Annotated in this window: 101 protein-coding genes; 45 read left to right on the plus strand and 56 right to left on the minus strand. The window is 69.8% G+C overall.

The window, feature by feature from the left end; genetic code table 11:
• Positions 1–612: methyltransferase (locus IFT89_RS03490; RefSeq protein ID WP_202938248.1), on the plus strand; the 612-nt coding region annotated here is incomplete at its 5' end.
• Positions 609–3,170, plus strand: coding sequence for a polynucleotide kinase-phosphatase (locus IFT89_RS03495; RefSeq protein ID WP_202938249.1), 2,562 nt, complete (start codon positions 609–611; stop codon positions 3,168–3,170). The genes IFT89_RS03490 and IFT89_RS03495, both read left to right, overlap by 4 nt.
• A gap of 230 nt (positions 3,171–3,400) precedes the next feature.
• On the opposite strand, the gene IFT89_RS03500 is transcribed toward IFT89_RS03495, so the two are convergent.
• Positions 3,401–3,832, minus strand: coding sequence for an Lrp/AsnC family transcriptional regulator (locus IFT89_RS03500; RefSeq protein WP_079704383.1), 432 nt, complete (start codon positions 3,830–3,832; stop codon positions 3,401–3,403).
• Between the two features lie 162 nt (positions 3,833–3,994).
• Here IFT89_RS03500 and IFT89_RS03505 point away from each other — a divergent pair, with 162 nt between their 5' ends.
• The 3 genes from IFT89_RS03505 (at position 3,995) to IFT89_RS03515 (ending at position 7,844) form a co-directional block, all read left to right on the plus strand.
• Positions 3,995–5,023 carry an ornithine cyclodeaminase gene (locus IFT89_RS03505; protein ID WP_138945790.1) on the plus strand — a complete coding sequence of 343 codons (1,029 nt, stop codon included), beginning with the start codon at positions 3,995–3,997 and terminating at the stop codon, positions 5,021–5,023.
• Between the two features lie 7 nt (positions 5,024–5,030).
• Entirely contained in the window at positions 5,031–6,008 is a 978-nt protein-coding gene (gene ctlX / locus IFT89_RS03510) for a citrulline utilization hydrolase CtlX (protein WP_202938250.1), read from the plus strand.
• A 177-nt stretch (positions 6,009–6,185) separates the two neighbouring features.
• Entirely contained in the window at positions 6,186–7,844 is a 1,659-nt protein-coding gene (locus IFT89_RS03515) for an ATP-binding protein (RefSeq protein WP_202938251.1), read from the plus strand.
• A gap of 17 nt (positions 7,845–7,861) precedes the next feature.
• On the opposite strand, the gene IFT89_RS03520 is transcribed toward IFT89_RS03515, so the two are convergent.
• Positions 7,862–8,524 (minus strand): GNAT family N-acetyltransferase, encoded by a 663-nt coding sequence (locus tag IFT89_RS03520; RefSeq protein ID WP_202938252.1) that lies wholly within the window; start codon positions 8,522–8,524, stop codon positions 7,862–7,864.
• 135 nt (positions 8,525–8,659) lie between these two features.
• On the opposite strand from IFT89_RS03520, the gene IFT89_RS03525 reads away from it, so the two are divergent.
• Positions 8,660–9,649 (plus strand): aldo/keto reductase, encoded by a 990-nt coding sequence (locus tag IFT89_RS03525; RefSeq protein WP_202938303.1) that lies wholly within the window; start codon positions 8,660–8,662, stop codon positions 9,647–9,649.
• On the opposite strand, the gene IFT89_RS03530 is transcribed toward IFT89_RS03525, so the two are convergent.
• The gene (locus IFT89_RS03530; protein WP_202938253.1) at positions 9,637–10,365 is read right to left on the minus strand and encodes an NAD(P)H-binding protein; all 729 of its coding nucleotides are present in this window, start codon (positions 10,363–10,365) and stop codon (positions 9,637–9,639) included. The genes IFT89_RS03525 and IFT89_RS03530 overlap by 13 nt on opposite strands.
• Before the next feature lie 138 nt (positions 10,366–10,503).
• Here IFT89_RS03530 and IFT89_RS03535 point away from each other — a divergent pair, with 138 nt between their 5' ends.
• A complete protein-coding gene (locus IFT89_RS03535) occupies positions 10,504–11,064 on the plus strand; it encodes a TetR/AcrR family transcriptional regulator (protein ID WP_244650573.1) in 561 nt (186 codons plus the stop codon).
• A 45-nt stretch (positions 11,065–11,109) separates the two neighbouring features.
• The gene (locus IFT89_RS03540; RefSeq protein ID WP_202938255.1) at positions 11,110–11,262 is read left to right on the plus strand and encodes a hypothetical protein; all 153 of its coding nucleotides are present in this window, start codon (positions 11,110–11,112) and stop codon (positions 11,260–11,262) included.
• Positions 11,263–11,352: 90 nt separating this feature from the next.
• Here the strand turns inward: IFT89_RS03540 and IFT89_RS03545 are convergent, their stop codons facing one another.
• Together IFT89_RS03545 and IFT89_RS03550 are read right to left on the minus strand one after the other, a co-directional pair.
• Positions 11,353–11,811, minus strand: coding sequence for a putative immunity protein (locus IFT89_RS03545; RefSeq protein ID WP_202938256.1), 459 nt, complete (start codon positions 11,809–11,811; stop codon positions 11,353–11,355).
• 218 nt (positions 11,812–12,029) lie between these two features.
• Positions 12,030–12,482, minus strand: a complete 453-nt coding sequence (locus IFT89_RS03550) for an NUDIX hydrolase (protein WP_202938257.1) — start codon at positions 12,480–12,482, stop codon at positions 12,030–12,032.
• Between the two features lie 194 nt (positions 12,483–12,676).
• Here IFT89_RS03550 and IFT89_RS03555 point away from each other — a divergent pair, with 194 nt between their 5' ends.
• The gene (locus IFT89_RS03555) at positions 12,677–13,036 is read left to right on the plus strand and encodes a VOC family protein (RefSeq protein WP_202938258.1); all 360 of its coding nucleotides are present in this window, start codon (positions 12,677–12,679) and stop codon (positions 13,034–13,036) included.
• Between the two features lie 41 nt (positions 13,037–13,077).
• Here the strand turns inward: IFT89_RS03555 and IFT89_RS03560 are convergent, their stop codons facing one another.
• The 3 genes from IFT89_RS03560 to IFT89_RS03570 all read right to left on the minus strand — a co-directional run bounded on the left by IFT89_RS03560 (position 13,078) and on the right by IFT89_RS03570 (position 14,711).
• Positions 13,078–13,425 carry a YciI family protein gene (locus IFT89_RS03560; protein WP_202938259.1) on the minus strand — a complete coding sequence of 116 codons (348 nt, stop codon included), beginning with the start codon at positions 13,423–13,425 and terminating at the stop codon, positions 13,078–13,080.
• A gap of 161 nt (positions 13,426–13,586) precedes the next feature.
• A complete protein-coding gene (locus tag IFT89_RS03565) occupies positions 13,587–13,967 on the minus strand; it encodes a hypothetical protein (protein ID WP_202938260.1) in 381 nt (126 codons plus the stop codon).
• A 162-nt stretch (positions 13,968–14,129) separates the two neighbouring features.
• Positions 14,130–14,711, minus strand: coding sequence for a uracil-DNA glycosylase family protein (locus IFT89_RS03570; RefSeq protein ID WP_202938261.1), 582 nt, complete (start codon positions 14,709–14,711; stop codon positions 14,130–14,132).
• 39 nt (positions 14,712–14,750) lie between these two features.
• Between IFT89_RS03570 and IFT89_RS03575 the strand changes: the two genes are divergently transcribed.
• From IFT89_RS03575 to IFT89_RS03590, 4 genes are all read left to right on the plus strand, one after another.
• Positions 14,751–16,307, plus strand: a complete 1,557-nt coding sequence (locus tag IFT89_RS03575) for a deoxyguanosinetriphosphate triphosphohydrolase family protein (protein ID WP_137242872.1) — start codon at positions 14,751–14,753, stop codon at positions 16,305–16,307.
• Between the two features lie 142 nt (positions 16,308–16,449).
• Positions 16,450–16,782 (plus strand): DUF7882 family protein, encoded by a 333-nt coding sequence (locus tag IFT89_RS03580; RefSeq protein WP_079706140.1) that lies wholly within the window; start codon positions 16,450–16,452, stop codon positions 16,780–16,782.
• 88 nt (positions 16,783–16,870) lie between these two features.
• Entirely contained in the window at positions 16,871–17,242 is a 372-nt protein-coding gene (locus tag IFT89_RS03585) for a hypothetical protein (protein ID WP_137242871.1), read from the plus strand.
• Positions 17,243–17,319: 77 nt separating this feature from the next.
• Entirely contained in the window at positions 17,320–18,273 is a 954-nt protein-coding gene (locus IFT89_RS03590; RefSeq protein ID WP_202938262.1) for a helix-turn-helix transcriptional regulator, read from the plus strand.
• Positions 18,274–18,291: 18 nt separating this feature from the next.
• Here IFT89_RS03590 and IFT89_RS03595 read toward each other — a convergent pair whose 3' ends face one another.
• From IFT89_RS03595 to IFT89_RS03620, 6 genes are all read right to left on the minus strand, one after another.
• The gene (locus tag IFT89_RS03595) at positions 18,292–18,567 is read right to left on the minus strand and encodes a hypothetical protein (protein ID WP_192018900.1); all 276 of its coding nucleotides are present in this window, start codon (positions 18,565–18,567) and stop codon (positions 18,292–18,294) included.
• Between the two features lie 103 nt (positions 18,568–18,670).
• On the minus strand, positions 18,671–19,063 hold the full coding sequence (locus IFT89_RS03600) for a type II toxin-antitoxin system death-on-curing family toxin (protein WP_137242868.1): 393 nt from the start codon (positions 19,061–19,063) through the stop codon (positions 18,671–18,673).
• Positions 19,060–19,257, minus strand: a complete 198-nt coding sequence (locus IFT89_RS03605) for an antitoxin Phd (protein ID WP_137242867.1) — start codon at positions 19,255–19,257, stop codon at positions 19,060–19,062. Before IFT89_RS03605 ends, IFT89_RS03600 begins: the two co-directional genes overlap by 4 nt.
• A 39-nt stretch (positions 19,258–19,296) precedes the next feature.
• Positions 19,297–20,985, minus strand: a complete 1,689-nt coding sequence (locus IFT89_RS03610) for an ABC-F family ATP-binding cassette domain-containing protein (protein WP_202938263.1) — start codon at positions 20,983–20,985, stop codon at positions 19,297–19,299.
• 382 nt (positions 20,986–21,367) lie between these two features.
• Complete coding sequence (locus IFT89_RS03615) at positions 21,368–22,444, minus strand: phosphotransferase family protein (RefSeq protein WP_202938264.1); 1,077 nt, start codon at positions 22,442–22,444, stop codon at positions 21,368–21,370.
• Positions 22,445–22,652: 208 nt separating this feature from the next.
• A complete protein-coding gene (locus tag IFT89_RS03620) occupies positions 22,653–23,870 on the minus strand; it encodes an MFS transporter (protein WP_202938265.1) in 1,218 nt (405 codons plus the stop codon).
• 174 nt (positions 23,871–24,044) lie between these two features.
• Between IFT89_RS03620 and IFT89_RS03625 the strand changes: the two genes are divergently transcribed.
• The 4 genes from IFT89_RS03625 to IFT89_RS03640 all read left to right on the plus strand — a co-directional run bounded on the left by IFT89_RS03625 (position 24,045) and on the right by IFT89_RS03640 (position 27,804).
• Positions 24,045–24,503: a MarR family winged helix-turn-helix transcriptional regulator gene (locus tag IFT89_RS03625; protein WP_137242863.1), complete on the plus strand. Its 459-nt coding sequence runs from the start codon at positions 24,045–24,047 to the stop codon at positions 24,501–24,503.
• 157 nt (positions 24,504–24,660) lie between these two features.
• On the plus strand, positions 24,661–25,620 hold the full coding sequence (locus IFT89_RS03630; RefSeq protein WP_202938266.1) for a DMT family transporter: 960 nt from the start codon (positions 24,661–24,663) through the stop codon (positions 25,618–25,620).
• 58 nt (positions 25,621–25,678) lie between these two features.
• A complete protein-coding gene (locus IFT89_RS03635; protein ID WP_194642970.1) occupies positions 25,679–26,479 on the plus strand; it encodes a carbon-nitrogen hydrolase family protein in 801 nt (266 codons plus the stop codon).
• Complete coding sequence (locus tag IFT89_RS03640) at positions 26,476–27,804, plus strand: M20/M25/M40 family metallo-hydrolase (RefSeq protein ID WP_202938267.1); 1,329 nt, start codon at positions 26,476–26,478, stop codon at positions 27,802–27,804. Before IFT89_RS03635 ends, IFT89_RS03640 begins: the two co-directional genes overlap by 4 nt.
• Before the next feature lie 269 nt (positions 27,805–28,073).
• On the opposite strand, the gene IFT89_RS03645 is transcribed toward IFT89_RS03640, so the two are convergent.
• Positions 28,074–28,790, minus strand: a complete 717-nt coding sequence (locus IFT89_RS03645; protein WP_137242860.1) for an NUDIX domain-containing protein — start codon at positions 28,788–28,790, stop codon at positions 28,074–28,076.
• 189 nt (positions 28,791–28,979) lie between these two features.
• On the opposite strand from IFT89_RS03645, the gene IFT89_RS03650 reads away from it, so the two are divergent.
• Both IFT89_RS03650 and IFT89_RS03655 read left to right on the plus strand, forming a co-directional pair.
• Complete coding sequence (locus IFT89_RS03650; protein ID WP_202938268.1) at positions 28,980–30,407, plus strand: glycoside hydrolase family 30 protein; 1,428 nt, start codon at positions 28,980–28,982, stop codon at positions 30,405–30,407.
• A gap of 83 nt (positions 30,408–30,490) precedes the next feature.
• Positions 30,491–31,060, plus strand: coding sequence for a dihydrofolate reductase family protein (locus tag IFT89_RS03655; RefSeq protein ID WP_085511407.1), 570 nt, complete (start codon positions 30,491–30,493; stop codon positions 31,058–31,060).
• 58 nt (positions 31,061–31,118) lie between these two features.
• Here IFT89_RS03655 and IFT89_RS03660 read toward each other — a convergent pair whose 3' ends face one another.
• Genes IFT89_RS03660 through IFT89_RS03670 form a run of 3 tightly spaced genes read right to left on the minus strand, consistent with a single transcriptional unit; the run spans position 31,119 to position 33,711 of the window.
• Complete coding sequence (locus tag IFT89_RS03660; RefSeq protein WP_191939990.1) at positions 31,119–32,291, minus strand: acetyl-CoA C-acyltransferase; 1,173 nt, start codon at positions 32,289–32,291, stop codon at positions 31,119–31,121.
• Positions 32,288–32,983 carry a CoA transferase subunit B gene (locus tag IFT89_RS03665; protein ID WP_137242856.1) on the minus strand — a complete coding sequence of 232 codons (696 nt, stop codon included), beginning with the start codon at positions 32,981–32,983 and terminating at the stop codon, positions 32,288–32,290. The genes IFT89_RS03660 and IFT89_RS03665 overlap by 4 nt, the downstream gene beginning before the upstream one ends.
• A 2-nt stretch (positions 32,984–32,985) precedes the next feature.
• On the minus strand, positions 32,986–33,711 hold the full coding sequence (locus IFT89_RS03670) for a CoA transferase subunit A (protein WP_085511404.1): 726 nt from the start codon (positions 33,709–33,711) through the stop codon (positions 32,986–32,988).
• Positions 33,712–33,907: 196 nt separating this feature from the next.
• Between IFT89_RS03670 and IFT89_RS03675 the strand changes: the two genes are divergently transcribed.
• The 3 genes from IFT89_RS03675 (at position 33,908) to IFT89_RS03685 (ending at position 38,415) form a co-directional block, all read left to right on the plus strand.
• Positions 33,908–34,657: an IclR family transcriptional regulator gene (locus IFT89_RS03675; RefSeq protein WP_194642979.1), complete on the plus strand. Its 750-nt coding sequence runs from the start codon at positions 33,908–33,910 to the stop codon at positions 34,655–34,657.
• A gap of 845 nt (positions 34,658–35,502) precedes the next feature.
• Positions 35,503–37,692 carry a hypothetical protein gene (locus IFT89_RS03680; RefSeq protein WP_137242853.1) on the plus strand — a complete coding sequence of 730 codons (2,190 nt, stop codon included), beginning with the start codon at positions 35,503–35,505 and terminating at the stop codon, positions 37,690–37,692.
• Positions 37,693–37,719: 27 nt separating this feature from the next.
• A complete protein-coding gene (locus IFT89_RS03685; protein ID WP_137242852.1) occupies positions 37,720–38,415 on the plus strand; it encodes an ABC transporter ATP-binding protein in 696 nt (231 codons plus the stop codon).
• A 167-nt stretch (positions 38,416–38,582) separates the two neighbouring features.
• On the opposite strand, the gene IFT89_RS03690 is transcribed toward IFT89_RS03685, so the two are convergent.
• Both IFT89_RS03690 and IFT89_RS03695 read right to left on the minus strand, forming a co-directional pair.
• Positions 38,583–39,452, minus strand: a complete 870-nt coding sequence (locus tag IFT89_RS03690) for an aldo/keto reductase (RefSeq protein WP_064293953.1) — start codon at positions 39,450–39,452, stop codon at positions 38,583–38,585.
• A 241-nt stretch (positions 39,453–39,693) separates the two neighbouring features.
• Complete coding sequence (locus tag IFT89_RS03695) at positions 39,694–40,584, minus strand: LysR family transcriptional regulator (protein ID WP_194599925.1); 891 nt, start codon at positions 40,582–40,584, stop codon at positions 39,694–39,696.
• An 89-nt stretch (positions 40,585–40,673) separates the two neighbouring features.
• On the opposite strand from IFT89_RS03695, the gene IFT89_RS03700 reads away from it, so the two are divergent.
• Positions 40,674–44,147: a bifunctional proline dehydrogenase/L-glutamate gamma-semialdehyde dehydrogenase gene (locus tag IFT89_RS03700; RefSeq protein WP_202938269.1), complete on the plus strand. Its 3,474-nt coding sequence runs from the start codon at positions 40,674–40,676 to the stop codon at positions 44,145–44,147.
• 194 nt (positions 44,148–44,341) lie between these two features.
• Here the strand turns inward: IFT89_RS03700 and IFT89_RS03705 are convergent, their stop codons facing one another.
• On the minus strand, positions 44,342–45,346 hold the full coding sequence (locus IFT89_RS03705) for an aldo/keto reductase (RefSeq protein ID WP_202938304.1): 1,005 nt from the start codon (positions 45,344–45,346) through the stop codon (positions 44,342–44,344).
• Between the two features lie 97 nt (positions 45,347–45,443).
• Between IFT89_RS03705 and IFT89_RS03710 the strand changes: the two genes are divergently transcribed.
• Both IFT89_RS03710 and IFT89_RS03715 read left to right on the plus strand, forming a co-directional pair.
• Positions 45,444–45,911 (plus strand): NUDIX hydrolase, encoded by a 468-nt coding sequence (locus IFT89_RS03710; protein WP_202938270.1) that lies wholly within the window; start codon positions 45,444–45,446, stop codon positions 45,909–45,911.
• Between the two features lie 10 nt (positions 45,912–45,921).
• Complete coding sequence (locus tag IFT89_RS03715) at positions 45,922–47,022, plus strand: hypothetical protein (RefSeq protein WP_202938271.1); 1,101 nt, start codon at positions 45,922–45,924, stop codon at positions 47,020–47,022.
• On the opposite strand, the gene IFT89_RS03720 is transcribed toward IFT89_RS03715, so the two are convergent.
• Positions 47,019–48,167 (minus strand): acyltransferase family protein, encoded by a 1,149-nt coding sequence (locus IFT89_RS03720; protein ID WP_202938272.1) that lies wholly within the window; start codon positions 48,165–48,167, stop codon positions 47,019–47,021. The two genes, IFT89_RS03715 and IFT89_RS03720, sit on opposite strands and share 4 nt — an antisense overlap.
• Before the next feature lie 89 nt (positions 48,168–48,256).
• Here IFT89_RS03720 and IFT89_RS20700 point away from each other — a divergent pair, with 89 nt between their 5' ends.
• Entirely contained in the window at positions 48,257–50,020 is a 1,764-nt protein-coding gene (locus tag IFT89_RS20700; RefSeq protein ID WP_202938273.1) for a right-handed parallel beta-helix repeat-containing protein, read from the plus strand.
• A gap of 57 nt (positions 50,021–50,077) precedes the next feature.
• On the opposite strand, the gene IFT89_RS03730 is transcribed toward IFT89_RS20700, so the two are convergent.
• From IFT89_RS03730 to IFT89_RS03740, 3 genes are all read right to left on the minus strand, one after another.
• The gene (locus tag IFT89_RS03730) at positions 50,078–52,162 is read right to left on the minus strand and encodes an ABC transporter ATP-binding protein (protein ID WP_370582530.1); all 2,085 of its coding nucleotides are present in this window, start codon (positions 52,160–52,162) and stop codon (positions 50,078–50,080) included.
• A 2-nt stretch (positions 52,163–52,164) separates the two neighbouring features.
• A complete protein-coding gene (locus IFT89_RS03735; RefSeq protein ID WP_202938274.1) occupies positions 52,165–53,901 on the minus strand; it encodes an ABC transporter ATP-binding protein in 1,737 nt (578 codons plus the stop codon).
• 194 nt (positions 53,902–54,095) lie between these two features.
• Positions 54,096–55,661, minus strand: coding sequence for a molybdopterin-dependent oxidoreductase (locus IFT89_RS03740; protein ID WP_202938275.1), 1,566 nt, complete (start codon positions 55,659–55,661; stop codon positions 54,096–54,098).
• A gap of 90 nt (positions 55,662–55,751) precedes the next feature.
• Here IFT89_RS03740 and moaA point away from each other — a divergent pair, with 90 nt between their 5' ends.
• Both moaA and IFT89_RS03750 read left to right on the plus strand, forming a co-directional pair.
• Positions 55,752–56,819 carry a GTP 3',8-cyclase MoaA gene (gene moaA / locus IFT89_RS03745; RefSeq protein WP_064293946.1) on the plus strand — a complete coding sequence of 356 codons (1,068 nt, stop codon included), beginning with the start codon at positions 55,752–55,754 and terminating at the stop codon, positions 56,817–56,819.
• A complete protein-coding gene (locus IFT89_RS03750) occupies positions 56,812–57,069 on the plus strand; it encodes a MoaD/ThiS family protein (protein WP_307783414.1) in 258 nt (85 codons plus the stop codon). Before moaA ends, IFT89_RS03750 begins: the two co-directional genes overlap by 8 nt.
• On the opposite strand, the gene IFT89_RS03755 is transcribed toward IFT89_RS03750, so the two are convergent.
• From IFT89_RS03755 to IFT89_RS03765, 3 genes are read right to left on the minus strand one after another with little or no spacing between them, the layout of a single operon-like run.
• Entirely contained in the window at positions 57,066–57,533 is a 468-nt protein-coding gene (locus IFT89_RS03755; RefSeq protein WP_202938276.1) for a BLUF domain-containing protein, read from the minus strand. The genes IFT89_RS03750 and IFT89_RS03755 overlap by 4 nt on opposite strands.
• Before the next feature lie 37 nt (positions 57,534–57,570).
• Positions 57,571–58,113, minus strand: a complete 543-nt coding sequence (locus tag IFT89_RS03760; RefSeq protein ID WP_137242844.1) for a hypothetical protein — start codon at positions 58,111–58,113, stop codon at positions 57,571–57,573.
• A gap of 35 nt (positions 58,114–58,148) precedes the next feature.
• Positions 58,149–60,758 carry an excinuclease ABC subunit UvrA gene (locus tag IFT89_RS03765; RefSeq protein WP_202938277.1) on the minus strand — a complete coding sequence of 870 codons (2,610 nt, stop codon included), beginning with the start codon at positions 60,756–60,758 and terminating at the stop codon, positions 58,149–58,151.
• 93 nt (positions 60,759–60,851) lie between these two features.
• On the opposite strand from IFT89_RS03765, the gene IFT89_RS03770 reads away from it, so the two are divergent.
• The gene (locus tag IFT89_RS03770; RefSeq protein WP_202938278.1) at positions 60,852–61,418 is read left to right on the plus strand and encodes a dihydrofolate reductase family protein; all 567 of its coding nucleotides are present in this window, start codon (positions 60,852–60,854) and stop codon (positions 61,416–61,418) included.
• A gap of 73 nt (positions 61,419–61,491) precedes the next feature.
• On the opposite strand, the gene IFT89_RS03775 is transcribed toward IFT89_RS03770, so the two are convergent.
• Genes IFT89_RS03775 through IFT89_RS03790 form a run of 4 tightly spaced genes read right to left on the minus strand, consistent with a single transcriptional unit; the run spans position 61,492 to position 65,326 of the window.
• Positions 61,492–61,920 carry a molybdenum cofactor biosynthesis protein MoaE gene (locus IFT89_RS03775; protein ID WP_056011786.1) on the minus strand — a complete coding sequence of 143 codons (429 nt, stop codon included), beginning with the start codon at positions 61,918–61,920 and terminating at the stop codon, positions 61,492–61,494.
• The gene (gene moaCB / locus IFT89_RS03780; RefSeq protein WP_202938279.1) at positions 61,913–62,896 is read right to left on the minus strand and encodes a bifunctional molybdenum cofactor biosynthesis protein MoaC/MoaB; all 984 of its coding nucleotides are present in this window, start codon (positions 62,894–62,896) and stop codon (positions 61,913–61,915) included. The genes IFT89_RS03775 and moaCB overlap by 8 nt, the downstream gene beginning before the upstream one ends.
• On the minus strand, positions 62,893–64,128 hold the full coding sequence (locus tag IFT89_RS03785) for a molybdopterin molybdotransferase MoeA (RefSeq protein ID WP_202938280.1): 1,236 nt from the start codon (positions 64,126–64,128) through the stop codon (positions 62,893–62,895). Before IFT89_RS03785 ends, moaCB begins: the two co-directional genes overlap by 4 nt.
• Positions 64,129–64,186: 58 nt before the next feature.
• Positions 64,187–65,326 (minus strand): ThiF family adenylyltransferase, encoded by a 1,140-nt coding sequence (locus tag IFT89_RS03790; protein WP_137242838.1) that lies wholly within the window; start codon positions 65,324–65,326, stop codon positions 64,187–64,189.
• A 143-nt stretch (positions 65,327–65,469) separates the two neighbouring features.
• On the opposite strand from IFT89_RS03790, the gene IFT89_RS03795 reads away from it, so the two are divergent.
• Positions 65,470–65,883 carry an ASCH domain-containing protein gene (locus IFT89_RS03795; RefSeq protein ID WP_202938281.1) on the plus strand — a complete coding sequence of 138 codons (414 nt, stop codon included), beginning with the start codon at positions 65,470–65,472 and terminating at the stop codon, positions 65,881–65,883.
• A gap of 6 nt (positions 65,884–65,889) precedes the next feature.
• Here IFT89_RS03795 and IFT89_RS03800 read toward each other — a convergent pair whose 3' ends face one another.
• The 9 genes from IFT89_RS03800 to IFT89_RS03840 form a co-directional block, all read right to left on the minus strand.
• The gene (locus IFT89_RS03800) at positions 65,890–66,267 is read right to left on the minus strand and encodes a VOC family protein (protein WP_071261898.1); all 378 of its coding nucleotides are present in this window, start codon (positions 66,265–66,267) and stop codon (positions 65,890–65,892) included.
• Positions 66,268–66,318: 51 nt separating this feature from the next.
• Entirely contained in the window at positions 66,319–66,873 is a 555-nt protein-coding gene (locus IFT89_RS20705) for a TetR/AcrR family transcriptional regulator (protein ID WP_198425021.1), read from the minus strand.
• A gap of 22 nt (positions 66,874–66,895) precedes the next feature.
• Positions 66,896–67,732: an alpha/beta fold hydrolase gene (locus IFT89_RS03810; protein ID WP_213014157.1), complete on the minus strand. Its 837-nt coding sequence runs from the start codon at positions 67,730–67,732 to the stop codon at positions 66,896–66,898.
• A 66-nt stretch (positions 67,733–67,798) separates the two neighbouring features.
• Positions 67,799–68,329 (minus strand): PspC domain-containing protein, encoded by a 531-nt coding sequence (locus IFT89_RS03815; protein WP_197977356.1) that lies wholly within the window; start codon positions 68,327–68,329, stop codon positions 67,799–67,801.
• A 1-nt stretch (position 68,330) separates the two neighbouring features.
• Positions 68,331–68,654 carry a PadR family transcriptional regulator gene (locus IFT89_RS03820; protein WP_159876711.1) on the minus strand — a complete coding sequence of 108 codons (324 nt, stop codon included), beginning with the start codon at positions 68,652–68,654 and terminating at the stop codon, positions 68,331–68,333.
• A 40-nt stretch (positions 68,655–68,694) separates the two neighbouring features.
• Positions 68,695–68,952, minus strand: a complete 258-nt coding sequence (locus IFT89_RS03825) for a DUF6510 family protein (protein WP_192004076.1) — start codon at positions 68,950–68,952, stop codon at positions 68,695–68,697.
• The gene (locus IFT89_RS03830) at positions 68,952–69,638 is read right to left on the minus strand and encodes a ferredoxin reductase (protein ID WP_307783416.1); all 687 of its coding nucleotides are present in this window, start codon (positions 69,636–69,638) and stop codon (positions 68,952–68,954) included. Before IFT89_RS03830 ends, IFT89_RS03825 begins: the two co-directional genes overlap by 1 nt.
• A 38-nt stretch (positions 69,639–69,676) precedes the next feature.
• Positions 69,677–70,270: a sulfite oxidase-like oxidoreductase gene (locus tag IFT89_RS03835; RefSeq protein WP_202938283.1), complete on the minus strand. Its 594-nt coding sequence runs from the start codon at positions 70,268–70,270 to the stop codon at positions 69,677–69,679.
• 89 nt (positions 70,271–70,359) lie between these two features.
• A complete protein-coding gene (locus IFT89_RS03840; protein WP_194599907.1) occupies positions 70,360–71,055 on the minus strand; it encodes an HAD hydrolase-like protein in 696 nt (231 codons plus the stop codon).
• Between the two features lie 100 nt (positions 71,056–71,155).
• On the opposite strand from IFT89_RS03840, the gene IFT89_RS03845 reads away from it, so the two are divergent.
• A complete protein-coding gene (locus tag IFT89_RS03845) occupies positions 71,156–72,037 on the plus strand; it encodes a sugar phosphate isomerase/epimerase family protein (protein ID WP_191940012.1) in 882 nt (293 codons plus the stop codon).
• Positions 72,034–73,086 carry a Gfo/Idh/MocA family protein gene (locus IFT89_RS03850; RefSeq protein WP_191940013.1) on the plus strand — a complete coding sequence of 351 codons (1,053 nt, stop codon included), beginning with the start codon at positions 72,034–72,036 and terminating at the stop codon, positions 73,084–73,086. The genes IFT89_RS03845 and IFT89_RS03850 overlap by 4 nt, the downstream gene beginning before the upstream one ends.
• Positions 73,087–73,114: 28 nt before the next feature.
• On the opposite strand, the gene IFT89_RS03855 is transcribed toward IFT89_RS03850, so the two are convergent.
• Positions 73,115–74,263, minus strand: a complete 1,149-nt coding sequence (locus tag IFT89_RS03855) for an ROK family transcriptional regulator (protein WP_244650574.1) — start codon at positions 74,261–74,263, stop codon at positions 73,115–73,117.
• A gap of 208 nt (positions 74,264–74,471) precedes the next feature.
• On the opposite strand from IFT89_RS03855, the gene IFT89_RS03860 reads away from it, so the two are divergent.
• The 3 genes from IFT89_RS03860 to IFT89_RS03870 all read left to right on the plus strand — a co-directional run bounded on the left by IFT89_RS03860 (position 74,472) and on the right by IFT89_RS03870 (position 77,435).
• Positions 74,472–75,971 carry a glycoside hydrolase family 36 protein gene (locus tag IFT89_RS03860; RefSeq protein WP_202938284.1) on the plus strand — a complete coding sequence of 500 codons (1,500 nt, stop codon included), beginning with the start codon at positions 74,472–74,474 and terminating at the stop codon, positions 75,969–75,971.
• Positions 75,972–76,066: 95 nt separating this feature from the next.
• Positions 76,067–77,053, plus strand: coding sequence for a helix-turn-helix transcriptional regulator (locus IFT89_RS03865; RefSeq protein ID WP_202938285.1), 987 nt, complete (start codon positions 76,067–76,069; stop codon positions 77,051–77,053).
• Between the two features lie 4 nt (positions 77,054–77,057).
• Positions 77,058–77,435: a RidA family protein gene (locus IFT89_RS03870; protein WP_191940016.1), complete on the plus strand. Its 378-nt coding sequence runs from the start codon at positions 77,058–77,060 to the stop codon at positions 77,433–77,435.
• A gap of 19 nt (positions 77,436–77,454) precedes the next feature.
• Here IFT89_RS03870 and IFT89_RS03875 read toward each other — a convergent pair whose 3' ends face one another.
• The 8 genes from IFT89_RS03875 to IFT89_RS03910 form a co-directional block, all read right to left on the minus strand.
• Positions 77,455–77,979, minus strand: coding sequence for a GrpB family protein (locus IFT89_RS03875; protein ID WP_202938286.1), 525 nt, complete (start codon positions 77,977–77,979; stop codon positions 77,455–77,457).
• Between the two features lie 86 nt (positions 77,980–78,065).
• Positions 78,066–79,136 (minus strand): LacI family DNA-binding transcriptional regulator, encoded by a 1,071-nt coding sequence (locus IFT89_RS03880; protein WP_202938287.1) that lies wholly within the window; start codon positions 79,134–79,136, stop codon positions 78,066–78,068.
• A gap of 86 nt (positions 79,137–79,222) precedes the next feature.
• Positions 79,223–80,107 carry a sugar phosphate isomerase/epimerase family protein gene (locus IFT89_RS03885; RefSeq protein ID WP_202938288.1) on the minus strand — a complete coding sequence of 295 codons (885 nt, stop codon included), beginning with the start codon at positions 80,105–80,107 and terminating at the stop codon, positions 79,223–79,225.
• Positions 80,104–81,201 carry a Gfo/Idh/MocA family protein gene (locus tag IFT89_RS03890; protein WP_202938289.1) on the minus strand — a complete coding sequence of 366 codons (1,098 nt, stop codon included), beginning with the start codon at positions 81,199–81,201 and terminating at the stop codon, positions 80,104–80,106. Before IFT89_RS03890 ends, IFT89_RS03885 begins: the two co-directional genes overlap by 4 nt.
• 52 nt (positions 81,202–81,253) lie before the next feature.
• Positions 81,254–82,087 (minus strand): sugar phosphate isomerase/epimerase family protein, encoded by an 834-nt coding sequence (locus IFT89_RS03895; protein ID WP_202938290.1) that lies wholly within the window; start codon positions 82,085–82,087, stop codon positions 81,254–81,256.
• 2 nt (positions 82,088–82,089) lie between these two features.
• The gene (locus IFT89_RS03900) at positions 82,090–83,034 is read right to left on the minus strand and encodes a carbohydrate ABC transporter permease (RefSeq protein ID WP_202938291.1); all 945 of its coding nucleotides are present in this window, start codon (positions 83,032–83,034) and stop codon (positions 82,090–82,092) included.
• The gene (locus tag IFT89_RS03905; RefSeq protein WP_202938292.1) at positions 83,031–84,005 is read right to left on the minus strand and encodes a carbohydrate ABC transporter permease; all 975 of its coding nucleotides are present in this window, start codon (positions 84,003–84,005) and stop codon (positions 83,031–83,033) included. The genes IFT89_RS03900 and IFT89_RS03905 overlap by 4 nt, the downstream gene beginning before the upstream one ends.
• Positions 84,005–85,267, minus strand: a complete 1,263-nt coding sequence (locus IFT89_RS03910; RefSeq protein ID WP_202938293.1) for an ABC transporter substrate-binding protein — start codon at positions 85,265–85,267, stop codon at positions 84,005–84,007. Before IFT89_RS03910 ends, IFT89_RS03905 begins: the two co-directional genes overlap by 1 nt.
• Before the next feature lie 184 nt (positions 85,268–85,451).
• On the opposite strand from IFT89_RS03910, the gene uxaC reads away from it, so the two are divergent.
• The 4 genes from uxaC (at position 85,452) to IFT89_RS03930 (ending at position 91,712) form a co-directional block, all read left to right on the plus strand.
• The gene (gene uxaC, locus IFT89_RS03915; protein WP_202938294.1) at positions 85,452–86,870 is read left to right on the plus strand and encodes a glucuronate isomerase; all 1,419 of its coding nucleotides are present in this window, start codon (positions 85,452–85,454) and stop codon (positions 86,868–86,870) included.
• A 5-nt stretch (positions 86,871–86,875) separates the two neighbouring features.
• The gene (locus tag IFT89_RS03920; RefSeq protein WP_213014158.1) at positions 86,876–88,480 is read left to right on the plus strand and encodes a mannitol dehydrogenase family protein; all 1,605 of its coding nucleotides are present in this window, start codon (positions 86,876–86,878) and stop codon (positions 88,478–88,480) included.
• 51 nt (positions 88,481–88,531) lie between these two features.
• The gene (manD, locus tag IFT89_RS03925; RefSeq protein ID WP_137242821.1) at positions 88,532–89,770 is read left to right on the plus strand and encodes a D-mannonate dehydratase ManD; all 1,239 of its coding nucleotides are present in this window, start codon (positions 88,532–88,534) and stop codon (positions 89,768–89,770) included.
• Positions 89,771–89,963: 193 nt separating this feature from the next.
• Positions 89,964–91,712 (plus strand): NosD domain-containing protein, encoded by a 1,749-nt coding sequence (locus IFT89_RS03930; protein ID WP_202938295.1) that lies wholly within the window; start codon positions 89,964–89,966, stop codon positions 91,710–91,712.
• A 45-nt stretch (positions 91,713–91,757) separates the two neighbouring features.
• Here IFT89_RS03930 and IFT89_RS03935 read toward each other — a convergent pair whose 3' ends face one another.
• The 4 genes from IFT89_RS03935 to IFT89_RS03950 form a co-directional block, all read right to left on the minus strand.
• Positions 91,758–92,648 (minus strand): EamA family transporter, encoded by an 891-nt coding sequence (locus IFT89_RS03935; RefSeq protein ID WP_191940021.1) that lies wholly within the window; start codon positions 92,646–92,648, stop codon positions 91,758–91,760.
• Positions 92,649–92,887: 239 nt separating this feature from the next.
• Positions 92,888–93,292 (minus strand): RidA family protein, encoded by a 405-nt coding sequence (locus IFT89_RS03940; RefSeq protein WP_064293914.1) that lies wholly within the window; start codon positions 93,290–93,292, stop codon positions 92,888–92,890.
• Positions 93,293–93,369: 77 nt separating this feature from the next.
• Positions 93,370–94,143: an IclR family transcriptional regulator gene (locus IFT89_RS03945; RefSeq protein WP_202938296.1), complete on the minus strand. Its 774-nt coding sequence runs from the start codon at positions 94,141–94,143 to the stop codon at positions 93,370–93,372.
• Entirely contained in the window at positions 94,140–95,189 is a 1,050-nt protein-coding gene (locus IFT89_RS03950) for a sugar kinase (protein WP_202938297.1), read from the minus strand. The genes IFT89_RS03945 and IFT89_RS03950 overlap by 4 nt, the downstream gene beginning before the upstream one ends.
• Before the next feature lie 158 nt (positions 95,190–95,347).
• Here IFT89_RS03950 and IFT89_RS03955 point away from each other — a divergent pair, with 158 nt between their 5' ends.
• Genes IFT89_RS03955 through IFT89_RS03970 form a run of 4 tightly spaced genes read left to right on the plus strand, consistent with a single transcriptional unit; the run spans position 95,348 to position 100,482 of the window.
• Complete coding sequence (locus IFT89_RS03955; protein WP_202938298.1) at positions 95,348–96,652, plus strand: amino acid deaminase; 1,305 nt, start codon at positions 95,348–95,350, stop codon at positions 96,650–96,652.
• Positions 96,653–96,675: 23 nt separating this feature from the next.
• Positions 96,676–97,335, plus strand: coding sequence for a bifunctional 4-hydroxy-2-oxoglutarate aldolase/2-dehydro-3-deoxy-phosphogluconate aldolase (locus IFT89_RS03960; RefSeq protein ID WP_202938299.1), 660 nt, complete (start codon positions 96,676–96,678; stop codon positions 97,333–97,335).
• Positions 97,332–98,972, plus strand: a complete 1,641-nt coding sequence (locus IFT89_RS03965; protein WP_307783418.1) for an N-acyl-D-amino-acid deacylase family protein — start codon at positions 97,332–97,334, stop codon at positions 98,970–98,972. Before IFT89_RS03960 ends, IFT89_RS03965 begins: the two co-directional genes overlap by 4 nt.
• Positions 98,973–99,012: 40 nt before the next feature.
• Positions 99,013–100,482, plus strand: coding sequence for a GntP family permease (locus tag IFT89_RS03970; protein WP_202938300.1), 1,470 nt, complete (start codon positions 99,013–99,015; stop codon positions 100,480–100,482).
• A gap of 199 nt (positions 100,483–100,681) precedes the next feature.
• On the opposite strand, the gene nucS is transcribed toward IFT89_RS03970, so the two are convergent.
• Both nucS and IFT89_RS03980 read right to left on the minus strand, forming a co-directional pair.
• Positions 100,682–101,377, minus strand: coding sequence for an endonuclease NucS (gene nucS, locus IFT89_RS03975; RefSeq protein WP_202938301.1), 696 nt, complete (start codon positions 101,375–101,377; stop codon positions 100,682–100,684).
• A 95-nt stretch (positions 101,378–101,472) separates the two neighbouring features.
• Positions 101,473–102,717 (minus strand): MFS transporter, encoded by a 1,245-nt coding sequence (locus IFT89_RS03980; RefSeq protein WP_191940027.1) that lies wholly within the window; start codon positions 102,715–102,717, stop codon positions 101,473–101,475.
• 125 nt (positions 102,718–102,842) lie between these two features.
• Here IFT89_RS03980 and IFT89_RS03985 point away from each other — a divergent pair, with 125 nt between their 5' ends.
• Both IFT89_RS03985 and IFT89_RS03990 read left to right on the plus strand, forming a co-directional pair.
• On the plus strand, positions 102,843–103,907 hold the full coding sequence (locus tag IFT89_RS03985; RefSeq protein WP_240043988.1) for a LacI family DNA-binding transcriptional regulator: 1,065 nt from the start codon (positions 102,843–102,845) through the stop codon (positions 103,905–103,907).
• The coding region (locus IFT89_RS03990; RefSeq protein WP_202938302.1) for an ATP-binding protein at positions 103,907–104,994 on the plus strand (1,088 nt) is incomplete at its 3' end. The genes IFT89_RS03985 and IFT89_RS03990, both read left to right, overlap by 1 nt.

Here is a 104,994-nt window from a genome sequence, read left to right on the forward strand (position 1 = left end):
GCCCCGGCACTCGCCGGCCTGCGCGCCGAGGCGGTCCTGCAGGCGCTCGCCGACGTGCGGGCACGGTCGGTCGCCGACGTCGGGTGCGGCGAGGGCGCCCTCCTCACGCGATTGCTGGCGGATCCCGTCGTCACCACGGTGATCGGTACCGACGTCTCCGCACGCGCGCTCGCATCCGCGTCGCAGCGGCTCGGGCTCCGCGACGCGAGCGATCGCGTCCGAGAGCGTGTCCAGCTGCTGCAGTCCTCGGCGACCTACGCGGACACCCGGCTGCGCGGACTCGATGCGATCGTGCTCATGGAGGTCGTCGAGCACATCGACGCCGAGCGCCTCGATGCACTCGAGGCTTCGATCTTCGGTGCTGCGGCTCCCGAGGCCGTGATCGTCACGACGCCGAACCGCGAGTACAACGCGTTGTACCCCTCGTTGCCGGCGGGCTCGTTCCGGCACCCGGACCACCGCTTCGAGTGGGACCGCCAGGAGTTCGCGACCTGGTGCACCACTGCGGCCGAGCGGTACGGCTACGGCGTCGAGCACCGTACGGTCGGCGACGTCGACCCGCAGCTCGGCTCGCCGACGCAGCTCGCCATCTTCCGGAAGGCCACCTCATGAGCGACCTCGAGCAGACCCCCGCCGCCCTGCCGATCCCCGAACTGTCGCTCGTGGTCCTCATCGGCGTGAGCGGGTCCGGCAAGTCGACCTTCGCCGCCACGCACTTCGGCCGGTTCGAGACCCTGTCGAGTGACTTCTTCCGTGGGCTCGTCTCCAACGACGAGAACAACCAGGCCGCCAGCGCCGATGCCTTCGCAGCACTTCGCGATGTCGCCGCGCGCCGCCTGGACGCCGGGCTCCTCACGGTCATCGACGCGACCAACGTCCAGCCAGCCTCGCGCAAATCGCTCATCGACCTGGCACGCAACCACGACGTCCTCCCCGTCGCCGTGGTGCTCGACGTCCCTGAGCGCGTCTGCATCGAGCGCAATGAGGCTCGCGAGGACCGTTCGTTCGGCGCGGCCGTCATCAAGCGTCAGCAGGACCAACTGCGCCGGTCGATGCGGCACCTCAGCAAGGAGGGCTTCCGGAAGGTCCACGTGCTCTCCGGGGTGGAGGCGATCGCGCAGGCGTCGTTCGTCCGTGAGCCGCTGCTCAACGACCGCCGTCAGGAGCGCGGTCCCTTCGATGCGATCGGCGACGTGCACGGTTGCCGGAGCGAGCTCGAGACGCTGCTCACGAAGCTCGGCTACGTGATCGAGCGCGACGTGGAGGGTCGCCCGATCGACGCCGCGCACCCCGAGGGCCGCCGCGCGATCTTCCTCGGCGACCTCGTCGACCGCGGGCCGGACACTCCTGGCGTGCTGCGACTGGCGATGGGGATGGTGGGCGCGGGACATGCCTTGGCGGTGCCCGGGAACCACGAGTCGAAGCTCGTCCGGGCGTTGCAGGGCAAGCGGGTGCAGACCAGTCACGGGCTCGCCGAGTCGCTCGCCCAACTGGCCGAGGAGCCGGAGGAGTTCCGTGCCGAGGTCGAACGGTTCTGTCGCGAACTCGTCGCACACCTCGTCCTTGACGACGGGAAGCTCGTCGTCGCGCACGCCGGCCTGATCGAGCAGTATCACGGCCGCGCCTCCGGGCGGGTGCGGTCGTTCGCGCTGTACGGCGACACCACGGGGGAGACCGACGAGTACGGCCTGCCCGTGCGGCTGCCCTGGGCGGAGGACTACCGCGGCAAGGCGACCGTCCTCTACGGCCACGTGCCGACCCTCGACGCCGAGTGGGTCAACAACACGATGTGCCTCGACACCGGCTGCGTCTTCGGCGGCAAGCTGAGTGCCCTGCGGTGGCCGGAGCGCGAGGTCGTCGACGTGCCGGCCGAGCAGGTCTGGTACGAACCCGTCGTGCCGCTCGGCCGCCCGACCGGTCCCGCCGGTGAGCAGCGGGATCCCGGGCTGCTGCGCATCGACGACGTCCTCGGCAAGCAGGTCGTCGAGACCCGTGTCTCGGGCCGGGTCGGCATCCGCGAAGATGCGGCGGCCGGCGCACTCGAGGTCATGAGCCGGTTCGCGATCGACCCGCGGCGTCTGGTCTACCTGCCGCCGACGATGAGTCCGCCGAGCACCTCGCAGCGGAAGGACCTCCTGGAGCACCCCGCTGAGGCGTTCGAGGCGTATCGCCGGGATGGGCTCGACCGGGTGGTCTGCGAGGAGAAGCACATGGGCTCGCGTGCCGTCGTGCTGCTCACGCGTGATCCGGCACCCTTCGGTGCGTCTGCCGGGTGGCGCGGGACCGTCCACACCCGAACCGGACGCCCGTTCTTCGACGAGGAGACGACGCAGACGCTCCTGACCCGGCTCGACGCCGCCGTGGAGCGAGCCGGTCTCTGGGAGGAATTCGACGCCTCCTGGTTGCTCTTCGACAGCGAGCTGCTGCCATGGTCGGTGAAGGCGGAGAGCTTGATCCGCGACCAGTACGCCTCGGTCGGAGCTGCCGCGACCGCTGCACTCCCGGCGGCCGTGCACGTGCTGGAGCAGGCGGCGGCGACGGGTGTCGACGTCTCGGACCTGCTTGAGCGGACGCGTCGACGGGCCGAGGCCGCCGACGCCTACGTTGCGGCCTACCGCCCGTACACCGCGCCCTCGAACGGTCTGGAGGGCGTGCAGATCGCTCCGTTCCAGCTCCTCGCCTCGACCGGGGCGAGTCACCTGGGCCGCGACCACGCCTGGCATCTCGCGGTCGCGGATCGCCTGGCGGACGCCGACCCGGAGCTCATCCGTCGGACCCGCTCGATCGAGGTCGACCTCACCTCGTCGGCCTCCGAGAATGCCGCGACCGCGTGGTGGGAGGAGCTGACCGGTGCGGGTGGTGAGGGCATGGTCGTGAAGCCTGTGGCCGGTCTCGTCCGCGGTGAGAAGTCGCTCGCGCAGCCCGGCATCAAGGTGCGGGGCCGTGAGTACCTGCGCATCATCTACGGTCCCGACTACACGGAGCCGCACAACCTCGAGCGCCTGCGCGATCGGGACATCGGCCACAAGCGGTCGATGGCGCTGCGTGAGTACGCGCTCGGCGCCGAGGCGGTCGAACGGTTCGTCGCCGGTGAACCGACCTGGCGGGTGCACCAAGCCGTCTTCGGCGTGCTCGCCATGGAGTCCGAGCCGATCGACCCGCGCCTCTAGCGTCGGCTCGTCGCACCCGTCCGTTCCCTGCGCTCCCCGTCCGGTCCCTGAGCTCCCCGTCCGGTCCCTGAGCTCCCCGTCCGGTCCCTGAGCCTGTCGAAGGGCGGGGTCAGGCCGTGTGCCCTTCGACAAGCTCAGGGACCGGGTTTCAGCTCAGGGACCGGGTTCAGCTCAGGGACCGGGTTCAGCTCAGGGACCGGGGCTGAAGCTCCGCGACCGCGACCGGGTCGTCAGCGCAGGACGGAACTCAGCAGGAGGCTCGTCTCGCTGTTGACGACGCCCTCGATGCGTCGGATCCCGCCGAGCACGCGGTCGAAGTCGGTGAGGGTCTCGGTGCGGAGTTCCGCGACCAGGTCCCACCCGCCGTTGGTGGTGTGGAGTGCGCTGATCTCGGGGAAGCCGCGCAGTTGGCGGATGACGTGGTCCGTGGAGCGGCCCTCGACCTCGATGAAGGCGATCGCGCGAATGGTCCCCGGGTCCAGTTCGTCGCGCACCCGGACCGAGAACCCGACGACGGTGCCCGAGGAGACGAGGCGCTCCAGGCGGCTGGTGACCGTGGCCCGGGTGACGTCGAGCGACCGCGCGAGGCTCGCGACCGATGCCCGACCGTCGGCTCGGAGCGCAGCCAGCAGCCTTCGGTCGAGATCGTCGAGCGCTGCCATGCTCACAATGTACAACCGACTTACTCACATTGTGCATAACCTGTGCACAAATCGCGCATCTCTGGAATGGAAAGTGCAGATCGTCGAAATCTAGGCTCGAAGCACCGGGTGCGATCTGCGCACGGTGGCTCTCACACCCCGACTCGTCTGGAAGGGAACGTCATGACGCGTTTCGTCGATGTCCGCAACATGGTCCGCTGGACGGCCGATCGAGGTCCTGAGCGCATCATCGCCGGCATGATCGGCTACCTCGAGGCCGACTTCCGCCGCTGGCCCTCGTTCGACAAGAGCCCGCGTGTCGCCAGTCACACGCCCTTCGGCGTCATCGAGCTCATGCCGACGAGCGACCACGAGACCTACGCCTTCAAGTACGTGAACGGTCACCCCTCCAACCCAGCCCGGGGCTACCAGACGGTCACGGCGTTCGGCGTCCTCGCCGACGTGCACAACGGCTACCCCACCTTCCTCGCCGAGATGACGCTCCTCACGGCCCTCCGGACCGCCGCGACGTCGGGCATGGTCGCGAAGCACCTCGCCCGTCCCGACTCGAGCGTCCACGCCCTCATCGGCGCCGGCAGCCAGGCCGAGTTCCAGGCCCTCGGCATGCGGGCCGCCCTCGGGATCAACACCGTCCGGATCTGGGACGTCGACCCGCTCGCGATGGACAAGTTCGCGCGCAACCTGGAGCCGCTCGGATTCGAGGTCGTCATCGGGACGAGTGCCGCTGACGCCGTGGCGGGCGCGGACGTCGTCACGACCTGCACGGCCGACAAGGCGCTCGCGACCGTGCTCACGAACGACCTGGTCGAGCCCGGCATGCACCTGAACGCCATCGGTGGCGACTGCCCCGGCAAGACGGAGCTCGAGGCGTCGATCCTCGATCGCGCCGAGGTGTTCGTCGAATTCCCGCCGCAGACCCGCATCGAGGGCGAGATCCAGCAGATGGCTCCCGACTTCCCGGTGATCGAGTTCTGGCAGGTCCTCACGGGTGCCGTCCCCGGCCGCAGCTCGCGGGAGCAGATCACGCTCTTCGACTCCGTCGGTTTCGCGATCGAGGACTTCACCGCGCTGCGCTTCCTCCGCGACTCCGTCGACGGCAGCGAGTACTTCGAGGAGATCGACCTCGTCGCCGCCCCCGACGACCCGAAGGATCTCTTCGGGCTCGTCGGCGCGCTCTCGCCCGTCGGCTGAGTCCGACATGTCCGTGCAGGCGCCGTCGGCCGTGGTGCTCATCCGGCCGCACCGGTTCACGCCGAACCCGCTGACCGCGGCCGACAACGTCTTCCAGGTCGCGGAGGGCGTCCCGTCGGAATCCGTGTCCGGGGTGGCTCACGCGGCGTTCGACGAGGTCACCGCCGTGGCGCAGGCGCTCGAGGCGGCGGGCGTCCGCGTCCACCTGTTCGACGATGAGGACCCGGACCGCCCCGACAGCGTCTTCCCCAACAACTGGCTGTCGACCCATGCGGGCGGGCACCTGGCGGTCTACCCGATGTACGCGGTGAACCGCCGACGCGAGCGCCGGTGGGACATCGTCGAGATGCTGAAGCGCGAGTACCGCGTGCAGGACGTCATCGACTACTCGGGGCTGGAGCTCGACGACGTGTTCCTCGAGGGCACCGGTGCGATGGTGCTCGACCACGCGGCCCGGGTGGCGTTCGTCGCGCGATCCCACCGGGCCGACCCGATCGCCCTCGAGCGGTTCTGCACCAACTTCGGCTACGAGCCGCTCGTCTTCGACGCGGTCGACCCGCACGGGGTCCCGATCTACCACACCAACGTCATGATGGGCGTGGCGACCGAGTTCGCGCTCGTCGGTCTCGACCTGATCGCCTCGCCGGCGCGACGCGATCAGGTGGTCGAGCGGCTCACGGCTCACGGACGGACGATCGTCGATCTCGACTACGGGCAGGTCTGCGACTTCGCCGGCAACGCGATCGAGCTGCGGTCGGCGACGGGGGAGCGTCTCCTCGCGATCTCGAGCCGGGCCGTGCAGAGCCTGCGGCCGGATCAGTTGGCGGTCATCGAGCGCAGCTGTCGGATCCTGCCGTTGGACGTCCCGACCATCGAGCTCGCCGGGGGTTCCGTCCGCTGCATGATCGCGGGGATCCACCTGGACCGTCGGCCTGCGGTGACGGCTTCCGCTCCGGCTCCGACCCCTCAGCTCGCCCACTCGTGATTCCACTGATCGGTGATCCGATTAACGCAAATCCATCCGTCAGACGCGATGGCTGAGCGCTCCGGGCCTGCGACGATGGCTGTCCGCGTGCGCATGGGTTAGATTGACGTCGATCAGCTGATCGACGTGGAATCCGGCCGACGTCCTCTCTGACCGAGCTGGAGAGAGTGGGCGATCATGCCGCTGTTGGAACATGAAGCCTCTCGACGCGGCCGACTCCGGGTGTTCGCCCGTGCACAGCTCCCGTTCGCGATCGCCTTCGGCATCGTCGCGATCCTCGTCGCGATCGTCCTGCCCGAGCGGTTCTTCACGGTCGCCGTCCTCTCGGGCACCGCTCTCGCGGCGATCAGCACCCTCCTCGCAGCTGTCCTGCCCTGGGAACGCTGGCCGACGCACGCGATGGCCGTCATCGCCGTCCTCGACCTCTTCGCCGTCGCGAGCATCCGGCTCGAGCTCATCAGCGTGACTCCGGGCGCGAGCCTCCTCTGCATCTTCCCCGTGCTGTGGTTGGCGTTCGGGTTCACCCCGCGGATGATCATTCTGGCCGTGGTGGGGACCTTGTTCATCAGCAGTGCTCCCTATGTCCTTCGGGCTCGCACGCCGGAGACCGCTGTGGACTGGCTCAACGTCGCCCTGCTGCCCATGCTCACCATCGGTATCGCGGTCGCCGTGAACATCGGAGCCCGCCAACTGCGACGGAGCCGGCACGCCATCCAGGAGCAGGCCGCGCAGCTCGAACGCTCGCTCGCCAGGGCGCTCGACGCGGAGGCGCTCGCCGAGTCGATCCTCGAGACGGTGGACGCGGGCGTGGCCTTCTACACGGCGGACGGCACCCTGGGCGTGGCGAACGCGCACGCTGCCGACATGGTCGCCGCCGTCGGGTTCCGGCTGGACACCCCGCCGTATGCCGGGGAACACGTCCTCCAAGCCGATCGTCGGACACCCATCCCGTTCGACGAGCAGATCATCCCCAGAGCGCTGCGGGGCGAGTTGCTCTCGAACCATCTGGAATGGGTCGGGGAGGCCGGCAGACAGCGGGCGATCCTCGCCAGCTCCGCGCGGGTCATGCGCAACGGCGACACGCACCTGGGAACGGTCATCGTCGCGCACGACGTCACCGAACTCGCCAACGCGATCAACGTCCGTGAGGCGTTCCTCACGACGGTGTCCCACGAGCTGCGCACGCCGCTCACCTCCATCCACGGGTATCTCGAACTGATCATGGACGACGCCGAGGTCGACGCCCCCGGTCTGCTCCCGGCGCTGCGGGTGGTCCAGCGCAACGCGGTCGAGTTGGAGCGGCGGGTGCAGGAGCTGTTGACCGCGTCGGATTCGACGGTCCAGATCACACCGAGCCGTATCGACCTCACGGACGTCGCCGCGCGTGCGATCGAGACGGCGACCGCGGGAGTCTCCGGTCCGGTCGTCCGACTGCACGCCGATGCGGCGGCGGTCGTCTCGGCGGATCCGGAGCAGGTCCACCGCGCCATCACCGAGCTCGTCGTCAACGCCGTGAAGTTCACGCCGGCAGCTGGGACGGTCGACGTGGTCGTCGAGCCTGGTGCCGGGCACGTCCAGGTGACCGTCACCGACACGGGCGTCGGGATGAGCGCCGACGAACTCCGTCAGGCCTTCGACAAGTTCTACCGGGCGGATTACGCCCGGGATCAGGCGGTGCAGGGCGTGGGGCTCGGCCTGCCGGCTGCACGGGCGATCGCCGACGCGCACGGCGGTTCCGTGACCCTGCGGAGCACGCCCGCTACGGCCAGCGCACCCGGTGCGACCGTCGCGACCCTCGTCCTGCCGCTGGAGCCGTCGGTCATCCCATCACGATGACGCGGACACTGGCGCTCTCAGTCTGCTGACGGCTCGCCGAGGAGCGCCGACCGTGCCGCATCGAGGCCGGTGACCTCAGCCGTCCAGTCGGGTCGCACGAACTCGTCGCGGTGCAGTCGGAGGCCCTGCGAGTCGACGAGCTCGCCTGGCCGCCCGATGAAGCGTTGCAGACCGTTGTCCCGATAGCCGAGTCGTCGCGAGACGCCGAGCGATGCGCCGTTCCAGACGGCCGCGTCCGACACCGCGACCTGCGCGTCGAGGTGGTCGAAGGCGAACTGGAGCATGCCCGCCCGCATCTCGATGCCGAGCCCCTTGCCCTGCTGTGCCTGCGTCAACCAGGAACCGCTCCCGACCGTCCGCGTGACGGCGAAGTCTCGGGCGCCGATGTCCTGCAGGCCGATCGGCGTCCCGTCCAGGAGGATCGCGAGGTTGAGTGTCCAGGACGACGGTGTCGCTCCCGCGCGCTGGGTCCAGAGGTGCCGTGCGGTCTCGCGGATGAGTTGTTCGCGCGGCTGGTCGGTCCACGGCGTGGAGAACGGCATGACGGCGGGGTCGTGGACGCCGGCGAGGGCGGCCTCGATCAATCCGGGGAGGTCCTCGTCGCGCACGAGGCGCAGGACAAGTCTCGGCGTGCGGATCTCCAGGCCGAAGAGCGGCCAGACGTCGGTGAGGCTGAGCATCGTGCCACGGTATCGCCTCGGGCCGTAGCCGGTCGAGGCCGTCCTGTCGAGCCGGGGGTGCCGCGGGCGGCTTCCGTGACACACTCGACGCGCCGCGGGATCGCGGCCCGGTTCGACGACGAGAAGGGCTCCACGATGAAGTACACGCACCTCGGCCGCACGGGGACGACGGTCTCCCGGATCGTGCTCGGCACCATGAACTTCGGCGATCGGACCAGCGAGGAGGACTCGTTCGCGATCATGGACCGGGCGTTCGACCTCGGCATCAACTTCTTCGACACGGCGAACGCGTACGGTGGCAGCGCCGGTCGCGGAGCGACGGAGGAGATCATCGGCCGGTGGTTCGCAGCCCGCCCCGGCGTCCGTGACGACATCGTCCTGGCGACGAAGGTCCACTCGCCCATGGTCGCCCCGAACGACGACGGCTCGGACGTCGTGAACGCGCGTGGCGCGTCGGCCTGGCAGGTCCGTCGTGAGGCGATCGCGTCGCTCGAACGCCTGCAGACGGACCGGATCGACCTGTACCAGTTCCACCACATCGACCGGCACATCTCCTGGCAGGAGCTGTGGCAGGCGATGGAGGTGCTCGTCGCGCGCGGCGAGGTCGTCTACACCGGCAGCTCGAACTTCGCCGCGTGGAACATCGCGCAGGCCAACGAGGTCGCCTCGCAGCGCCACTTCCTCGGTCTCGTCAGCGAGCAGTCGCTCTACAACCTCGCGCAGCGCTCGATCGAGCTCGAGGTCATCCCTGCCGCGCAGCACTACGGGCTCGGCATCCTGCCGTGGTCGCCGCTGTCCGGTGGTCTGCTGAGCGGTGGTTCCTCCGACAAGGGCGCTCGGTCGGGCGAGTCTCGCATCACCGAGGCCCGAGCCAAACAGCAGGACCAGCTCGAGGCCTACGACCGCTTCGCGGCCGAGCGGGGCTGGACCTCGGCGTCGCTCGGTCTCGCGTGGCTCCTGCACCAGCCCGGCGTCACCGGCCCGATCATCGGACCGCGCACGATCGAGCAGCTGGAGTCCGCGGTCGCAGCAGTCGACATCGAGCTGAGCGCCGACGACCTCACCGCCCTCGACGAGCTCTTCCCCGGCCCCGGTGGACAGGCCCCCGAGGCCTACGCCTGGTAGGCACGTGCGATGCGGCCGACCGCCTCGGTGATGGCGGTCGGCCCGGTGTTCAGTTCGAGGATTCGCCGGCTGATGGTCGGCTCGAGGATGAGTGCCTCGAGGACGGCGGCCACATCCTCGCGGGTGATCTCGTCGTGGAGCTCGGCGGGCCCCAGGGCGACCGTTCCCTGGCCCGGATCGTCGGTCAGCAGGGACGGGCGGAGGATGACCCAGTCGATCGGCTGGCGGGTGAGTGCGACCTCTGCTCGCTTCTTGACGGCGAAGTAGTGTTCTTCGTCGTCACTCAGCTGCCGTTCGCGCCAGGCCTCCGGCAGGACAGACAGCAGGATGAGGCGCTTCCCCGGTGACGCAGCGATCGCTTCCGACACACGCTGCAGGGCCGCGTCGTCGATGTAGTCCGTCACGCTCTGGGCTCCGGCGTTCGACCCCGCCGCGAAGACGATGACGTCCGAGTCCGAGATCATCGCGGTGATCTCCTCCGTGGTGGCGAACCCGAGCTCGCCGGTGACGGTCGTCACTCCATCGGCTTCGAGGGCGGGGTCCGGCAATGACGACCTCGTCAGCCCCGAGACGACGAGTCCTCCAGTGCGGAGCCGGGTCGCCAGGAGTCGGCCAACCCTGCCCGTGATCCCGAAGATGAACACCCGCGTGGAGGATGCGATTGAAGCCTCCTCTGTTGAACCTTCGGTGGCGGCGATGGTGTCTCGTGACGTCATGGGTGATCCTCTCGATCCATTACCTACCGATAGTAACTTACTAAGAGTAGATAATATCGGGGGATGGAACCCACTACGGACGACAGCCTGAGGTCGGCACCGAGACGTCGCCTCTCGTGGGACGCGCGCCACGCGCAGTTGCTCGATGCGTTCCGCGACCTCCTCCGCACGCATGACCTCGCGGACGTCACGCTGGCGCGGGTGGCTGCGCACGCCGGCGTGACGAAGCCTGTGGCCTATGACCACTTCGGTGTTCTGTCGGGATTGCTGTCCGAGGTCTACCGGGCCTTTGAGTCGCATCAGCGAGACGCCCTGGTTCGTGCCCTCGAGAACGCCCCCCGGGACCTCGCTGCTGTAGCCGACCTGGTCTCCGAGGCCTACATCGAGTGCTGGGTCGCTGAGGGGATGGAGCTTGCGGCCGTCGTGGCCGCTCTGGAGGGTTCGACGACCTTGAGCGGCCTGCGGTCGGAGGCGGAGCTGGCGTATCTCGAGATCTGCCGCGAGGCGCTGGAACCATGGACCGGCGCAATCGACCCGGCATTGTTGAGTGCCATCCCCGGCGCCGGGGACGCCCTCGCCCGAAGCATCCTGTCCGGGGCCCTCTCGACAGCTCAGGCCTGCGCGACCCTCGCAGCGGTGGTTCGGGCCGTCGCGTCGGCCTCGGCCGTTCCTGATGCGACTCGAGAGCTCGGCACCTGAGCGGCGGCTTGCTCAGCGTGGGCCGCCCCCCGCTAAGGTTGCTCCATGGCTCGCGCACCCTGGAATCGACCCGGCGAATCTCCACAGACGCGGCGGCTTCGCATCGTGATGTTCTGGACCGCCGCCGTCCTCGTCGTGGCATTCGTCGCCATCCTCGTGTACTTCGTCGTGCGATCGGCTGAAATCGCCGGTCTGTAAGAGCGACTCGCGGCGAGCCGCTCGGGCTCGGTGCGACAACGGCCTCTTCGCTGTCGCGGCCTTCGGATGCCTTCCCGGAGACGGGTTCGGTCACAGCCCCCTGGGGAAGCCGATCGGGCGCAGCTCGGGTGCCAGGTTCTCCCACTGCCAGGCACGCTCAGCTTTCTGAGCGGCCTGATCGTCTCCGTTGAGGCCCACGGCTTTCGCGGCGTAGGTCGCAGCGTGCGGAGCGTGGTCGAACATGTGGGCTACCGCGCATGCCTGACCGGCTGCACGAGCAGCGGCGACGGCGGCGAATGCTCCTGTTTCGGTCGCGTCGCGTGCGGCCGCATGTGCTGCGAACGCAGCGGTGCGGCACGCCGTCATCGGAAGTTCACCGCGTTCCCAAGCTCGGAGTGCCGCGATCGCTGCGCGTGGTCGATCGTCACCGGGGCGCTGTTGTTCGAAGATCGGTAGAGCTCGCTCCGCGCAGTTCGCCGCCCACAGCGCGATCGCGTGATGGATTGCCGGCTCAGGGTTTGCCCACTTCGGTTTCGGCTCTTCGCTCACTCCTCGATCGTCGCAGGGATCAGACGGAGAACGATCAGCCCGACGCAGGTTGTGTCCCGAGAGTGCGCGCGTACGTATTGGAAGTGGCCCGGAAATCATGGTGGTCTCAACTGGTCACGCGCCACCCAGAATCGATCTGGGGGTTGGTGTGTTCAAGAAGGATCAGGTCAACGCGTTATGGAACACGTGGAAGGCCGGACAGTCGCGCTGACGGGTGGTCAGAACCCGAACGTGAGGACCGCTGACCCGCGCCCCTCGCGCAAGGCGTCCAGTGCGAGCCGCTCGTGAGCGGGCAGGTTGAGCGGTAGATCGTCGAGGCGAAACCACGACAGTTCTGCGCACTTGATTGGTTCTCGGATCAGTGGTTCGCCACCCCAGACGTCGCAGACGAAGAACCAGTCGACGCGCTGTTCCATCGGGTTCGCTGTGCCATCGGTTCTCTGCATGACAGCCACGGCCGATAGCGCCTCAGGTGCCACCTGGACGCCAAGTTCTTCTCTCGCCTCGCGGATTGCGGCAGACGCCGCAGTTTCACCAAGCTCCACATGACCGGCGGCACCCGCTGACCAACAGTCGTCCATGTAGCCGGTGTTCTGCCGTCGTTGCAACAGGACTGATTGATCGCGGCGCAGGAAGACATACGACGCGGGAACAACGGAGAAGTGGCTCATGGTCGTCAAACCCTATGCCGCTGAGCGGAGATCAACATGCCCGCCCGTAGACGATTCCGGGTATCACTTGGTTCGAGCCGCAATCGACCATCACGGACGACAGCGGACGTGCACCGTATGTCCTCATGTCCCGCAGCACCGCGCTCGAGCCTGCGTCGGGGTCGCGGAGTTCCTCGCGTCGATAAGCTCACCCCATGGGCGTTCTCGGCATCGGCGGGTTGTTCTTCCGCAGTCATGACCCGTCGGCGCGCGCGGCCTGGTACCGCGAGCATCTCGGCATCGAAGCCGGCGCGGAGGGCGAAGACGCCGTCTGGATGCAGGAGGCCGGCGTGACCGTCTTCGCGCCTGTTGCGGGGACGAGCGAGTCGTTCGCTCACGACCAGCCGTTCATGCTCAACCTTCGCGTGAGCGACTTGGATGCCCTGACAGCGCATCTCGAGGGAGCCGGGATCGTTGTCGAGCGTCGAACCGAGTGGGAGACGGAGTACGGCCGATTCGTCCGCATCCACGACCCCGAGGGACTCCCGATCGAACTCTGGGAAGTCCTCGAATAGAGGCCTCGTCTCCCTCGTGGGAGGCTCGACTCCGGAAGCCGTCACGTCTCGACGGTGCCGCCACTGTGAATCAGCCGGACCTCGACCCCTCCTCCTCGCTGAACTTCGGGGTTCGTGGCAGCGATGGTGAGCGCATCCTCGAACGTCGAGGCTTCGATGATGTAGACACCCGCGACCACCTCTCGAGAGTCGATGAACGGACCGATGGTCACTCCGGACGCGCGGATCGATCGCGCAAGATCGCGCGGAGTGAACGCGTAGGCGGCCCGCAGCGAACCAGTCTCAGTGAGCGCTCGTCCGTGTGCATCTGGAACCGCCAGTTCCTCCTCAGTCGCATCTTCGGCGTGAATGGAGTCTTCGGTGTAGATCAGGACGGCGAAGTGAGGCATGGTCTCTCCTTTTTTCGAAGGGTACGCGAGGCCGTATCGATGTCAACCGAAACTGTGGGATGACATGTGGCGCCCCGCCCGAGTGAGCCCCTGCATCGTTCGTGGCACGGGTCGGGAGTTGTCCCGATGGACGAGCTCGGAGCGGCGGCGGCGGAGAGTCCCTAGCTTCCGCTGATGACGCTCACCGCTTGGAGGCCGACGACGATCGCGTTGATCGGTACGGCGATGATGAGCACGACGACTGCGCCGATGACGGCGACGATCGAGTGTCGAGGTGTCCGCTTGTGGACCCGCGCCTGCAGGATGAGCACGACGATGGGCGAACCGATCGCGATCGCGGCGCCGAGCACGAACCCGGCGAGCGTCCCGCCGCCACTGAGCCGGTCCTCGGACGGACCGAACTCGCCCTGCAGTGCGAAGGAGAGTTGGACGAGCCAGCTCACGACAAGCAGCCCGAACAGGAGCAGCGTGATGCCGACGCCGGACGCTCGCCCGGTGACCGGTCCGTCCTGGTCGGCTGCTCCAGGGTCGGCGGCTGACACGGATCCAGCGGCCGACGCGGCAGGCTCCCTGGCTGAGCTCGGCCCTGACAGCGGTTCGGCCGGCGGCCGCAGTCCGTCGCCAGCGCTCGGTTCATCGCTCACGACGTGCCCCCGTCCCTTCGATCAGACGCCGGCGTGCCGGCATCCTCATCAGCCTATTCGTCACGCCGTAAGCGCCGCCCGCACCTGTGCAGCCAGCAGCGGCACCGTCTCCTCCTGGAACCAGGGGTTCTTACTGCGCCAGCCGCGGGCGAGCGGCGACGGGTGCACGATCGGGAAGAGCGGGAGGTGGGTCTCCGCGGCGCGGACGTTCTCCGTCAGGGTGCGACCGGCCCGCGGTCCGAGGTAGGCGCGCTGGGCGTAGGCGCCGATGAGGATCGTCAGGCGCACCTCGGTCAGCTGCTCGAGCAGGCGTGGATGCCAGCGCGGCGCGAAGTCGCGGCGCGGCGGCAGGTCGCCGCTCGCCCCCTTGCCCGGGAAGTAGAAGTCCATCGGGATGATCGCGACGTTCGCCGGGTCGTAGAACTCTTCGGGCGTCACACCCATCCAGGAGCGGAGGACGACGCCGCTCGGGTCGTTCCACGGGATGCCCGACTCCTGCGCCAGACGACCAGGCGCCTGACTGATGATGAGCACGCGGGCCTCCGGAGAGGCGACGAAGAGCGGTTTCCAGCCGAGCTCGTGGGCCCAAGCGTTCGACTCGTGCGCGGCGACCTCGGCTCGGAGTCGATCGATCGGATGCATCCCTGCAGTCTCCCACCCGCCGCGCAATACAGTGAGGGGATGGACGACGACCAGCGGCGACGGCGACTCATCCCCGAGCCGGTGGACCGGTTCGCGACCGGCGAGGAGTACCCCGAGTACCGCGTCGACCTCGAGCGCATCCGGTTCTCCCCCTACTTCGCGCGGTTGTCCGCCGTGACGCAGGTCGTCTCGCCCTCCGGCGTCGGTCAGGTCGTCCACAACCGCCTCACGCACTCGATCAAGGTGACCGCTGTCGCGCGCGCGATCGCCATGCAGCTCACCACGACCGATCCCGAGCAGAACGCCATCGTCGAGCGACTCGGCGGCTGCGACCCGGTCGTGGTTCAGGCCGCCGCCTCCGCCCACGACCTCGGTCACCCACCGTTCGGCCACCTCGGCGAACAGGTCCTCGACCGCCTGGCACGTGAGCGGCTCGGCCTCGCGGAGGGCTTCGAGGGCAACGCGCAGTCGTTCCGCATCCTCTCCGCGCTCGACGTGTGCGAAACGGTGAAGGAGGGCCTCAATCTCACGGCCGCTTCCCGCGCCGCCGTGCTCAAGTACCCCTGGGGCCGCACCATCCACCGCCCCGACCTCGACCCGGCAGACCCCACCCGCATGCCTCGCGGGTCAACCGCCAGCCGCTGGGAGACCGCGCCGCCGAAGTTCTCCGCGTACACCCTCGATCTCGACGACATGCTCGACGCCCGCAGCGCATTCACCGCGATCGCGCCCTGGCAGCAGACCGTCGAGTGCTCCGTGATGGACGTCGCCGACGACATCGCCTACTCCCTGCACGACCTCGACGACTTCTACCGGGCCGGCGTCCTGCAGCAGGCGGCGGTGGCGGTCGAGTTCCGCACCTTCCTCCGCGATCAGCACACCCTCGCCGCGCTCGACGCCGACGAACTCTGGAGCCGCGCACCCGGCCACTCGCTCGAACTGTTGCGCCGGCGGATCGTCTCACGCGACCCGTGGATCGCCAGCGACGAGCACTTTCGGGCCTCGGTCCAGCGGGTCGCGACCGAGCTCGTCGAAGGACTCCTCGCCGTCCCCTTCGACGGTTCCAGCCGCACCGAACGCGCCATCGAGTCGTTCGTGTCGTCCTGGATCGGTCGCCTCCAGCGCTCCGTCCTCGTCGTCGAGGAGCCGAACGTGCGCTCCGGCCACGTGTCGCTCCTACCCGAGGCGTGGCACGACGTCACCGTGCTGAAGTTCGTCCACACCCGGTTCGTGATCGACCGGCCGGACTTCGCCACCTACCAGCGCGGCCAGTCGCGGGTGCTCGACGTGCTCGTCACCGAACTGGACAGCTGGCTCGACGACCCGCGCGACGGCCCGCGCGCGCCGCAGAAGCTGCTCGACTTCGTCGAACTCGCCACCGACGGCTACTTCCGCCTGCGGGCGGACAACCCCGACTGGCTTCCGGCCGACCCCGAGTCCGACAGCGGCCGCCCGCAGAGCGACCCTCGCGCCCTGGGCCGCCTCGGTCGGGCGCGCGGCATCCTCGACTACGTCGCGTCGCTGACCGACGAACAGGCGACGGCGCTCGCCGCCAGACTGCGCGGGGACCGCGAGGCCTGGGCCTTCGGCAGCTGAGCGCAGCCTGAACGCCGACCCGGTTCTGGGCGATACCCGACGCATTTCGGATAGGTCAGAGCGGGGGATCGCTAGAACATCTAGCGTTATCAACGGCGCCGGGAACCAGCCCGGAACCGAAACAGAACGGATGGCGCGCCTCATGGGAAACCTCCTCTACGGAACCCCTCCGACCCCGCACGAGATCGAAGACCGACTGCTCGCTCACCTGCAGACGGTCATCTTCACCAAGTTCCGACGCAACGAGAGCTTCGCGTTCCACCTCGAAGCCGTCCCCGGCCGTGGGACCGGACGTCAGTCGCTCTGGCTGAACCCGATGATCCCCCTCCAGTTCTCCTTCTACGGCAGCCGCGCCCCTGAGCTCAACCGTGAGTGGTTGGCCGCGCTCCTCGAGCAGGCCAACAGCGCCAAGGGCATGCGTGTCGTCCCTGAGCCGGCAGCCGGCGCCGCAAAACGCGTCGAGTCCGCGGCCTAGGTCCGAGCGTCCGCTTCGGCGGATCGATCAACGCAACGACGAGCTCCGGCCGTCGGGCATCTGTGAAACACCAGTTGGGGGTGGGACCGTGACGACCTGGTCTCCGAGCGCGCCCGACTTCCTCGACCTGGATGATGCGCGCACGACGGGCCGACTGCTCGACCGCACCGACATCGTCTTCGAGACCTCACACGTCAGCGCCGAGTCGGGTGGCGGCCTGTCACTCAGCCGTGTAGCCATCGCGCTGGACGTCGACGGCGACACCGTCCGCGTCCTCACCCGGCACATCGTCGCGTGGTCGCTCCGCGCCGAGGGTGGACTGATCGTCGTGACCGTCTGGTCCGAGCGGCCGACCGCCGTCCACGAGACGACGATCCTGCCGCGCTTCGCCAGCATCACGTCGTCCGCGATGACCGACGTCCTGGGCGCGGAGCACGGCTTCCTGCAAGGGACCGCCTGACATCGAGTGGACTGCTCCACGTCCGGACGCCCCCGTCGAGGGTGACAGTTCGGCACCGTCGTGAGATTCTATGAGCGATGAGCGAACACACGGGACCCGCCGAGCGGTCCGAGGTCGCAGGTCGCGACGTCGATGAGGCCCGCGACCTGTTCGCCGGTGCGTACAACGCCGGCGAGATGGTCATCGAACCCACGGAATCGGAGTTCACCTTCCGGTACACCGCCATCGGCGACGACGAATTGACCCTGCGCGGCACCCAGTTCGACGGCCATGTCACGGGTACGGTCCTGACACAGGGCGAGTACATCGTCTCGTGGTTGACCGCGGGTAGTGGAGCCACCGACCTCGCCGGTGATCCGGTGCGTCTCGTCCACGGGCAGCCGGCCATGTTCGCGAACAACCGGCTCGCCGAATTCGACTTCACGGACTACCGGCAGAACCTCATGCACTTCGACGGGAGCTTCCTCGAGCGGGTGGCCGGCGAGGTGGAGGGTACGAGCGGCCCGATCCTCTTCGACACGACAGCCCGACCGACCGGTGAGCAGCTCCGCCGGTGGGCCGCTTCGGTGACGTCCGTCGCCCGGGTCATCTATGACGACACGAGTCCAGCGCTCCTGCGGGCCGAGGCGAACCGTGCGGCGGCGGTCGCGCTCCTGGAGACCTTCCCGCACACCGCGCTCCACGCACCGGTCGAGATCGGGGTACCGAACGGCGGGAAGACCCGCGCCGCCGTCGAGTTCATGATCGCCAACGCGCACCTCCCCATCCGCACCGAGGACGTGGCGGAGGCGACCGGCATGAGTCAGCGCAGTCTGCAGAGTGCCTTCCGCAAGGAGCACGACATCACGGCGATCGACTACCTCAGACGCGTCCGACTCGACCGGGTGCAGGAGGAGCTTCGCAAAGCCGACCCAGGGCGTGCCACGGTCGCCGAGATCGCCAACCGATGGGGGTTCGCCCACCTCGGACGCTTCTCCGCCTCGTACACCAACCGCTTCGGCGAGTATCCGAGCACGACGCTCGGTTCGTAGCCGTCGAGGACGGTCGGGTCAGAACTCGCCGAACTCGTCGTATTCGTCGAGACCGGACAGGGTTCCCGTCTCGATCGTGGGGACGATCTCCAGGGCACGGTTCGCGAACGACTCCACCGTGATGTGCAGGCCAGGGCTGGCGAGCACGTCGATGGTCCGGTCGGAGGAGAGCGGCACCCGGACGAATCGGCCACCGGCTTGGACGGCGGATTCGATCTCGGACATGAGCGCAGGCAGATCGACACCCGGTTCGATGTCGTAGGTGGCACGGCCGATGGCGATGCTGTACTGCATGACCATCACCTCCGAGCTCGGGTTGTTGATGCCAGCGTAGGGAACGGTCCTGAGGATGGCGGTGGGTTGACCAAGGCGGCGACTCATGCAGGGGGGTGTCGCCTCAGTCTTCCTCCTGGGCGGCGAAACTGCGCAGCACGGATGCGACGAATGCGAGCTCCCCGTCACCTGTGGCGACGCTGTTCATGAACGCCTCCGCTGCATCCACGTCGAAACCGTGGCTGAGCCGGATGCCGTTTACGCCGAGGAACACCCACGCAGACGCCCAAGCAGTGCGCTTGTTTCCGTCGACGAAAGCGTGATTGCGAGCTATGGAGTGCAGTAGGGCTGCCGCTTTGAGGAAGTTGTCCGGGTAGGCGTCGAGTCCGAAAACAGTGCTCTGCGGCCGGGCGACTGCAGCGTCGAGAAGTCCGAAATCCCGGACGGCAGGCTGGTGGCCGAGCGCGGCGGCGCTGGCCGTGAGGACATCCTCGCGGTCGAGGAAGTACGCGGTCACGCGAGGCGCGCGTTGAGCTCGGCCGAGGTCGCCGCGACCTCCTGCGCGAGCTGGGCGATCATCCGCTTCCGGTCGTTCGCCGCAGCCAATGCAGCATCGTGCACGAACACCTTCAGGGAGGTCTCCGTACTTGAGGCGGATGCGCGGAGCTGCTCGAGTTCCGCGTCGGTGAAGGTCACGTTGAGTGCCGGCATGGATCGATGATAGCTCGTTGGTACCTGAACTGGTACCCGCTATCGCGCGCGGTCGACGCGGGTCTCCTCCCAGACGGGCTCGTCGGAGGCCTGCACCCGGCCGTCGGAGCCGAAGACGAGGAAGCGGTCGAAGCCGCGCGCGAACCAGCGGTCGTGGGTGACCGCGATCACGGTGCCCTCGAAACCCGCCAGGCCCTGCTCGAGCGCCTCCGCCGAGACGAGGTCGAGGTTGTCGGTCGGCTCATCGAGCAGCAGCAGTGTGGCACCGGAGAGTTCGAGCAGGAGGATCTGCAGGCGCGCCTGCTGTCCGCCCGAGAGGGATTCGAACGACTGCTCGGCCGCACCCGCCAGCCCGTAGCGGTCCAGCACGCGGCTGGCGGCCTCGCGGGGGAGACCCGACCGGTGCTCGTCCCCGCGGTGCAGGATGTCGAGCAGGGTCCGGCCGACGAGTTCGGGGTGCCGGTGCGACTGCGCGAACCACCCCGGCTGCACGCGCGCGCCGAGCTTGGCGTCGCCGTCGTGCTCGACCGGGACGAGCGCGTCGCCCGCTGCGGCGAGGTGTCCGGCGCCCGGATCGGGATCCGTCCCACCGCCGGCGAGCAGCCGGAGGAAGTGCGACTTGCCCGATCCGTTCGAACCGAGGACGCCGATGCGCTCACCGAACCAGATCTCCGCGTCGAACGGCTGCATGAGGCCGGTCAGTTCCAGCCCCGTGCAGACGATCGCGCGGCGGCCCGTGCGTGCGCCGCGGAGGCGCATCGTGACCTGCTGGTCCTTCGGTCGCTCCTCAGGTGGACCGGCCTCCTCGAACTTGGCGAGTCGGGTCTGCGCGGCGCGGTAACGGGAGGCCATGGAGTCGTTGAACTTGGCCTGCTCGCGCAGACGCAGCACGAGTGCGCGCAGCTTCACGCGGTCCTCGTCCCAGCGCCGGCGGAGTTCGTCGAGTCGGTCGAGGCGGGCGTCGCGGGCCTCGTGGTAGCTGCGGAAGCTCGCGCCATGGGTCCACGTCGTGCTGCCGGCCGCGCCGACCTCGAGGGTGATGATGCGGGTCGCTGCCTGTGCCAGGAGCTCGCGGTCGTGCGAGACGAGGAGGACCGTCTTGCGGGTCTCGGCGAGCATCCTCTCGAGCCAGCGCTTCGTCGGGACGTCGAGCGAGTTGTCGGGCTCGTCGAGGAGGAGGACCTGCTCAGGGCCGCGGAACAGGGCCTCCAGGACGAGCCGCTTCTGCTCGCCGCCCGACAGCGTTCCAAGCGTCCGCCACTGCGCGCGGTCGTAGGGCACCCCGAGTGCCGCCTCGCAGCAGCTGTCCCAGAGCACCTCCTGGTCGTACCCGCCGGCGTCGGCGTACTCGGCGAGCGTCGTCGCGTAGGCCATCTGGGTCGCCTCGACGTCGTCCTCCATGAGGGCGAGCTCGGCGCGGTCGACCGCCTCTGCCGCGGCACGGACCCGCGGAGGCGCGACCTGGACGAGGAGGTCGCGGACCGTCCGGTCATCGTCACCGCGACCGACGAACTGGTCCATCACGCCGAGGCCGCCGTCGATGGAGACGACCCCGGAGTCGGGCTGGAGCTCGCCGCGGATGATCCGCAGCAGCGTCGTCTTGCCGGCGCCGTTCGCTCCGATGAGCGCGGCGATCGCCCCTTCGCCGACGCGGAACGAGACCTCGTCCAGCAGGGTCCGTCCGTCGCTCAGCGTGTAGCTGAGGTCGCTGACGTCGATGTAGCCCATGGTGCGCACTCCCCAGGGAGCCGATCGCTCCCGAACGGGCCCGCGCAGGTTCGCGCCGGGCCGCCCACCGCCTGGCGAGCCGACCAGTCTAGCCGCGCGGGTACGGCCGCGCGCAACCGCCGCTGCGCACAACTCCCGGTCACTGAGCTTGCCCGTTCACTGAGCCCGACTCCGGTCACTGAGCCCCCACCCGGTCGCTGAGCCCCACCCGGTCGCTGAGCCCCCACCCCGGTCACTGAGCCCCCACCCCGGTCACTGAGCCCCCACCCCGGTCACTGAGCTTGTCGAAGTGCCACGACCGCCCTTCGACAAGCTCAGGGACCGGAGGAGGCCGGCTCAGGGACCGGAGGAGGTCAGCTCAGGCGCCGGGGAGTCGCGCGGCTCAGGCGAGCAAGGCCGCGATGTCACCGATCCACGTACGCACCGACGCGTCGTGCTCGTCGAACCAGTCGCCCTCGTAGCCACGCGGGACGCCTTCGACCACCATGACGAGCGCGAGGTACAGCGACCACAGCCGCGCGCGGGTCCGGGCGTCCTTGTCGGGGAGGAGCTCGCGACCGGAGGTCTCGCGGTAGGCGCGGAGGAGTTCCGAGTCGGCGGCGACCGTCTCCGGCACGTCGGTGAAGAGCGCCAGGGAGACGAGGTCGGCGGTGGGGTCGGCCCAGTGCGCGCGCTCATGGTCGATGACGCCGGTCAGTTGGGCGGCCTCCGCCCCGTGTTCGGGCATGACGAGGAGGTTGCCCTCCCAGAGGTCGAAGTGGACGAGCGTCGGCTCCGTCACGCTGTCGAAGGCCGGCAGCGCGGTGTCGATCAGGTGTCGGATCTCGTCCGCCGCGACCGGGAGGTCGACCTCGAACCGCAGGGCATCGGCGAGGACGGCCTCCACGACGAGCCGGTAGGCGTCCGCGGCACTGGCCGCCTGAAGCTCCGGGCGGAAGGGGTAGCCGAATCGGTTCCCCTCGGCGAGGCCGGTCGCCGAATCGATGGACGCGGCCTCCGCCGGGATGTCGACGTCGTCTGGTTCCACGTGGAACGGCGTGCGACCCGCCTCGTGCAGACGGGCGAGCGTGCGGCCGAGGACGTCGCGGGCGAGGGGGACGGTCTCGGTGCTGTTCGCCGGCCGGCCGGTGAGCTCGGTCATCACGAGCGCGTCGCGTCCGTCGAGCGTCGCCTCGAAGACGATCTCCGGCTGCGGCACCTCCGCACGGCCGAGGATGCGGAGCGCGAGCGCCTCGGTCGCCATGAGGGACCGCTCGTAGGTGAGGCCGGCCGCGTCCGCGGGGGAGAGCTTCACGATGACGCGCTCGCCGCCGTCGAGTTCGACCGCTGCGACCTCGTTCGCCGTGCCTGCTCCGAGCATCGTGATGGTCGGGCTGCCGGGCTGCATCGCCGGTCGCTCGGCCGCCCAGTGCTCGGCGACCGCGATCATGGTGTCACTGGGGCGAGGGGTTCGGCTCATCCGCCCACGGTAGCGCGCCCTTCGCCCTTCGCCCTTCGCTCGCCGCTCGCCGCTGGCCCGCTCGCCGACTGCCCCTACCCCGGTCACCGAGCGCCCTACCCCGGTCACCGAGCCCCCCGCCCCGTTGCCGAGCCTCCCATCCGGTCACCGAGCTTGTCGAGGTGCGAAGCCCAGAGCGTTCACAACTCCTGCTGGAGTCGCGCGCGGCTCACACGGGGTGCGGGACCTCCTGGCGGGCGGCGTCGGTGGGCTCATCCTGCAGGAGTTGTGGACGACGGCGGGAGCGCTTCGCAGCGGTGGACGCACCGATGATGACGATCAGGCCGAGCAGGGTGATGGCCGCTCCGGCCCAGATCGGAGAGGTGTAGCCGAGGCCGGCGGTGATCGTGACGCCGCCGAGCCAGGCGCCGAGCGCGTTGCCGAGGTTGAACGCGGCGATGTTCGCTCCCGAGGCGAGCGTGGGAGCGGCCGACGCGTACCGCATGACCCGCATCTGCAACGCGGGGACGGTCGCGAATCCGAAGCCGCCCATGAGGACGAGGGCGATCACGGTGGCGACGGGCGACTGTGCGGTCGCGGCGAAGGCGACCAGGATCACGGTCAGCACCGCGATGACGACGATGAGCGTCCGGTCGATGTTCCGGTCGGCCGCCTTGCCACCCACGATGTTGCCGACCAGGAGCCCGACGCCGAAGAGGATGAGGAGCCACGGCACCGTGGTCGAGGCGAAGCCGCTGACCTCCGTGAGTGTGTACGCGATGTAGGTGAACGCACCGAACATGCCGCCGTAGCCGAGGACCGTGACAGCGATCGAGAGCCAGACCTGGCCGGAGCGGAACGCGCGCAGCTCGGCGAGGAGCGACGCCGGGGCTTCGTCACGCTTCGGCTTCGGCACGAGTGCCAGGATGCCGATGAAGGCGACGACCCCGATCACCGTGATGGCCCAGAAGGTCGAGCGCCAGCCGAAGTGCTGGCCGAGCAGCGTGCCGAACGGGACGCCGAGCACGTTCGCCGCGGTGAGGCCGGTGAACATGATCGCGATCGCGCCGGCCTGTTTGTGGTCGGGGACCATCGCCGCCGCCAGGACCGAGCCGATACCGAAGAACGCTCCGTGGCTGAGGGCGGCGAGGATGCGGCCGGCGAGCATGATCTGGTAGTCGCCGGCGAGTGCGGAGACGAGGTTGCCGACGATGAAGAGCACCATCAGGGCCAGCAGGACGGGCTTCTTCGGCAGTCGGGTGACCGCCGCGGTGAGGGCGAGCGCCCCGACGACGACGGCCAGGGCGTAGCCGGAGATGAGCCAACCGGCTGCGGCCTCCGAGACGCCGAAGTCGGCCGCCACCTCGGGCAACAGCCCCATGATGACGAACTCCGTGAGGCCGATGCCGAAGCCGCCGAGGGCGAGGGCGATGAGACCGAGTGGCATGACGATTCCTGCGATTCCTGGGGGTCGTGGGGAGAGTGCTGGTGGCCTGCAGCCGGGGCGCGTACGCTGGTAGTTGCAGACGCGCGATAGATATCGTTGCACGCGCTAGGTAATAGCGCAAGCAACTATGTGCGTCTGCAATCAATTGATCGATGTTCGAACCGAGGAGTCCCGATGGGCATCGCCGACGACGCTGTTGAGATCCGCGCGCAGGGGTGGCGGACGCTCGCCGCCCTGTACGGATCGATCGAGTCCGATCTGGAACGCGCGCTGCAGGCCGAGGCCCGGCTCTCCGTGGTCGAGTACACCGTGCTCGACGCCCTGGGGCGCCAGGACGGCTGGCACATGCGCATGCAGCAGCTCGCCCGCGCGACGGCCCTGTCGCCGAGCGCCACCACCCGGCTCGTCAACCGCCTCGAGGACCGCGCGCTCCTCACCCGCGTGCTGTGCGCCGACGACCGACGAGGGGTCTACACCGAGCTCACGGCGGCCGGGAAGGCGCTGCTCGAGGAGGCCCGACCGGTGCACGATCGCGCCCTCGAGGAGTCGCTCACCACCGCGGAGTCGCTCCCGGAACTCGCGCCGCTCGTGGAGGCGATCCACCGGCTGGAGCCCGTCGCCACCACCGTCTGACCGACCGGACCGTTCTCAGGAGAACTCCGGCGCGTCGCCCGGGGAGCAGGGCGGCGTGCCAGAGGAGTCCTGAGACAAGGACGTCCGGGTCGCAGGACGGCGCACGCGGGCGTCGGTGGGTGATGCCAAGCTGAGTCGTCCGACTCGAGGGAGCACGATGAGCACCGCAGCACCGAACACCCGTGTCACCGCGCTCGTCGCACCAGGGTCCCGCAGGGTGCTGGGCGCCTATCTCGGCGCTGCGCTCATCTGGGGTGCCAGCTTCCTCTTCATGAAGACCGGCCTGACCGGGCTCGCTCCGGCGCAGGTCGCCCTGTCCCGCGTGGTGCTCGGCGCTTTGACGCTCTGCATCATCATGCTCGTCACCCGACGCCGCTGGCCGCGGGAGCGTCGGCTCTGGGCGCACCTCGCCGTCGTCTCCGTCTTCCTCTGCGTCGCCCCGTTCCTCCTGTTCTCCTGGGCCGGGCAGTTCCTGCCGTCGGGCTTGTCGAGCATCCTCAACGCCACGACGCCGATCATGACGCTCGCCGTCGGCGCCCTGTTCCTCCCGAAGGAACGGTTGAACGGCCTGCAGGTGTTCGGCATCTTCGTCGGTGCCCTCGGCGTCGCGATCGTCGTCGGCCCCTGGCGCGTCCTGGCCGACCCGGCGATCCTCGAGTCCATCCCGGCTCAGCTCGCCTGCCTCGGCGCGACCCTCTGCTACGGCATCGCCTTCGTCTACCTCCGGAAGTTCGTCCTCGGCACCCACAGCTACGACGCGGTGGTCATCTCGGCCGTGGAGATTTCGCTCGCCGCCGTCATCATGCTCGTGCTCTCGCCGTTCATCGCGATGCAGCCGGTGTCGCTCGACGCCCCGGTCGTCCTCAGCATGCTCGCCCTGGGAGCACTCGGTACCGGCGTCGCCTACATCTGGATGACGACGATCGTCGACTCCTGGGGCCCGACGGCGGCGTCGACCGTCACCTACCTCACGCCCCTGGTCGGTGTCGTCCTCGGCATCCTCGTGCTCGGTGAGATCCTGCACTGGAACGAGCCGGTCGGCGGCGTGATCGTCGTGCTCGGCATCCTCGTGAGCCAGGGCCGGCTCCGGCGGCGCACGCCCCCACTCTCGGCATAGGGTGGCTGGACGGCCGCGCGCTGACGGTCGCGGCCCTTCCCACGGAACGAGGTTTCACATGCGCATCGCATCCGGGCAGTTCTCCGCCGGAACGGACATCGACGAGAACCTCGCCAGCGTGGTCGCCCTGCTCGGTGAGGCCGCGGCGGGTGGCGCCGAACTGCTCGTGCTGCCGGAGATGAGCAGCTACGCCACCTCGGAGCCGCCGAGCGCGCTCGCCGCGATCGCCCAACCACTCGACGGACCCTTCATCACGGGTGTCGCCGCCGCAGCCGCCGCGCGCTCCCTCCCGACGGTCGTCGGCACCATCGAGGAGAACCCCGGCGGGTTGCCCTACAACACGCTCGTGGCGATCGACGCCGAGGGGGACATCACTGCGACGTACCGGAAGGTGCACCTCTACGACGCCTTCGGGTACGCGGAGAGCGACGGCATCTCGGCCGGCGAGCTCACCGAACCGTTCGTCCTCGAGGTCGGCGACCTCCGCATCGGGGCCTTCACCTGCTACGACCTCCGTTTCCCGGAGAGCGCGAGGCGTCTCATCGACGCCGGCGCCAACGTCATCCTGCTGCCCGCGATGTGGATCGTCGGCCCCGGCAAGGAGGACGCCTGGACCACCCTCGTGCGCGCCCGGGCCATCGAGAACACCGCCTACGTCGTGAGCGCCAACCAGACCGGCCCGCTCGCCACCGGCAACTCGATCATCGTCGACCCTGCCGGCGTCGTCATCGCGGCCGCCGGCGAGGCACCGGGCGTGGTGTTCGCCGAGCTCGATCCGGCCCGACTCGACGCCGTGCGGGCGCGGGTTCCCTCGCTCGCCAACCGCCGGTTCACCGTGATCCCGCGGACCGCCGAATGAGCGTGGGCGAACGCGTGAGCGACCCGGTCGGTCTCTCGGAGGTCGTCTCCATCACGCGCGACCTCATCCGGATCGACACCTCGAACTACGGCGGTGGGCGTGCCGTCGGCGAGTCCCGCGCGGCGGACCTCGTCGAACGCCTGCTCGGTGAGGTCGGGATCGTGTGCGAGCGCTTCGAGGCCGAGCCCGGCAGGACGAACCTCGTCGCGCGGTGGCCAGGTCGCGACCGCACCTTGCCCGGCCTCCTGCTGCACGGGCACCTCGACGTCGTCCCGGTCGACGCGGCCGCATGGACGGTCGATCCGTTCGGCGGCGAGATCGCCGACGGCATGCTGTGGGGCCGCGGCGCCGTCGACATGAAGAACATGGTGGCGATGATCGTCGCGTCGGTCCGGCGCATGGTGACGGCGGGGGAGCAGCCCGAGCGCGACGTTGTCCTGGCGTTCTTCGCCGACGAGGAGGCCGGGTGCGTCCTCGGCTCGCAGTGGATGGTGGAGCACCACCCGGAGCAGTTCGCCGGCGTCCGCGATGCGATCAGCGAGGGCGGCGGGTACAGCGTCACCCTCGGTGAACGAGCCGACACCCGCGCGTACCTGCTCAACACCGGCGAGAAAGGCGTGCTCTGGTTGCGGCTGACCGCCCACGGTGCCGCCGGTCACGCCTCGCTCGCGAGCCAGGATTCGGCGATCGTCAAGCTCGCCGCCGCGGTCGGCCGGATCGGCGCGCTCGACTGGCCGGTGTCGTTCACCGAGACCACGACGCACCTGTTCCAGCGACTGCGTGAACTGACCGGAGCCTCCTCCGAGCTGTCGCCGTTCGAACTCGCCGCGCTCGTCGGCCCCAGCGCGTCGCGGCTGCGCGCCGGCCTGCAGAACGTGGCGAACGTCACCATGATCTCTGGTGGGTACAAGGAGAACGTGATCCCCGAGTCCGCGACCGCGACGGTCGACGCCCGGTTCCTGCCCGGCCAGCGGGACGAGGTCATCGCGCGCATCCGCGAGGCGGCGGGCGAGGGGGTCGACGTCGAGGTTCAGCTGGAGCTCATCGCGATGGAGTCGCCGAACGACGGTGAGCTCGTCTCGGTGATCGAAGCGGTCATCGAGCGGCACGATCCCGGTGCGACCGTGCTCCCGCACCTCATCCCCGGCGGCACCGACGCGAAGGCGCTCAGCCGACTCGGCATCACGGGGTACGGATTCATCCCGCTCCGGCTGCCGGCGGACTTCGACTTCCCCGGGATGTTCCACGGTGTCGACGAACGTGTGCCGCTCGACGCGCTCGACTTCGGCTGCGCGGTGCTCACGGACGTCATCCGCTCGGCCTGAGCTGACGCATGCCGGTCCCTGAGCCTGTCGAAGGGCGGTGGCGGGCTCGGTCGGGGCACCCTTCGACAAGCTCAGGGACCGGCGCTTCGCTCAGGGACCGGCGCTTCGCTCAGGGACCGGCGCTTCGCTCAGGGACCGGCGCTTCGCTCAGGGACCGGCGCTTCGCTCAGGGACCGGGGGCCGACCGGTGTTCGGGTTCGCCGATCGGCCACCCGGAGACGGGTGGCACGGTGTTCTGGCGAGCTCGGGGTCCGGGAGTCTCGGCGGTACTAGCGTGCGGGTGGTGCAGGCGGAACAGGCGTCGGTGCCGTCGCGAACGGGCCGGAGAGCCTCGCCCACTGCAGCAGCATGATGGTCTTCGCGTCGATGATGTCGTCGCCGATGCGCGCGATCGCGTCGTCGATGTCGAGTTCGAGGAGTTCGATCTCCTCGCCCTCCTCGGCGAGCCCGCCCCAGTCGCCGCGACGCGCAGCGGGGTCGTACTCGGCCGCGTAGAAGTGCAGGCGCTCGGTCACGGAGCCGGGGCTCATGAAGGCGTCGAACACATGCTGGACGGCCTCGACCGCGAACCCCGTCTCCTCGCGGGCCTCACGGGCGACCGCCGTCTCGGGATCGTCGTCGTCGAGCAAGCCGGCGGCGGTCTCGATGAGCTCGCCGGTCGGGTGTCCGTTGACGTAGGCCGGGTAGCGGAACTGCCTGGTGAGCAGGACCTTCCGGGAGTCACCGTGGTAGAGCAGGATGGTCGCGCCGTTGCCGCGGTCGTAGGTCTCGCGCTGCTGCGTCGACCACGCGCCTGAGCGGTCCTGGACCCGCAGGGTCGTCCGGCGGAGGACGTGCCAGGCGGCGGCGACCAGTTCCACGTCGGTCACCTGGACGCGCGGATTGCCGGTGAGGTCGAGGCCCGTCTGGTGCAGGCCGGTGCGCCCGCGGGCGTCGGGGAGGTCTGCTCCGGGTTGCGGCTCCCGGACCGTCGTGGAATCGGCCATCCATCGAGTGTACGACCGCCTGCGAACGGCATGCCAGCGGGGTGTCCCGGGTGCGCCGCTCGGGTGAGCCCTGCTGTGCGCCGCGCCCGATCGCGAATGGCGACTGCCCTTCGGTTTTCGCGGGTTCTGCAACATACTGGTGGGAGCACCGGTCGCGGTCCACGGAGGACCCCCGTCGAAAGGCACTCGATGACGAGCAGCAGTCCCGCCAGCAGCCCCGTCGCCAGCGGCGGCACCACGGCATCAGCGCGGTCGGTCACCTGGGTCGTGACCACCCAGGACGCCCCCTGGCTGGAGCAGGAGCCCCTCGGGTTCGGACGACTCGCGGGGATGCCGAACGTCGTGGTCGACGTGGCGAACCCCCGTCAGACCGTCGACGGCATCGGCGGGTGTTTCAACGAACTCGGCTGGACGGCGCTCGGGCTCCTGTCCGAGGAGGACCGCGAGGGCATCCTGGCCGACCTCTTCACGCCGGGCGCTGGACTGAACCTCTCGCTCTGCCGCATGCCAGTCGGCGCCAACGACTTCTCCACCGACTGGTACTCCTACGACGAGGTCGACGGCGACTTCGACCTCGAGCACTTCAGCATCGACCACGACCGCGCGACGCTCGTCCCCTTCATCCAGGCGGCGCAGCGGTACCAGGGCGACCTGCGTCTTTGGGCGTCGCCGTGGAGCCCGCCCACCTGGATGAAGACGAACGGGCACTACGCGGCCGCACGCCCCTGGCCGGGGTCCGGCGTCGACAACGGCATCCGCGACGACCAGCTGGGCTCCGAGGGGACCGATCTGTTCATCCTCGAGGACCACTACCTCGAGACCTACGCCCGGTACTTCGCCCGCTTCGTCGAGGCCTACGGCCAGGAGGGTATCCGCGTCGAGATGGTCATGCCGCAGAACGAGTTCAACTCGGCGCAGGTGTTCCCGAGCTGCGTGTGGACGGCCGAGGGGCTCGCTCGGTTCATCGCGGTCCTCGGGCCGGAGATGGACCGTCTCGGAGTGCGGGTCTTCCTCGGCACGCAGGAGCGGCCGCACGACGCGCAGATCGAGACCGTGCTCCAGGATCCGTCGGCCGGTCCCTGGGTCGCCGGAGTCGGATTCCAGTGGGCCGGCAAAGGCGCGATCGCCGCGGTGCATGACGCCCACCCGGACCTCGCGCTCTACCAGACCGAGCAGGAGTGCGGCGACGGACGGAACGACTGGCGCTTCGTGCGGCACACCTGGGGACTCATGCGCCACTTCTTCACGAACGGTGCGCAGGCCTACACGTACTGGAACCTCGCGCTCACCGAGGGTGGCGTCAGCCGCTGGGGCTGGGCGCAGAACTCACTCGTCGTCGTGGACCCCGATGCCCGGACCTTCCGATACACCCACGAGTACTTCCTCATGCGGCACCTGGGGCACTTCCTGCAGCCGGGGGCACAGCGGCTTGCGACGATGAGCTGGACCGGGCACGAGAACCTGCTCGCCTTCCGCAACCCGGACGGTGGCGTGGTGCTCGTGATGCAGAACGACCTCGGCGAACCGCTCCCCGTCCAGATCGTGGTGGGCGACGACGTCATCACGCCGACCCTGCCGGCCGACTCCTTCGTGACGCTCGTCATCCCACCCGCCTGACCGTCGGTGCCGGAGGGACCCCTTGTGGGCGGTCGCGTCTGCGGCCTAGCCTCTCGCGTACCGGCACTGGCGACGGAGGACACATGGGCAGGCTCATCTACTCGGCGATCAGCTCGCTCGACGGCTACCTCGCCGATGAGGAGGGCCACTTCGACTGGAGCGCGCCGGACGCCGAGGTGCACGCCTTCGTGAACGAGCTCTCCCGGCCGATCGGCACCTACCTGTTCGGCCGACGCATGTACGAGATCATGACGTTCTGGGAGACGGCGGACGAGCTGCCGGACGAGCCTCGCGAGATCGCCGACTTTGCGGCTCTGTGGCTCGCGGCCGACAAGGTCGTGTATTCGACGTCGCTCGATGCGGTCTCGACGGCCCGGACGACGCTCGAGCGATCGTTCGACCCGGAGGCCGTGCGCCGGTGGAAGGCGGAATCGGACCGCGACCTCAGCGTCGGCGGCCCGCACCTGGCAGCCGAGGCGATGGCAGCGGGGCTCGTCGACGAGGTGCAGTTGTTCCTCTCACCGGTGATCGTCGGTGGCGGCTTGCGTGCGCTGCCGGCCAACCTCCGGCGACGTCTGGAACTCGTCGACGAGCGTCGCTTCGAGGCCGGCGTCGTCCACCTCCGCTACACCGTCACCGGCGAGCCCGTCTGAGGTGAGGCAGTCTGTCGCGGGGATGCCCTAGGAGCGACCAGACGCCTCACCTCACGGATCAGACGGCCTCGAGGATGATCGCTGAGCCCTGGCCGCCACCGCCGCAGATGCCGGCGGCACCGATCGAACCCGAGCCGGCGGCGGCGAGGCGCCGGGCGAGGTGCCCGACGATCCGGGTGCCGGAGGCGCCGATCGGGTGACCGAGGGCGATCGCGCCGCCGTTCGCGTTCACGATCACGGGATCCACACCGAGCTCATTGGTCGAGTGGACCGACACGGCGGCGAACGCCTCGTTGATCTCGACCGCCGCGAGGTCACCCGTCGTGTGGGAGGTCTTGGCGAGGGCGGCGACGATCGCATTGGAGGGCTGGGCGTGCAGGCTGACGTCGGGTCCGGCGACGAGAGCATGCGCGACGACGCGGGCGATCGGGGTGAGTCCCCGGGCTGCAGCGACTTCCTCGCTCATCAGCACGACCGCGGCCGCCCCGTCGGTGATCTGGGAGGAGTTGCCCGCGGTGATCGTGCCCTCGCCGCCGAACGCGGGACGCAGCCCGGCCAGCGAGTCGGCGGTGGTGTCGGCGCGGAGTCCGTCGTCGGCGCTCACGACCGTCGGACCCTTGCGCCCCGGCACGGAGAAGGGTTCGATCTCCTCGGCCTGGACGTCCGCAGCTGCTGCGAGCCGCTGGTGCGAGCCGGCCGCCCAAGCGTCCTGCTCCGGGCGTGCGATGCCGAGCGAGCCGTTGCGCTCCTCGGTGGACGAACCCATCGACCGGTGCTCGAATGCATCGGTCAGGCCGTCGTGGTCGAGGGTGTCGACCAGCTCGATGGCGCCGTAGCGCTTGCCGGCGCGCGAGCCCGACCAGGCGTGCGGGGCGAGGCTCATCGACTCCTGGCCGAGCGCGACGACGACGTCGACCTCGCCGGCGTCGATGAGACGCGTGCCGGTGACGATCGCCTCCATGCCGGAGAGGCACACGGCGTTGACGGTGATGGCGGGGACGGTGAAGGGGATGTCGGCCCCGACGGCGGACTGCCGGGCGGGGTTCTGGCCGGCGGCGCCCTGCAGCACCTGGCCGGCGATGACCTGCTGCACGTCGGCGGCGTCGACCCCCGCCCGCGACAGGGCCGCGCGGATGGCGTGGGCGCCGAGCTCAGTGGCCGGTACGGACGCGAACGCCCCGTTGAACTTCACGAACGGAGTGCGGGCGTACCCGACGATGACGGTGCTCATGCGTGTGCCTCCTGAGGCGTGGCGGGTGCGGTCGGAACCTCGCCGGTGGTGGTGGGGTCGAGTTCGACGGAGAACTCCGCGCCCGTCAGGGTGCGCAGCTCGGCGACGCTCGTGTCGGGCGCGAAGGCCCGCAGGACGAGCGCCCCCTCGACGATATCGAAGACGGCGCGGTCGCTGATGATCCGGTCGACGACGCCGACGCCGGTGAGCGGGAGATCGCACTGCTCGACGATCTTCGGGCTGCCGTCCTTCGCGACGTGCTCGGTGACGACCACCACCCGTGGCGTCCCGGCGACGAGGTCCATCGCACCGCCCATGCCCTTGACGAGCTTGCCCGGGATCGTCCAGTTCGCGAGGTCGCCCGCACCCGAGACCTGGAGCGCGCCGAGGATGGCCAGCTGCACGTGGCCGCCGCGGATCATGCCGAACGACATCGCCGAGTCGAAGTAGCTCCCGCCCTCGAGGAGCGTGACCGTCTGCTTCCCGGCGTTGATGAGGTCGGCGTCCTCCTCGCCCTCGATCGGGAACGGACCCATGCCGAGCAGGCCGTTCTCGCTCTGCAGCGTGACGTGGACGCCCGGCGGGACGTGGTTCGCGACGAGCGTGGGGATGCCGATGCCGAGGTTCACGTACTCGCCGTCGCGGAGTTCGGTCGCCGCGATCGCGGCCATGTCGTCTCTCGTCCACATCATGATCAGGCTCCTGCCGGTGTCGTGGTGGCGGCCGCCGGACGGACGGTGCGCTGTTCGATGTCCTTCACCCGCGGCGTCGCCGTGACGAGGCGCTGGACGAAGATGCCGGGGGTGACGACGGTGTTCGGATCGAGGTAGCCGTCCTCGACGACCTCCTCGGCCTCGGCGATCGTCAGTCGGCCGGCGGTCGCGACGATCGGGTTGAAGTTCCGTGCCGTGTGCCGGAAGACGAGGTTGCCCTCGCGGTCTGCGCGGAACGCGTGCACGAGGGCCACGTCGGCGACGATGCCGCGCTCGAGGACGTAGGTCTCCCCGTCGAACACCTCCGTCGGTTTGCCCTCCGCGACCGGGGTGCCGACACCGGTCTTCGTGTAGAACCCGGCGATACCGGCGCCGCCCGCGCGCAGCCGCTCGGCCAGCGTGCCCTGCGGCGTGAACTCGACCTCGAGCTCGCCGTCGAGGAACTGCTTGGCGAAGAGTTTGTTCTCGCCCACGTACGACGCGACGACCTTCCGCACCTGTCGGTTCTCGAGGAGGATGCCGAGGCCCTTGCCGTCGACCCCCATGTTGTTGGAGACGATCGTGAGGTCGGTGGCACCCGTGTCCCGGAGGGCTTCGATGAGGTCGGTCGGGTTCCCGCTCAGGCCGAACCCGCCGACCGCGATGGTGGCTCCGTCCCGGACGACCTCGTGCAACGCCTCGGCGGCGCTCGACCAGTGTTTCGTCATGTCACTCCCTTGTGGATGGCGGGCCGACCTGACCACATGGTGGCACTGGCCGTTCGTCTCTCTTGTAGTCAGTCACAGCCGTCCTGCGGTGTCAAAGGTGGCATGGGGCCCGATCCCGGATTCGCTCATGACGTGGTCCCGGCTGCGGCGTAGGCTCACCATGTGGACAAACCGGGGGTACGACGTGGCTGAGGGGATGCGCGGCGCCCAGGTCGTCTCGCGCGTGAGCCGGATCCTCAAGATCGTGTCGGAGCACCCCGGTGGTGCGTCGTCTTCGGCGGTGGCCGCGGCCGCCGGGCTCACCCGCCCGACGGCGCACCGCCTGCTCGCCTCGCTCGCCGCCGAGGGCTTCCTCGACCACGACGTCCGCGCCGCCCGGTGGCACCTCGGCCCCGAGCTGTTCCTCCTCGGATCGCTCGCGGCGGAGCGGTACGACGTCGCCGAGCTCGCGCGGGAGAGCGTGCGGATCCTCGCGCACGAGAGCGGCGAGAGCGCCTTTCTCTCGGTGCGTCGCGGGTTCGAGACCGTGTGTCTGCTGCGCGAGGAGGGGAGTTTCCCGGTGCGGTCGTTCGTCCTGACCGAGGGTGTCCGCTTCCCGCTGGGGGTCGCGTCGGCGGGGCTGGCGATCCTCGCGTTCTCGAGCGACGAGGAGATCGACGACTACCTGGGTCGCGCCGACCTCGTCGAGCGGTGGGGTGAGGCCCACGCCGCCGACCGCGTGCGCGAGCGGATTCGCGAGACGCGTGAGCGCGGGTACGCGGTGAACCCGGCGCTCATCCTCGAGGGCAGCTGGGGCATGGGTGCGGCCGTGTTCGACGCGGCGGGGAAGCCCGCCTGGGCGCTCAGTCTCACCGGGATCGAATCCCGGTTCCGGCCTGAGCGCCAGGCGTTCCTCGGCGGCCTGCTGCTGGAGCAGGCGCACGAGCTGTCGAAGCGACTCCGCTGAGCCGGGCGGTCGGTTCCTGAGCTGCGCTGCACTTCGACAAGCTCAGTGACCGGGTGGCCGCTCAGTGACCGACGGTGCGGTCCCTGAGCCTGTCGAAGGGCGGCGGCACGCCGCCGGCGAGCCGTAACCCGACGCTGCTCCAGCGGTATCGCTGACCTCCCAAGGTGGCGCGATGAGGCGTGGAGGGACTCTCGACCGTCTTTCGACCCACGCGCTGGGTCTCGCGCTATGGCGGTGAGTCAGTCATATCTGCGAACCCGGAAAGCCTGAAATATTAACTAGACATGCAAAATATCTGTTCGCTAGGGTCGACCTACGCTCAACTCCTCAAGCCGAATCGACCAGTAGAAGCCATTCAGGTGTCGACAGTCGGATCGGCTGCGGACAAGATCGCGGGGCGTTACCGTCGGTGGCGCTCGACTCAAAGGGTTAGAGGGGAAACACATAATGAGGATCAAAAAGGCACTCACCGTCACGCTACTGTCTGCGGCACTGTTGGCCGGAGGCGCAGGTGTCGCGCACGCGGAAACCGTGTATTACAAAGGGTCTGCGATCAGCTGGGATCACGGTCGCTCTTGGGGGGTAACGAGTTACTCGAGTGTGCAGTCGGGCGCATACGAGCACAGCGCCACCGCAAATACGACCTTCTCAGGTTGGAAAGCCCCGGGAGTGCTTGCGAGCGCTGAACAGTGGGTCGGGACGGGCTCGGCGACGGCCTACTGGAACGCCCGAGGATAGGTTCTTCGTTCACATATTCGGCCTCTCGTGAGGTCTCCGTCGTCTGGGGCGACCTCACGAGAGTGTCCGGAGAACCGCCGGTCGGCGAAAGAGAGACGGCAACACACATGGCCCTCTGGTCGAAAGTGACGAGCGTCGTGCTCGTGATCGTCATCGGAGCAATGATGAGTGTGCTCTACGTGATCGGTCAAGGGAGCCTGCTTCGTCGAGAGATCGATGAGTATCCTCGCGGTTCCACAGAGATCTCCCTCTATGACGTTTCCGAGGCGCAGACGACTCGCGTACTGGACATTCTCGGTGAGTTCGCTACCGCCGACGAGGCAGCCATCGTGAGAGTGGATCAAGAGTTGTCCGATGCTGACGGCTCATTGACCGGGATGCGCGTCGGGGTCATGACCGGAGACAATGCTCCCGCATCGCTCACGTTGGATTTCCTCGGGACGACGCTGGTCGACATCGACCAGATCGCCGATCTCGCCAGGGCCGATCCCGCTGCATCGATCGGCCTCGACGCCAATGCGGCAGATGTCATCCACCCTGTTCCGGAGTTGTTGTTCGCGCCGCGGTTCTCCGTGGTGCAACTCGCGCGGCTCGTGGAAACGTCGGGTACGGTCAACGGTGCTTACCGGGTTTCGGGGGCCGACGAGGAGCAGTTGGCAGAGTTGCTCAGTTCGCTCGAATCGGCGACGGGGCTCTCGTCGGACCGGATGCTCGCACCGCTCCGCGGTCATGTGACGGACAGCGGGATGAGCGCCCGCCTGCTTCAAGGATTCGTGATAGCCACGGCTCTCCTGCTGTTGCTCGTTCTCCTCTTCGAGGCAGTGCGTGCGTTCCGCGTGCTCGGCGTGCATCTCCTCCTGGGAAGATCGCGCTTGGGTTTCGCCGTCGTGCTGTTGAGGCCCGTCGTCGTCGCGATCGTGGCGACCATCGCGCTGTCGATGATCGCCGTACCACTGATGGCGCCGGGATACAGCGTGAACCCGACGATGCTCGCCGCTGCATGGAGTGCCGCAGTGGCCGGAGTGCTCCTACCAGTCGGGTGTGTGGCGATCGCGGCCCTCGCGCTCGTCGCGGTCAAACCGGTCGACGCGATCGCCGGACGCTTCTCGCGGCGAATTCTGCTCGGCGTGCTCGCCGGTATTCACGCGATGGCGATGGCCGGATTCACCACGACGTTCATCTTTCTCGACGGTCCGATGAAGGAAGCCGGAACGCTCGCAGGGGTCAGCGAATCATGGGCGGCGGTGGCCGATCAGGAAATCCTGTACCAGACGAAGGCGGGTGAGGATGAGGCGAGTTTCGCCGGACAGTCAGGCCAGTATCAGCGCGACTTCTACGACTGGTACACCTCGATCGCCGACGCGCGCGGCGTGGGCCTCGTCAACAGCCAGTATGTCGACCGGAGTGTGCTGGACGTGTGGTCGGGAGTGTACCAATCCGTTCCAGAGCGGCCGTTCTGGTATGTGGTGGCCTCGCCGAACGCCCTCGCGTCACAGGGCTTCGCGGTGGACGCCGGTCTCGTCGAGCGTGCCGAGGCCGGCGAACGTGTCTTCCTGATTCCGGATTCCTGGACGGGATCGGCGCAAGCCGCAGTCCGCGGGTGGCTCGGTGAGCACAGTGACGTCGCCTACGAACCGGCGATCCGCACGGCCTTCTTCGACGACCGGATCGTCACCTTCCAGAACTACCACCCCGCCGAAGCGCTGTTCCCGTGGAGCACGAATCCGGCTGGGTGGAATGGGGTCACCGACGCGGTCATCCTCGTGACGACCCCGGAGAACATGATCCCGTTCGAAAGCGAAAGCCTCGCCGCGGTCGGGTTGGACAACAGTTACGTCAAGCTCAGCCGGGGCGCATCGAAGAGCTATGCGAATCAGTCATACCTCTCGAGATTCGACCTGGACGACAACGGGGTCGAATACCTCCCGGTCGGCGATTTCGTCGCGGGCCTCACGAAGTCCATCCAGTCGGTGGTGCAACTCTTCGGCGTGATGATTCTCTTCCTTGGCCTGTTCTGCTTGTTGCTGCTCACTGCGCTGATGAGGCTGTATTCGACCACGTATCGGGAATCGATGGCCGTCAAGAGGATGCTCGGGTATTCATCCAGCAGCATCTTCGCGCCCGCCTTCGTCCTCGTCGGCGTGGTCTGTGCCTCGGCAGTGACAGCCGCGGCGCTGTCCTCTTCGCGGAGCGCGATCCTGGGGATCGCCGTCATGTCCGCGGCACAACTCATCCTGTTCGTGTTCCTTGCGCGAACCCTCTCGCGGCTGCAACTGACCATCATGCTCAAGGACTAGGACGGACCCACAGTGACACCACTGCTCATGATCGACCAGCTGACCAAGCAGTACGGTTCACGCCGCGTCCTCGACGGCGTGGACTTGGAGGTCCACCGTGGCGAATCGGTCGCCATCGTGGGGCCGTCAGGTTCCGGCAAGTCGACGTTGTTGAACATCGCAGGGCTCCTCGACGAGTGCAGCGGCGGCGAAGTGCGGTTCCGCGGCGCACCGCTTCCACGGATCAACAGCCGGGCGGCGTCGCATCTGCGCCGCGACCACATCAACTACCTCTTCCAGTCGTTCGCGCTGATCGGTGCTTCGACGGCCTTCGAGAACGTCCTGATCGGTCTTCATGCTGTAAGACTCGGCCGACGAGCGAAGGAGCAGCAGATCATGGAAATACTCAACCGACTCGGTCTTCGGCAGGTCGCGCACGACCGGGTCATGACGCTGTCCGGGGGAGAGCGTCAGCGCGTCGCGCTCGCTCGTTGCCTCGTGAAGCCGGGAGAGCTCATCCTCGCGGACGAACCGACGGGAGCCCTCGATGACGCCCTGGCGGATGTCGCAGTCGCTGAAATGCTGTCGCTACAGCAGGACTACGGCAAGACACTGCTGGTGGTCACTCACGATCGGCGGGTCGCCGACCGATGCGACCGGGTCTTCGACCTCGGCCTGTCTGCAGAACGCGATGGAGCCCCATCGCTCTCGGCCTCGTCGGCCGACCCGGTGACCAGGTCCTGAGCTGCGCTGCACTTCGACAAGCTCAGTGACCGGGTGGGGCCACTCGGCGTCCGGGCAGCTGTGGTCCGGTCCGTGAGCTGCGCTGCACTTCGACAAGCTCAGTGACCGGGTGGCCGCTCAGTGACCGGCGGTCCGGTCCCTGAGCCTGTCGAAGGGCGGTGGGAGCGTTACTCCGAGACGGCGGACAGCTCCTCGAACTCGTCGTCGGTGAGCTCGATCGTCGCGCCCTGCAGGTTGTCCTCGAGGTGCTCGATGCTCGACGTTCCCGGGATCGGGAGCATGACGGGCGAGCGCTTGAGCAGCCAGGCCAGCGCGAGCTGCGACGGGGTCGCGTCGTGTCGCTCGGCGAGCTGCGTGAGCGGGCCGTCCTCCTTGCTGAGGGCGCCGGTCGCCAGCGGGAACCACGGGATGAAGGCGACGCCGTGCTCGGTCGACCAGTCGAGGAGGTCTTCAGAGGAGCGGTCGGTGAGGTTGTAGAGGTTCTGCACCGACGCGATCGGAGCGATCTGTTGGGCCGCCTCGACCTCGGCGACGCTGACCTGGCTGAGGCCGATGTGTCGGATCTTGCCCTCGTCCTGCAGCTTGCGCAGCTCGCCGATCTGGTCCTCGAACGGCACGGTCGGGTCGATCCGGTGCAACTGCAGGAGATCGATGCGGTCGACGGCGAGGCGGCGGAGGCCGAGCTCGACCTGCTGGCGGAGGTAGGCGGGCACGCCCGTGGGCGTCCACTCGCCGGGACCCTGTCGCGTCTGGCCGACCTTCGTCGCGATCACGATGTCGTCGTAGGGGTGCAGCGCTTCGCGGAGGAGGGTGTCGGTGACGTCGGGGCCGTAGGCGTCGGCGCTGTCGAAGAAGTTCACGCCGAGCTCAGCGGCGCGTTTGATCAGGCGGATGGCGCCGTCGCGGTCGTCGGGCTCGCCCCAGACCCCTTCGCCGGTCAGCTGCATGGTGCCGTAACCGAGTCGGTTGACGGTGAGGTCGCCGCCGAGGGCGAAGGTGCCTGCGGCGGTTGCGGGGCGTGTGGTGGTGTCGGTCATGCGGGTGCTCCTTCGGAGGAATGCGGGAGTTCCAGCCAAGCACCGGCGGCTGGGAGGTGCACCCCCCTTGCATTCGGTCCCTGAGCCTGTCGAAGGGTGGTTCCTGAGGTAGTCGACGGGCGCCCTTCGACAAGCTCAGGGACCGGCGGGTGTTACTCAGGGACCGCCCTTCGACAAGCTCAGGGACCGGCGGGTGTTACTCAGGGACCGCCCTTCGACAAGCTCAGGGACCGGGGATGGGTCAGGCCGCCGCGGCTTCGAGGGCGGCGCGGAAGGCGACGATCGCCGGGCGGGTGACGCCGGCCTCGCGCGCGGAGGTGAAGATGGTGCGTCGTGGGAGGTCGGGCAGGTCGACGAGGCGACAGCTGGCCGGCTCACCAGCCCACTGGAGGTCGGGGATGAGGGCGACCGCATTGCCGGACTCGATCAACCGGATCTGCGCCTGGAGGTCGGCGGTCTGGTAGCGGACGTCGGGCTCGAACCCGGCACGGCGGCACAACTGCTCGGCGAAGTGGCGTGACGCCGCTCCGTGCGGCTCCATCACCCAGGGGAGGTCGGCCGCATCCTCGATGCGCAGGACCGGGTGGATCTCGTTCGCGACCGGCGGGCACGCGAGTCGGATCGGGTCGGTGGCGAGCTGACGGCGGTCGAGTCCGGGATGCCGCGGGGCGGCGTGGGCGGGGTACTGCTCCGCGACGACGACGTCGAAGTCGCGCGCCCAGGTCTCGGCCAGCGCCGTCTCCGGTTCGTGCTGCACCATCTCGACGCGGACGTCCGGGTGGTCACGGCGCATGGCGCTCAGGGCCGCCGGCATGAGCGCGAGCGCCGCCGACTGGAAGACCGCGACGCGGATGGTGCCCGACACGGTCGTGAGGGACGCCCCGAGGTCGGCTTCTGCGCGCTCGAGCGTGTCGAGGAGGGCATCCGTGTGTCCCACGAGGATCTCGGCCTGCGGGGTGAGCTGCACCCGTCGACCGACCTTCCGCAGGAGCTCGACACCGGTCTCCTGCTCGAGGACGGAGAGCTGCTGCGACACGGAGGAGGGGCTGAAGTTGAGGGCTGCGGCGACCTCGGCGATCGTCCCGCGGATCTTGAGTTCGCGCAGGAGGCGGAGCCGTCGGACGTCCAGCACGGTGCCCTCCAAAACCATCGGCTCAACCGATGGATATCGTTCGAAAACCTTCGCTGTATCTTATTGGTCCCGACGCCGATACTGGCACCATGACCGACACTCTTGCATCGACGCAGCAGCTCGACCGCGACGCCCTCGCCACCGAGGCCATCGCCCTCGTCCGCCGCTGGCTCCAGACGGCCTCGACGATCCCCGCCGACGCCTCCGCGCAGCAGCTCGCCGGTGTGTTGAAGGACCCGACCGGCCTCGAGTTCACGGTCGGCTTCGTCGACGGCGTCGTTCGTCCGGAGGACCTCCGCGTCGCGGCCCGCACCCTGCAGACGATCGCCCCGAAGGTGCCCGCGTTCCTCCCCTGGTACCTGAAGGCCGCCGTCCGCTGCGGCGGTGCGTTCGCCCCGATCCTGCCCGGCGTCGTCATCCCGATCTCCCGCAAGGTGCTCCGCAACATGGTCGGCCACCTCGTCGTCGACGCCACCGACAAGAAGCTCGGCCCCGCGATCGCGAAGATCAAGACGCCCGGCACCCGGCTCAACGTCAACCTGCTCGGCGAGGCCGTTCTCGGTACGGGTGAGGCCGCGCGTCGTCTCGAGGGCACGCACAAGCTGCTCGCGCGCCCCGACGTCGACTACGTCTCCATCAAGGTGTCGTCGACCGTCAGCCCCCACTCGGTCTGGGCGTTCGACGAAGCCGTCGAGCATGTGGTCACGAGCCTCACCCCGCTGTTCGAGCGTGCCGCCAAGGCGACACCTGCGAAGTTCATCAACCTCGACATGGAGGAGTACAAGGACCTCGACCTCACCATCGCGGTCTTCACCAAGCTCCTCGACCTCCCGCAGTTCCACGACCTCGAGGCCGGCATCGTCCTGCAGGCCTACCTGCCCGACGCGCTCTCCGCGATGATCCGTCTCCAGGAGTGGTCGGCCGGTCGTCGTGCCGCGGGCGGCGCCGGCATCAAGGTGCGCATCGTGAAGGGCGCCAACCTCCCCATGGAGCAGGTCGAGTCGTCGCTCCACGACTGGCCACTCGCCACCTGGTCCACCAAACAGGACTCCGACACCAACTACAAGCGCGTCGTCGAGTACGCCCTGCACCCCGACCGCATCGACAACGTGCGCATCGGCGTCGCCGGCCACAACCTCTTCGACATCGCCTTCGCCTGGCTGCTCGCCAAGCAGCGGGGCGTCGAACGCGGCGTCGAGTTCGAGATGCTGCTCGGCATGGCGCAGGGCCAGGCCGAGGCTGTGAAGCGCGACGTCGGCGAGCTCCTGCTCTACACGCCGGTCGTGCACCCGCAGGAGTTCGACGTCGCCATCGCCTACCTCATCCGCCGCCTGGAGGAGGGAGCGAGCCAGGACAACTTCATGTCCGCCGTGTTCGAGTTGAGCGAGAACGAGACCCTCTTCGCCCGTGAGCAGCAGCGGTTCCTCGCGTCGCTCGCGGAGCTGGACACCACCGTCCCCGCGCCGAACCGGCAGCAGGACCGCACGAAGCCGGCCGAGGCCTCCCCGGTCGACGCGTTCGAGAACACCCCCGACACCGACCCCTCGCTCCCCGCGAACCGGGTCTGGGGACGCGACATCCTCACCCGCGTCACCGAGTCGCGGCTCGGGAACGACACCGTCGCCGCGTCCATCCTCGACAGCGTCGAAGCCCTCGACGCCGTCATCGACGGAGCGACTGCAGCGGGCGCCTCGTGGGGCTCGCTCTCCGGCGCCGAGCGTGCGGTCATCCTGCACCGCGCCGGCGACGTCCTCGAGCAGCGTCGCGCCGACCTCATGGAGGTCATGGCGTCCGAGACCGGCAAGACCCTCGACCAGTCCGACCCCGAGGTGTCCGAGGCGATCGACTTCGCCCACTACTACGCCGAGCGCGCCCGCGAGCTCGACCACGTGGACGGCGCGACCTTCACCCCCGCGAAGCTCACCGTCGTCACGCCGCCGTGGAACTTCCCCGTCGCCATCCCCGCCGGCTCGACCCTCGCGGCGCTCGCCGCCGGGTCGCCCGTCATCATCAAGCCCGCCCGTCAGGCTCGCCGCAGCGGCGCGGTCATGATCGAGGCGCTCTGGGAGGCTGGTGTGCCGCGCGAGGTGCTCCGCTTCGCGCAGCTGGCCGACAACTCGCTCGGTGAGCGCCTGATCGCCCACCCGGCGGTGGAGCGCGTCATCCTCACCGGTGGCTACGAGACGGCGGAGCTGTTCCGCTCCTTCCGCCCTGAGCTGCCGCTCCTCGCCGAGACGTCCGGCAAGAACGCGATCATCGTCACGCCGAGCGCCGACCTCGACCTCGCGGTGAAGGACGTCGTCGCGTCGGCCTTCGGTCACGCCGGTCAGAAGTGCTCGGCCGCGTCGCTCGTGATCCTCGTCGGGTCGGTCGCGTCCTCGCGCCGCTTCCGTCACCAGCTCGTCGACGCCGTCACGTCGCTCAAGGTCGGCTACCCGGTCGACCCGACCACGCAGATGGGTCCGATCATCGAGCCGGCGAAGGGCAAGCTGCTCGGCGGCCTGACGACGCTCGGCTCCGGTGAGTCGTGGCTGGTCGAGCCGAAGCAGCTCGACGACAGCGGCAAGCTGTGGAGCCCCGGCGTGCGTGCCGGCGTCGCCCGCGGCTCCGAGTACCACCTCACCGAGTACTTCGGCCCGATCCTCGGGATCATGACGGCCGAGACCCTCGAGGAGGCCATCGCCATCCAGAACGAGATCGACTACGGACTCACCGCCGGGCTGCACTCCCTGAACCCGGCCGAGCTGCGTCTCTGGCTCGACGGCATCCAGGCCGGCAACCTGTACGTGAACCGCGGCATCACCGGCGCGATCGTGCAGCGTCAGCCGTTCGGCGGTTGGAAGAAGTCCGCGGTCGGCGCGGGGACGAAGGCCGGTGGCCCGAACTACCTCATCGGCCTCGGCTCGTGGTCGAGCGCCGAGAGCACGGCTGAGCGCACCGTCGGTCGGTCGGCGGAGCGCCGTGGCCCGAAGCCCCCTGTCGCCTCGTTGCTGCGTGCCGCTGACGCGGTGCTCACCGCCGACGAGTTCGCGTTCCTGCGCCGGTCGGTCGCGAGCGACGCAGCCGTGTGGGCGGACGAGTTCGGGGTCGCGAAGGACGTCTCGAAGCTGACCGCCGAGCGCAACGTGTTCCGGTACGTGCCGCGTGAGGTCCACGTGCGTCTCGTGGACGGCGGTTCGGTCGCGGAGCTCATCCGCGTCGTCGCCGCCGGTGCGACCGCGGGCGCGACCGTGCACGTGTCGTCCGCCGTCGCGCTGCCGCCGAAGCTCGTCCCCGCCGTCGAGGCCATCGCCGGTGGGATCACCGTCGAGAGCGAGGACCGCTGGTACGTCACCGCCGCCTCGCTCGTCGGGACGAAGACCGGTGCGCGCGTCCGGATCATCGGTGGGACGACCGAGGGTGTCGCCCATGCGACCTCCGGCAGCCCCGACGTCGCGATCTACGCGGGCGACGTCACCGAGGCCGGCCGCATCGAGCTGCTGCCGTTCCTCCAGGAGCAGGCGGTCTCGATCACGGCGCACCGCTTCGGCACGCCGAACCACCTCTCGGACGACCTCATCTGACCCGACTCCGCGCGGTTCGCAACTCAGGAACGCCCCGGCGTGTCATCCCGACACGCCGGGGCGTTCTGCATGCCGCGCCGACATCCTCCTGAGTTGTGAACCTGTCTCAGGAGAACTCCGGCGGGTCGGGTGGGTGCGGGGGCGACGCGCCCGAGCTGTCCTGAGTTAGGTATGCGTGCGGAGAAGAGGGTGGGCTAGCGGAGGGTGCCGTGGACGGCGAACTCGTCGATGCGCGCGAGTTCGGCATCGTCGAAGTCCAGGCGGTGGATCGCCGCGTAGTTGCCCTCGAGCTGCTCGACCGAGCTGGCACCGATGATCGCCGACGTGACCGTGTCGCGACGCAGCACCCACGAGAGCGCCAGCTGCGCGAGCGTCTGGCCGCGTTCCTCGGCGATCGTCTGCAGACCGCGGGCGCGCTGGAGATAGGTGCCCGTGATCGAGTCCTCGTTGAGGAAGTGGCTCGTCGCCGCACGCGAGTCCGACGGGACCGTTCCGCCGAGGTAGCGGTCGGTCAGCATTCCCTGCGCGAGGGGGCTGAACACGACGGCACCGAGACCGAGGTCGTCGAGGGTGTCGAGCAGGCCGTCCTCGACCTCGCGGGAGAACATCGAGTAGCGCGGCTGGTGGACGAGCAGCGGGACGCCGTGCTCACGAAGCGCGGCCGCCGCGGCGATGGTCTGCTCTGGGGAGTAGTTCGAGATGCCCGCGTACAGCGCCTTGCCCTGCTTGACCGCCGTCGCGAGCGCACCCATCGTCTCCTCGATCGGGGTCTCCGGGTCGGGGCGGTGCGAGTAGAAGACGTCGACGTACTCGACGCCGATGCGCGCGAGGCTCTGGTCGAGCGAGGACAGCATGGTCTTGCGTGAGCCCCACTCGCCGTAGGGCCCCTGCCACATGTAATAGCCGGCCTTCGAGGTGATGATGATCTCGTCACGGTGGGCGGCGAGGTCCTCGGCGAAGATGCGGCCGAAGGCGGTCTCGGCGGAACCCGCGGGCGGGCCGTAGTTGTTGGCGAGGTCGAAGTGGGTGATCCCGAGGTCGAAGGCGCGGCGCACGATGGCCCGCTGGACCTCGATGCTGCGGCCTTCGCCGAAGTTGTGCCAGAGACCGAGGGACAGCGCGGGGAGGCGCAGTCCGCTGCGGCCGACGCGGCGGTAGGTCATGTCGTCGTAACGGGTTTCGGCTGCTTCGTAGGGCATGGTCTGCGCTTTCATCATCGAATCGTCGTGGTGCCGGAGGCAAGCGTACCGTGATCGTTCACGGCCGAGCCGATGCGGCGTCGAGTAGCGTGAGCACGTGTCGTCCACCACGCTTTCACCCGCTGAAGAGCCTGTGTCCCACCCGCGGTCCGGGTGTGGCGTCGCGATCGTCCGCGACGGTCGGATCCTCCTGCTCGAGCGCCGCCGCGAGCCCGAGGCCGGATCCTGGGGCATCCCCGGCGGGAAGGTCGACTGGATGGAACACCTCGAAGCAGCCGTCCGCAGGGAGGCCTTGGAGGAGACCGGGCTCGAGCTCGGCTCGATCGAACTGCTGTGCGTCGTCGACCATTTCGAGGAGGCGCTGCACCAGCACTGGATCTCGCCGGTGTACCTCGCGGAGGACACCGTCGGCGAGCCTGAACTCCGAGAGCCGGAGAAGCACGGCGGTCTCCGGTGGTTCCCGCTCGACGCGTTGCCGGAACGGGTGACCGTGTCCACGGTGGCGGCGGTCGAAGCGATCGCGCGGTCTCGCGGATCCAGACGCCCGGACAGCGCCGACTCGTAGACTCGGGCGCGTGACCGATCACCCGTCGTCCGACGCCCGCAACGACTTCGTCACCTTCGACGCGCTCCGGGCGGAGGCCGTCGAGCAGCCGGTCCGACGCGGAGCGGGCGCATGGGGCTTCTTCGGCACGGTCGCGATCGTGATCGGCGCCCTGTTGATCCCGGTCGCCCTCGTCAGCACCTGGGCGGACACGATGCTCCGCGACACCGACGCATTCGTCGACACCCTCGCCCCGCTGGCCACGGACCCCGCCGTCCAAGCCTTCGTTGGGGACCAGGCGCTCGCCGCGCTGGAGAGTCAGGTCGACCTCGAGGCAGCGGCTGCGGCACCGGCCGACCTCGCGGCGACCCTCTCGCTCCCGCCGGCGATCTCGGAGGTGCTCGGCGCGATCGGTGGCGACACCGCGGATGCGCTGCGCGAGGTCCTGCGCCGGAACGTCGCCGAGTTCGCGGCCTCGCCCGCCTTCGCGACCGCCTGGACCGAAGCCCTCCGCGTCACGCATGAGCAGCTCGTCGCGGGCGTCTCCGGTTCCCAGGGAGCGGTCATCGACGTCTCGGCCGAGCAGGGCCTGGGCGTGCAGTTGGGACCGATCGTCTCCGCGACCCGCACGTGGCTGGTCGACGCGGGGTTCGGCTTCGCGGCCGTCATCCCGGACGTCGACCGCGTGGTCGACGTCGTCCCGGCATCGCAGGTCGCGCCGGTACTCAGTGGAATCCAGGTGATCGAGACGGCGGCGGGTTGGTCGCCCTGGCTCGCGATCGGGCTCCTCGCACTCGGGGTGATCCTGCTCTGGCTAGGGCGCCGCAACCCGAGCCGGACCGTGGCCGGAGCCGCGATCGGCGTCCTGCTCGCGGCGGGTCTGACACTCATCCTGCTCGGTGCTGCTCGGCTCGCCCTCGTGCTCGCGGTGTCGGTCGCGATCCCCGGCGGCGTCGGGGACGCGGCGGCGTCGCTGCTGCTGGGCCCGCCGACCGATGCCGCCTGGTCCGTGCTCTGGGTGTCGCTTGCCGTGGCCGTACTCGCCTTCGTCAGCGCCGCGTTGCGGCTCCCCGAGCGCATCGCGCAGGGCGTTCGGTCGGCGCGGGGTCCGCTGTCGGGCACGAACGCCTAAGCGCCCGTCGCCGATTCGTCGGCATGGACGGCCTGGCTCGTGCGCGGTGCTGCGAGTCGCCGATGCCACGGCACCTCCACGAGCGTGTGGAGCAGCCACGACGCGGCGAGGATCGAGCCGAACCAGGCCAGGATGATCGGAGCACGGAGGAGGAGCGGCATGCCGTCGACGGCGCTCGGCGTGATCGCCTTCGCCAGCAGGATGAGCACGAAGACGTGCACGAGGTACGTGGAGAACGAGAGCTGCCCCAGGATGCGCGCGGGGCGACTGCGCAGCACCGCGGTGGAGCGCGGGCTCGCGACCGCCAGGCCTCCGACGATGATCCCCGCGAAGGTGATCGCGGCCCAGGCTCGTGGTGCTCCGGGTTCGAGTGCGATCGCCGCCACCACCAGGCCGGCGGCACCTCCCGCAGCGACCCACGCCGCTCGTCGGGTGACCGGGAGGGCTGCCGTCCACTCCGCCACGCAGACGCCGAGCACGAAACAGCACAGCACCCGGAGCGTCGGCGGCGCCATGCCGTTCATGGCCGACGGGGCGACAGCGGCGGCGATCGTCGTCGCGCAGACGAGACCGACCGCGAGGGCGGCCACCGGGGCCGGGCCGCGCATCCGGCCGCGGAAGGCGAGGGCGAACACCGGGAACAGGATGAACGCGAGGAACTGGGCCGACAGTGACCATGCGGGCGGGTTCCACCACAGTGCGTCGCCGAACCACGCGCGGGTGAGGGTGAATTCGGCGAGGAGGCCGATGGGCGGGAACGCCCCGTCGTCCGTTGGGACACCGACCATCGCCCCACCGACACAGAGCAGCACGAAGGCGAGGAGTACGGCCACGTGAGCCGGGTAGAGGCGCGCCACGCGGTTCCGGAGGTAGCGACCGTAGGCGGGCCAGGTCCAGCGCCGATCCAGGTAGGCCCGGGCAATCGTGTACCCGCTCAGGACGAAGAAGACGTCCACGGCGAGTCCGGTGTGGGCCATCGGCGCGAGCCACGAGAGCTCGGGCAGCACGGAGAACAGCCAGTCCGCGGAGTGCGAGCACACCACCCACCAGGCGGCGATGGCGCGGGCACCGGCGAAGGCGGTGTGGTCGACGCGAGGTGCCGGTCGGCGGCCCGGTCCGGTCGCGCGTTTCGCGGGTGACGGCATGGTGCTCCTGAGTGGTCGGGCGGCGGTGAACGCCCCGGACTCTCATCCTAAGATGCTTTTGTACCTCATGCTTCTGTACTGTATGGATTGTGGACAAGACATCACGACGCGACGGAACGGCTCGGTGGCGGAGGACCGGAGCGGGAGCCGACCCCACCCCGGATCCCGAACCGACGGCCGTCGAGCCCGATCCCGACCCCGAAGTCCCGTCGTCACCACCCGACCCCGACCCCGCGCCGTCGGCGCCGACCGGGAGTGCGGACGCCCAGGCCGCCCCGCCCGTCGAACTCGTGCTCGAAGGTCCCGGGATCGACCCGACCGGCGCCTCCGTCAGCACCACCGCGGTCCTCGCCTGGTTCGCGGCTGTCCCGGCCGGCAGCACCGTGATCGTCCGCGGCGGCGACGTCATCGCCGTGGACGCGACGATCCGGATCGACCGTCGCGTCCATCTCCGCGGGCGCGGCGAGCTGCGGTTCGTCGGAGGTGTCGAGGCGGCCCCGGCGCTGAAGCTCATCGTGTCGGGCAGCTCGGTGACCGGTGTCCGGGTCAGCTACGCGGGCCCGCCGGCGTCGAGCACGGGTGAGCGCAACACCGGGATCAGCATCTGGGCGAGCGACGTCCTGATCGACGGCGTCACCGTCGACGGGTTCCAGAACGGCATCGCCGTGCAACCGGCGGGCGAGTTCGAGGGCGTCGTCATCTCCGCGTGCCATGTCCTGAACATCGTCGGCTCGGGCGGAGGGCGGGGATCCGCCTCGTCTGCGGGCGAGGATCGCGGCGACGGCATCACCGTCTGGGGTGCGCGATCGGCGATCGTGGGCAACATCGTCTCGGCCGCCCCCGGCACCGACGCACGGGTCGGCATCCATGCCGAGAACCTGCCCGACTACGCGGTCGACCCCGGGTCCTGGGCCGACTCGATGGTCACGATCGAGGGCAATGTCGTCACCGGGCCGTTCCGCCGGTCCATCGCCGTCGAGGGCATGGCCCACACCGTCGTGACCGGCAACACCGTGTCCGACGCGACCTGGTGGGGACTCGCCGTCATCGACACCCGATCCGTCGCCCTGGTCGCGAACACGGTGCGCTGGACACGCACGACCGACGACGACCAGGGGTCCGCCTGGGGGCCGAAGCGCTGCCCGGTGATGATCTACCGCGACGCGCAGGGAACCGTGGTCTCCGGGAACGTCATCGAGATCCGCGGCGTCGCGGCAGCGGGCATCATGGCCCAGGCGGCGACACCGCCCCGCGGTTCGACCACCGTCATCGGTGCCGTCGACGCGCTCATCACCGAGAACGTGGTCCGCATCGCCGGCGGCACCTGCCCGATCGGGATCGCGCTCGATCGGACGAGACAACCCGTCGTCTCAGGCAACCGCGTCGCCGTCACGCTCGCATCGGGCTCGGTGGGCGGTGTCGTGTCGTACCTCGCCGAGGATGCGGTGGTCTCCGACAACTCCATCACCGGGGCCGCGACCTCCAACGGGTTCGGGGTGCTCCATCAGGGTGCCGGTTCGATCGTGGTCATGGGGAACCGCATCGACCGCATCCGGGTGGCGGTCGCCGTGAGCAACTGCACCGGTGGCGCGACGATCATCGGCAACACGGGACGCGAATGCGAGTACGGCCTCGACACCTTCGGCACGACCGGGCATTCGGTGGTGCAGGGCAACCGTTGGGAGACGAGCAACACGGCGCACGCGAACGCGCAGCCGAACACGAGCTACCTCTCCACGCGGCACATGGGGCTCGCGCGGCCGTTCGGCGGTCGCTCCGGCGACATCCTCGTCGGGAACGGACGACTGTGGGTGAACGACCAGGGCACCTGGCGCTCGACGCCCCTCAGCTGAACCGAGGGGCGGGCGCTCGGGAATCGAGTGCCCGCCCCTCGTGGCGTCGGCGTCGGATCAGCTGCGCGGTGCGTGGGCTGTATCGGACCCACTGGCGACGGCTGCCTCGTCGATCGCCGACTGCTCCTCGCCGCCGCGGAACTGCGTGCGGTAAAGCTCGGCGTACGCGCCGTCGACCTCGAGGAGCTGCGCGTGCGAGCCCTGTTCGACGATCCGTCCGTTCTCCATCACGAGGATCGTGTCCGCGTCTCGGATGGTCGACAAGCGGTGGGCGATGACGAACGAGGTGCGGTCGGAACGCAGCGCCGCCATCGCGTGCTGCACCAGCAGCTCGGTCCGCGTGTCGACGGAGGACGTCGCCTCGTCGAGGATGAGCAGCTTCGGCTTCGCGATGAACGCGCGGGCGATCGTGATGAGCTGGCGCTCACCGGCCGAGACGCTGCCGCCGTCCGCGTCGAGGACGGTGTCGTACCCGTCGGGCAGCTGCCGCACGAAGCGGTCGACCATCGTCGCCTCGGCGGCCTCGACGACCTCCGCGTCGCTCGCGCCGAGTCGGCCGTACCGGATGTTCTCGCGGATCGTCCCCTCGAACAGCCAGGCGTCCTGCAGCACCATCCCGACCTGCGACCGCAGCTCGGCGCGGGTCAGGGCGGTGATGTCGACGCCGTCGAGCAGGATGCGACCTCCGGTGAGCTCGTAGAACCGCATGACGAGGTTCACGAGGGTCGTCTTCCCGGCCCCGGTCGGGCCGACGATCGCGACGGTCTGACCCGGCTGCGCGGAGAAGGAGAGGTCCTCGATGAGCGGCTTCTCGGGGTCGTAGCTGAAGGAGACGCCGTCGAACTCGACGTGGCCGTCGGTGTGCTCGGGCAAGTGTGCGTCCGCGGTCTCCGCGTCCTGTTCCTCGGCGTCGAGCAGCTCGAAGGTGCGCTCGGCGGACGCGACGCCCGACTGCAGCTGGTTCGCCATGCCGGCGATCTGGCTGAGCGGCTGCGAGAACTCACGCGAGTACTGGATGAACGCGGTCGCGTCGCCGAGGGTCATCTGGCCGGAAGCGACCCGGAGGCCGCCCACGACGGCGATGAGCACGTAGGACAGGTAGGACACGAAGGTCATCGCCGGCATGATCATGCCGGACACGAACTGCGCGCCGAACGCCGCCGTGTAGAGCTTCTCGTTGCGCTCGTCGAACTCGGCGAGCATCTCCTTGTCGCGGCCGAAGACCCGCACGAGCTCGAGGCCCGAGAACGACTCCTCGATGTGCCCGTTGAGCGAGCCGGTGTTCTTCCACTGCGCGGTGAAGAGTTTCTGCGAGCGGGAGCCGATGACCCCGGCGATCAGCGCGGACAACGGCAGCGCGATCAGCGCGATGAGTGCGAGCTGCCACGACACGATGAACATCATCGCCGTGATGCCGAGCACCGTGAGCGCAGACTGCACGAGTTGCGAGAACGCCTGTTGGAGGGCGGTCTGGATGTTGTCGACGTCGTTCGTGACGCGCGACATGAGGTCGCCGCGCTGACGGGTGTCGAAGTAGCTCAGGGGAAGGCGGTTGAGCTTGCGCTCGATGTCGCGGCGGAGCGTGTAGACCACGCGCATGACGAGCCCGTTGAGGATGTACCCCTGCGCCCAGTTGAGGATCGACGCGACGATGTACATGCCGAGCACGATGATGATCAGGCGGCCCAGCAGGGTGAAGTCGATGCCCTGACCCGGGGTGATGTCCGACTTCTCGAGCATGTCGGCGTACTGGTCGTTGCCGGATGCGCGTGCCTGGTCGACGACTTGGTCGAGCGTCGCGCCGGCCGGGAGCTGCGAGCCCATCACGCCGTTGAAGATCGCGTCCATCGCGAGACCGAGGATCTTCGGGGCGATGACCGTGAGCACGACCGAGAGCACGACGAGCCCGACGACGATGCTCATCTTGACCTTCTCGGGGGCGAGGAGACCGACGAGTCGCTTCGCGGACGGCCAGAACTGCTCGGCCTTCTTCGACGGGGTGCCGCCGAACATGTCGCCGTCGGACTCACCCGGGGTGAACTCCGGTGCGAGCGCCTCCTCCTCGACCGCGTTCAACTCGGGAGCCTGGGTGGTGTCCTTCGAGGCGCCGGAGGAGCGCTTGTCACGTGGTGAACGGGCCATGATCACGCCACCCCTTCCACAGCGAGCTGCGATTGGACGATCTCGCGATACGTCTCGTTGGATTCGAGGAGTTCGTCGTGGGTCCCGCGGCCGACGATGCCGCCGTCGTTCATGACGATGATGTGGTCGGCCTCGCGGATCGTCGCGATGCGCTGCGCGACGATGATGACGGTCGCGTCGGCGGTGCTGTCGCCGAGGGCTGCCCGGAGTCGGGCGTCGGTGGCGACGTCGAGGGCCGAGAACGAGTCGTCGAAGAGGTAGACCCGGGGCTTCGCGACGAGGGCCCTGGCGATGCACAGGCGCTGACGCTGGCCGCCGGACACGTTCGTGCCACCCTGGGCGACGCCGTCGTTCAGCATCTTCGGCTTCGCGCGGACGAAGTCCTCAGCCTGCGCGACGTCGAGGGCGCCCCACAGCTCGTCGTCGGTGGCGTCGGGACGTCCGAACCGGAGGTTCGAGGCGATCGTGCCCGAGAACAGGTACGGCTTCTGCGGCACGATCCCGACGACCCCGGCGATCTGCTGCCGGGTGAGCTGCGAGACGGGGACGCCGTCGATGGTGACGTGGCCCTGCTGCGGGTCGTAGAGGCGCGGGATGAGCGAGAGCAGCGTCGTCTTGCCGGAGCCGGTGGAGCCGACGATCGCGGTGGTCTTGCCGGGCTCCGCCGTGAACGTGACGTCCGACAGGACCGGTCGCTCCGCACCGGGGTAGCCGAAGGTGACTCCGGTGAACTCGACTCGTCCGACCGACGGCACGCGGATGTCGGTGCTCGTCGGAACCGTGAGGCTCGGCTCGGTGTCGAGGACGCTCTGGATGCGCTCGGCGCACACGACCGCGCGAGGGATCATCATGACCATGAAGACGCCCATCATCACCGAGGTGAGGATCTGGAGCAGGTACTGGAGGAACGCGGTGAGGGAACCGACCTGCATCTGTCCGGCGTCCACCCGCTGACCGCCGAACCAGAGGACGGCGGCGGTCGCGAGGTGCAGGACCATCATGATGACGGGGAACATGAGGACGAAGATGTTGCCGACCTTGATCGAGACGCGCGTGAGCGCCTCGTTCGCACGGTTGTAGCGCTCCGACTCGAACGGCTCGCGGACGAAGGCGCGTACGACGCGGATGCCGATGATCTGCTCGCGCAGCACGCTGTTGATGCCGTCGATGCGGTCCTGCATCTGCCGGAACAGCGGCATGAGCAGGTAGACCAGGAACCCGACGATGATGAAGAGCACCGGCACGGACACCCACACCAGCCAGGACAGCCCCGCGTCCTCACGGAGGGCCATGATGATGCCGCCGACGCACATGATCGGTGCGGACACCATGAAGTTGAGGGTCATGAGGATCAGCATCTGGACCTGCTGGACGTCGTTCGTGCCGCGCGTGATGAGCGTCGCGCTGCCGAAGCCGCCGATCTCGAGGGCGCCGAGCGAGTCGACCTTCCGGTAGAACTCCCGGCGCAGGTCGCGGCCGATGGCCATGGCGGTGCGGGCGCCGAAGTAGACCCCGCCGATGGCTGCGGCCACCTGGACGAGGCAGACGAGCAGCATCGTCATGCCGGTGGACCAGATGAAGTCCGTGTCGCCGCGGGAGACACCCTGGTCGATGATCTGGGCGTTCAGGCTGGGGAGGTAGAGGGCCGCGATCGTCGAGACGAGCTGCAGCACGAACACCGCGACCACCCAGGCCGCGTACGGCTTGGCGTGTCGGAGGGCGAGGGCGAGGAGGGCCACGTGAGGTCCTTAGACGGTTCGTGTCCGGCGCGGGGCATCGCGCGGACGGGTGACGAGGTGGAGCGGGCCTGGCGCGAGACCAGTGCTTCGGTCGGCGGCGCAGCTGGACAGGAGCGTGAGGGACGTGCCCGAGTGACGATACTCCGCGCCGGTGACACGGTGGTGTCCCGGTTCGGAATCGTGATGATCTCGGGTCAGTCGACGCGGACGGAGATGGTGTGCCAGCCCTCCGCGCCGTCGGGGACGACGTCGACGGGGGTCTCGCTCTGCGTCTTGCCCGCGGCGTCGGTCGCGCGAACGGCGATGGTGTGGTCGCCGGCCGGGGCGTCCCACTGGAGGACCCACTGCACCCAGGTGTCGTCGGAGATGGCGGTCGCGAGCGTCGTGTCGAGCCAGTCGCCGTCGTCGATCCGGACCTGGACCCGGTTGACGCCCGTGTGCTGCGCCCAGGCGACGCCGGCGATCGCGACGTTCCCCGCCGCGACACGTCCACCGTTGCGGGGTACGTCGATGCGCGACTCCGTCTTGATGGGCCCGCGCTCGGACCAGCCGCGGTCGGTCCAGTAGGCCCGGGCGTCCGCGTAGCGGGTCACCTCCAGCTCGACGACCCACTTCGTGGCGGAGACGTAGCCGTACAGGCCCGGGACGACCATGCGCACCGGGAAGCCGTGCTGCAGCGGGAGCGGTTGCCCGTTCATCCCGACGGCGAGGAGGCTGTCGCGATCCTCGTCCTGCAGGACCTCGAGCGGAGTGCCGGCGGTGAACCCGTCGATGCTCCGCGACAGGACCATGTCGGCTCCGGCCTTGGGCTTTGCGCGGGCGAGCAACTCGCGGATCGGGTACCCGAGCCAGAGCGCGTTGCCGATGAGGTCGCCGCCGACGGGGTTCGAGACGCAGGTCAGCGTGATGATCGACTCCTGGAGCGGGAGGGCGAGGAGTTCCTCGAACCCGATCTCAACCTCCTGCTCGACCATGCCGGTGATCTTGAGGCTCCAGGTCGAGGGGTCGATGTTCGGCACCTGGAGGGCGGTGTCGATCCGATAGAAGGAGTCGTTCGCCGACACGACCGGGGTGAGTCCGTCGATACCGAGTTCGGCTCCGGCGGGGACCGGCGGTGCGGCGACGGCGGCCGTCGGGAGCTTGAGCGCCTTCCGGATGGTCTCCACGGCGACCGCTCCGGCCGAGGCGACGCGCGCGCCGACGCCGACGACGAGGGCGCCGACCGCGGTGCCGCCGAGCAGGACGAGGAAGGAGCGCCGGGGGAGTTCGGCCCGGGAGGCGCCGACGACCGGCCGGGCTTCGTCCGCGACCGTCGCGTCGTCCCAGGTCCGGAGCCGGGTCACGAGCAGTCGCAGGACGAGGATGCCGACCGCGGTACCGACGACGCTCGGGAACGCCCAGTCGAGGCCCGCGTCCGCGCGGGTGATCGCTGCGACGACCGCGACGACACCGACGAGCGCGAGCGCGATGCTGCCGACCACCGGTCGACGCTCCTCGAGGATCCCGATCCCGACGGCGAGGGCCGCGACCAGGACGCCGAGCACGATGAGCAGCACGAGCTTGTCGTTGGTGCCGAACAGGGCGATGACGAGGTCCTTCACCCAACCGGGCACGAGGTCGATCACGAGGGAACCCACGGCGAGCAGCGGCGAGCTCGCGGGGGCGACGAAGGCTGCGACGGCCTCGGCCGACCCGAGGGTGGCGACGGCTGCGACGACGCCGGACGCGCCGGCGAGCAGGGTGCGGCGGCGGGGCTCCATGTCCGTCATGCTACGCGCGCCCGCTGGGCGTTCCTCCCCGAAGCGGCTCTAGAGGGGCAAGTCGGCCGTCCATCCCCGTACCCTGGGGGGATGACCACAGTCGGGCTCGGAATCCCACGCATCGGGTCGCCGCTCAGGCACATCCCGGACGCTGCCGGGCGCCCCGACGTCGACGGCCTCATCGACCGCTTCGGGAGGGTCGCCCGCGACCTCCGGGTGTCGATCACGGAGAAGTGCTCGCTGCGCTGCACGTACTGCATGCCCGAGCAGGGTCTCCCCGCGATCGCCCGCGACGACCTGCTGACGCCCACCGAGATCGGTCGCCTCGTCGAGATCGCCGTCCGCGACCTCGGGGTGCACGACATCCGCTTCACGGGTGGCGAGCCGCTCATGCGCCCCGACCTCGCGGAGATCATCGCCCGCAGCTCCGCGGTCGCCGGCGACGCCTCGATCTCCATGACGACGAACGGCATCGGACTCGACAAGCGCGTCGACGAGCTCGTGGCCGCCGGGCTCACCCGCGTGAACATCTCCCTCGACACCGTCGACCGCGACCACTTCGCGCGACTCACGCGCCGCGACCGCCTCCCCGCCGTCCTGGCCGGCATCGAGGCCGCCAAGCGCGCCGGGCTGACGCCGCTCAAGATCAACGCCGTCCTCATGCGCGACACGCTCGACGGCGCGGTCGCCCTCCTCTCCTGGGCGATCGAGAACGGTTGCCGTCTCCGCTTCATCGAGCAGATGCCGCTCGACGCCGACGAGGCGTGGGTGCGGGAGAACATGGTCGACGCGGCCGAGTTGCTCGACGTCCTCGGCTCCCGCTTCACGCTCACTGCCCCGCATCGCGAGGACCCCTCCGCTCCCGCCGAGGAGTGGCTCGTCGACGGCGGCCCGGCCACGGTCGGCATCATCGCCTCGGTCACGCGCTCGTTCTGCGACGACTGCGACCGCACGCGGCTCACCGCCGAGGGGACGATCCGCTCCTGCCTCTTCGGCGACGACGAGACCGACCTTCGGGGCATGTTGCGTTCGGGCGTCGAGGACGTCGAGATCGCGGATCGCTGGCGCGCGGCGATGTGGCACAAGCAGGCCGGGCACCGCATCGCGTCGCCCGACTTCGTCCGTCCGGAGCGGAGCATGGGAGCGATCGGTGGCTGAGACGACGACCCTGCAGGTGCTCGTGCGCTACTTCGCCGCTGCCGAGGAGGCCGCCGGCGTCCCCGAGGAGTCGTTGCCGTCGGTCGCGACGGTCGGCGAGCTGAAGTCGGTGCTGCTCGAGCGCTACGGCGACGCGATGGCGAAGGTCCTCGCGTCCGGTTCCTTCCTCGTCGACGGCGTCGTCAGTCGCGACGACACCCGTCCGCTCGGCGCCCGGGTCGACGTCCTCCCACCCTTCGCCGGCGGCTAGGACGGGGACGTCGCTGAGCGACGACGCTCGGCGAGGGCGCGGGTCGCGCGGTGTTGGAACCATCGCAGGAGGTCCAGGATGCGATGGCGCCGTGCATCCGATTCGTCCTCGTGCGACGCGCGGTAGCCGGGGATCGAATCAGCCGGGTAGTCGTCGAGGTTCTCGCAGCGCATGGTCCAGTCCGGGAACCGCCGGTAGTCGATGTCCTCTTCGACCAGGACCCGCAGCTCGCTGTGTCGGGTGTCCTCGCGCAACCGCTGCAGCACGTGGCGCACGGCCGTAGGAGGCCCTTCGATCACCTGGAAGAAGTCGTCGCCGCGCACGGCGAGCATGCCGGTGAGGCCGGAGCGTCCGTTGTTGTCGCGGGACTGCCGGAGGATCGCTTCGAGGGCGGTCTGGGTCAGCGGCGCAGCGGAGGTGCTCACGTAGGTCACGGAGAGGAACGCGGATTCGGGCTGCGTCATACTCCGTGACCTTACACGTCAGGTGTCGGATAGGGGCTCATCGCGAAGCCTGCCAGGCGCGACGGGCCACCCCGGCCGACCGGAACATCAGGATGAGCGAGCAGATCGCTCCGACGACAGTCGCCAGGAACGCCACGAGCGCGAGCATCTGGAGCAGTTCGCCGACCGATGACGACCGGCCGACGTACGGCGGGATCTCGTCGGACACGGTGTTCCCGACGCCGAAGCCGGCGACGAACATGGCCAGGAGACCGAGCCACACGAGCATGGATCCGAGTGTCGCGACGTGGACCCAGTGTGTGCCGAGCCGGCCGCGCCATCCGAAGTGGGTGAACACCAGAATGGCTGTGAGGCCGAGCAGGAACGCGATCGCGACACCGACCAGGCCGACGGTCAGGGTGGTGGGCGCGAACACCCCGTAGATCGCCTCGAGGCCGTAGGAGTCGTCCGTCATCGCGAGCGGCGCCCAGATGAGTTCCTCGATGGGAGCCAGCACCAGCATCGACGTCGCGGCGACCGCCCAGACGACGACGGCGATGCGCTGAGCGCGGAGGTCACGGCGTGCATCGGTCGTCTGCATGGACTCCACGCTAGGCGCTCCGGGTCGGTGGGACGTCACCCCGCCGACGCCTCCTCCGGTGACGGTGCGGCACCGAGCAACGCCAGTCGCTTCGCCAGGTAGGGCGCGGTGCGGCTGTCGGGGTCTGCGGCGACGGTGTCCGGGGTGCCCGCGGACACGATGCGCCCACCAGCGTCGCCGCCGGACGGTCCGAGGTCGATCACCCAGTCGGCCGCCGCGACGACGTCCATCTCGTGCTCGACCACGACGACGGTGTCGCCGGAGTCGACGAGCGCGTTCAGCTGCGCCAGCAGACGACGGACGTCGGCCGGGTGGAGGCCGGTCGTCGGCTCGTCGAGGAGGTAGAGGGTGTGACCGCGTCGCACCCGCTGAAGTTCCGTCGCGAGCTTGATGCGCTGTGCCTCACCGCCCGACAGCTCGGTGGCAGGCTGGCCGAGCCGCAGGTACCCCAGGCCGACCTCGAGCAGGGTGCGGAGGCTGCGCGCCGCCGCCGGGACGGCCGCGAGGAACTCGGCCGCCTGCTCGACGGTGAGTGCGAGGACGTCTGCGATCGACTTCCCGTCGTAGGTGACATCGAGGGTCTCGGCGTTGTACCGGGCGCCGTTGCAGGTCGGGCACTTCCCGTAGCTGCCGGGGAGGAACAGCAGTTCGACCGACACGAAGCCCTCACCGAGGCAGGTCTCGCAGCGACCTCCCGCGACGTTGAACGAGAACCGGCCGGCCGTGTAGCCGCGTTCGCGGGCGAGGTCCGTGGCGGCGAAGGCCGCGCGGACGGCGTCGAACAGTCCGGTGTAGGTCGCGAGGTTCGACCGCGGCGTTCGACCGATGGGCTTCTGGTCGACCCGGACCATGCGGTCGACGTGCTCGAGCCCTCGCACCCGACGGACGGTGAGCGTGTCGGCGTGCCCGTCCGGCACCGTCGCCTCCGCCAGGCCGGAACCCTCGGCCGCATCCGGATCGGCGGGCACCTCGTCGTCATCGTCTGCGACGTCGTCCGTCGTCCGGCCGGCTGCCCGCAGGTGGTCGCGCACGACGTCGCGGAGGACCCGGCTCACGAGGGTCGATTTGCCGGAACCGGAGACACCGGTGACGGCGACGAAGGTCCCGAGGGGGATCGAGGCGTCGACGCCGGCGAGGTTGTGGAGCGTGATGCCCTCCACCTCGAGCCAGTCGCGCGCCTCACGGAGTGCTCGTCGCTCGGGAGCCGGACCGTGCTGTTCGGGGAAGAGGAACGGGCGGGTCGCCGAGGCCTCGACCTCGGCGAGACCCTCGACGGCCCCGCTGTAGAGCACGTCGCCGCCACCCTCGCCTGCACCGGGGCCGACGTCGACGATCCAGTCCGCGTTCCGGACGACGTCCATGTTGTGCTCGACGACGTAGACCGAGTTGCCGGAGCGCTTCAGCTGCTCCAGCACCTCGAGGAGGGGCTCCGCGTCGGCCGGGTGCAGACCCGCTGACGGCTCGTCGAGGACGTAGACCACGCCGAAGAGCCCGGAGCGCAGCTGGGTCGCGAGCCGGAGCCGCTGCATCTCGCCGGGGGAGAGCGTCGTCGTCACGCGCCCGAGGCCGAGATACCCGAGTCCGAGGTCGGTGAGCACGCGGATGCGCGCGAGGAGGTCGGTCGTGATGGCGACGGCGACGTCGGTGCGCTCGCCGGACAGCGTGGTCGGGAGCGCGGGCGCCGCGTCGGTCAGCTCCGTGGTGGGCCGGATGACCTCGGCGAGCTCCGTCATCGGCAGGGCGTTGAGTTCGGCGATCGTGCGGCCGGCGAAGGTGACCGCGAGCGCCTCGCGGCGGAGTCCCGTGCCGTGGCAGAGCGGGCACGGACCCGAGCGCACGAACTGCAGCACCTTGTTCCGCATCATCTGGCTCTTGGAGTCGGAGAGGGTGTGGAAGACGTACTGCTTGGCGCTCCAGAACATCCCGTTGTACGGCTTCGCGACGCGGTCTCGTTGCGGCGTGATCTGCACGACCGGTTGCTCCTCGGTGAAGAGGATCCAGTCGCGGTCCTCCTGGTCGAGTTCCCGCCAGGGGCGGTCGACGTCGTATCCGAGGGCGATGGTGATGTCGCGGAGATTCTTCGCCTGCCAGGCGCCCGGCCACGCGGCGATCGCGCCCTCGCGGATGCTCAGCGACGGGTCGGGCACGAGAGAGTCCTCGGTGACCGTGTGCGCGACGCCGATGCCGTGGCACTCCGGGCAGGCGCCGACAGCGGTGTTGGGGGAGAAGGCGTCCGAGTCGAGCCGGGTCGTGAACCCCTCGGGGAAGGTGCCGGCGCGCGAGAAGAGCATGCGGAGCGAGTTCGAGAGGGTCGTCACCGTGCCGACGCTGGAGCGCGAGCTGGGGGCGCCGCGACGCTGCTGCAGGGCGACCGCCGGTGGCAGACCGGAGATCGAGTCGACGTGCGGGTCATGACCCTGCTGGATCAGCCGCCTGGCGTACGGTGCGACGGACTCGAGGTACCGCCGTTGTGCCTCGGTGAAGATGGTGCCGAACGCGAGCGACGACTTGCCCGAGCCGGAGACCCCGGTGAAGGCGACGATCGCATCGCGCGGCACGTCGACGTCCACGTTGCGGAGGTTGTTCTCGTTGGCTCCCCGGACGCGGACGAACGGGTCGGATGCTTCGGGGGCGTGTTCGGGCATCAGATCACCCTACGTCGCCGCGGTCTGGTGGGCGACCGGTTGACGTGCCCCGCCCGATGCGCGATGTCGGGGGTGGACGGCAGGATCGTCCTCATGAATCGTGAACGTTCCTGGCACGGCTGTGTCTTCATCGGCGTGAGCCTCGATGGTTACATCGCAAAGCCCGACGGCGACCTCGGCTGGCTCACGGAGCTCGAGCCGCGGGAGCATGCCGCGGATGCGCCGGGGGAGCACCCGGCGCTCGACTGGGATTCGTTCTTCCCGACGATCGACACCCTCGTGATGGGACGCACCACCTACGACACCGTCCTCGGCTTCGGCGAGTGGCCGTTCGAGGGCAAGCGGGTCGTCGTGCTGAGCACCACGCTCGAGGCAGGGGACGACCGCATCACGGTCGCCGGGTCGGTCGACGAAGCGGCCGCCCTGCTCGACGAGGCCGGGGCCGGCCGCGTCTACATCGACGGCGGCAGGACCATCCAGGCGTTCCTCGGTGCTGGCCTCGTCGACGAGATCACCGTGTCGGTCGCGCCGGTGCTCATCGGCTCGGGCGCCCGCCTCTTCGGCGACCTCGACGCCGACGTCCGCCTGCGACTCCGCGGCACCCACGCGACGCCCGAGGACGGGCTCGTGCGCATCACCTACGACGTGCTGCCACGCTGACCGCTCGATTCGCCCCGAATGGCCGGCCACGCTTCGTGCGTGCGACCATTCGGGGCGAATCGAGGACGGGCCGCTACAGGCCGACCCACTCCGTCTCGCCGTCGGCCAGGTGCTGGCGCTTCCAGATGGGGACGGTGCGCTTGATCTCCTCGACCAGGCGCTCGCAGGCGGCGAAAGCCTCGGCACGGTGCGCGGCGGCGACGGCGGCCACGAGGGCCAGGTCGCCGACGACGAGCGACCCGACGCGATGCGCTGCCGCCACTCGGAGGCCGGTCTCCGCGGCGACCGTCCGGCAGCAGTCCTCGAGGAATCGCTGGGCGTCGGGATGGGCCCGGTAGTCGAGGGCGTCGACCGCCTCGCCGTGGTCGTGGTCGCGCACGATGCCTCGGAAGGCGACGAGGGCGCCGTTGGCGGGCGCCGCGACGAAGTCCTCGATCGCATGCGCGTCGAGGGGCGACTCCGAGATGAGGGCGAGGACCTCGGGAACCGTCGACTCACTCATGCGCGCCACCTCCGGCGATCTGGGCGACGAGGTGGTCGAGCAGGCCGTCGAGGACGGCGAGTCCGTCCTTCACGCCACCGGTCGACCCGGGCAGGTTCACGACGACGGTGCCGCCGGAGACCCCCGCGAGCCCGCGACTGAGCGCCGCGGTCGGGGTCTTGGTCGACCCGAGGGTGCGGATCGCCTCCGCGATGCCGGGCAGCTCGCGGTCGAGGTGGGGCCGCGTCGCCTCCGGGGTGCGGTCGCTCGGCGAGAGGCCGGTGCCGCCCGTCGTGATGAGCACCGCGGGCGCGGCGTCCAGGGCTGCCGTGATCGCGAGGTGCACATCTGCGTCGGACACGACCGTCACCGCATCCACCGCGTAGTCGTGCTCGGACAACCAGGCGGAGATGCGCGGCCCCGTGAGGTCTTCGCGCGTGCCCGCCGCACCGGCGGTCGACGCGACGATGACGGCCGCGGTTCGCGGACGGACCGTTCGCGCCACAGGTGCTTCGATCGGCTCCGACGCTTCCGGCGTCCAGTTCCCGCGCTTGCCGCCGGATTTCTCCAGCAGCCGGATGTCGCCGAGGACCGATGCCGGGTCGACGGCCTTGACCATGTCGTGCAGGGTCAGGCCGGCGATCGACGCGGCCGTCAGGGCCTCCATCTCGACCCCGGTCTGGCCGGTGGTCTTCGCGGTCGCGGTGATGACGATGGAGTCCTCGGTGAAGGCGAAGTCGAGGCTCACGGACGACAGCGCGAGCTGGTGGCACAACGGGATGAGCTCGCTCGTCCGCTTGGCCCCCGCGATCCCCGCGATGCGAGCGGTCGCGATGACGTCCGCTTTCGGCAGGCCGTCCGCTTGAACGAGCGCGATCACGTCTGGTCGGGTGGTGAAGGTCGCGGTCGCCGTCGCGACCCGCTTCGTCGTGGCCTTGTCGCCGACGTCGACCATGCGTGCGCGGCCGTCGTCGTCGAGGTGTGTGAGCCCGGTCATAGTGCCCATGCTTCCACAGCGTCACCGGCGTCGAGCTCGAGCGTGTCCTCCGGGATGACGATCAGCACGTCGGAGGCCGCGAGCCCGGCGACCAGGTGCGAGCCGGGGCCCGAGACCGGTTCGACCCGACCATCGTCTCGTCGGCGTCCGCGGAGGAACTGGCGTTTGCCGGGCACCGAACGCACGGCGACCGCGAGCTCGGCCGGCACGCGCGACGCCTGCGGCAGCCCGGCGACCCGGCGGAGGACCGGAGCGACGAAGACCTCGAACGAGAGCTGGGTGCTCACCGGGTTGCCGGGGAACGCGATGATCGGGACGCCCCGGTGGGCCCCGAGCGCCTGTGGTCCGCCGGGCTGCATCGCGACCGAACCGATCCAGCCACCCAGCGGACCGAGGACGTCACGGACGACCTCGTGCTCACCCATGGAGATCCCGCCGGAGGTGAGGATGAGATCGACCTCGCCGTGGAGGTCGTCGAGCAGGGCGAGCAGGACGTCGGCATCGTCGACGACGCGCGCACGGGCGTTGACCTCGGCCCCGGCTGCGACGACGGCGGCCGCCAGCGCGGTCCCGTTGGAGTCGAAGGTCTGGCCGAGCGTCGGCGTCTCGCCGGGTTCGACGAGTTCGGCACCGGTCGTGACGATCGCGACCCGCACCCGCCGACGCACCTCGACGGTCGTGATCCCGGCCGCAGCCAACACGGCGAGGTGTCGTGAAGCGAGGCGCACGCCGGCCGGCAGCAGCTCCTCGCCGGCGCGGACGTCGCTCCCGCGTTCCCGGACGAACAGCCCCACCGGGCGCTCGCCACCGCCGCGCGCAGGACCGAGGAGGACGGTCTCGACACCGTCCGGGTCCGTCTCGACCTCGCTCTCCTCGACCGGCACGACGACGTCCGCACCCGGCGGAACGACCGCGCCCGTCATGATGCGCGCCGAGGTCCCCGCCTCGAGCGGCGCGGGGTCGATCGGGCGCGCGGCGATCTCGCCCACCACCCGCAGTCGCGTCTCATCGCCCGTGAGGTCTGCCGCCCGAACCGCGAAGCCGTCCATCTGTGAGTTGCGGAACAGCGGCAGGTCGACCGGTGACGGCACCGCCACCGCCGTCACCCGAGCTGCGGCCTCGTCGATCGGCACGTGCTCGGCGCCGGTGTCGGTCACGTCGTCGAGGAGGGCTGCGACGTCGGAGGCGTGTTGCTCGACGGTCTTCCGACTCGTGGGCGCTGGCGTCGTCATGGTGGTTCCCGTCGTCGAGGTCGGTCGGTGGGGCTGCACGGGGTGTTCGGAGCCGCGGTCAGTAGCGGGGGACGGTCGGATCCACGAGCCGCGACCACGCGTCGATGCCGCCCTCGAGATGGACGGCCGAGTAGCCGCGCTCGAGGAGCAGGCGAAGCGCGGACTCGGATCGGATGCCGTGGTGGCAGTAGACGACCACGGGCGTCTCGGGGTCGAGCCCGTGGAGCGTCTCGGGGAGCGAGCCGAGCGGCATCAGCGTCGAACCGGGCAACCGGGCGATCTCCGCCTCCCACGGCTCCCGGACGTCGAGCAGGACGGCCTCATCGTCGCTCGCCGCGAGCTGCGGTGCGGTGATCGTGCGGCCGCCGTGTCGCGGCTCGTGCGGGGCTGCCGCTGCGGCGCTCGCCGCGTCCCCTCCTGGCGTCCGATGCAGATGCTCATCGAGCGACACCTGCCGGGCGCCCGCGGGGTCGCGCTCGTACCGGAGTTCGCGGAACCCGCCGCTCAGCCCGTCGAACATCGTCACCCGGCCGAGCGAGAGGGTCCCGACCCCGGTGAGCACCTTGATCGCCTCGGTGGCCATGATGGACCCGATGACCCCGACCGTGGTGGGCAGGACGCCGCCGGCCTCGCAGGAGAGCACCGAACCGTCCGTCGGCGGGTGGGGGAAGAGGTCGCGGTAGCGCGGGCCGCGAGACGACCAGCTGAGTCCAGCCTGCCCGCCGTACTGCGAGACCGCACCCCAGACGAGTGGGACGTCGGCGAGCGTCGCGGCGTCGTCGACCAGGTAACGGGTCTCGAAGTTGTCGCTGCCGTCGATGACGAGGTCGATCTCCGCGTCGGCCAGGAGGCCCATGATCTCGCCGGGTCCGAGGCGGAGGCGGTGTCTGAGGATCGTCGCATCGGTGTTGACGGCGAGGGCGCGGTCGGCGGCGGAGTCGACCTTCGACCGGCCGACGTCCGCGGTGCTGTGGACGGTCTGCCGATGCAGGTTGCTGAGCTCGACCGTGTCGTCGTCCACCAGGTGGATCGCGCCGTCACCGGAACCGACACCGGCAGCGGCAAGCGCCGGGATGACGATGCTGCCGAGGCCGCCGGCGCCGACGATCAGCACCCGTGCGTCGGCGAGGCGCTGTTGCGCCGCTGGTCCGAACCCGGGGAGGGCGAGCTGCCTGGCGTACCGCGCGGTCGAGGACATGCGCCGATTATCCCACCGGCACCGTGCCCGCCGGCCCTCAGACCGCATCCGCTCGCGTCCGCAGGAGGCTGCAGGCGCCGCCGCGGGAAACCGACAGGAGGTGTGAAGTGGCACGACGCGTCGATCGATGCTGGGATGGACGCATGGATGACCACCTCCCCATCGTCGAGTTCGTGTTCCCCGGCCCGCTGCGGGACAGGCTGGTGGCGGCGATCGAGTCCGGCGAGAAGGCCGCGACGAGTTCCCTGGCGCACGAGTACGCGGTGGCAGGCGAGGAGTTGCCGGCGGTCGGGCAGCGCGGAATCGTCGTCGATTCCGATGGCGCTCACCGCTTCGTCATCGAGACGGTGGGTGTCGAGGTGGTACCGCTGGACGAGGTGCCGCTGGCTCACGCTCTGGCGGAGGGCGAAGGCTACGCCTCGGTCGCCGACTGGCGTGCCGGTCACGAGCGGTTCTGGACCTCACCGGAGATGCAGGCCGAACTCGGCGCCGACTTCCGCCTCGACGACGCGACGCTCGTCGTCCTCGAACGGTTCGCCCTCATCGCCCGGGACTGAGGCCGATCAGACCGGCTTGACGGGCGTGCGCAGGAGGCAGAAGGCGTTGCCCTCGGGATCGGCGAGGACGTGCCACGACTCATCGCCCGTCTGCCCGATGTCCGTCGGGCGCGCTCCGAGGGCCAACAGGCGCTCGAGTTCGGCGTCCTGGTCGCCGTCGGTCGGGCTGACGTCGATGTGGAGCTTCGACTTCGGCTGCGGCGGGTCGTCGCTGCGGCTGAGGATGATGGTCGGTTGCGACCCACCGAAGCCGTCCCGCGCTCCGATCTCCACCCCGTCCTCGTCTCGGTCGAGCACGACGAAGTCGAGGACCTCGCACCAGAAGCGGGCGAGCGCTTCCGGATCGCGGCAGTCCAGGACGAGTTCACTGATGCGGCATGACATGAGGGCACGCTACCCCGCACGCGTCGTGCAGCGGAACCCGTTGCGGATCGGCTAGGACTCGTCCCCAGCGGTCTCGGCCCAACGGGTCAGCGCGATCACGAAGCCACGGACGAGGCGGTCGAAGCTCCGGTCGAGGTCGCGGTCGAGGCCGAAGGAGCCTGCCGCCTCGAGCGAGACGAAGCCGTGCAGGGTGGAGCGGAACACGCGGATCGCGTCGATGGCGTCGTCGCCGCGGAGCTCGTAGGCCGCGAGGACGTCGCTGATGACCTGGATGGCGCCGAGCGATGCCGCCGCGTCCTCCTCATCCTCCGGCCCGGCGATCCACTGCGCGGCCGTATAGCGTGCCGGGTGCTCCAGGGCCCACTCCCGGTAGGCGCCGGCCATCACCGTGATCGCATCCGCGCCCGAACGGCCGACGGCGGCGCGCAGCAGGACGTCGCCGAGCTCGCCCTTCGCTTGGAGGGAGATGCTCCGGCGGAGTCCGGCGAGCGAGTCGAGGTGCTTGTAGAGCGAGGGCTGCCGGACGCCGAGCCGTTCGGCGAGGGCGGCGAGGGTCAGCCCCTCGAGCCCGACCTCGTCGGCGAGTTCAGCCGCTTCGTCCACCACGCGCGCGCGGCTGAGTCCCGCCCTAGGCACGGTGCAGCGCCGACTGGAGGAAGCCGAGGACGGCCTGCGAGGTGACCTCGGGCTGCTGGGCCTGCGGGTAGTGGCCGGCGTCCTCGACGAGGACGACCTCCGCCTGCAGGGTGTCGCCGATCCAGCGCGCCTCTCCTGCGGGGTCGGGGAAGTCGGGGTCCTTGGTGCCCATGATCACGAGCGTCGGAGCGCTCACGCCGGGGAGCGCAGCCTCGGCCGGGGCATGGTCGGTCTGTCTGGTCGTCTGCGAGAAGGCCTTGCCATAGGCGGGGCGACGCAGGCTCGCGAAGACGTCGGCGAGGTGGTCGTCGAAGTCGACCGGCTTCCGGCCCGCGTTCAGCGTGGGGAGGTAGGCCTTCCAGACCCGTGCGATCCACAGCGGAGCCATCATGGCGCGGAAGACCGCCTGCATGACGGCGCCCGCCTTCGGGTTGCGGACGAAGGGCCCGACGAGGACGAGACCCGACACGTCCTCCGGGTGCTCGGCGGCGACGATCACGCCCGCGCCGGCAGCGAGGGAGTTCCCGATGACGACGGCCGGGGCACCCAGGTCGCGGATGAGGGCGTGGATGTCCGAGGCGGTCGCGACGTCGCCGTACGAGGAGAACGTCGTGTCGCTGTCGCCGTGACCACGGAGGTCGGTGGAGGCGACGCGGTACCCGGCCTGGACGAGCGCGGGAGCGAGGAAGCGGTAGGAGGAGCGGAGCTCGCCCATTCCCGGGACGAGGACGACGAGCGGGCCGTCTCCCTGGATCTCGTAGGCGATCTTGCCCTCGGGACGGTCGAGGTAGCGGGTGGCAGGCCCTGACGATGCCGGGTTCGTGTTCATGAAGCTAGTCTGCATCGCCGTTTGGCTAATGTCAATAGCTTTGATGGATCGGCTGTCGAAGCAATCTCATCGACTCGGCGCTGGCGCCGCGCACTGGCGCCGATACTCGGCGACCGTGTCGACCTTCGGCAGGATGAGGAGCAGAGCCAGGTAGACGAGGCCGGCGGTCCCGCCCGTGAAGAGGAGGAGGAAGAGGGCGACGGTGCGGACCCAGTCCACGCGGAAGTCGCCGTACGCGGCGATGCCGGCGCACAGGCCGCCGAACCAGCTCCCCTCCCCGATGCGACAGAAGAATCGACCGCGAGCGGGATAGGCGAGGATCCGGATCGGCGGTGCTTCCTGCTCGACGGAGCCCGTCTCCGCGAGGATCATCGCGAGCTGCTCGTCGTCGATCGCGGCGCCAGGGGTTGCCGGCATCGATCGCAGGCGGTCTCCGAGTGTCGTCTCGAGGTCGCGTACGGTCTCGTCCGCATCGGGGTCGGTGCCGAGTGCGGCGCGGGTGTTCGACAGGTAGCGGAGCAGGTGGGCGTGGGCGGCGGCCGTCAGCGGGATCGTCTCCGCATGCCCACTCAGGCTCATGTGGTGGATCTGTTCCATGTCAGTGTCCGATCGTCGTGATCATGTCGGTGAGGGAGGACCAATAGGTGCGGAAGTCCAGGAGCTGCACTCGTCCGGCCTCGGTCAGGGAGAGGTACTTGCGAGGTGGACCGGACGTGGACTCCTGCCAGTCGTGTGCCAGGAGGTCTTCGCGTCGGAGCTTGTTCAGGAGGGGATAGAGCGTGGCTTCCTGGACGGGGAAGCCGGCTTCGCGGAGCGCCGTCGCGATCTCGCCCGCGTAGCGTCGCTGATGCTCGACCGAAGCGAGCACGAGCGGTTCGAGCATGCCTCGGCGGAGTGCCGCGAGCTTGCTATCTGGTTCCATGCCGGTACTGTAACACGACTCGGTACCGTGCGAGATTCGATCAGTCGAGGTCCGTCCACCAGCGGACGCCGTCGAGGGTGACGCGCGTGGTCTCCTCGTGATGGAGGACGACGAGCAGGACGTCGTCGCAGTGCCGACAGCGAACCACCCAAGCGTCTGGGGTGCCGAACACCAGCTCCGCGGCGAGGGGCGAGACGTCGCGGCACCCGAGGCACTGCGACATCGTCCCGCTCGGGTCGGTGCCGGTCAGTTCCGACAGGGTTCCGGCGAGGACGTTCCCGTCCAGATGCGAGGTCATCACGCGCCTCCGAACCGCTCGGTCTTGATGCGGGCGGGATCATGGCCGATCGCGACCAGGGTGTCGGCGACCGCCTCGACGAAGCCGGTCGGTCCGCAGACGAACACCGATGGGGCCTCGCCGCCGGTGGACTCGAGCGCCTGCAGGTCGGCCGCGACCAGACGGCCGGCGGGACGAGGCCAGCCGTCGGGTGCTCGCCGGGTGTAGATCCAGGTGACCTCGACCCCGGTCGCCGCAGCGAGCTCGTCGGCGAAGAAGGCGTCCTGCGGTGAGCGGACCGAGTACACGAGTCGGAACGGCGTCGTGCTCCCGGCCGCCTCGTGCGCTCGCACCATCGCCATGAGCGGCACGATGCCCGAACCTCCGCCGATCAGGAGGACCGGCTCCGTGTCCTCAGGGCGCCAGACGAACCAGCCGCCCAGTGGTCCACGCACCTCGACCTGGTCGCCGACCTCGATCGCGTCGACGAGGAAGGGTGAGACCTCGCCGTCGGGGACCCGGTCGACGGCGATCTCGATGCGGTCACCGGCGTCCGCAGAGGCGATCGAGTAGGAGCGCACCGCCTGGTAGCCGTCGGGCGCCGTGAGGCGGACGTCGGCGTGCTGCCCGGCCAGGTTCCCGCCCCAGCCGGGGGCGTCCAGGATGAGGCTCCGCCCCGATGGGGTCAGCTGCGTCGCCGTGACCACGGTTGCCGCCTTCCAGACGTCGACATGGCCCGTGCGCCTCACGAGTACCGCTGTTCGAGCCAGGGGTCACCGTAGGCGTGATAGCCGTTCTGCTCCCAGAACCCCGGTTCGTCGTCCTGCTGCATGACGAGGCCGCGGATCCACTTCGCGCTCTTCCAGAAGTAGAGGTGCGGGATGAGGAGTCGTGCCGGGCCGCCGTGCTCCGCGGCGAGCGGCTCGCCGTCGAAGCCGGTGGCGATCCAGGCCTTGCCGTCCAGGAGGTCGTCGAGTGGGACGTTGGTCGTGTAACCGCCGTAGGAGTGGGCCATCACGAAGTCGTAGCCGCTCTCGACCTCGGCGAAGAGCGTGTCGAGGGAGACGCCCTGCCAGCTCGTGCCGAGCTTCGTCCAGCGGGTCACGCAGTGGATGTCGCGGGTGATGTCGTCCTGCTGGAGGGCCTGCATGGCCGCCCAGTCCCAGCGGTGGGTCTCCCCCGCCTCCGTGCGGATCTGGAACTCCCACTCATCGGTGTCGATCCGCGGCGTGGGTCCGGCGGACAGGACGGGGAAGTCCTCGGTGAGGAACTGGCCGGGCGGGAGTCGGTCGTCCTGCTCCCGTGCCCGTCCTCCGAAACCGCGTGTGAACACCGCCATGTCGACCTCCTCAGGATGGTCATCACCCTAGTGAGCAGGTGTCGGTGAAGCCAGGCCCTCCTGGGGTCACCAAGTGGTTCCGGCCTCGCTCAGCCGGTGATGAGGTTCGACAGCGCGTCGATCGAGTGGACGACGGCGAGGGCGCCGGTGGCCTCCGCCGGCGAGCCGTAGCCCCACTCGACGAGGATCGTCGGGATCCCGTGCGCCGCTGCGCCCTCGATGTCGTGGAGGCGGTCGCCGACCAGTACGGTGCGGGACGTGTCGACGCCGGCGGCCGTGAGACGCCGGAGGGCCTCGCCGACGACGTCGGCCTTGCTGCTGCGGACCTCGTCCTCGGAGGCGCCCGTGACGACGGTGAAGTACTGGCTCAGGCCGAAGTGGTCGAGGATCGTGTTCGCCTGCGACTCGGGCTTCGAGGTCGCGAGCCCGATCGGGATCCCGGCCTCGGAGATGCGCGCGAGCAGCCCGGCGACGCCTGGGAACACCGCTGTGCCGACCTCGGCGCCCTCGATGGCGACCTGGCGACGGTACTCGGTGAGGGCGAGCTGCGACTGCAGGGGGTCCATGTCCGCGAAGTCGCGGAAGGAGTCGAGTAGCGGCGGCCCGACCCAACGCAGCAGCGATTCGTCGGACGGGACGACGGCACCGACGTTCGCCAGGGTCGTCTTCATGCGCGAGATGATGCCGGGCGCCGAGTCCACGATCGTGCCGTCGAGGTCGAACAGCACGCAGGACCAGCTGCGGTGGAAGGACACGGTCGTACTCGCGAGGTAGAGATCGGTCACACGCTCCATCCTAGGGCGACCCCTCCCGTGGGGAAGGGTTGTCAACCGGTTGCCAGAGCCGTAGGCTGACAGGGCCGGCAGCCCGACTGTCTGGTTCCCGATGACGAGAACGAACGCGAAGGCGGAAGCGCACGTGAATGCACAACACCCGGTGAGCTGGACCCTGTCGGGCTTCGGCGACGAGATCGACGCCGACCCGACGACGCAGATCGCCGTGCTGGAGGCGCTCGGTGCATCGCACATCGAGGTCCGGAGCGCGTGGGGCGTCAACATCATCGACCTCGACGCCGACCAGCTCGCCCGACTCGGTGCGCAGCTGCAGCGGTCGGGCATGGGTGTGTCCGCCATCGGATCGCCGATCGGCAAGGTCGACGTGGCCCTCGACGCCGAGCTGGAGGTCGCCCGACTCGCGCGCGCGATCGCCGCTGCACACGCCCTCGGGACCCCGAACATCCGCATCTTCTCCTTCTTCCGGGGCGCGGGCGTGCCGGTGGAGGCCACCCGCGACGACGTCCTGGTCCGCATGCGCCTGCTCGCCGATCTGGCCGAGCGTGAGGGGGTCGTGCTCCTGCACGAGAACGAGAAGGACATCTACGGCGACGTCCCGGAGCGCATCCTCGACCTCGTCGAGTCCGTCGGATCACCCGCGCTGCGGCTCGCCTGGGACAACGCGAACTTCGTCCAGGTGGGCGTCGCGCCGTTCGACGACGGCTACGCGATGCTGCGTCCGTACGTCGACTACCTGCAGGTCAAGGACGCGGTCGCCGAGAGCGGCCAGGTCGTGCCGTCCGGCGAGGGCGACGGGCAACTGCGTGAAACGCTCATGGCATTGCGCGACGACGGCTACGCCGGGTTCGCCTCGCTCGAGCCGCACCTCGCCGACACCCACGCGCTCGGTGGCTTCTCGGGTCCCGCCTCGTTCGGCGTGGCCGCCCGGGCCTTCCGGAGGCTCACCGACGAGCTGGGGATCGAGCTGCGATGAGCCGCGTGCCCGCACCCGTCCTCCGCCGCGTCGCCGTGATCGGGTGCGGCGACATCTCCGCACTCCATCTCGCCGCGATCGGGACGGTCCCCGGTGCGCAGCTCGTGGCGGTGTGCGACGTCGACGCCGGCCGGCTCGATGCGGCGAGGGCTGCGACGGGTGTCCCGGGCTTCACTGACCTCGATCGACTGTTCGACGAGGCGCGACCCGACGTCGTCCACATCTGCACCCCGCACCACCTGCACGCCGACCAGGCGATCCGGGCGCTCGAGCGCGGGATCGACGTCATCCTCGAGAAACCACTCGCCCACACGCGCGAGGAGGCCGGACGGCTCCTGGCCGCGGCGGAGCACAGCCGAGCGAAGATCGCGGTGTGTTTCCAGAACCGCTACAACCAGCCTGCGGAGCGCGCGAAGGAACTCCTCGACTCGGGTGAGCTCGGCGCCGTGCTCGGCGCCTCGGCGGTCGTGCCGTGGCATCGGACGGCGGCCTACTACGAGGATCGCCCGTGGCGCGGTCGCTGGGAGACCGGCGGCGGCGGACTCCTCATGAACCAGGCGATCCACACGATCGACCTCGTGCAGTGGTTGGTCGGCGACCCGATCGAGGCGACGGGGTCGATCGCCACTCGCGCGCTCGCCGAGGTGATCGAGGTCGAGGACACGGCCGAGCTGCGCATCGTGCACGCGGGTGGCGCGACGAGCACGGTCTACGCGACGGTCGCCGGGGTCGCGAACCTGCCCGTGACGATCGACGTCGTCTGCGAGCGGGGCACGCTGAGCCTCGGCGCCGAACTCACCGCCCGCTTCGCCGACGGGCGCGTCGAGACCACCGTCGAGCGCGTGACGGCCAGCGGAGCGCGTGCCTACTGGGGCGTCTCCCATGAACGGCTGATCCAGGACTTCTACGCGGGGCTCGACGAGCCGGGCGCCTTCTGGCTCCACCCCGCCGAAGCACGCAAGGCGTTCGACGTGATCCAGGACGTCTACGACGCGGCGATCCCCGAGCGACGGTCGTCGATCCTCGCCGCGCAGCTCGGCGCTCGCTGAGCCACCACCCGTTGCAGGCGGCGACGCCTCAGGACGCTGCGGTCCGCCTGACGAGCCGCAGCGCTCCGTCCGGGTCGGGGAACCGCTCCAGGTCGCGGACCGCCGCCTCCAGGACGGTGTCGAGGTGCTGGGACGCGAGGCTGACGCCACCCATCGCCACCGCCTCGGAACCGAGCGAGGAGACGACCACGTCCGGTGGCAGCGGGCAGATCTCGCCGAGGGTGCTGATGAACCGCGGTAGGAAGACGTCCGCGCCCGGAGCGCTTCCGCCGCCGACCACGAGGAGTTCCGGATCGAGTGCGAGGACCATGGCCGCCGCGCCGGTGGCCAGGTCGTCCGCGAACTCGTCCATCACCGCCAGGGCGATCCGATCACCGGCGCGAGCCGCATCGAAGATCTCCTCGCGGGACGGCCGTGGTGAGCCGAGGACCGACTCGCCGTACCGCTCGTTCAGACGTGACCACCGGAGTTCGGGCATCTCGCCGACGATCCCTGCCGCACCGTGTACGCCGCGATGCACCTTCCCGTCGACGATGGAGGCCGCGCTGGTGCGCACGCCGCAGAGGAGGTAGACGACGTCGCGGTGGCCCTGTGCCGCGCCGACGGTCAGTTCCGCGCGGGCGCCGAGCGCGACGTCGCCCTCCACCAGGACGGCTCCGTCGAACTCCCGCTCGAACCGCTCGCGCAGGTTCAGCCCGACCCAGTCCGGCAGCCCCGTCCCGCCGAAGTGCAGCACCTCGCCGTCCCGGCCGATCGCGCCCGGGGATCCCACGGCGACGATCCACACCGACCCGCGGGTGAGGTCGAGGGTGCTGAGCGCCGCATCGCCGGTCGCCAGCGCCAGGGTGATGCGCTCGGTCGCGCCCGTGTCCTCGGGCAGGCGAGCCGTGCGCTGGCCCAGGACGGCACCGGCGAGGTCGGTCACGACGGCGTGGATGTGGTTCGCGCCGATGTCGAGCGACAGGAGATGGCCGAGTCCGGCCCGCACGCTGAAGGCGGTGGCGGGTCTGCCGATCCGGGACGCCGAGGCGCGTTCGGCTGATTCGAGCCAGCCCATCGCGACGAGGTCCGTGACGATCGCGTCGATGGCCGTCCGAGACAGCCCGGACGCGTTCGCCAGCTCCCGCAGGGTGAGCGGCTGCGGGAGCAGGGCGCGCAGCACACCGAGCGAGTTCATCCTCCGGAGCAACGAACGACTGCCCATCGATCCGCCGGACGGCTCCACCATCGCCTCTCGAGGCATTCCCATTCCCCTCTTGCGACTTTTCACGGCACGTTGCAGTATTAACTCCGCCTCCTCGACTCTACCCGCGGCAGCCCCGTGGTGGCAGTCGGGAAACCCGCGTCGATTCCGAGCGCGCACCCACCCAGAGAGAAAGCCGGCCATGCTGCACACCTTCACCTTCGGTGACCTCCGCATCCCCGCGAACCTCGCCGGCGAACCGACGGCCACGAGCACGGGGTTCGTCGTGCCCGCCGGTCCGGTCGCGCTCCTCCACCCCTTCGGCGACACCGGCTTCTACCGGCACGGCTGGAACTCGTGGAGCCCGAGCGGGTGGACCACCACCGACGGCGAGACCATCGGCATCAAGGACAGCCCCGACCGGCTGCTCACCGCCGACGACGCGGTCAACGAGACCCCGCACCTCCACTCCGGCAGTGGCGTCGGGGCCATCACGGGACCGGACGGCACCGTGCTGCTCATCGGGACCCTCGGGCTCGGCAACCCCCGGGTCGGTGCCGACCGCAACACGATGTGGGCGCGGAGCGAGACCGACGAAGCCGAGTGGTTCGTCACGTTCGGACCGGAGCAGCAGGCTTTCGCCGATTACGCTGCCATCCTGTCCGAACGGCTCGGGCGGCGCTCACAGCGCGCCGGTCGCGTCTGGAGCAGTTGGTACTCCTACTACGAGGGCATCGACGAGGAGCTGGTCACCCGCACCGTCGCCGACCTCACCGGGTACCCCTTCGACGTGTTCCAGCTCGACGACGGCTGGGAGCCGATCGTGGGCGACTGGACGGCCGGTCCGGACTTCCCGTCCGGCATGCAGGCGACCGCCGGTCGCATCGCCGAAGCCGGGTTCCGCCCGGGGCTCTGGCTCGCCCCCATGATCGCGCTTCCCGAGTCCACGATCGCGCGGGAGCGCCCCGACCTCCTCGTGCAGGACGACGCCGGGCGCCCGCTGGCGACCGGCTACAACTGGAACTCCCACTACTACTCGCTCGACACCACGCAGCGGGAGGTGCAGGACCACCTCCGCGAGGTCTTCGAGCGCGTCACCGGGTGGGGCTTCAGCTACCTCAAGCTCGACTTCATGTACGCGGGGGCCGTGACCGGTCGGCGGCACCAGGACGTCCACCGCGAGACCGCCTACCGGGATGCGATCTCGTTCATCAGGGAGACGGTCGGCGACGACGTGTACCTGCTCGGCTGCGGCGTCCCGATGATCCCGTCCATCGGGGTGTTCGACGGCGCGCGCGTGGGGCCGGATGTCGGTCCGTTCTGGGACAACGCCGAACGGGTCGGCGACCCGTCGGGCGTCGGGGCGTGGAACTCCATCGTCGACTCCGTCAACCGCGTCTGGCTCAAGGACGTCTACGAGGTCGACCCCGACGCCGTCTACTTCCGCAGCGCCCGGAACCTCCTCGACCCCGTCGAACGTCGCATGCTCCAGGACGTCGCCGCCATCCTCGAGTTCAAGTCGACCTCCGACCCGGTGGTCTGGCTGCACGAGAGCGAACGCGCCGAACTCCGCCAGTACCTCACGGAGACGCCGACGGTCGAGCAGACGGGGCGGTTCACCTTCCGGCTCGACGGCCGGGAGGTCGACCTGACGGCCGTCGTGGCGGGAGAGGCCCGCTCCGACACCTCGTACATCGGGTGACGCCTGGCGCTCGGCGGCGAACCGGCGTTATCCGATAAACGAACGCCGACCGCCCGGAAGTGGAGCTTTGGCACAGTCGTGGGATTCTGAGCAGGATGAGCGTGAATGCTGGGCCCGCGGAGCGGTTCGAGGCCGCGGGGGGCGACGTCGACGACGCGCGCGAGCTCTACCGCGAGGCGTACCAGATCGGCGGGATCACCGTCGAGCCGACGGCCACCGACTTCGGATACCGCTTCACGTCCATCGGCGACGCCGACCTCGCGCTGCGCGCATCGCAGGTCGAGGGCCGGATCACGGGCGCTTCCTTCACCCAGGACGAGTACGTGGTGACCTGGCTCACGCGTGGCGAGGGCGTGATGGACCTGCTCGGCTCGCCGATGAAGCTCCACCCTGGCGTGCCCTCGATGTTCGCGAATGACCGGCCCGCGCAGTTCGATCTCATCGACTATCGGCTCAACATGATGCACTTCGGCGGTGCGTACTTGGAAGGCGTCGCGGCGGACACCGAGGGGTCGGTGGGTCCGATCCGGTTCGACACGACTTTCCGCCCGTCGGGCGACGCCCTGCGGCGTTGGACCGAGACGGTGGCGACCGTCGCGCGCGTGATCTACGACGACGGGAGTTCCGCGGTGCTGCGCGCCGAGGCGAACCGAGCGGCCGCCGTCACGTTGCTCGAGGTCTTCCCGCATCTCGCTCTGCAGCCACGGACCGATCTGGCGGTTCCTCCGAGCAGCAAGGCCCGCGCCGCCGTCGAGTTCATGGTCGCGAACGCCCACCGACCTTTGGGTACCGACGAGGTCGCCGCTGCCGCGGGGATCAGCCTGCGCAGTCTGCAGGCGGCGTTCCGCCGCGAGTACGAGGTCACCGCCACCGACTACCTGCGGTCGATCCGCCTCGATCGTGTCCGACAGGAGTTGCGGGATGCGGAACCGGGCCTCGCGACGGTCGCCGAGGTCGCCAGGCGGTGGGGGTTCACCCACCTCGGGCGGTTCGCCGCGTCGTACACGACCCGCTTCGGCGAGTATCCGAGTGTGACCCTCGCGTCGAGCCGCGGCGCAACCCACCCGCGTTCCCTAGGCTGAGGCCATGACGCGATCCACGGTGAACGACCCGCACGCTCCGAAGCCCGTCGGGCCGTATTCGCATGCCGCGGTCGCCCCGACCGGAGCGCTGTACCTGTCCGGGCAGACGCCCATCGATCCGGTGACCGGAGCCCTCGTCAACGGTGATGTCGCTGAGCAGACCCGCCGGGTGTTCGCCAACCTCGAGTCGGTGCTGACGGCGGCCGGTCGTGGGTTCGCCGACGTGGTCAAGGTGAACGTCTACCTCGTCGACATGGCCGACTTCGCGTCGATGAACAGCGTCTACGAGACGGTCTTCTCGGCACCCTACCCTGCGCGCACCACGGTCGCGGTCGTCGGGCTGCCGCTCGGCGCGCGCGTCGAGATCGAACTGGTCGCCTGAGACCACGCGAGGGGCGGCCCTACTTGTCCCAGGCCGCGGTCGGCGGCAGGCAGCGCGCTGTGCGCTCCTCGTTCAGCAGCTCCTCGATGAGCGGGGACTTCGCCGCCGTGTAGGCGCGGCCGTCGTCGGTCCTGGCGAGCTCCAGCTTGAGCTCCTGGTAGCGGCGCCGAGCGGATGCGTCGTGCAGCAGCTTGTCCCGGAACAGCCGCTGGTTGCAGTGCTCCCACACGTCTGAGCCGAACACGTGGAGGATGTGCGTGCGACGGACTCCGTCCGAGCGGACGTACACGGCATGCGTCTTCGGTCCGGCGGCGTTCGGCTCGTACCCGAGCCCGGCCAGGAGTGGTCCGAGGGCGAACGGGTCGACGGTTGCCGTCGCTCTCGCGGCGAGGTCGATGATCGGCTTGGCGACGAGACCAGGGACGGCGGTGCTCCCGATGTGCTCGATCGCGTCGACACGTTCATCGAGGACGTCCGAGAGTCGCGCCGCCTCGTGTCGGAACGCCGTCGCCCACGCCGTCCGGTGCGGGCTCAGCTCGATCATCGGATCGAGCGTACCCCGCGGTCGGTCCCCGGGCGAGGGACCGTCCCGGTCCCTGAGCCTGTCGAAGGGCTGGGTGACGCCCCCACTCAGTCCGTGGTCGGCGGCGGGGCGGTCGACTCGCGCATGATGAGCGTGGTCGCGAGGTCGGTGATGGTCGGGACCTCGGTGCCCCCGAGGTGCGCGAAGAGGGTCTGCACGGCGTAGGAACCGGAGGCGATGTGCGGGCTGCGGATCGAGGTGAGTGCCGGTGTCGTGAAGTCCGAGCCGAAGATGTCGTCGAAGCCGATGAGGCTCAGCTGGGTGGGCATCTCGACACCACGTGAGCGCAGCTCCAGCATGATGCCGATGGCCAGGAGGTCGTTGTAGGCGAGGACCGCGGTGGCACCCGTCTCGAGCACGGCCGTAGCCGCCGCCCTGCCCGCCGCCATGTCGGGCTGCGTCGACGGCACCCGCACCGTCTCGATGCCGCGTTCGGCGCACAGCTCCCGCGTCCGGCTCCACCGATGCCGCGACATCCAGGACCGACCGGGGCCGGAGACGAACGCGAGGCGGCGGTGTCCGAGGGCTGCGAGGTGGTCGATCGCCGCGGTGAGGCCGGGGTCGATGTCGGCGACGATGCTGTCGACGTCGTCGACGTGACGGTTGATCACGACGACGGGCTTCTCCTGGCCCAGCGCACGGACGTCGTCGGGCAGGAGCCTCGAGGTCGCGAGGATGAGACCGTCGACCGACGGCATAAGCCGCCTGGCGGTCAGCAGCTCCATCTCCGCCGATTCCTTGAACTCCGCGAGCACGAGCGTGTAGTTGCGTTCGGCGGCCTCGCGCTCCGCGCCGCGGACGACGTCGAAGAACATCGGGTTCGTGATGTCGGCGACGATGAGACCGAGCGTGCCGGTGCGCCCGGTGGGGAGCGCCCGGGCGGCGGGGTTCGCCACGTAGTTGAGCTGCTTCGCGGCGTCGTGGATCTTCTGCGCCGTCTTCTCGTTGATGCGGCCGGGGCGACTCAGCGCCCGCGACACGGTCGATGGGTTGACGCCGGCGAGCTGCGCGATGTCGTAGATCGTCGCGGCACGTTTCGTCTTCGCGGCCCCTGCCGTGGGTTCGGGCGTTCCGGGCTCGGGAGCGACCGTCTCCGCGGATGCGTCAGAGGTGCTCATGGGGCCCGCTCCTCTCGATCGCCGCCCTCGGCGACCTGAGCCATCGTACTGCCGCGGCCTCCGCGGGAGGGCTCAGGCCGGCCGGGTCAGCGGGTCGCGACATCGAGCGCGTGGTTGGCCCACTCGTACGACAGGCGGTGCGACTCGTAGACGCTCTCGACGCTCGGGAAGTCGACCTCGATCATGTAGTCGCCGTCGTAGTCCGCGGGCATCGCTGCGACGATCGCGTCGAAGTCGAGCACGCCGAGCCCGGGTTCCGCCCACAGCCGCTTCGTCTGCGACGTCTCGTGGTAGCTCAGTGCGCCGTCCGCCGCGCCGTCGAGGTGATCGGCGTAGACGTCCTTGATGTGGATGCCGCCGACGCGGTCGCGGTAGTCGGTGATCATGGCGACCGGGTCCGCTCCCGCCCAGCGGAGGTGTCCGGTGTCGGGCCCGAACCCGATGAGGTCCGGTCCGAGGGTGTCGAGCAGACTGCGGATCTCGTGCTCGGTCTCGAAGACGCCACCGACGTGCGAATGGTGCAGGGGGCGGATCCCCTCGGCGAGCAGGACCTCGCAGGTCCGGCCGGCGTTCTCGATGGCCAGGTCGAGACGCTCCTGGGAGAAGTCGGCGCCGATCGCCGGCGCCGCCATGCGCGCCGGGATCGCCATCGAGGAGATCATCGTCCGGTCGAGTCCGAGGGAGGCCTGGGCCGCCCCGAACGCCTTCGCCGCCTCGAGGACCTCGGCAAGGACGACCGTCTCGTCGAACGCGCTGCTGAACAGGCTGAGCGATGGTGCGAGGCCGTAGCCGCCGATCCACGTGCGGTACTCGTCCGCGGTCATGCCCTCGGGGATGTCGGCCTTCACCGCGGTGAACCCGATGCGCTGGAAGTCGGCGAAGGCCTCCTCGAACACCTCGCGGGTCTTGCCTCGCGCACTCCAGTACGGGATGGGGTTCGCCGCCACTCGGTTCGTCTGCTGCGCGCTCATCGGGCCACCGCCGCTACGGCGTCGAGCCGGACCGGCTGGCCCGTGCGTGCGGATTCGTAGAGCCCGGTGATGATCGAGATCGCCTGGCGGTTCTCGGCCAGCGTCACGCGGAGCGGCTCCTCCCCGCGGATCGCGGCGAGCACGTTCCGGTACTGGTGCAGGTGCGCGTCCGACATCTGTCCGGCGACGCTCGAGCCCGCCTGCGTCTCGTCGGCGAACTGCGCCGCCTGGTTCGTGTCCTTGCCCTGCGAGCCGAAGAAGGCCTCTGCGCGCTCCATCCCCGCGGGGGTGGAGTGGAAGTACGTCAGCTGGTCGTTCTCGATGACCGCCGAGCCGCGGTCGCCGTGGACCTGCAGCCGCGCGACGAGGCCCGGGTAGACGGCCGTCGAGCCGTGGATGACACCGAGCGCGCCGGATGCGAAGCGGACGACACCGACCGCGACGTCCTCGGTCTCGATGCGCTCGTGGGCGAGGAGCGCGGTGTAGCCGAAGACCTCGACGGGGCGTCCGAGGAGGGCGACCAGCAGGTCGACCGTGTGCACGCCCTGGTTCATGAGCGCGCCGCCGCCGTCGAGCGCCCAGGTGCCGCGCCAGTCGCCGGAGTCGTAGTAGCTCTGCCCGCGCCACCAGTCGACCGAGGCGATGCCCGAGGTGATGCGCCCGAGGTCTCCGCGCTCGGCTGCGGCGAGGACGATCTCCGTCGAGGGGTCGAAGCGGTGCTGGGAGATGACGGTCACGACGGTGCCGGCGCGCTCCTGGGCGGCGATGATGTCGTCCGTCCGCGAGACGGTGACGTCGGCCGGCTTCTCGATGATGACGTGCTTGCCGGCCTCGAGTGCCTCGATGGCGAGGTCGGCGTGTAGACCGGTGGGGGTGCAGACGACGACGATGTCGGGGTCGGTCTGCTCCAGCGCCTCCGCGAGGGTCGTGAACGCCCGTCCGCCGCGCTCGGCGACGAGGGCCTCCGCCTTCGCGAGCTCCGGGTCGGCGACGGCGACGAGTTCCAACTCGTCGCGCAGCTGGTCGATGACGATGCCGTGCTGCTTCGAGATGATGCCGGCGCCGGCGATGGCGATGCGGTGCGGTCGGGACATGCGGGGGTTCGCTCCAGTTCTGTGCGTGGGGTGCGTCGGTGTCCGTGCCGGCTCAGGCGAGCTGACGGAGGTGCGCGAGGGCGGCCTCGAGCTCCGGTTCGAAGTCCTCGAAGAGGCACTCGACGGTGATGGGGCCGTCGTAGCCGCCGTCTCGGAGGGCCGTGATGAATTCGGTGAGTGGCCAGTCGCCCTGGCCGGGCGGCCGTCGTCCGGCATCGGCGATGTGGGCGTGTCCGATGCGGGCGCCGAGGGCCTGGACGACGGCGAACGGCTCCTCCTCCAGCATGATGTGGAAGAGGTCGGCGACGACGGGCACACGGTCGATCCCGAACTCGTCGAGGAAGGCGACCGTCTCCTCGAGCGAGTTGAGCAGGTTCGTCTCGTCACGGTTCAGCGGCTCGAGGACGATCTGCAGTCCGTTCCGCTCCGCCGCGTCGCGCGTCTCGACGACGACCTCTGCGAACCTCGCGCGGGCGGCCGCGACGTCCACCCCGGTGGGGATGGTGCGCGCCGTACCGCTCCCGAACACGATCTTCGCGCCGGGCTCCGAGACCGAACCGATGATCGGCATGACGGCGTCGAGGTACGCGGTGACGCGTTCCGTCGGGAAGCCGGGGTCGGCGAGCGACAGGTCGCCGGGGAACAGGATCGCGAACGAGCCGCGTCGGACGCTCACGTCGTAGTCGGGGTGGCGCGTCCACCCGGCTCCGTCGGCGACGACGAGGTTGCCGACGATGGTCGGTTCCGCGTAGTCGGCTCCGGACGCGAACGCGCCGGGGATGCGTTCGGAGGGGACGATCACGCCGTACCCGGTGAGCGGGTGCCGCTGGGCCGTCGGGTTCGTGTCGGACATGTGGTTCCGTTCCGTCGTCGGTGGGATGGTCATCGCTACTTCAGGCTCCCCGAGATGAGGTCGAGGCGCCAGAACCGCTGGAGGACGAGCACGAAGATCACCACGGGGATGACGGCGATGAGCGCCCCGGCGATGGCGACCGAGTAGAGCACCGGTTCGCTACCGCCACGGTTGAGCATGAGGAACATGGCGACCGTGATGGGCGACAGCTCCGACTTCGACTGCATGATGTACGGCAGCAGGAAGTTGTTCCAGGCGCCGATGAACTGCAACAGGAACACGGTCACGAGGCCGGGGAACAAGAGCGGCAGGCCGATCGAGACGAAGGTGCGTCCCTCGTTCGACCCGTCCACGCGTGCCGCCTCGAGGAGTTCCTGCGGCACCGAGCCCCGCGCGAACACGTAGGAGAGGTAGATCCCGAACGGGGTGATCGAGATCGGGATGAGCACCGCCCAGTAGGTGTTCGTGAGGTTCAGCTGCGCGAAGAGCATGTACTGCGGGATCGCGAGCGTGATCGTCGGGAGGAGCACGCCGGCGAGCAGTCCCACCATGACGGCCTTCTTGCCCGGGAACCGGTAGAGCGCGAGCGCGTAGCCGGCGGCGGCGGAGACGGCGGTCGACAGGAGTGCGCCGCCGATCGAGTAGATGAAGCTGTTGCCCAGCCAGCGCGCGAAGGAGCCGTTCTCGTACGCGAACAGGTCGGTCATGTTGTCGACGAGGCTCGACCCGAAGGTGAACGCGCTCGTGGAGAACAGCTCGCCGGTGCTCTTCGTGGCGGCGAACACGACCCACACCATCGGGAGCAGGAAGTAGAGGACGGCGATCAGGAGGACGATTGTCGGGAGGATCCCGCCGAGCTTGTGGACGAGGCTGACGGACTCCTTCGGCTTGCGGATGCGGCCGCGATCGGCGCGGACGACGGTCTCGTGAGCTCGACGGTCCTCCTCCGCGCGTTCCGCGGTGCGTGCGGTGGTGGTCATGCGTTCCTCCGAGCTGCGAGGCGTTGCCCGCCGAGCACCAGGAGCGACAGCAGCACCGTGGCGAGGGCGAGGATGATGGATGCCGCCGACGCCGAGTTGAGGTCGTCGTGGGCGAAGGCGTCCCGGTACACCCGCATCAACGGGAAGTAGGTCGAGCTGATGGCCGGGGTGAGGCTCGAGAGCATCTGTGGCTCGCTGTACACCTGGAGTGCGCCGATGATCGAGAAGAGTCCGGTGAGGATCGTGGCAGGCACGATGTGGGGCAGCTTGATGTACCAGGCGATGCGCGGTTCGTTGCAGCCGTCGATCCTGGCGGCGTCGATCTGTTCCTTCGGCAACGACTGCAGCGAGGTGTAGAGGATGATCGTGTTGAAGCCGATCCCGCCCCACAGCACGACGTTGATGATCGCCGTCATGACGAGGTCGCCGCGCAGCAATGTCGGGAACTCCAGGCCGAAGGTCTCGGCGAGCTGGTAGATCGGGCTGATCTCGGGCACGTACAGGAACCCCCACATGAGCGCCGCGATGACGCTCGGCACGCCGTACGGCAGGAAGATCGCCATCCGGCTGAAGGCGCGGAGGTGGGCTCTCGGGAGGTCGAGCAGCAGCGCGAACAGCATCGCCGTGAGCATCATGATCGGCACGAGGAAGAGCGCGTACACGGCGAGGTTGCCGAGGCTCGTCCAGAACGTCGGGTCCTGGAGCACCTTGGTGTAGTTGCCGAGGCCGACGAACACCTCCTCGCGCACGCCGTAGGCGCTCGCGCCGGCCGCGGTGCCCATGAGGCTGAGGCTCCCGGAGTACACGATCGGGATGACGAACACGAAGACGAACAGGACCACAGCGGGAGCGATGAGCACCCAGGCGAACAGGTGGTGCGGGCGGGTCAGCGAGACGCGCCGTCTGGTGGGGACCGCGGTCGGATCGTCCTCCGTCCGGCCGCGGTCCCGCTCGATGGTCGGCGCGGTCATCAGCCGGCCAGGTCCTTCTCCACGATGTCCTGCACCTTCGTGAGCACGTCCGCCCACGGGCTCGTCCCCTCGATTGCGTTGCCGAGCTCGTCGGTGATGGCGGTGAAGGCCACCTGCGTGTTCGGGCCCCACTGCACGGTGACGAGCTTCGACGCCGCTTCCGTGGCGCTCGGCCAGTAGGTGGTGTCCTCGGGCATGAGCTCCGGCGGCGTGCGATCGATCTCCTGGCCGTGCAGGGCACCGGTGAACTTGTTGACCTCGACGAGCCCCTCGGCGCCCTCATCGGACGCGTTCAGCCAGGTGATGAACTCGAGCGCCTGATCGTAGTGCGGGCTCTCCTTGAGGATGACGTTGGCCGAGCCGCCGCGGGCGAAGACCCGCGGATCGGCGGCGTCCCACTGCGGGATCTGCGCGGCCGACCAGAGCCCGACGGTGTCGGGGTACTGGTTGAGCAGCGGGCCGGGAGCCCAGGCGCCGGCGATCGTGCCGAGCACCCGGCCACTCGCGGTCGCCTCGATCTGCTCGGGGCTGCCGGTCTGGTAGGTGCTCACGAGATCGTCCTCGACCATGCCCTGCCAGAAGTCCAGGACCTCCTGCGTCTCGGCGCTGTCGATGTCGACACCCCATTGCTCGTCGGAGTAGTCCCACCACTGGGCGCCGTTCTGCAGGGCGAGTCCCATGAACTGGTCGGCGTCGATCGAGCTGAAGTTGAAGAGGTAGCGGTCACCGTCGAGGGTGCGGACCTGCTCCGCGAGGGCCCGGAAGTCGTCCCAGCTCGCGGCCGGGGTGAGGCCGTACTGCGCGAAGAGGTCGTTCCGGTAGACGAAGAGCGCCGGTCCGAGGTCCTGCGGAACGCCGTAGACGGTGTCGTCGAAGGACACGCTCTCGAGCACCGTGGGGGAGTAGGCCTCCTCGAGGTCCTGCTTCGCGCTGTCGAGTGGGGCGAGGACGCCGGCCGACACGTAGGTCGGCAACTGCGTGTACTCGGCCTGCGCGATGTCGGGGCCGTCACCGGCACGCACGGCGCTCAGGACGCGGACGGGCATGTCCGCTCCGCTCGCGGGTTGCGAGATGTTGACCTGGATGTCGGGGTTGGCCTCGTTCCACACCTCGACGCGCTTGTCGATGTTCGAGCCCCAGGCCCAGAACTCGAGCGTCACCGGGCCGTCGGCCGAGTCGTCGCCACCCGGTCCCGAGCACGCGGTCAGTGCGAGGGCGAGGATTCCCGCGGTCGCGATTCCGATACGAACGCTGTTTGCCACTGCAATCTCCTTTGATAGCGGGGTCTGCTCCTCGCGTCGCTGAAGCGTTTCAGTGGTGTTGGACCACGACGGTTCCGGGCGGAAGCGGGATCAGTCTCGCAGACGGTCGTCGATCTGGCAAGCGATTGCCAGAAGGGTGTGGCAATCGGTTGACAGACCGCGGTCCCCCGGTTTCAATGGAGGCGTGCCAACGACGCTGCAGAACGATCCAGACCGCCTCCTCCCCGCCGACCCGGGGACGCGCGACGTCGCCAGGGCGCTCTACCGCTCGGTCGAGGCCCTGCCGATCATCTCGCCGCACGGGCACGTGGATCCGGCGATCCTCGTCGAGGACACCCCGTTCGCGAACGCCACCGAGCTGTTCCTCCGGCACGACCACTACGTCACCCGCCTGCTGCACGCCGCCGGGTTCTCCCTCGCGGACGTCGGCGTACCCGACCTCGCGGAGGGTGGTGCCGTCGCCGCGCCGCGGGACGCCTGGCGACGGTTCTGCGAACACTGGCACCTGTACGCCGGCACCGCCTCCGGGTACTGGCTGAGCTCGATCCTCGGTGAGCAGTTCGGTGTCACGGAGCAGCCGGACGGAGCGAACGCCGACCGGCTCTTCGACACGGTCCACGAGGCGCTCCAAGCGCCGGCGTTCCGTCCGCGTGCGCTGTTCGACCGCTTCCGCATCGAGGTGCTCGCGACCACCGACGACCCGATGGACGACCTCGCCGCGCATGCCGCCCTCGCGGCGGACCCCACCTTCAGCGGGCGCGTCCTGCCGACCTTCCGGCCCGACGCGTACCTCGATCCGGCGAAGGCCGGGTGGGCGGAGCGGGTCGCTTCGCTCGCCGCCTGGAACGGGACGCCGGAGGGCAGCTATCGCGGCTACCTCGAAGCGCTCGCCGGGCGCCGTCGCCACTTCATCGAGCACGGGGCGGTGTCGGCCGACCACGGCGTCCCGCAGCCACTCACGCTCGAACTCGAGGAGGCGGACGCTGCAGCGCTGTTCGACCGCGCGCTGTCGGGGACCGCCGACGCCGCCGACCTCGAGCGGTTCGCCGCGCACATGCTGTTCGAGAGTGCGCGGATGAGCGTCGAGGACGGCCTCGTCATGACGGTGCACCCCGGCGTCCACCGCAACCACCACGCGCCGACGCTCGCCCGCTTCGGACCGGACACCGGGCACGACCTCCCGGTCCGCACCGACTACGTCCGCCCCCTGCGCCCGTTGCTGGAGCGATTCGGCACGGCTCCGGGATTCCACCTCGTCCTCTTCAGCGTCGACGAGACGAGCTACTCGCGGGAGATCGCACCGCTCGCCGGGTTCTACCCGAGTGTCTTCATCGGCGCACCGTGGTGGTTCCTCGACGCGCCCGACGCCGTCCTGCGCTTCCGGTCCGCCGTGACGGAGACGGCCGGGTTCTCGCGCGGATCGGGCTTCATCGACGACACGCGGGCGTTCCTCTCGATCCCCGCCCGACACGACATGTCCCGGCGCCTCGACGCGTCCTTCCTCGCGCGACTCGTGCGGGAGGGGCGCATCGACCAGGCGACGGCCGAACGCATCATCCTCGACCTCGTCGTCGACCAGCCGCGACGGGTGTTCAAGCTGTGAGCACCGTGACGAACGTCGACAGCGCTGCCGGAGCGCCGGGGGAGCCGGCGGTCCCGCGTCTGTCCCGCGTGCGGCTGCCCGAGTTCCCATCGGCGCCGGTCCGGATCGTCCACCTCGGACTCGGCGCCTTCCACCGCGCCCATCAGGCCTGGTACACCCAGCTCGTCGATCCCGATCACGAGTGGGGCATCGCCGCCTTCACCGGCCGGAGTCCGCAGGCCGCAGTCGACTTGGACGCCCAGGACTGCCTCTACACGGTCGTCGAGCGCTCGGCGGACGGCGACTCGGCCACGATCGTCGGTTCGATCGTCGAAGCGAGGGACGGCGCCGACGTCGCACGGCTCCACGACCTCCTCGCCGCCGAGACGACGGCCATCGTCACCCTCACCGTCACCGAGTCCGGGTACCGGCTCGATGCCGAAGGGAGGCCGGACGCGTCGGATCCGGCGGTCGAGCATGACGTCGCCCTGCTGTCGGACGCCTTGGACGACGGGGCGGACCTCCGGGACGCCCGACCGACCACGACGCTCGGTCGGCTGCTCCTCGGCCTCGAAGCCCGTCGTCGCGCCGGGGCCGGTCCGATCGCGATCGTGCCGTGCGACAACATCGCCGACGGCGGTGCGCTCGTCCGTCGCGCGATGCTCGCCCTCGCCGACCGGGTCCGCCCGGAGACCGCTCGGTGGATCGCCGACGAAGTCTCGTTCGTCTCGTCCTCGGTCGACCGCATCACGCCGCGTCCCACGCCTGCCGACGAGGCGACGGCCGCGGAACTCACCGGATTCACCGATGCCGCTCCCGTCGTCACCGAGCCCTTCACCGACTGGGTGCTGAGCGGCGACTTCCCTGCCGGGCGGCCGGCGTGGGAGTCCGCGGGTGCCCGGTTCGTCGACGACCTCGAGCCCTACGAGCAACGCAAACTGCGGCTGCTGAACGGCGCCCACAGCCTCCTCGCCTACGCGGGCCCGCTGCGCGATCATGCGACGGTCGCTGAGGCGGTCGGCGACGAGCAGTGCCGGGCCTGGGTCGAGGAGTACTGGGACGAGACGGAGCGCCACCTGCCTGACGACCTCGGGCTGACGGCGTATCGCACCGCACTTCTGGAGCGCTTCGACAACGCGCGCATCGAGCATCGACTGCAACAGATCGCGCTCGAGGGGGTCACCAAGCTGCGGGTGCGGATCGTGTCGACCCTCCTCGCGGAGCGGGCCGCCGGTCGGCTGGGAACCGGGTCCCTGCGGGTGATCGCCGCGTGGGTGGCGGCCGTCCAGGGTGACGACCGCCCGGGTGACGCGAGCGGTGCCGCCGTCACTGAAGCGCTCCGCTTCCAGGGTCGGGAGCGGACCGCGGCACTCGTACGCCTGATCGATCCCCGCCTCCTCGACTCGGAGCCGGATGACGGTTCCGCGCTCGTCACCGAGCTGGGGCGCCTGGTCGACGAGCTCGCTTCCCCGGTCCCTGAGCACCCTCTCGCGGTCCCTGAGCATCGTCTTCCGGTCCCTGAGCACCCTCTTCCGGTCCCTGAGCATCGTCTTCCGGTCCCTGAGCATCGTCTTCCGGTCCCTGAGCCTGTCGAAGGGCCCACCCCGGACGACTCCTCCCGGTCCGCCTGAGTCCGGAACCACCCGGCCACATCGGCCGCAACGCACGAAGGAGCAGTACCCATGAACATCGACAAGGCCGAGGTCATCGTCACGAGTCCGGACCGGAACTTCGTGACGTTGAAGCTCACGACCGACGACGGCCTGACGGGTCTGGGCGACGCGACGCTGAACGGGCGTGAGCTCGCGGTGGTGGCGTATCTGTCCGAGCACGTGGTGCCGCTGCTGCTCGGGCGGGATGCGTCGCGGATCGAGGACACCTGGCAGTTCCTCTACCGCTCGGCGTATTGGCGGCGTGGTCCGGTGACGATGGCGGCGATCGCGGCGGTCGACATGGCGCTGTGGGACATCAAGGGCAAGGCTGCGGGCATGCCGGTGTACCAGTTGCTGGGTGGGGCGTCGCGGACGGGGCTCCTCGCCTACGGGCACGCGTCGGGGAAGACGAACGACGAGCTGTTCGACAGCGTGCGCGAGCACCAGGCGCAGGGCTACAAGGCCATCCGCATCCAGACGGCGGTGCCGGGTCTGAAGTCGATCTACGGGATCGCGTCGAACGCGACGTTCGAGGGCAACACCGGTGTCCGCTACGACCACGAGCCGGCGCAGCGCGGTGGGCTCCCGAACGAGGAGGACTGGGACACCCGGTCGTACCTGCGTCACCTGCCGACGGTGTTCGAGGCGGTCCGGAACGAGTTCGGGCCGGAGCTGCCGTTGCTGCACGACGGGCACCACCGGATGACGCCGATCCAGGCCGCGAAGCTCGGCAAGAGCCTCGAACCCTACGACCTGTTCTGGCTCGAGGACTGCACGCCGGCGGAGAACCCGGAGGCGTTGCGCCTCGTGCGGCAGCACACCACGACGCCGTTGGCGATCGGGGAGATCTTCAACACGGTGTGGGACTACCAGCAGATCATCCGGGAGCAGCTCATCGACTACGTGCGTGGTGCGGTCACGCACATGGGTGGGATCTCGCATCTGAAGAAGACGTTGGACTACGCGGCGCAGTACCAGATCAAGTCGGGCATGCACGGCCCGACGGACATCTCCCCGGTCGGGATGGCGGCCGCGATGCACCTGGGCTTGTCGATCCACAACTTCGGCATCCAGGAGTACATGAAGCACGGCGAGAAGACGGACGCCGTGTTCCAGCAGTCGTACACCTGGGAGAACGGCATGCTGCACCCGGGAGAAGCACCGGGTCTCGGTGTCGAGCTGAATGTCGACGAGGCGGGGAAGTACCCGTACCAGCGCGCCTACCTGCCCTACAACCGCCTCGCCGACGGCACCGTCCACGACTGGTGATCCCTGCGGCCAGCGCGGTGCGCTGACCCGACCGCGCCCCTGTGGCGTGAGTGCGCCCCTCCGGAGGCCCGCGCTCACGTCACAGGGGCGCGCTCACGTCACGCCCTCGGCACACAAGCGCCTCTGGTATTTCAGGTTCCAGCGGGTTACCGTGGTGCGGTACGAGGACGCACACGACGGTTCGGGGGAACAGATGACGAGCGACGACACCCAGCCACCGGACGTCCAGCCCGACCCTGCCCCATCGCCGACACCAGACCCGTCACCCGAGCCTCCCGCCCCGACCCCACCCGGCCCGGCACCCGACGCCCCCGAGACGCCCACCGAGGCCGATCCGCCAGCCCCCTCGACGCAGGCGACGGACGACGGCACGATCGTCCTGGCCGGTGACGGCATCGATCCGACCGGCGCGACCGTCTCGACGACCGCGGTCCAGGCGCTGTTGTCGGCGGCGCCGGACGGCAGCACGATCATCGTGCCGGGCGGCGCCGTCATCGCGCTCGACGCGACCCTCCTGCTCGACCGCCGGCTGGCGCTCCGGGGGAGTGGCGAGCTCCGGTGGACGGCCGGCATCACGAACGCGCCCGCGATCCGCGTCACCGCTCCGGGGTCGACGGTGCGGGAGGTGCGCCTGACGAACCCGGACCACCTCGGTTCCGCCACGGGTGCGCGCAACATCGGCATCGACATCCGGACGAGCGACGTCATCGTCGACGGGGTGCGGATCGTCGGCTTCCAGAACGGCGTGGTGAACGAGCCCACCGGCGAGTTCGAGGGCGTCATCGTCACGAACTGCCACATCGTCGACATCGTCGGCGTGGGCGGTGGCCGCGGTTCGACGTCGAGGGCCGGCGAGGATCGCGGCGACGGCATCACCATCTGGGGTGCTCGTGCGCTCGTGTCCGGCAACGTCGTGAACGCGCTCGCCGGCACGGACGCGCGGATCGGCATCCACGCGGAAGGTCTGTCGGACTACGAGGTCGACCCGGGGCTCTACCCCGACGCGATGTTCTCGATCAACGACAACGTCGTCAGCGGTCCGTTCCGCCGCGGCATCGCGTTGGAGGCGGTGTCGCACGCCACCGTGTCGGGGAACACCGTCACCGGGAGCACCTGGTGGGGCATCGCCGCGATCGACACGCGCTCGACCGGGATCTCGAACAACACGGTGCGCTGGACGCGGGCGGCCGAGGATGACCAGGGGTCGGTCTGGGGTCCGTCGCGCGGGCCGATCATGGTCTACCGCAGCGCGGAGGCCACGGTGGTGGACGGCAACGTGCTGGAGATCCGCGGCGTCGCCTCCGCTGCCATCCGCCTGCAGGACGCGACCATGCCCTCGGGCGACACCAAGACGCCCGTCGGTTCGACCGACACGGTGATCACCGACAACGTCATCCGGCTCGCCGGCGGCACGTGTCCGAGTGGGGTGGTGCTGCAACGCGCGATCCGGCCGCTCGTCGTCGGCAACCGGCTCAGCGTGACCACGCCGAGCGGGACCACGGGAGGCGTCGTCTCGTATCTCAGCAGCGACATCGTCGTCGCCGACAACTCGCTCCTCGGTGCAGGTGAGGCCAGCGGGTACGGCGTGCAGCATCAGGGTGCCGGAGCCGTGCAGGTCACCGGCAACCGGGTGGAGGGGTTCCGGATCGGGCTCGCCGTCACCAATTCGACGGGCGGGGTGACCATCGTCGGCAACACGGTTCTGACGTGCGCGACCGGGATCGACACGTACGGCTCCACCGGCCGCTCCATGGTCGCGGCCAACCGGCTCTCGGTCTCCGGCAGCGCCCACATCAATGCGCAGCCGGCGACGAGCTACGTCACGACCAGGCACATGGGTACGGCGCGCCCGGCCGGTGGCGGGTCGGGTGACCTGCTCGTCGGCAACGGGCTGCTCTGGGTGAACGACCAGGGCACGTGGCGCTCGGTGAAGGTCACCTGAGGCGGTCGTCGCGGTGGTCCGTGCCGGCGTCCGGGTGTCCGCTGGTCAGCCCGCGAGGAGGGCGACGCCGATCACGACGACGGTCGCCGCGGCGATCCGGCGTACGGGTCGGCCCTCGCGGAGCACGAGTGCGCCGAACAGGCTGACGAGGATGACGCTCACCTCGCGCATCGGTGCGACGAGCGCGACCGGCGCCATGGTGATGGCGACGAGCACGAGGATGTACGACATCGGCGAGAGCACTCCGAAGGCGAGGATGCGCGGCCAGTGGGCGCGCAGGACCGCCGGCAGTTCGCGTGCCCGGCGCCCGAGCGATCCGGAGAACAGGACGACCTCGACCGCGGTGCAGCCGACCATGTACGCGACGGGCGAGGCGCCCCACGTGCGGACGGCGTGCGCGTCCCAGATCGTGTAGGCCGCGATCGCGACCCCGGTGAGGAGCCCGAAGGCGACTGCAGGGTCGAGGCGTCGTCGCGTTGCACGCACCTCGACGGCGACCGGTGACGGGTCGCTGCCGCGATCGACGAACCCGATCGCGACGACGCCGACGACGATCGCCGCGACGCCGAGGAGCGCGAGCAGCGACGGGCGCTCGCCGAGGACGAGGACCGCGATGATCACGCTGATCGTCGGGCCGGTGCCGCGCGCCGTGGCGTAGACGGTGGAGAGGCGTCCGCTGGCGTAGCCGCGTTGCAGCACGAGCATGTAGACGTAGTGCAGCACGGCGGAGACGACGACGCCGATGGCGAAGCCGGCGAGGTCGTCCGTACCGAGACCGCCGGTGAAGGGGACGACGATCGCCCACAGGACGGTGCTCGCCACGGCGCCCCACCAGAGGAAGGGCATGCCGATCCGGCTGACGCCGTGGGCGATGATGTTCCACGCCGCATGGCAGACTGCGGCGGCGAGGACGATGGTGACGGCGAGCAGAGACACGTGAGACCCTTCCGATCCTCGCGGGCGCGACGATCAGGGTTCTCCGGGCTTTTGTTCTGTCAGATGACGGTCGTTGGCTGGCCGCCGACCGTGGCGCCGCTCGGACCAGTCGAGCTGTCGCTCCGGAACCCTAGGCGCTATCGCGCACCACGCTACCAGCCTCCGGCGAGGCGTGTTCGTTCGCCCAGTTCTGGGCGAACGAACGCTCGGTCGCCCGAACTTGGGCGAATGGACGTGCGTCAGTCGACGATCGCGATGGCGTCGATCTCGACGAGCATCTCCTCGCGCGGGAGGCCCGTGAAGACCGTGGTGCGCGAGGGCAGGACGCCACCCTTCACACGCGAGCCGACGAATTCGCCGTAGGCGTCGTTCATGATCGCGAAGTCCTCGCGCTTGGTGAGGTAGACGCGCAGCATCATGACGTCGTCGAAGGTCGCGCCGCCGGCCGCGAGGATCGCCTCGACGTTCTGCAGCGTGCGGGTGGTCTGCGCGGCGACGTCGCCCGGGAACAGGTACTCGTTCGTCGCGGGGTCGACGGGGCCCTGGCCGGAGACCTGGACGAAGTTGCCCTTGCGGACCCCCTGGGAGAAGGTGTGCGCCGGAGCCGGGGCGTCGGTGGTGGAGATGGCGGTGCGTTCGGTCATGGGGGTGTGTCCTTCGGTTGGTGGCCCTTCGACAAGCTCAGGGACCGGGATGGGTGGTCGGGGACCGGGTATGGGGGTCAGGCGGTGGCGGAGGGTTCGGCGGCGACCGGCGGTGCGTAGCCGAGTTCTGTGGAGATCGCGGACGTGGTGGCGAGGAGCTGCGGCAGGAGGGCGCGGACGCCGCTGTGGGGGAGGACCATCGTCGGGACCGAGATCGACACCGCCGCGGTGACCCGGCCGTCGGGCCCGAAGACCGGCGCGGCCACGCAGTTCATGAAGCTCTCGTGCTCCTCGTGGTCCTCGGCCCATCCGCGTTCGGTCGAACGCTCGATCTCGGCGAGCAGGGCGTCGGCGTCGGTGATGGTCTTGTCGGTGTACCGCTCGAACACGATGCCCGTGACGACGCGTCGACGCTCCGCCTCGTCGAGTCCACCGAGGAGGACCTTCGCGACCCCGGTCGCGTACAGGGAGGCGGGCAGGCCGACGCGCGAGTACATGCGGAGGGGCTGACGGGACTCGACCTTGTCGATGTAGAAGACGGAGCCGCCCTCGTAGGCGGCGAGGTGCACCGTCTGGCCCGTGGCAGCCCCGAGCGCCCGGATGTGCGGAGCGGCGACGCCGCGGACGTCCTGCTCGTCGAGCGCGGTCTGGGTCAGCTCGAACATCGCCCGCCCGAGGTGGTACCGGAACGACGCGTCGCGCGTGACGAAGCCGTGCTCCTCGAGCGTGTTGAGCAGGCGCAGCACCGTGGTCTTGTGCACGCCGGCCGTCGCCGCGAGCGCGTCGAGGGAGTTGGTGCCCGAGACGATCTCGCGGAGGAGGTCGAGCGCGCGGGACAGGGACTGGCTCATGCGTCGATCATCCCGTGTGCGCCGACGGTCGTCCACGGCAGTGGGTGCTCCGCGGTGATGCGCCACGACGCCCACTCCTCATCGGTCGCCTCGACGATGATGCTGACGCCCTGCGCGTCGGGTACGAGCTCGGGGCGGTCGCCGTGGCAGATGAGCGTCGACGCCGCGACCGCGTGGCCGAGCCGCGTGCAGGCGGTGTCCGAGTGACCCGAAGCCAGCCCGGCGAGGTAGCCGGCGGCGAACGCGTCGCCCGCACCGACGGTCTCGACGACGTCGACCGACAACGACCGCACCTCGATGCCCGCCTCGGAGCCACGGTGGAGGGTGGTCGCGGCGTTCTCCTCGTCCTTGAGCACGATGCGCTGCAGGGTCGGCAGCTCGGCGAAGAGGCGGGCGGCATCCGTGTGGCCGAAGAACAGCTCCGCTTCGTCGACGCCGAGGAACAGGACGGACGCCTGGTCGAGCAGGCGGTGCAGCGGGGCGGTCGAGCGACGCTCCCAGAGTCGCGGCCGGAAGTTGAGGTCGACGCTCAGGACGGTGTCTCGGGGGAGCGCGTCGCCCAGCCCGCCCACGAGCAGCGCCGTCGAGTCGGAGAGGGCCGGGGTGATGCCGGAGGTGTGCACGATGGCGGAGGCGGTGATGGCAGCCCGGGTCGCCTCGTGCCGCAGGGTGTCGGCGCCGAGCTGCGACGCGGCGGACTCGCTGCGGTAGTAGTGCATCCGCGGCCGACGGTCGCCGTCGGCGCTCACGATCGTCTCCTTGACGTAGAGGCCGGTGGGCCGGTGGTCGTCGCGTTCGACGGCGTCGGTGAGGACGCCGTCGTGCCGGGCCGTCTCGAGGATGTAGTCGCCGAAGCCATCGGCCCCGAGGCGTGAGATCCAGTGGGTGGGGACGCCCAGGCGCGCGAGGCTGGAGGCGACGTTGAACTCGGCGCCACCGACAGCCGTCTGGTAGGCGCGTGCCTCGGCGACCGGAAGCTGGCCCTCGGGCAGGAGGACGACCATCGCTTCGCCGATCGTGCTCACGGTGGACGGTGACGTCGTCATCACGGTTCCCCTCGCGTCTCGGCCGGGTCCGGTTGACGGCCTGTGGACGTAATGCTAGAACAGACGTAGCGCCGGATGCAATGTCGGTTGCAAGATGCGCAACGCTCGACGCTCGTGACGTCGGCGGGTGCAGCGCTCGATCGCGAAACGAGGAGACGATGACGGACGAGTTCGATGCCGGCGCGCTGGGCGTGCTCGACGGCAGCCTCAAGGGCTTCCCGCCGGCGTCCGTCGGGACCGACGCCGCCGCGTTCCTCGCCGGTCGACCGGCGCTCGCCGACTTCACGACGCCGCTCGTGACGCTCGACCGCTCGGCGGTCACCGACAACGTCGAGACCATGCGGCAGTGGTGCGACCGCGCAGGGGTGGGCCTCGCGCCGCACGGCAAGACGACGATGAACCGAGCCCTGTGGCAGCGTCAGCTCGACGCGGGTGCCTGGGGCATCACCGTCGCGACCCCGTGGCAGCTCTCCGTCGCGCTCGACTGGTCGATCCCCCGCGTGATGCTCGCCAACGCCCTCGTGCAGCCCGAACACCTGCGCGCCGTCGGGCGGGCCCTCGACAGCGGCGACGCCGAGATCGTCGTGTGGGCCGACTCCGTCCGCGCGGTGCAGATCATGTCGCGCGTGCTGGCTGAGCAGCCGCCCCGTCGCCCCCTCCACGTGCTCGTCGAACTCGGTGCGCCGGGCGGCCGCACCGGAGCCCGGGACCACGCCACCGCGCTCGAGATCGCCGAGGCCGTCGTCGCCTCTCCCGAGCTCGCGCTCGCCGGCGTCAGCGGCTACGAGGGGGCCCTCGCCCACCACGGCGACGACGGTTCGCTGCAGATCGTCCGCGACTACCTGGAGTCGCTCGCCGCTCTCCACGACGTGCTCCTCGCAGGTGGCCGATACGACGGACGTGTCCGGACGCTCATCGTGACCGCCGGGGGCAGCGCCTACTTCGACGTGGTCGCCGAGGTCCTCGCCGGACTGCGCGACCTCGACGGTGCTCACGGACACGCCGTCGACGTGCTGCTGCGCTCCGGCGCGTACGTGACCCACGACGACGGCTTCTACCGCGGGATCACCCCGCTCGGCCGCCACGAGGGCACCGGCGACTTCCGCTCCGCGATCCACGGCTGGGCGACGATCGTCTCCCGCCCCGAGCCCGGCCTCGCGCTCGTCGACGGCGGGAAGCGCGACTTCCCGTTCGACGAGGGGCTTCCCGAGGTGCAGGGCGTCCGCCGCGCCGGGTCCACCACCGTCGAACCGCTCCCGGGCGCGACGACCACGGCCATGAACGACCAGCACACCTTCGTCTCCCTGCCGCCCGGCAGCGACGTCGAGGTCGGCGACGTCATCCGCCTGGGCCTCTCCCACCCGTGCACCACCTTCGACAAGTGGCGTGCCCTCGTGGTCATCGACGACGTCCGTTTCGCCGAACCGAGCGCCGTCGACGCCGTCACCACCACCTTCGGCTGAGCCGAACCGAACAGGAGCCCCGCATGACGCTCGAGACCCCTCCCACCACGCCGCACGCCCTCGACGCCCTGTACGCCGACCGCGCCATCGCCGTCGTCCGCGTGCCCGTCATCCCCGACCCGGTCGAACTCTGCCGGGCGCTCGCCGCGGGCGGGATCCGTAGTGTCGAGTTCACCTTCACCACGCCGGGCGTCGAAGCACTCATCCGCGCTGCGGCCGACGCGATCGGCGACCACGGGGCCGTGATCGGCGCGGGGACGGTCGTGGATCGCGACACCGCGCAGCGCGCCATCGACAGCGGTGCGCAGTTCCTGGTCACGCCCGGTCTGAGCGAGGAGGTGGCCGAGGTCGCCACCGCCGCCGGTATCCCGTTCCTGCTCGGTGCGATGACGCCGAGCGAGGTCATGCGCGCCGCGTCGCTCGGTTCCCACGCCGTGAAGATCTTCCCGGCCGCCGCCATGGGGTCCGGCTTCCTCAAGGACCTCAAGGGTCCGTTCCCGGGTCTCCGGCTCGTGCCGTCGGGCGGACTGCACGCCGGCAACGCCCGCGAGTACATCCAGGCCGGCGCGGCTGCCGTGACGGCGGGGTCGAGCGTGGTCGGTGCGGCCGACGTCGCCGCGGCCGATTGGGCCGGGGTCACCGAGCGTGCGACCGCCTTCACCACGGCGGCCCTCCTGCCGTGACGTCGCGACCGACGGACGATGCGCGCGCGGTGGTCATCCGCGGCGCTCGCATCGTCGACGGCACCGGCGGACCGAGCGTGCACGGGTCGCTGCTCATCGACCGGGGCCGCATCATCGCGATCGGGGCGTCCGCCGAGGCCGACGCGCCCGCTGACGCCCTGATCATCGACGCCGACGGTCTGGTCGCGTCGCCAGGCTTCATCGACATGCACGCCCACTCCGACCTCGCCGTCCTTCGCGACCACGAGCACCTCGCCAAGGTCTCGCAGGGCGTCACCACGGAGGTCCTCGGACAGGACGGGCTCTCCTACGCCCCGACGGACGACCGCACCATGGCCATCGTCCGGCAGCAGATCGCCGGCTGGAACGGGCAACCCGACGACGTCGACTTCTCGTGGCGGACCGTCGGCGAGTACCTCGACCGGGTCGACCGCGGGGCCGCGCTGAACGTCGCCTACCTCGTGCCGCAGGGCTCCGTCCGGATGCTCGTGGTCGGCACCGAGAACCGGGCTGCGACCGCTGACGAGATCGCTCGCATGCAGGGGCTCGTCGCGGCCGGTCTGCGGGAGGGGGCCGTCGGCATGTCCTCCGGGCTCACCTACGTGCCCGGCATGTTCGCCGACACCGAGGAGCTCGTCGCGCTGTGCCGCACCGTCGCGGAGTACGGCGGCTTCTACGCACCCCACCAGCGCTCGTACGGCAAGGGCGCACTCGAGGCGTACGCGGAGATGATCGACGTCAGCCGCCGGTCCGGGTGCGCGCTGCACCTCACGCACGCGACGATGAACTTCGGCGTCAACGCCGGCCGGGCCGCCGAACTCGTGGCGCTCATCGACGCCGCCATCGCCGACGGCGTCGACATCACGCTCGACACCTATCCCTACCTCCCCGGTTCGACGACCCTGTCGGCATTGCTGCCGAGCTGGGCGGCGGTCGGCGGGCCGGACGCGACGATCGAGCGTCTGGGCGACGACGACGTCCGTGCGCGGATCCGATACGAGCTCGAGGTGCTCGGCACGGACGGCTGTCACGGTGTCGTCACCGACTGGGCCACGATCGAGATCTCCGGCGTCGCGAACCCCGAGCTCGCCGGGTTCGTCGGCCGGACCGTCGCCGACATCGCCGCGGAGGATGCGGGACACGCGTGGTCGGGCGACCCGACGGCCCTGTTCTTCGCGCTGCTCGAAGCCGACCGGCTCGCGACCGGCATCCTCCAGCACGTCGGCGACGAGGCCAACGTGCGCACGATGATGGTGCACCCGGCCCACGCGGGCGGCAGCGACGGGATCCTCATCGGCGCGAAGCCGCACCCGCGCGCCTGGGGCACCTTCCCGCGCTACCTCGGCCACTACGTTCGCGAAGAGGGGGTGCTCGGGCTCGAAGACGCCGTCGCGCACCTCACCTCGCGACCGGCCGCGCGACTCGGACTCAGCGACCGCGGCGTGCTCCGCGTCGGAGCCGTCGCCGACCTCGTCCTTTTCGACCCCGCGACCATCGCCGACCGCGCGACCTTCGCCGAGCCCCGGCAGCAGGCCGCGGGCATCCCGTGGGTCTTCGTGAACGGTGCCGCCGTCATCGCCGACGGTCGACGCACCGACGCCGTCCCCGGTCGTTCGCTCCGCCGCCGCCCGGCCTGACCGCTTCCCCTTCCTCACCGCCGACACAGAAGGTCCTCCCATGTCCATCACCGCCCTCGCGCGCAGCGTCGCCGCCGCCGCACCAGCCCCGAGCGATCCCATCGGGTGGCTGCAGCAGACCACCCCCGGCCTGCTCATCCTCTGCGCCGTCGCCATCGCGGTGCTGCTGTTCCTCATCATCCGGGTGAAGCTCGAACCGTTCATCTCGCTCTTCATCGTCGGCATCGGCCTGGCGCTCGCGACGGGGACGAGCATCTACCAGATCGTCGGCGTGGCCGTGCCGGACCCCTTCGACGACGAGCAGATCAAGCCGGGGGCGTCGCTCCTCGAGACCGGCTTCGGCGGGATCCTCGGGCACATCACGATCATCATCGGTCTCGGCACCGTGCTCGGCGCGATCCTGGAGCGCTCCGGTGGTGCTGACGTGCTCATCCGGAAACTGCTCGGCCGCTTCGGAGAGCGCGGCGCTCCGATTGCGATGGGACTGACCGGGCTCATCTTCGGCATCCCCGTGTTCTTCGACGTCGGCATCTTCGTCCTCGCGCCCCTCGTCTACATCACCGCGCGTCGCGGCGGGAAGTCGCTCGTGCTCTACGCGCTCCCGATGCTCGCCGGCCTCTCCATGACGCACGCGTTCCTGCCGCCGCACCCGGGCCCGACGGCGCTCGCCGGCACCTTCGAGGTCGGGCTCGGCTGGCTCATCCTCATGGGCTTCCTCTGCGGCATCCCCGCCTTCATCGCGTCGGGCATCGCCTGGCCGCTCTGGATCGGGAAGCGCGTCATGGTCTCGATTCCCGAGGAGTATGTGCTGGAACCCGAGGACGACGCGCCCGAGCGCAAGGACGTCTCGCTCTGGGCCGTCGGTCTCATCATCGTCACGCCGATCCTGCTCATCCTCGCCGCGACGTTCGGTGCCCTCGCGCTGCCGAACGGTCCGGTCCTCGAGGCGTTGACGCTCATCGGGAACCCGGCCGTCGCACTCACGATCGCCGTCTGCCTCGCGTACTACGTGCTGGGGGTGCGGCGCGGCATGACGCTCGCCGAGCTGGGCGAGCTCTCCGGTCAGTCACTCCGACCGATCGGCATGATCCTGCTCGTCGTCGGTGCGGGCGCGTTCTTCGGCGCGGTCATCTCAGCGACGGGTGTGGGTGCGGCACTGGCCGAGGTGCTCGGTTCGCTCGGCCTGCCGATCATCGTGTCCGCGTACCTCATCAGCTCCGGCCTCCGCATCGCGCAGGGCTCGGCGACCGCGGCGATCGTCATCACGGCGGGGATCCTCCAGCCGGTCGTGCTCGCGGGCGACTACTCGCAGCCGCAGCTGGCGCTCATCGGCATCGCGATCGCCGCGGGCTCGATCACGCTCTCGCACGTCAACGACGGTGGCTTCTGGATCATCGCGAAGTACTTCAACATGTCGGTGAAGCAGACGCTCGCGACCTGGACCGTGCTCGAGACGATCCTCTCGGTCGTCGGCTTCGGGATGGTCGCCCTCATCTGGCTGTTCGTCTAGCCCGAGTCGTGGCCGTCGGTCCAGTGCCTTTCTCAGGAGTGTCCGGGCGTGTCGGTGCCTGGTGAAGCCGGCGCGCCGGAGGACTCCTGAGAAAGGTCACTGAGCGGTAGGTGGTGCCTTTCTCAGGAGTGTCCGGGCGTGTCGGTGCCGGGTGAAGTCGACGCGCCGGAGGACTCCTGAGAAAGGGACTCAGTCGACGTCAGAAGAGGCGGGAGTCGCTGTCGTCGAGGCCGCGCATCGCGTCGTAGTCGAGGACGACGCAGCGGATCCCGCGGTCCTGGGCGAGGGTGCGCGCCTGCGGCTTGATCTCCTGGGCGGCGAACACGCCCTGCACGGGAGCGAGGAGCGGGTCGCGGTTCATGAGTTCGAGGTAGCGGGTGAGCTGCTCGACGCCGTCGATGTCGCCGCGGCGCTTCAGCTCGACCGCGACGGACGCCCCGGTCGCGTCGGTGGCGAGGATGTCGACCGGGCCGATCGCGGTCATGTACTCGCGGCGGATGAGTCGGTAGCCGTCGCCGAGGAGTTCGATCTGCTCGGCGAGGAGCTTCTGCAGGTGCGCCTCGACGCCGTCCTTCTGGAGGCCCGGGTCGACGCCGAGTTCGTGCGCGCTGTCGTGGTGGACCTCGTGGATCGACACGATGAGGGCGTCGCCGGTCTTCTTGTGCGTGACGTTCCACAGCTCGGTGATCCCGGCCGCGGCCTGCGTCTCGTCGGGCTCGACCGTCGTGAGCACGCAGGGCGGGCTCATCCAGTTGAGCGGCTTGTAGGAGCCGCCGTCGGAGTGGACGAGCAAACTGCCGTCGTTCTTCACCATGAGCAGCCGCTTGGCGAGCGGCAAGTGAGCCGACAACCGTCCGGCATAGTCGACCGAGCACTCCGCAATCACCAAACGCACGACGACGAGCCTACCGCGACACCGCAGCGCGTCCATTCGCCCATGTTCGGGCGACGGAACCGTGAATCGCCCGAACATGGGCGGACGAAAAGGGCTCAGCGCTTGCGGCGGCTGCTCTCGCGGGCGGCCGGCGACGCGAGGCCGGCGAACACGATGAGTACGAGCACGACGAACAGGGCGTTCAGCAGGCCGATGGCGTCGCCGAGGATGCCGATGAGCGGCGGCCCGACGAGGAACGCGCAGTAGCCGATCATCGCGACGGCGCTCACCCGTGCCGCAGCGCGCTTGGAGTCGTCGGCCGCGGCGGACATGCCCACCGGGAACCCGAGCGAGGCGCCGAGTCCCCACAGCACGGTTCCGAGGACCATGAGGCCGGTGACCGGCGTGAGGATGAACAGGACGAGTCCGGCGATCGCCGCGGCGGCCGACACCTGCAGCACCGGCACCCGGCCGAAGCGGTCGATGAGCGGCCCGCCGACGATGCGACCGACGGTCATCGCGGTGACGAACACGCCGTAGACGAGCGCGCCGGTCGTGTTGCTCTGCTCATGGCCGTCGACCACGGCGAGTGCGAGCCAGTCGTTGGCGCTGCCCTCGGCGAACGCCATGCCGAGCATGATGACGCCGATGAGGATGAGGCGGCCGTCCGCCCAGACCGAGAGGCTCTCGCGGAGACGGTCCTGCCACGGCGCCTTCGGTGCGTCGTCGAGTTCGTCGGCGACGACCTGCTCGGCGGGGACGAAGCGCACGGCGACGACGGCGACGATCGCGATGACGACCGCCATGACGAGCGCGTGCCAGAAGACCTCGAGGCCGGCTGCGGACGCGAGTGCGCCGAGCCCTGCTCCGGCGACCGTGCCGAAGCTGAAGCACGCGTGCATCAGCGGCATCACCGTCTTGCCGAGCTCCTGCTCGGCCGCGGCGCCCTCGACGTTCATCATGACGTCGAGCGCTCCGTTCCCGAAGCCGAAGATGATGAGCCCGACGAGGACGATGCCCTCGAGTGGCACGAGGCTCGCGCCGACCCCGATGAGGAGCAAGCCGGTCGCGACGAGCCCGAGCGTGAGCTGCATGCCGTGTCGCGGGCCGAGACGCGCGAGGAGGTGCTGGGAGGCGACGAGGCCGAGGATCGATCCGATCGACATGCCGAGGATGAGCAGCCCGACGGCGCCGGTGGTCAGCTCGAGGTTGTCGCGGATGGCGGGGATGCGCGCCACCCACGTCGCGATGCTGAGGCCGCTCAGGGCGAAGATCACGAAGATCGCGTTGCGCCAGGCGAGGAGTTCGCGGCGTGGGCGTAGTGCGACGGGTGCGGTCTGCGGGTTGGTCGGCTCTGACACAGGGTCCTCGGGATCGGTGCTGGTGCGCCTGGGCGCTCGGTGGAGCGGGGTGGTGAGGCCCGTGCGTCTCGGTGGATCTGGCGGAAATCGAATCGATTCGATTCCGTCGACTAAGCTAGCAGATCGTGGACCAGGAATCACGCCCCTCGCGACCGACGCTCGCCGATGTCGCCGAGCGTGCGGGTGTGTCGCCGTCGACCGCCTCGCTCGCGTTCAGCGGCGCCGGACCCGTGTCCGAAGCGACCAAGCAGCGGGTGCTGCAGGCTGCGGCCGACCTCGACTACGCCGGCCCCGACCCGCGGGCCCGCTCCCTCCGCCAGGGACGCAGCGGCATCGTCGGAGCCGTCGTCGCCGGCCGCATCGGGCACTCCTTCCGCGACCCGGTGATGGTCCAGACCCTCGACGGACTCGCTGACGAACTCGGCGCGGTCGGCGCGGGACTGCTGCTCCTGAACGATGCGCAGGAGGGCACGCTGCAGTTGAGCAACGCACCGATGGACGGCGTCGTCCTCATCGGCTGCAGCCCGAACCTCGACAGCTCGGTCGCGATCCTCAGCCGACGGGGGATGCCGATCGTGTCGATCGAAGGACTCGCAGCCCTCGGCGTCCCCGACATCGCCGTCGACAACCGCGGTGGCGTGCGTGAGGAGGCGCGACACCTCGCCGACCGCGGCCACGAGCGGGTCGCCGTCGTCACCCTCAACCTCGACTCGACCGAACGCCGCGGCCCGCTCACGCCCGAGTGGGAGCGATCCGCCACGACGGTCCCGGCGATCGAACGCTTGCAGGGCCTCCGCGACGTCTTCCCCGACGCGCAGGGGTTCGTCACCACGGGGTCATCGCTCGAGGAGGGGCGGGTCGCCGGACACGCCATCCTCGACGTTCCGGCGGATGAGCGCCCGACGGCGATCGCCGCACAGAGCGACCTCCTGGCCGCCGGCGTCATCCGCGCAGCCGAGGAGCTCGGCATCTCCGTTCCCGCGGAGCTCAGCGTCGTCGGGTTCGACGGCATCCGCGTCGAAGGGCTCGACTACGACCTCACGACGGTCTGGCAGCCCTCCCGGGAGAAGGGGTCGGCCGCCGGCCGGGCGATCGTCGCCATGCTCGACGGCCGCGATCCGGAGTGCGAGCAGTTCGCGGTCCGGTTCCACCCTGGCGCGACCACGGCACCGGCGCGCCGGGCCCGGTGATGCGACCGACCACCCTCTCGTCCATCGCCGACCTGGGGGAGCTGGCCGAGGCGCTCACGGGGTTGCGCGCGGCGGCCGGTGCGCCGTCGTTCGCCGAGCTGGCCCGGCGGGTCGGTGCCCTCCGGCTCAGACGAGGTTCCCGCGACGCCCCCGGCAAGGTGACGGTCTACGACTGCTTCCGCACCGACCGGCATCGGGTCGACGCCGAGCTCATCCACGACCTCGTCCTCGCCCTCGGAGCCTCAGCGTCAGCGGCCGCCGAGTGGCGCACCACTGCTGCGCGCCTGAACGGTGCGACGCTCGGGGGCCCGGTGTCCGCCTCCGTCCTGCCGGCAGCCGAGGGATCGACGTCCACCGGTGTGGAGCCCGCTGCCGCACCCGTCGTCGTCCTCACCGGGCTCCCCGGGGTCGGCAAGGCCGAGGTCGCGAGGCGGCTCGCCGAGGTCGAACGCCGCCGTACCCCCGGTGCGGTGGTGCTCCTCGTCCGGTTGCACGGATTCGAAGACGGGCAGCGTCCGGCGGAAGCGGACGAGGTGCTGCGTGAACTGGTGCGCGCCGTCGGAGGTCGGTCCGATCGTCGCCTCGACACCGCAGCGCTGCGCGAGACCCTCCGAACGGCGGCGCGCGACCGCCGGATCGTCGTCCTGCTCGAGGACGCGTTCTCCGCAGCGCAGCTCGCTCCACTCCTGATCGCCGACCACGCCCGGGGTCCCGCCGGGCGCGGTCTCCAGCTGATCGTGACCTCGCGAGCCCGGCTCGACGGCCTCGAGGCACTGGCGGCTGCGGAGGGACTCGCGGTGGACCGTCGGACCGTCCTGCCGCTCGAGACCGAGGAGACGGTCCGGCGGCTCTCGGCCGCGACCGCCTCGCGGCGTCCGACGTCCTCCTCGGCCGACGACGCGGCGGTCCGCCGGCTCGCGAAGGCGATCAGCGGGATCCGCCTCGACCTCGACCTCGTGCTGCGCTTCATCGAAGACCACCCGGACTGGTCGCTCGCCGATGTGGCCGAGCGCTTCGGCGACCGCCCGCGGCGCGACCACGCGGTGCCGCTCCTGGAACCCTCGGTCGCCGCCGTCGGACCGGCCGC

It is taken from the genome of Plantibacter sp. CFBP 13570 (genome assembly GCF_014841395.1).
GTDB lineage: Bacteria > Actinomycetota > Actinomycetes > Actinomycetales > Microbacteriaceae > Plantibacter > Plantibacter auratus.

Coding starts and splice junctions, on each gene's coding strand:
- IFT89_RS03870 (WP_191940016.1), top strand. CDS start 77,058: ATGACGCGATCCACGGTGAACGACCCGCACGCTCCGAAGCCCGTCGGG.
- IFT89_RS03505 (WP_138945790.1), top strand. CDS start 3,995: ATGACGCGTTTCGTCGATGTCCGCAACATGGTCCGCTGGACGGCCGAT.
- IFT89_RS03625 (WP_137242863.1), top strand. CDS start 24,045: ATGGGCATCGCCGACGACGCTGTTGAGATCCGCGCGCAGGGGTGGCGG.
- IFT89_RS03790 (WP_137242838.1), bottom strand. CDS start 65,326: ATGTCCTCGACCGCGCGGTACGCCAGGCAGCTCGCCCTCCCCGGGTTC.
- IFT89_RS03740 (WP_202938275.1), bottom strand. CDS start 55,661: ATGGAGCCCCGCCGCCGCACCCTGCTCGCCGGCGCGTCCGGCGTCGTC.
- IFT89_RS03645 (WP_137242860.1), bottom strand. CDS start 28,790: ATGGCCGATTCCACGACGGTCCGGGAGCCGCAACCCGGAGCAGACCTC.
- IFT89_RS03575 (WP_137242872.1), top strand. CDS start 14,751: ATGGACGACGACCAGCGGCGACGGCGACTCATCCCCGAGCCGGTGGAC.
- IFT89_RS03590 (WP_202938262.1), top strand. CDS start 17,320: ATGAGCGAACACACGGGACCCGCCGAGCGGTCCGAGGTCGCAGGTCGC.
- IFT89_RS03555 (WP_202938258.1), top strand. CDS start 12,677: ATGGGCGTTCTCGGCATCGGCGGGTTGTTCTTCCGCAGTCATGACCCG.
- IFT89_RS03885 (WP_202938288.1), bottom strand. CDS start 80,107: ATGAGCGCGCAGCAGACGAACCGAGTGGCGGCGAACCCCATCCCGTAC.
- IFT89_RS03940 (WP_064293914.1), bottom strand. CDS start 93,292: ATGACCGAACGCACCGCCATCTCCACCACCGACGCCCCGGCTCCGGCG.
- IFT89_RS03960 (WP_202938299.1), top strand. CDS start 96,676: ATGACGCTCGAGACCCCTCCCACCACGCCGCACGCCCTCGACGCCCTG.
- IFT89_RS03730 (WP_370582530.1), bottom strand. CDS start 52,162: ATGGCCCGTTCACCACGTGACAAGCGCTCCTCCGGCGCCTCGAAGGAC.
- IFT89_RS03815 (WP_197977356.1), bottom strand. CDS start 68,329: ATGGAACAGATCCACCACATGAGCCTGAGTGGGCATGCGGAGACGATC.
- IFT89_RS03675 (WP_194642979.1), top strand. CDS start 33,908: ATGCGCGGCGCCCAGGTCGTCTCGCGCGTGAGCCGGATCCTCAAGATC.
- IFT89_RS03635 (WP_194642970.1), top strand. CDS start 25,679: ATGCGCATCGCATCCGGGCAGTTCTCCGCCGGAACGGACATCGACGAG.
- IFT89_RS03665 (WP_137242856.1), bottom strand. CDS start 32,983: ATGATGTGGACGAGAGACGACATGGCCGCGATCGCGGCGACCGAACTC.
- IFT89_RS03795 (WP_202938281.1), top strand. CDS start 65,470: ATGGATGACCACCTCCCCATCGTCGAGTTCGTGTTCCCCGGCCCGCTG.
- IFT89_RS03760 (WP_137242844.1), bottom strand. CDS start 58,113: ATGCAGACGACCGATGCACGCCGTGACCTCCGCGCTCAGCGCATCGCC.
- IFT89_RS03950 (WP_202938297.1), bottom strand. CDS start 95,189: ATGACGACGTCACCGTCCACCGTGAGCACGATCGGCGAAGCGATGGTC.
- IFT89_RS03945 (WP_202938296.1), bottom strand. CDS start 94,143: ATGAGCCAGTCCCTGTCCCGCGCGCTCGACCTCCTCCGCGAGATCGTC.
- IFT89_RS03650 (WP_202938268.1), top strand. CDS start 28,980: ATGACGAGCAGCAGTCCCGCCAGCAGCCCCGTCGCCAGCGGCGGCACC.
- ctlX (WP_202938250.1), top strand. CDS start 5,031: ATGTCCGTGCAGGCGCCGTCGGCCGTGGTGCTCATCCGGCCGCACCGG.
- manD (WP_137242821.1), top strand. CDS start 88,532: ATGAACATCGACAAGGCCGAGGTCATCGTCACGAGTCCGGACCGGAAC.
- IFT89_RS03655 (WP_085511407.1), top strand. CDS start 30,491: ATGGGCAGGCTCATCTACTCGGCGATCAGCTCGCTCGACGGCTACCTC.
- IFT89_RS03525 (WP_202938303.1), top strand. CDS start 8,660: ATGAAGTACACGCACCTCGGCCGCACGGGGACGACGGTCTCCCGGATC.
- IFT89_RS03880 (WP_202938287.1), bottom strand. CDS start 79,136: ATGAGCACCTCTGACGCATCCGCGGAGACGGTCGCTCCCGAGCCCGGA.
- IFT89_RS03800 (WP_071261898.1), bottom strand. CDS start 66,267: ATGTCATGCCGCATCAGTGAACTCGTCCTGGACTGCCGCGATCCGGAA.
- IFT89_RS03670 (WP_085511404.1), bottom strand. CDS start 33,711: ATGACGAAACACTGGTCGAGCGCCGCCGAGGCGTTGCACGAGGTCGTC.
- moaCB (WP_202938279.1), bottom strand. CDS start 62,896: ATGACCGGGCTCACACACCTCGACGACGACGGCCGCGCACGCATGGTC.
- IFT89_RS03860 (WP_202938284.1), top strand. CDS start 74,472: ATGCTGCACACCTTCACCTTCGGTGACCTCCGCATCCCCGCGAACCTC.
- IFT89_RS03560 (WP_202938259.1), bottom strand. CDS start 13,425: ATGCCTCACTTCGCCGTCCTGATCTACACCGAAGACTCCATTCACGCC.
- IFT89_RS03690 (WP_064293953.1), bottom strand. CDS start 39,452: ATGACCGACACCACCACACGCCCCGCAACCGCCGCAGGCACCTTCGCC.
- IFT89_RS03540 (WP_202938255.1), top strand. CDS start 11,110: ATGGCTCGCGCACCCTGGAATCGACCCGGCGAATCTCCACAGACGCGG.
- IFT89_RS03515 (WP_202938251.1), top strand. CDS start 6,186: ATGCCGCTGTTGGAACATGAAGCCTCTCGACGCGGCCGACTCCGGGTG.
- IFT89_RS03680 (WP_137242853.1), top strand. CDS start 35,503: ATGGCCCTCTGGTCGAAAGTGACGAGCGTCGTGCTCGTGATCGTCATC.
- IFT89_RS03755 (WP_202938276.1), bottom strand. CDS start 57,533: ATGACGCAGCCCGAATCCGCGTTCCTCTCCGTGACCTACGTGAGCACC.
- IFT89_RS03890 (WP_202938289.1), bottom strand. CDS start 81,201: ATGTCCCGACCGCACCGCATCGCCATCGCCGGCGCCGGCATCATCTCG.
- IFT89_RS03630 (WP_202938266.1), top strand. CDS start 24,661: ATGAGCACCGCAGCACCGAACACCCGTGTCACCGCGCTCGTCGCACCA.
- IFT89_RS03895 (WP_202938290.1), bottom strand. CDS start 82,087: ATGACCATCCCACCGACGACGGAACGGAACCACATGTCCGACACGAAC.
- IFT89_RS03500 (WP_079704383.1), bottom strand. CDS start 3,832: ATGGCAGCGCTCGACGATCTCGACCGAAGGCTGCTGGCTGCGCTCCGA.
- IFT89_RS03640 (WP_202938267.1), top strand. CDS start 26,476: ATGAGCGTGGGCGAACGCGTGAGCGACCCGGTCGGTCTCTCGGAGGTC.
- IFT89_RS03610 (WP_202938263.1), bottom strand. CDS start 20,985: ATGGGCTACATCGACGTCAGCGACCTCAGCTACACGCTGAGCGACGGA.
- IFT89_RS03775 (WP_056011786.1), bottom strand. CDS start 61,920: ATGAGTGAGTCGACGGTTCCCGAGGTCCTCGCCCTCATCTCGGAGTCG.
- IFT89_RS03770 (WP_202938278.1), top strand. CDS start 60,852: ATGAATCGTGAACGTTCCTGGCACGGCTGTGTCTTCATCGGCGTGAGC.
- IFT89_RS03660 (WP_191939990.1), bottom strand. CDS start 32,291: ATGAGCACCGTCATCGTCGGGTACGCCCGCACTCCGTTCGTGAAGTTC.
- IFT89_RS03845 (WP_191940012.1), top strand. CDS start 71,156: ATGACGAGAACGAACGCGAAGGCGGAAGCGCACGTGAATGCACAACAC.
- IFT89_RS03820 (WP_159876711.1), bottom strand. CDS start 68,654: ATGGAACCAGATAGCAAGCTCGCGGCACTCCGCCGAGGCATGCTCGAA.
- IFT89_RS03930 (WP_202938295.1), top strand. CDS start 89,964: ATGACGAGCGACGACACCCAGCCACCGGACGTCCAGCCCGACCCTGCC.
- IFT89_RS03520 (WP_202938252.1), bottom strand. CDS start 8,524: ATGCTCAGCCTCACCGACGTCTGGCCGCTCTTCGGCCTGGAGATCCGC.
- IFT89_RS03835 (WP_202938283.1), bottom strand. CDS start 70,270: ATGGCGGTGTTCACACGCGGTTTCGGAGGACGGGCACGGGAGCAGGAC.
- IFT89_RS03905 (WP_202938292.1), bottom strand. CDS start 84,005: ATGACCGCGCCGACCATCGAGCGGGACCGCGGCCGGACGGAGGACGAT.
- IFT89_RS03700 (WP_202938269.1), top strand. CDS start 40,674: ATGACCGACACTCTTGCATCGACGCAGCAGCTCGACCGCGACGCCCTC.
- IFT89_RS03550 (WP_202938257.1), bottom strand. CDS start 12,482: ATGAGCCACTTCTCCGTTGTTCCCGCGTCGTATGTCTTCCTGCGCCGC.
- IFT89_RS03495 (WP_202938249.1), top strand. CDS start 609: ATGAGCGACCTCGAGCAGACCCCCGCCGCCCTGCCGATCCCCGAACTG.
- moaA (WP_064293946.1), top strand. CDS start 55,752: ATGACCACAGTCGGGCTCGGAATCCCACGCATCGGGTCGCCGCTCAGG.
- IFT89_RS03970 (WP_202938300.1), top strand. CDS start 99,013: ATGTCCATCACCGCCCTCGCGCGCAGCGTCGCCGCCGCCGCACCAGCC.
- IFT89_RS03765 (WP_202938277.1), bottom strand. CDS start 60,758: ATGCCCGAACACGCCCCCGAAGCATCCGACCCGTTCGTCCGCGTCCGG.
- IFT89_RS03825 (WP_192004076.1), bottom strand. CDS start 68,952: ATGACCTCGCATCTGGACGGGAACGTCCTCGCCGGAACCCTGTCGGAA.
- IFT89_RS03705 (WP_202938304.1), bottom strand. CDS start 45,346: ATGCCCTACGAAGCAGCCGAAACCCGTTACGACGACATGACCTACCGC.
- IFT89_RS03595 (WP_192018900.1), bottom strand. CDS start 18,567: ATGCAGTACAGCATCGCCATCGGCCGTGCCACCTACGACATCGAACCG.
- IFT89_RS03580 (WP_079706140.1), top strand. CDS start 16,450: ATGGGAAACCTCCTCTACGGAACCCCTCCGACCCCGCACGAGATCGAA.
- IFT89_RS03955 (WP_202938298.1), top strand. CDS start 95,348: ATGACGGACGAGTTCGATGCCGGCGCGCTGGGCGTGCTCGACGGCAGC.
- IFT89_RS03605 (WP_137242867.1), bottom strand. CDS start 19,257: ATGCCGGCACTCAACGTGACCTTCACCGACGCGGAACTCGAGCAGCTC.
- IFT89_RS03785 (WP_202938280.1), bottom strand. CDS start 64,128: ATGACGACGCCAGCGCCCACGAGTCGGAAGACCGTCGAGCAACACGCC.
- IFT89_RS03615 (WP_202938264.1), bottom strand. CDS start 22,444: ATGAGCCGAACCCCTCGCCCCAGTGACACCATGATCGCGGTCGCCGAG.
- IFT89_RS03685 (WP_137242852.1), top strand. CDS start 37,720: ATGATCGACCAGCTGACCAAGCAGTACGGTTCACGCCGCGTCCTCGAC.
- IFT89_RS03570 (WP_202938261.1), bottom strand. CDS start 14,711: ATGCATCCGATCGATCGACTCCGAGCCGAGGTCGCCGCGCACGAGTCG.
- IFT89_RS03875 (WP_202938286.1), bottom strand. CDS start 77,979: ATGATCGAGCTGAGCCCGCACCGGACGGCGTGGGCGACGGCGTTCCGA.
- IFT89_RS03900 (WP_202938291.1), bottom strand. CDS start 83,034: ATGACCACCACCGCACGCACCGCGGAACGCGCGGAGGAGGACCGTCGA.
- IFT89_RS03810 (WP_213014157.1), bottom strand. CDS start 67,732: ATGAACACGAACCCGGCATCGTCAGGGCCTGCCACCCGCTACCTCGAC.
- IFT89_RS03865 (WP_202938285.1), top strand. CDS start 76,067: ATGAGCGTGAATGCTGGGCCCGCGGAGCGGTTCGAGGCCGCGGGGGGC.
- IFT89_RS03620 (WP_202938265.1), bottom strand. CDS start 23,870: ATGCCACTCGGTCTCATCGCCCTCGCCCTCGGCGGCTTCGGCATCGGC.
- IFT89_RS03850 (WP_191940013.1), top strand. CDS start 72,034: ATGAGCCGCGTGCCCGCACCCGTCCTCCGCCGCGTCGCCGTGATCGGG.
- IFT89_RS03720 (WP_202938272.1), bottom strand. CDS start 48,167: ATGCCGTCACCCGCGAAACGCGCGACCGGACCGGGCCGCCGACCGGCA.
- IFT89_RS03855 (WP_244650574.1), bottom strand. CDS start 74,263: ATGAACTCGCTCGGTGTGCTGCGCGCCCTGCTCCCGCAGCCGCTCACC.
- IFT89_RS03530 (WP_202938253.1), bottom strand. CDS start 10,365: ATGACGTCACGAGACACCATCGCCGCCACCGAAGGTTCAACAGAGGAG.